Origin of the sequence: Marichromatium sp. AB31 (genome assembly GCF_003718685.1) — a bacterium.
Lineage (GTDB): Bacteria > Pseudomonadota > Gammaproteobacteria > Chromatiales > Chromatiaceae > Marichromatium > Marichromatium gracile.
Map to the genome: position 1 here is coordinate 1 of NZ_RHFI01000015.1, position 83,403 is coordinate 83,403.

General features: G+C 70.2%; 69 protein-coding genes, 1 tRNA gene and 1 CRISPR repeat array. Of the genes, 37 read left to right on the plus strand and 33 right to left on the minus strand.

Going from position 1 to position 83,403, the window contains the following annotated elements; translation table 11 throughout:
• The 5 genes from EBL84_RS11595 to EBL84_RS11615 all read right to left on the minus strand — a co-directional run.
• Positions 1-2,272: PAS domain S-box protein (locus EBL84_RS11595; protein WP_123140963.1), on the minus strand; the 2,272-nt coding region annotated here is incomplete at its 3' end.
• The gene (locus tag EBL84_RS11600) at positions 2,269-3,069 is read right to left on the minus strand and encodes a phosphate/phosphite/phosphonate ABC transporter substrate-binding protein (RefSeq protein WP_123140964.1); all 801 of its coding nucleotides are present in this window, start codon (positions 3,067-3,069) and stop codon (positions 2,269-2,271) included. The genes EBL84_RS11595 and EBL84_RS11600, both read right to left, overlap by 4 nt.
• A gap of 34 nt (positions 3,070-3,103) precedes the next feature.
• Entirely contained in the window at positions 3,104-4,150 is a 1,047-nt protein-coding gene (locus EBL84_RS11605) for a sulfotransferase family 2 domain-containing protein (protein ID WP_190287947.1), read from the minus strand.
• Positions 4,151-4,475: 325 nt separating this feature from the next.
• Complete coding sequence (locus tag EBL84_RS11610) at positions 4,476-5,564, minus strand: glycosyltransferase (protein ID WP_123140966.1); 1,089 nt, start codon at positions 5,562-5,564, stop codon at positions 4,476-4,478.
• A gap of 379 nt (positions 5,565-5,943) precedes the next feature.
• Positions 5,944-7,134: a glycosyltransferase family 4 protein gene (locus EBL84_RS11615; RefSeq protein WP_123140967.1), complete on the minus strand. Its 1,191-nt coding sequence runs from the start codon at positions 7,132-7,134 to the stop codon at positions 5,944-5,946.
• Between the two features lie 45 nt (positions 7,135-7,179).
• Here EBL84_RS11615 and EBL84_RS11620 point away from each other — a divergent pair, with 45 nt between their 5' ends.
• Entirely contained in the window at positions 7,180-8,097 is a 918-nt protein-coding gene (locus EBL84_RS11620; RefSeq protein ID WP_190287948.1) for a glycosyltransferase family A protein, read from the plus strand.
• 345 nt (positions 8,098-8,442) lie between these two features.
• On the opposite strand, the gene EBL84_RS11625 is transcribed toward EBL84_RS11620, so the two are convergent.
• Positions 8,443-9,516 carry an NAD(P)-dependent alcohol dehydrogenase gene (locus tag EBL84_RS11625; RefSeq protein ID WP_123140969.1) on the minus strand — a complete coding sequence of 358 codons (1,074 nt, stop codon included), beginning with the start codon at positions 9,514-9,516 and terminating at the stop codon, positions 8,443-8,445.
• A gap of 405 nt (positions 9,517-9,921) precedes the next feature.
• Between EBL84_RS11625 and EBL84_RS11630 the strand changes: the two genes are divergently transcribed.
• Both EBL84_RS11630 and EBL84_RS11635 read left to right on the plus strand, forming a co-directional pair.
• On the plus strand, positions 9,922-10,806 hold the full coding sequence (locus tag EBL84_RS11630) for an AraC family transcriptional regulator (RefSeq protein ID WP_123140970.1): 885 nt from the start codon (positions 9,922-9,924) through the stop codon (positions 10,804-10,806).
• Positions 10,807-11,124: 318 nt separating this feature from the next.
• Entirely contained in the window at positions 11,125-11,667 is a 543-nt protein-coding gene (locus tag EBL84_RS11635; protein ID WP_123140971.1) for a HEPN domain-containing protein, read from the plus strand.
• Between the two features lie 463 nt (positions 11,668-12,130).
• Here the strand turns inward: EBL84_RS11635 and EBL84_RS11640 are convergent.
• Positions 12,131-12,221 (minus strand) — tRNA-Ser (locus tag EBL84_RS11640).
• Positions 12,222-12,362: 141 nt separating this feature from the next.
• On the opposite strand from EBL84_RS11640, the gene EBL84_RS11645 reads away from it, so the two are divergent.
• Positions 12,363-13,181 (plus strand): trans-aconitate 2-methyltransferase, encoded by an 819-nt coding sequence (locus EBL84_RS11645; RefSeq protein WP_123140972.1) that lies wholly within the window; start codon positions 12,363-12,365, stop codon positions 13,179-13,181.
• Positions 13,182-13,192: 11 nt separating this feature from the next.
• On the opposite strand, the gene malQ is transcribed toward EBL84_RS11645, so the two are convergent.
• On the minus strand, positions 13,193-14,707 hold the full coding sequence (gene malQ, locus EBL84_RS11650) for a 4-alpha-glucanotransferase (protein WP_123140973.1): 1,515 nt from the start codon (positions 14,705-14,707) through the stop codon (positions 13,193-13,195).
• Positions 14,708-15,149: 442 nt separating this feature from the next.
• Here malQ and EBL84_RS11655 point away from each other — a divergent pair, with 442 nt between their 5' ends.
• From EBL84_RS11655 to EBL84_RS11700, 10 genes are all read left to right on the plus strand, one after another.
• Positions 15,150-15,722 (plus strand): carboxymuconolactone decarboxylase family protein, encoded by a 573-nt coding sequence (locus tag EBL84_RS11655; RefSeq protein ID WP_123140974.1) that lies wholly within the window; start codon positions 15,150-15,152, stop codon positions 15,720-15,722.
• Between the two features lie 138 nt (positions 15,723-15,860).
• Positions 15,861-17,801, plus strand: a complete 1,941-nt coding sequence (locus EBL84_RS11660) for a methyl-accepting chemotaxis protein (RefSeq protein WP_123140975.1) — start codon at positions 15,861-15,863, stop codon at positions 17,799-17,801.
• On the plus strand, positions 17,798-18,835 hold the full coding sequence (gene cheB, locus EBL84_RS11665) for a chemotaxis-specific protein-glutamate methyltransferase CheB (protein WP_123140976.1): 1,038 nt from the start codon (positions 17,798-17,800) through the stop codon (positions 18,833-18,835). Before EBL84_RS11660 ends, cheB begins: the two co-directional genes overlap by 4 nt.
• Complete coding sequence (locus EBL84_RS11670; protein WP_190287949.1) at positions 18,832-20,226, plus strand: protein-glutamate O-methyltransferase CheR; 1,395 nt, start codon at positions 18,832-18,834, stop codon at positions 20,224-20,226. The genes cheB and EBL84_RS11670 overlap by 4 nt, the downstream gene beginning before the upstream one ends.
• A 16-nt stretch (positions 20,227-20,242) precedes the next feature.
• Positions 20,243-22,405: a response regulator gene (locus EBL84_RS11675; protein ID WP_123140978.1), complete on the plus strand. Its 2,163-nt coding sequence runs from the start codon at positions 20,243-20,245 to the stop codon at positions 22,403-22,405.
• Positions 22,406-22,450: 45 nt separating this feature from the next.
• Positions 22,451-22,801, plus strand: coding sequence for a response regulator (locus EBL84_RS11680; protein WP_123140979.1), 351 nt, complete (start codon positions 22,451-22,453; stop codon positions 22,799-22,801).
• 38 nt (positions 22,802-22,839) lie between these two features.
• Positions 22,840-24,540, plus strand: coding sequence for a diguanylate cyclase (locus EBL84_RS11685; protein ID WP_123140980.1), 1,701 nt, complete (start codon positions 22,840-22,842; stop codon positions 24,538-24,540).
• Positions 24,537-25,058: a chemotaxis protein CheW gene (locus tag EBL84_RS11690; protein ID WP_165913465.1), complete on the plus strand. Its 522-nt coding sequence runs from the start codon at positions 24,537-24,539 to the stop codon at positions 25,056-25,058. Before EBL84_RS11685 ends, EBL84_RS11690 begins: the two co-directional genes overlap by 4 nt.
• Positions 25,059-25,062: 4 nt before the next feature.
• Positions 25,063-25,491: a hypothetical protein gene (locus EBL84_RS11695; RefSeq protein ID WP_123140982.1), complete on the plus strand. Its 429-nt coding sequence runs from the start codon at positions 25,063-25,065 to the stop codon at positions 25,489-25,491.
• A gap of 199 nt (positions 25,492-25,690) precedes the next feature.
• Positions 25,691-28,906 (plus strand): EAL domain-containing protein, encoded by a 3,216-nt coding sequence (locus EBL84_RS11700; RefSeq protein ID WP_123140983.1) that lies wholly within the window; start codon positions 25,691-25,693, stop codon positions 28,904-28,906.
• Between the two features lie 93 nt (positions 28,907-28,999).
• Here EBL84_RS11700 and EBL84_RS11705 read toward each other — a convergent pair whose 3' ends face one another.
• Positions 29,000-29,599: a fasciclin domain-containing protein gene (locus EBL84_RS11705; protein WP_123140984.1), complete on the minus strand. Its 600-nt coding sequence runs from the start codon at positions 29,597-29,599 to the stop codon at positions 29,000-29,002.
• Positions 29,600-29,843: 244 nt separating this feature from the next.
• Here EBL84_RS11705 and EBL84_RS11710 point away from each other — a divergent pair, with 244 nt between their 5' ends.
• Positions 29,844-30,401, plus strand: coding sequence for a DUF1134 domain-containing protein (locus tag EBL84_RS11710; RefSeq protein WP_223806141.1), 558 nt, complete (start codon positions 29,844-29,846; stop codon positions 30,399-30,401).
• Positions 30,402-30,408: 7 nt separating this feature from the next.
• Complete coding sequence (locus tag EBL84_RS11715) at positions 30,409-31,395, plus strand: metallophosphoesterase (RefSeq protein ID WP_190287950.1); 987 nt, start codon at positions 30,409-30,411, stop codon at positions 31,393-31,395.
• 9 nt (positions 31,396-31,404) lie between these two features.
• Here EBL84_RS11715 and EBL84_RS11720 read toward each other — a convergent pair whose 3' ends face one another.
• Positions 31,405-31,881 (minus strand): CDP-archaeol synthase, encoded by a 477-nt coding sequence (locus EBL84_RS11720; RefSeq protein WP_123141023.1) that lies wholly within the window; start codon positions 31,879-31,881, stop codon positions 31,405-31,407.
• A 120-nt stretch (positions 31,882-32,001) separates the two neighbouring features.
• On the opposite strand from EBL84_RS11720, the gene cas3 reads away from it, so the two are divergent.
• The 9 genes from cas3 (at position 32,002) to cas2e (ending at position 40,799) form a co-directional block, all read left to right on the plus strand.
• Positions 32,002-34,617, plus strand: a complete 2,616-nt coding sequence (gene cas3, locus EBL84_RS11725; RefSeq protein WP_190287951.1) for a CRISPR-associated helicase/endonuclease Cas3 — start codon at positions 32,002-32,004, stop codon at positions 34,615-34,617.
• A 325-nt stretch (positions 34,618-34,942) separates the two neighbouring features.
• Positions 34,943-35,065 (plus strand): hypothetical protein, encoded by a 123-nt coding sequence (locus EBL84_RS17485; RefSeq protein ID WP_255420157.1) that lies wholly within the window; start codon positions 34,943-34,945, stop codon positions 35,063-35,065.
• Between the two features lie 6 nt (positions 35,066-35,071).
• Positions 35,072-36,589, plus strand: a complete 1,518-nt coding sequence (gene casA, locus EBL84_RS11730) for a type I-E CRISPR-associated protein Cse1/CasA (RefSeq protein WP_123140987.1) — start codon at positions 35,072-35,074, stop codon at positions 36,587-36,589.
• A gap of 35 nt (positions 36,590-36,624) precedes the next feature.
• Positions 36,625-37,068, plus strand: coding sequence for a CRISPR-associated protein Cse2 (locus EBL84_RS11735; RefSeq protein ID WP_123141024.1), 444 nt, complete (start codon positions 36,625-36,627; stop codon positions 37,066-37,068).
• Entirely contained in the window at positions 37,065-38,231 is a 1,167-nt protein-coding gene (cas7e, locus tag EBL84_RS11740; RefSeq protein ID WP_123140988.1) for a type I-E CRISPR-associated protein Cas7/Cse4/CasC, read from the plus strand. Before EBL84_RS11735 ends, cas7e begins: the two co-directional genes overlap by 4 nt.
• An 11-nt stretch (positions 38,232-38,242) precedes the next feature.
• Complete coding sequence (cas5e, locus tag EBL84_RS11745) at positions 38,243-38,923, plus strand: type I-E CRISPR-associated protein Cas5/CasD (protein ID WP_123140989.1); 681 nt, start codon at positions 38,243-38,245, stop codon at positions 38,921-38,923.
• Positions 38,920-39,558 carry a type I-E CRISPR-associated protein Cas6/Cse3/CasE gene (gene cas6e, locus EBL84_RS11750; protein ID WP_123140990.1) on the plus strand — a complete coding sequence of 213 codons (639 nt, stop codon included), beginning with the start codon at positions 38,920-38,922 and terminating at the stop codon, positions 39,556-39,558. Before cas5e ends, cas6e begins: the two co-directional genes overlap by 4 nt.
• A gap of 49 nt (positions 39,559-39,607) precedes the next feature.
• Entirely contained in the window at positions 39,608-40,519 is a 912-nt protein-coding gene (cas1e, locus tag EBL84_RS11755; RefSeq protein WP_123140991.1) for a type I-E CRISPR-associated endonuclease Cas1e, read from the plus strand.
• Positions 40,500-40,799: a type I-E CRISPR-associated endoribonuclease Cas2e gene (cas2e, locus tag EBL84_RS11760; RefSeq protein ID WP_123140992.1), complete on the plus strand. Its 300-nt coding sequence runs from the start codon at positions 40,500-40,502 to the stop codon at positions 40,797-40,799. The genes cas1e and cas2e overlap by 20 nt, the downstream gene beginning before the upstream one ends.
• A gap of 91 nt (positions 40,800-40,890) precedes the next feature.
• A CRISPR array of direct repeats spans positions 40,891-41,895; the repeat unit is 29 nt; unit sequence GTGTTCCCCGCGCATGCGGGGATGAACCG.
• Between the two features lie 33 nt (positions 41,896-41,928).
• On the opposite strand, the gene EBL84_RS11765 is transcribed toward cas2e, so the two are convergent.
• Both EBL84_RS11765 and EBL84_RS11770 read right to left on the minus strand, forming a co-directional pair.
• Positions 41,929-42,816 (minus strand): DMT family transporter, encoded by an 888-nt coding sequence (locus EBL84_RS11765; RefSeq protein WP_123140993.1) that lies wholly within the window; start codon positions 42,814-42,816, stop codon positions 41,929-41,931.
• A 244-nt stretch (positions 42,817-43,060) separates the two neighbouring features.
• Entirely contained in the window at positions 43,061-44,590 is a 1,530-nt protein-coding gene (locus EBL84_RS11770) for a sigma-54-dependent Fis family transcriptional regulator (protein WP_223807008.1), read from the minus strand.
• A 212-nt stretch (positions 44,591-44,802) separates the two neighbouring features.
• Between EBL84_RS11770 and EBL84_RS11775 the strand changes: the two genes are divergently transcribed.
• Both EBL84_RS11775 and tsaA read left to right on the plus strand, forming a co-directional pair.
• The gene (locus EBL84_RS11775) at positions 44,803-45,723 is read left to right on the plus strand and encodes a sulfite exporter TauE/SafE family protein (protein ID WP_123140994.1); all 921 of its coding nucleotides are present in this window, start codon (positions 44,803-44,805) and stop codon (positions 45,721-45,723) included.
• Between the two features lie 81 nt (positions 45,724-45,804).
• On the plus strand, positions 45,805-46,518 hold the full coding sequence (gene tsaA, locus EBL84_RS11780) for a tRNA (N6-threonylcarbamoyladenosine(37)-N6)-methyltransferase TrmO (protein ID WP_123140995.1): 714 nt from the start codon (positions 45,805-45,807) through the stop codon (positions 46,516-46,518).
• Between the two features lie 7 nt (positions 46,519-46,525).
• On the opposite strand, the gene sbcB is transcribed toward tsaA, so the two are convergent.
• The 9 genes from sbcB to ppc form a co-directional block, all read right to left on the minus strand.
• On the minus strand, positions 46,526-47,959 hold the full coding sequence (gene sbcB, locus EBL84_RS11785) for an exodeoxyribonuclease I (RefSeq protein WP_123140996.1): 1,434 nt from the start codon (positions 47,957-47,959) through the stop codon (positions 46,526-46,528).
• A gap of 46 nt (positions 47,960-48,005) precedes the next feature.
• Positions 48,006-48,350, minus strand: coding sequence for a 50S ribosomal protein L19 (gene rplS, locus EBL84_RS11790; protein ID WP_123140997.1), 345 nt, complete (start codon positions 48,348-48,350; stop codon positions 48,006-48,008).
• Positions 48,351-48,371: 21 nt separating this feature from the next.
• Positions 48,372-49,121, minus strand: a complete 750-nt coding sequence (gene trmD, locus EBL84_RS11795) for a tRNA (guanosine(37)-N1)-methyltransferase TrmD (protein ID WP_123140998.1) — start codon at positions 49,119-49,121, stop codon at positions 48,372-48,374.
• 34 nt (positions 49,122-49,155) lie between these two features.
• Positions 49,156-49,668 carry a ribosome maturation factor RimM gene (gene rimM / locus EBL84_RS11800; RefSeq protein ID WP_165913467.1) on the minus strand — a complete coding sequence of 171 codons (513 nt, stop codon included), beginning with the start codon at positions 49,666-49,668 and terminating at the stop codon, positions 49,156-49,158.
• Between the two features lie 23 nt (positions 49,669-49,691).
• Complete coding sequence (gene rpsP / locus EBL84_RS11805; RefSeq protein ID WP_123141000.1) at positions 49,692-49,955, minus strand: 30S ribosomal protein S16; 264 nt, start codon at positions 49,953-49,955, stop codon at positions 49,692-49,694.
• Between the two features lie 127 nt (positions 49,956-50,082).
• Positions 50,083-51,216: a toxic anion resistance protein gene (locus tag EBL84_RS11810; RefSeq protein WP_190287952.1), complete on the minus strand. Its 1,134-nt coding sequence runs from the start codon at positions 51,214-51,216 to the stop codon at positions 50,083-50,085.
• Between the two features lie 49 nt (positions 51,217-51,265).
• Positions 51,266-52,141: a 5-bromo-4-chloroindolyl phosphate hydrolysis family protein gene (locus tag EBL84_RS11815; RefSeq protein ID WP_123141001.1), complete on the minus strand. Its 876-nt coding sequence runs from the start codon at positions 52,139-52,141 to the stop codon at positions 51,266-51,268.
• On the minus strand, positions 52,135-52,260 hold the full coding sequence (locus tag EBL84_RS17490; protein WP_255419394.1) for a hypothetical protein: 126 nt from the start codon (positions 52,258-52,260) through the stop codon (positions 52,135-52,137). Before EBL84_RS17490 ends, EBL84_RS11815 begins: the two co-directional genes overlap by 7 nt.
• A gap of 152 nt (positions 52,261-52,412) precedes the next feature.
• Complete coding sequence (gene ppc / locus EBL84_RS11820) at positions 52,413-55,199, minus strand: phosphoenolpyruvate carboxylase (protein WP_123141002.1); 2,787 nt, start codon at positions 55,197-55,199, stop codon at positions 52,413-52,415.
• A gap of 215 nt (positions 55,200-55,414) precedes the next feature.
• Between ppc and EBL84_RS11825 the strand changes: the two genes are divergently transcribed.
• Entirely contained in the window at positions 55,415-55,846 is a 432-nt protein-coding gene (locus EBL84_RS11825; protein WP_123141003.1) for a hypothetical protein, read from the plus strand.
• 5 nt (positions 55,847-55,851) lie between these two features.
• Here EBL84_RS11825 and egtD read toward each other — a convergent pair whose 3' ends face one another.
• Together egtD and egtB are read right to left on the minus strand one after the other, a co-directional pair.
• Positions 55,852-56,868, minus strand: a complete 1,017-nt coding sequence (egtD, locus tag EBL84_RS11830) for an L-histidine N(alpha)-methyltransferase (protein WP_123141004.1) — start codon at positions 56,866-56,868, stop codon at positions 55,852-55,854.
• Complete coding sequence (gene egtB / locus EBL84_RS11835) at positions 56,865-58,136, minus strand: ergothioneine biosynthesis protein EgtB (RefSeq protein ID WP_123141027.1); 1,272 nt, start codon at positions 58,134-58,136, stop codon at positions 56,865-56,867. The genes egtD and egtB overlap by 4 nt, the downstream gene beginning before the upstream one ends.
• Before the next feature lie 221 nt (positions 58,137-58,357).
• Between egtB and EBL84_RS11840 the strand changes: the two genes are divergently transcribed.
• On the plus strand, positions 58,358-59,032 hold the full coding sequence (locus EBL84_RS11840) for an LON peptidase substrate-binding domain-containing protein (RefSeq protein WP_123141005.1): 675 nt from the start codon (positions 58,358-58,360) through the stop codon (positions 59,030-59,032).
• 15 nt (positions 59,033-59,047) lie between these two features.
• Here the strand turns inward: EBL84_RS11840 and EBL84_RS11845 are convergent, their stop codons facing one another.
• On the minus strand, positions 59,048-59,242 hold the full coding sequence (locus tag EBL84_RS11845) for a hypothetical protein (RefSeq protein WP_190287953.1): 195 nt from the start codon (positions 59,240-59,242) through the stop codon (positions 59,048-59,050).
• 98 nt (positions 59,243-59,340) lie between these two features.
• Between EBL84_RS11845 and EBL84_RS11850 the strand changes: the two genes are divergently transcribed.
• Positions 59,341-59,667, plus strand: a complete 327-nt coding sequence (locus EBL84_RS11850; RefSeq protein WP_123141006.1) for an iron-sulfur cluster assembly accessory protein — start codon at positions 59,341-59,343, stop codon at positions 59,665-59,667.
• A gap of 73 nt (positions 59,668-59,740) precedes the next feature.
• Positions 59,741-60,160: a SufE family protein gene (locus EBL84_RS11855; RefSeq protein WP_123141007.1), complete on the plus strand. Its 420-nt coding sequence runs from the start codon at positions 59,741-59,743 to the stop codon at positions 60,158-60,160.
• A gap of 8 nt (positions 60,161-60,168) precedes the next feature.
• Here the strand turns inward: EBL84_RS11855 and EBL84_RS11860 are convergent, their stop codons facing one another.
• Both EBL84_RS11860 and EBL84_RS11865 read right to left on the minus strand, forming a co-directional pair.
• On the minus strand, positions 60,169-62,322 hold the full coding sequence (locus EBL84_RS11860) for a xanthine dehydrogenase family protein molybdopterin-binding subunit (protein WP_123141008.1): 2,154 nt from the start codon (positions 62,320-62,322) through the stop codon (positions 60,169-60,171).
• On the minus strand, positions 62,315-62,779 hold the full coding sequence (locus EBL84_RS11865) for a (2Fe-2S)-binding protein (RefSeq protein ID WP_123141009.1): 465 nt from the start codon (positions 62,777-62,779) through the stop codon (positions 62,315-62,317). The genes EBL84_RS11860 and EBL84_RS11865 overlap by 8 nt, the downstream gene beginning before the upstream one ends.
• Before the next feature lie 288 nt (positions 62,780-63,067).
• Here EBL84_RS11865 and EBL84_RS11870 point away from each other — a divergent pair, with 288 nt between their 5' ends.
• Complete coding sequence (locus EBL84_RS11870) at positions 63,068-64,156, plus strand: efflux RND transporter periplasmic adaptor subunit (RefSeq protein ID WP_123141010.1); 1,089 nt, start codon at positions 63,068-63,070, stop codon at positions 64,154-64,156.
• Positions 64,153-67,260, plus strand: coding sequence for an efflux RND transporter permease subunit (locus EBL84_RS11875; protein ID WP_123141011.1), 3,108 nt, complete (start codon positions 64,153-64,155; stop codon positions 67,258-67,260). The genes EBL84_RS11870 and EBL84_RS11875 overlap by 4 nt, the downstream gene beginning before the upstream one ends.
• Here the strand turns inward: EBL84_RS11875 and EBL84_RS11880 are convergent.
• Both EBL84_RS11880 and pgl read right to left on the minus strand, forming a co-directional pair.
• Entirely contained in the window at positions 67,217-70,684 is a 3,468-nt protein-coding gene (locus EBL84_RS11880) for an EAL domain-containing protein (protein ID WP_123141012.1), read from the minus strand. The two genes, EBL84_RS11875 and EBL84_RS11880, sit on opposite strands and share 44 nt — an antisense overlap.
• Before the next feature lie 177 nt (positions 70,685-70,861).
• The gene (pgl, locus tag EBL84_RS11885) at positions 70,862-71,548 is read right to left on the minus strand and encodes a 6-phosphogluconolactonase (RefSeq protein WP_123141013.1); all 687 of its coding nucleotides are present in this window, start codon (positions 71,546-71,548) and stop codon (positions 70,862-70,864) included.
• A gap of 158 nt (positions 71,549-71,706) precedes the next feature.
• On the opposite strand from pgl, the gene EBL84_RS11890 reads away from it, so the two are divergent.
• Both EBL84_RS11890 and EBL84_RS11895 read left to right on the plus strand, forming a co-directional pair.
• Positions 71,707-72,714, plus strand: coding sequence for a response regulator (locus EBL84_RS11890; RefSeq protein ID WP_123141014.1), 1,008 nt, complete (start codon positions 71,707-71,709; stop codon positions 72,712-72,714).
• Between the two features lie 340 nt (positions 72,715-73,054).
• Entirely contained in the window at positions 73,055-74,005 is a 951-nt protein-coding gene (locus EBL84_RS11895; RefSeq protein ID WP_123141015.1) for a serine hydrolase, read from the plus strand.
• A gap of 482 nt (positions 74,006-74,487) precedes the next feature.
• Here the strand turns inward: EBL84_RS11895 and cysS are convergent, their stop codons facing one another.
• Entirely contained in the window at positions 74,488-75,876 is a 1,389-nt protein-coding gene (cysS, locus tag EBL84_RS11900) for a cysteine--tRNA ligase (RefSeq protein ID WP_123141016.1), read from the minus strand.
• A gap of 826 nt (positions 75,877-76,702) precedes the next feature.
• Between cysS and EBL84_RS11910 the strand changes: the two genes are divergently transcribed.
• Entirely contained in the window at positions 76,703-77,191 is a 489-nt protein-coding gene (locus tag EBL84_RS11910) for a peptidylprolyl isomerase (protein WP_123141017.1), read from the plus strand.
• A gap of 74 nt (positions 77,192-77,265) precedes the next feature.
• Positions 77,266-78,003, plus strand: coding sequence for a UDP-2,3-diacylglucosamine diphosphatase (locus EBL84_RS11915; protein WP_123141018.1), 738 nt, complete (start codon positions 77,266-77,268; stop codon positions 78,001-78,003).
• Here the strand turns inward: EBL84_RS11915 and EBL84_RS11920 are convergent.
• From EBL84_RS11920 to EBL84_RS11935, 4 genes are all read right to left on the minus strand, one after another.
• Complete coding sequence (locus EBL84_RS11920; RefSeq protein WP_123141019.1) at positions 78,000-80,624, minus strand: ATP-binding protein; 2,625 nt, start codon at positions 80,622-80,624, stop codon at positions 78,000-78,002. The genes EBL84_RS11915 and EBL84_RS11920 overlap by 4 nt on opposite strands.
• Positions 80,625-80,672: 48 nt before the next feature.
• A complete protein-coding gene (locus EBL84_RS11925) occupies positions 80,673-81,143 on the minus strand; it encodes a rhodanese-like domain-containing protein (protein ID WP_123141020.1) in 471 nt (156 codons plus the stop codon).
• Between the two features lie 169 nt (positions 81,144-81,312).
• Positions 81,313-81,975 carry a response regulator gene (locus EBL84_RS11930; RefSeq protein ID WP_062271186.1) on the minus strand — a complete coding sequence of 221 codons (663 nt, stop codon included), beginning with the start codon at positions 81,973-81,975 and terminating at the stop codon, positions 81,313-81,315.
• A partial coding sequence (locus EBL84_RS11935; protein WP_123141021.1) for a histidine kinase occupies positions 81,975-83,403 on the minus strand: 1,429 nt, incomplete at its 5' end. The genes EBL84_RS11935 and EBL84_RS11930, both read right to left, overlap by 1 nt.

The following is an 83,403-nucleotide window of genomic DNA, read 5'->3' on the forward strand; positions in this document are numbered from 1 at the left end:
TGGCGGCCCACACCTGCACCCGCCAGCCCGCGGCCCGGCGCGCCAGACGCGCCCGCCGATCGTCGGCCGGGGCGCGCGCGCGCAGCGGGAGGCGCACCCAGAAGCGGGAGCCGACGCCGGGCTCGCTCGCGCAGCCGATCTCGCCGCCCATGATCCGCGCCAGCCCGCGACAGATCGCCAGCCCCAGCCCGGTGCCGCCAAAGCGTCGGCGGCGCGAGTCGTCGACCTGGACGAACTCGTTGAACAGCTCCGACAGACGCTCGCGGGCGATGCCGATACCGGTGTCGCGCACCTCGATCGAGAGTCGCTGCTCGGCGCCCTCGCCCACCACCCCGGCGCACAGCTCGATGGCGCCGTGCTCGGTGAACTTGAGCGCGTTGCCGAGCAGGTTGAGCAGGATCTGGCGCAGCTGGCCGGGGTCGAGTTCGACCCGCACCGGCAGTTGCGGGTCGAGGGTCAGCAGCAGCTCCACGCCCTTGGCGAAGGCGCGCGCGGCGAACAGCCCGAGCACCCCTTCGAGCAGGGGTTCGAGGGCGCAGGGCTCGGGCCGGGTCTCCATCCGTCCGGCCTCGATCTTGGAGAAGTCGAGGATGCTGTCGACCACCGACAGCAGACTGTGCCCGGCCTCGCCGGCCACCCGCGCATGGGCCGCCTGCTCGGGGTCGAGACCGCTCTCGAGCAGCAGCTCGTTCATGTTGAGGATGGCGTTGAGCGGGGTGCGGATCTCGTGGCTCATGGTGGCGAGAAAGCGCGATTTGGCCTCGCTGGCCTGTTCGGCGCGGGCGCGCTCCTCGATCAGCGCCGCCTCGGTGCGCTTGCGCTCGCTGATGTCGATGAAGTTGGCGACATAGTTGGTCACCCGGCCGTCCGGGTCGCGCACCGTGGTGATGCTCAGCCATTCGGGGAAGATCTCGCCGTTGCGGCGGCGGTTCTCGATCTCGCCCTCCCAGTGACCGTCGCGCTGCAACCGCGCCCACATCTCCCGGTAGAAGCGCTGCGACTGGCGCCCGGACTTGAGCAGTCGCGGCGTCTCGCCGATGGCCTCGTGCGGGGCATAGCCGGTGATCGCGGTGAAGGCGCGGTTGACGCGCAGGATGCGACTCTCGGCGTCGGTGATGAAGATCGCCTCCTGGGCCTCGAAGGCCTGGGCGGCGAGACGCAGCTCCTCCTCGGCGCGGCGCCGCGCGCTGATGTCGCGGATGAAGGCGGTGAAATAGACCGTCTCATCGGCCTCGACCTCGGTGATGGCGATCTCGATCGGGAACTCGTGACCGTCGCGGTGCAGCGCCTCCATCTCCAGACGCTGGCCGACCACCCGCCCCTTGCCCTCGGCGCGAAACCGCGCCATGCCGCGACGGTGGGCGGCGCGATAGCGCTCGGGGACGATCAACTGTTCGAGCAACTGGCCACCGACGTCCTCGCGCAGATAGCCGAAGATCTGCTCGGCCGAGGCGTTGAAGTCGACCACCCGGCCATCGAGGTCGATGGTGACGATGGCGTCGAGCGCGGCGTCGAGCAGCGCGCTCTTCTGCGCCTCGCTGCGACGGATGCGCTCGGCGAGCTGACGGGCGGCGGCGAGCGCCTCGTTGAGATCGGCATAGCTGTCGGCCAGGCGCGCCGACATCAGGTTGAAGGCGCGGATCGCCTCGCCGATCTCGTCGTTGCCGTGCTGGGGGATGCGCACCCCCGGACCCTCGCGGGCGATGCGGTTGGAGGCATCGCGCAGGCGCAGCAGCTGACGGCTGAGATAGGTGCCGAGCAGCAGCGAGAACAGCGCCACCAGCGCCATCTCGAGCAGCGCGATCCCGATCGCCCCGGAGCGTGCCGAGCTGAGCAGCGCGAGGAAGGGCTCGACCGAGACGCCCAGCTCGACACGACCGAAATAGGCCCCGCCGGCATGGATCTCGGCGCGGGTGTCGAACACCCCGTCGGCGGCGTGCGAGGGGTCCTGGTCGGCGACGAAGCGGCGCGCCAGCGCGCGCGCCGCACCGGCCTCGGCGAGGATCAGGCCATCGCGGTCGCGCACCCGCGCATAGACGATGTCGGCGTTGGTCAGCACCTCGTCGAGCAGGCTCTCGAGCCGGGCCAGATCGGTGGCCAGCACCGCGTCGGTGGCATTGGTCGCCACCAGGCTGGCGGCGGTGGTCGCGCGCTGGACCAGCTGCGCCTCGTTCGACTCGCGCAGCCAGCTCAGCGCGCTGAACACCAGCAGCGCCAGCAGCGCCGCCTCGATCAGCGCGATGCCGAGGATGGTCTTGAGACGGAAGCTCACGGGGCCTCGGCGCGCAGGTCGTCGAGCAGGTCGATACCGAGGGCGCGCACGTCGTCCCAGTCACCGTCCTCGGCGGCCACCAGCCGGGGCATCCCCAGCGTCTCGATCAGCGCCCGCCCCTCGGCGTCGGCGGCGAGCCCGAGCATCGCCTCGCGCACCCGCGCGACCACCTCGGGTGCGACCCGCGGATGGCTGGCGAAGGCGTGGCGGGTATAGCCCTGGGTGGTCATCAGCACGCGCAGCTCGGCGCGGCGCGGCGGGTCGAGCGCCTCGAGCGTGCGTACCACCCCGCCGCCGGCGGGATAGAGCCCGACGCTCACGGTACGGTAGACCGAATCGTGCGAGGCGACATAGCGCGGGGTGAAGGCGATGCCGCGCTGGGCCAGCTCGGCGCGGATCAGCACGCTGGCGGCAAAGGCCGCCGGGGCCGGGAAGGCCAGGGTCGCGCCCTGCAGCGACCCGACCTCGCGCAGCGGGCTGTCGGCGCGTACCACCAGCACCCCGCGCAGCCGTCCCTCGGCGCGGGCGAGTGCGCGATAGCCGGGGTCGCGGGCGAAGACCGTGTAGTGATAGGGGTTCATGTAGGCGAGATCGTATTCGCCCTGCGCCAGACGGCGCTCGAAGGTGGGGATGTCGGCGGCGGTCTCGAAGCGCAGCGCCACCCCGGCGCGCGCGCCGAGCGCCTCGAGCAGCGGCACCCAGGCGCGCGCCAGGGTGCTTGCCGATTGCTGCGGCACGATGCCGAAGCTCAGCTCCGTGGCCGATGCGGCCAGCGGCGCCACGAGCAGGGTCAGCAACAGCAGCGCCGCGCGGCCACGGCGCCGGGTGCGCTCAGAAGCGGTAACCGAAGAGTTCGATGTCGCGCCGGAAGCGGCGCGCGATCCAGTCGCGGCTGTGTGTGTCATAGAACTCCCGATAGTCGAGCCGGCCATGCCGGGAACGGTTGAAGTGCTCGGGCGCCGGGGGCGCGAGACCGAGATGGTCGCACAGTGCGGTCAGATCCTCCTGGTAGTGCTCGAAGCGGGCGAGGAAGTCGATCTGCAACCGCCCTGCTCGATCGGTCACATAGTCGCTCTGGGAGCGACCGATCATGAAGCGATGAACGGGCGCCTGGCTGGCCCAGGCGAGCCAGTCTCCGGGCGCGCGCGGGCGCAGCGCGCGACGCAGGAACTGCTTGAAGCCGGGGCCGGAGAGGTGCGTCGAACCCAGGGGCTCGTCGGGGGAGGCGCGGGCCAGCGCGATGTACCACGACAGCGCCAGATCCCAGGGGTTGCGCACGAAGGCGAAGCGGAAGTAGTCGGGATATCTGGCCAGCAGCCGGGCGTTGTCGCGATAGGTGCTGTGCTGGCGACCGTCGAAGTGACAACGGTCCTGCCAGCCCGGGGCGCGCGCATCGAGCCCGGCGAGCGAGGCCCGGGTGTCGAGGTCGTCGCGAAACACCGAGGTCAGTGAACTGCCGCCGGTCTTGGGGATGTGGAAATAGACGAAGCGACGGTGGTGGGAGAGCAGCATGGTGTTCTGGCTCCGGGGGCAGACGTTCAGGGTGAGCAGATGGCATTTCCAGATCGCCTTGCGCAGGCGTCTGCTCAACCTTGGCAACCACCGTGCCAGGCGATCGGTCTCGCGCACCGGCCCCGCGGCCAGCGACGGGTTGCAGCGGTCACCGAGCACGCCGCCGAGCCACCGCGCCCCGGCCCCGCGCAGCCGCTCCAGCGTCGCGGCCACACCGGCGGCGAAGTGGGCCGGTGCGCGCCGCACCGCTGCAGGCCGCGGTGCAGGATGCGACTCGATCCGCAATGGCCGCGCCCGGCCAACCCCGAGACCGTCGAGAGCGTCCCCGATGACCACCACCGCCTCGTCCTCGACACCATCGCCCATCGGCGCCCCTCCTCTTCGTCCAGGGCGGTCGGGGCGCGAGAGACCCCCGTCAGAACATCTGTAGGCACCCGCGCCGGCGCACAAGCCGGCTCCGGCGCTCGGCCACGCGCCCCGAGGCGGCGCGCGTGACCGCGCCGATAGCACAGGACGCCCGCCACCCCGGTGCACCACGCCGACGGCGCCGCGGAATACACAGGGTGCGAGGAACAGTACCAAAAACAGCGCCGCTCCGACCATCGACGCCAGACGACCGATCCAGCCCGGCAGCGAAGGGGGTCTCGGCAGTCAGGATGAGCAGCGCGAGCGGGCTGGTCCGCATCGGGACTCAGCTCGCACCGGGGTGACGGAGGGCGGCATAGGCGGCGGCCATCGCCCGCACCTCGGCGCGGGCGAGGACATAGGGGCGTGGGTCGAACGGCACGGCGCGCGCGATGGCGGCGAGCTGCACCGCCAGCGCCACGCTGAGGATCGCGACATCCCCGGCCGGCACCACCCGGGCGGTGTCGGGACAGGCGGTCTCGGGGACGCCGCCGACGGCGCTCACCACCACCGGGATGCCGCAGGCCTGGGCCTCCAGCGGCGCCAGCGGCAACCCCTCGGCGAGCGCGGGCAGGCAGAACAGGTCGAGCGCCTGGTAGAAGGTCGGCATGGCGTCCACCCGCCCGATGAAATGCACGCGTTTCGCCAACCCCTGCCGGGCGACCAGGCGGCGCAACGCGCCCTCCTCCGGGCCGCTGCCGGCGAGCGCCAGATGGGTGTCGGCGTCGAGTCCGAGCAGCGCCTCGATCAGCAGCCGCTGGCCGTTGACCGGGTGCAGCGGTGCGACGCAGCCGATCAACCGCACCTCGCGCGGCAGGTCGAGCTGCGCGCGCGCCACGGCGCGATCGCCGGGGATGAAGTGATCGGTATCGACGCCGTTGAGGATCACCCGTGGCCGCCACCCCGGCAGTCGCGCGCGGATGCGCGTGGCGACGTGCTCGGCATCGGCGACCAGCCGGGGTCGGGTCAGCGCCAGCGTCGTCCACTGCAGCCAACGCTGCGGCAACGACTCCAGGTGCCGGGCCTCGTGCTCGGTGTGCACCAGATGGCGCACCCCGGCCAGGCGCGCGGCCAGACCGCCGTAGATCAGCGGGCCGCGATGATAGGTGTGCACCGCCACCGCGCCCTCGGCGCGCAACAGCCGCGCCAGACGCGGGACCAGCCCCGGCGTCCAGCCCGGCGGCTTGGCGAGAAAGCGCAGCCGATCGACATCGGTCTGCAGCCGTGGCCAGGCGGCGACCGCCGCCACGCCCTCGCCCTCCAGGCTCATCACCAGATGGCGCTCGGTGGCGGCGCCGTGACGCGCCAGCTCCAGCACCATGCTCTCCACCCCACCGGGACGCAGGTGCTGCACGACATGAACGATGGTGGTCATCGGGATTTCTCCACGGGCAGATGATCGACCGCGCGGTCCGTCGAGCGGCACTCGATTCGGTACGGCTTGAGTGATGGGATGCGGCTGAGCACCGTCAGCGCGCGCGGGCGCCAGTCGCCGGCGGGCAGGTCGTATGCGGTCGAGCAACTCGATGGGCATGGTCGGGACCGATGAGCAGAGGATGACCGACCGTGAGCAGATCGCGTGCCATCCCGCATCCGCACGCGCCGGCGCGATCCCGCGCCGCTCGCCCGCCCCGGCGTTGCAGCGTGCAACGCAGCGGGCGCTGCATCCTGCAACACGCCTCAGGACGGCGTCGCGGCCAGCGCGAGCCCGTAGAGCGGCGCCCGGAGGCCGGGGCGCGCGCGCGGCGACCCTCTCACACCTCCTCGACCAGCGCCGAGAGCGCCCGGGCCTGACGCTCGGCGGTGAACAGCTCCAGCAACCGTCGGCGCCCCACCTGCCCCATCGCCGCCAGACGCAGCGGCGCCGTGGTCGCCACCGTCTCGATGGCGCGGGCGAGCGCGGCGCGATCGCCCGGCGCCACCCGCCAGCCGCTCTCCTCGGTCACCATCTCCTTGCAGCCCATCAGCGTGGTGGTGATCACCGGCAGCGCCATCGCCATCGCCTCCTTGACCACCACCGGGTCGGTGTCGCGGGCGCCGTTGGCGGCGATGCGGAAGGGTGCGACCAGCGCCCGGTAGCCGGGGCCGTGACGCGCCAGCCACTCGGCCGGACGCGCGCCGAGGAACTCCACCCAGTCGTCCAGCCCGAGCCGGGTACAACGCGCCCGCAGCGACGCGCGCAGCGGGCCGTCGCCGACCAGATCGAGCCGGGGGCGGTGCGCCGCCGGGACCAGCGCCAGCGCCTCGAGCAGATCCGCCACCCCCTTGGTCTCGCACAACCGACCGATGAACAGCAGCCGATCGGCCTCCGCGGCACCGCTCACCACCGGCGCGAAGGTGCGCGCATCGACCCCGCAATAGACCACCCCGACGCGCGCACGCGGCGCCAGCGCGGTGAAGTCGCGGCGCATGTCCTCGCACACGGCCACCGCGAAGTCCGCCCGATCGAGCTTGAGCGCGAGGTCGGCGGGGGTGGCGTAGACGTCGGAGCCGTGCCCCACGAAGGACACCCCGATGCCGAGCCAGCGGGCGGCGACGATCGCCGTGGCGGTGGTGGCCTGGGCGAAATGGGCATGGATGTGGGTACAGCCCTCGTAGCGCATCACCGCCGCCACCCGCGCGGCGCCGTAGAGCAGCGCGGCGCGCGGCAGCCCGCGCTGGCGCAACGCGAAGCCGAGCCCGCGCAACAGGCTCGGGCGGATGCCGCCAAGCGCCTCGGCGGCATCGGCCGGACCGAGATCGGAGAGATACCAGGTGCGCACCGCCAGACGCTGATCGCTGGCCTGGGCCGGTCCCGGATGACGGCGGAAGGCGATCGGCACCACCCGGTGACCGAGCGACTCCATGGCGCGGATCTCGGTGCCGATGAAGGTCTCGGAGAGGACCGGGAAGGCGGGGATGAGATAGGCGATCGTCTTCATGATGGTGATGTTTCCGTTTGGCATGCGAACTGCTGCGCCTTGAGCAACATCAATGCCAGAGGACGCGCCATGTCGACCCAGCCCATCCAGGTCTCGATCGTCATCCCCGCCCGCGACTGTCTCGAGCAGCTGCCGCGCACGATCGACAGCGTCCTCGCCCAGCAGCTCGACGCCTTCGAGGTGCTGGTCGTCGACGACGGCTCCGAGGACGGCACCTGGGACTGGCTGTGCGCGTACGCCAGACGCGCGCGCTGGCTGCACCCGATCCGGCTCGGCGGGCTGGGCGCGGCGCGGGCGCGCAATCACGCCATCGCCGCGGCGCGCGGCGCGCTGATCGCCTTCCTCGACGTAGGGGATCGCTGGTACCCGGGCAAGCTCGCCGCGCAGCTCGCCCTCCACCGGCGCGACCCCGAGCTGGTGATGAGCTTCACCAACTACCGCCATGTCGGCGCCGACGGCGAGGACCGCGGCGACTGCTTCAGCCTCTGGCCGGGGTTGCGGCGGCTGCTCGAGGGCGGCGACAGCTTCCGACGGCTCTCCCACCCGACGGCGCTGCTGTTCGCCGAGAACCTGGTCGGCACCTCGACGGTGGTGGCCAGAGGCGATGCATTGCAGAATGCGAAGGGATTCGACGGTGGACTGCATTCTGCAGAGGAGCGGGAGCTGTGGCTGCGCCTGGCCAGCGCCGGGGCGGTCGGCTTCAGCCCGCGCGTCTACTGCGACGACGAGCGGCGCGCCGAGACCGAGATCAGCCGCACCGAGGCGCGGCTCGCGGTGCTGGCGCGGATCATCCGGCGCGACCGCCCCGAACTCGGCACCGCGTACCCGGTCGCACTGCGCCGCGCCCGGCTGCTGATCGGCGAGGCCGAGGGACACCCGGCGCGGGTCTGCGCCAGCCGCCTGTTGGCACGCTCGCTGACGCCGCAGCGACGCATCCCGCGCGCCGCGCGCACCGATGGCCGACTGCTGCGCGCGCCGCGCGACTGAGGCCCGCTCGATCGCGCACCGCACGCGGCGCGGCCCCAGACCGCGAGCAGGCGCGGCGGCCTCTCCGCGGGCTCGGGGCGGCGCGCTTGCTCGCCTCGCGCTCCAGTCCGCCGCCGGAGACGAGGTCGACGACCGGGGCCACTCGGCGCACGCGAAGAGGACGGGGCGCGCGCCCGTCCTCTGTCAAACGGCATCGGGGGATGGGGGGGGGTGGTGCCGACACGGGGCCTGGCGTCCCGGCGAGAGGTCGCGCGGGGCGCCTCGGGCGCGAGGCGCGAGATCCGCCCCGCGTCACGCCCGGCCAGACGAAGGCCCGACCTCGGCGCCCTTGCGCTGATCGTTCGTTCAGACCGCCGCGCCCGGCGCGGGCCCATCGACGCTGAGCGAGGCCATGTCGATGACGATGCGATGGGCGAACTCGCCCTCGGCCAGACGCGCGAAGGCATCGTTGATCTGCTCGATGCGGATCATCTCGCACTCGGGATAGATCTGGTGCTCGGCGCAGAAGTCCAGCACCTCCTGGGTCTCGGCGATGCCGCCGATCAGCGACCCGGCGACGCGCCGGCGACCGAACACCAGCGGGGTGGTCATCGGCGCCTCCAGCGGCCCGATCTGGCCGACGATCACCAGCGAGCCGTCGACGTCGAGCAGCGGCGTGTAGACATTCAGGTCGTGCTTCACCGGCACGGTGTCGATGATGAGATCGAAGGCGTTGGCGGCCGCCTGCATCGCCTGCCGGTCGGTGGAGGCGAGGAGGCCACGGGCGCCGCTGGCCTTCGCTTCCGTCTCCTTCCTGCTCGAGCGGCTGATCACCGTGACCTCGGCGCCCATCGCCGCGGCGAGTTTGACCGCCATGTGGCCGAGTCCGCCGAGCCCGATGACGCCGACACGCGTGCCCTCGCCCACCTGCCAGGTGCGCAGCGGCGAGAAGGTGGTGATACCGGCGCAGAGGATGGGCGCGGCCCTGGCGAGATCCAGACTGTCGGGGATGCGCAGCACGAACGCCTCGCGCACCACGATGTGCTTGGAGTAGCCGCCCTGGGTGATCTCGCCGCTGATGCGATCGGGCGCGCCATAGGTCGGAGTCATGCCGTTGCGGCAGTACTGCTCCTCATGGTTGTGGCACTGGTCGCAGTCCTGGCAACTGTCGACCATGCAGCCGACCGCGACGCGGTCACCCACCCGGTAGCGCTCGACCTCGGGACCGACGGCGCTGACCACGCCGACGATCTCGTGGCCCGGCACCAGCGGATAGGGCTGCGGCCCCCAGTCGCCGTTGACGGTGTGCAGGTCGGAGTGACAGACACCGCAGTACTGGATGTCGATGGCGACATCGTTCGGGCGCAGCGCGCGACGCTCGAAGTGATAGGGAACGAGCGTGGCATCGGCCGAATGGGCCGCGTATCCAACGGTTTTCATGGTCTTTGGCCTGTCTTCGTCAGTGGGTTGCGGAGGTGCCGCCGGTCTCGGCGAGCGGCGACGATGACTTGAACTCGGCGCCGAGGGCGCGCGATCGCGCGGACCCGGCACGACGGGGTCGGCGAACGCACCCGTGTTGAGCCAGACTCGTGATGCTCGTGCAGGCGGGGCGAACGGGGTAGAGAACGGCGCCACCGCCGAGCAGTCCACACCTGCCAGAGCGGTCGCCACGGCGGGCCACATCATCGGCTGCATTGACGATGAACATAGGGCTCGATGCCCTCGGTTGAGAGACCTGATCCTCTCGATCTCTTGCCTATTCCTACCCGAGCGGTGATTTCAAGTTGCCCCGGTGGAGCCAATCCTGTCTAAAAGATCCATCTCCCGAATCAGAGCGCGCACGACATGTCATCGAACTCGATACTGCTGCAGCACTTCCCGGCGCTGGAGACCGGGGTGATGGAGTCGCCCCTCCAGGGGGTGCGCTTCTTCAAGTCGACACAGCCGATCCCGCGGCGCCCGCTGGTCTACGACCCCGGCATCTGCATCGTCGTCCAGGGCCACAAGACCGGCTATCTCGGTGGCGAGGCGTTCCGCTACGACGCCGACAACTATCTGGTCACCTCGGTCACCATGCCCTTCGAGTGCGAGACCTTCAGGTCGCCCGAGACGCCCCTGCTCGGGCTCTATATCGATATCGACCTCGGCCAGTTGAACGCGCTGATCAGCGGCATGGGCCTGCAGGCCGAGATCGGCAAGGCCACCGAGCGCGGCCTGCCGCGGGGAATCGGGCCGGCCGCGCTGGACGCCGAGATGGCCGACGCCATCGCCCGTCTGATCAAGGCGCTGGGCTCGGAGACCGAGGCCCGGCTGCTCGGCCCGGGGCTGGTGCGCGAGGTGCTGTTCCGCGCCCTCGGTGGCACCCAGGCGCCGGTGCTCCACGCCCTGGCGATGTACAGCGGCACCTTCTCCAAGGTCGCCCAGGTGCTGCGGATCATGCAGAGCCACTACGCCGAGAAGCTCGACGTCGAACAGCTCGCCGAGCGCGTGCACATGAGTCCATCGGCCTTCCACCGGGCGTTCAAGGAGATCACCTCCGACACCCCCATCCAGTACCTGAAGAAGGTGCGCCTGACCAAGGCGCGCGAACTGATGCTGCACGAGCGCATCAAGGCCTACATGGCCGCCGACAGGGTCGGCTACGAGAGCCCCTCGCAGTTCAGCCGCGAGTTCAAGCGCTACTTCGGGCAGAGCCCGGCGGAGATGACGCGCGAGGCATGCGCGGCCTGAGCCGCGGCGGATCGCAGCGTCCTCGGCAGGCGATATGGTGCATCCTCCAATCGGGAGCGGTTGAAGCGGCGTGGATCGCCATTCAAGAGACTTGAATACCCTTGACGCTCCGCCCCTGCAAGACCGAATGTGTCTTGCGGGTCTCGGAGCAGGAAGGGGGGGTGCATCTGAGTCGACGCTCGGAGTCTCCAACCCCACCGCATCATCCCAAACCACCATCGGCTGGCTTGTTGGCTCAAGCCATTGGGCCAATGCCCACCAATCCGCGCCCCCTCACCGAAAACAGGGCCATCTCAAACTCAACGTTAAAGAGAGATTATGTCCGAAGCAAAAATATCATTTGAATACGGCATCAAAGATGCGGAAGACCTACTGGCACATTTCGATTCAGCCAACACCAACCCGCCACCTGACAATGCAGAGGTTCTCAAGCGTGCCAGCTTGGTAATGGCGTTAACGGCATGGGAAACGTACGTAGAAGACCGTGTATCTGAGGCATTAGCAAAAAAGCTCAGCATTGTTTCCGGCAGCTATGCCGGCAATTTTATCGAAAACCGGCTAAAACAAGACCTGAAACAATTCCATAATCCAAACTCGGACAAAACGAGGAAGATTTTCCTTGACTATCTAGATGTTGACGTGACGCAAGGCTGGACATGGGCAAACACTGACCCAGCTAGAGCGAAAAAGCTACTGAATCAATGGATTTCAAAGCGTGGAGACGCTGTTCATCGCTCGAAAGCAATCAGCAACGGCCCGCCTCTACCGCACTTGATAAAACGCGAGGATCTTGCAAAGGCCATTCGCTTCATCAAAGACTTGGTCAATGCAACTGAAACTTATCTTGAAAAGAACCTCTAACACCAAAATTATTTATTAAATAACACAAATTTAATTCTCACCTTCCCCGGAGCCAGGCCCGGCGTCAAGTAAAGACCGACTGCATGATTTGGCGGAGCAGAAGAGTGCCAATATGTGCACGAGCAAGTACAGCGAGCAACGCATCGTTGAGTCTGGAATGGTCGTCAAAGGTGCCTGCTGGACACTGGACGTCAGCGCAGAAACTGTCCTATCGATGATGATCGAAATACGGGAAATGGGGAGTTTTGAACCTAAGGCGCCTGCACAAGGTGCGCTGAGGAGGGAAACCGCCGACTCAAGCACATGCAAGCGAACCCGAGGCTGGATCACAAGATCCTGAGGAGATCGTCGAACAACGCCCTGAGCCAGGGTCGCCGAAACCCCTGTCGGTCGATCGCAAGGAAGGGGGGACGCAGGAAGCAGGCAAAAAAATACCGCCTCGAGGGCGGTATTTTTTGCGATGTGGCGGAGAGGGTGGGATTCGAACCCACGATAGGCTATTAACCTATACACACTTTCCAGGCGTGCTCCTTAAACCACTCGGACACCTCTCCGGAAAACACGGCGACAGGAAGGCCCGCGGCGCGTTTGAGCCGTGAACTTTAACCGAAACCCCGACGGCTTTCAACCCATTTCTTCTCGAACGCACAGCGGGCATCATCGGGGCACCCGTTTCCCTCAGGCCACCCTGCCCCATGCCCAACACCCGCGCCAGCACCGCCGACCGTCACCGTCTCTACGAACTCGCCGTCCAGGCCCCGGAGGCCGAGATCGACCTGCTCGATCAGCTCGTCACCGACCTGCGCGGCCGCCCGGCGCGACGGCTGCGCGAGGACTTCTGCGGCAGCGCCGCGATCTCTGCGGCCTGGGTGCGTCGCCGCCCCGACAATCACGCCCTCGGCATCGATCTCGACGCCGCGGTGCTCGACTGGGCACGGACCCACACCCTCGCCGGGCTCGCGCCCGAGGCGCGCGCGCGACTGGCGCTGCGCCAAGCCGATGTCCGTGAGGCCGCCACCGCGCCGGTCGACCTGGTGGTGGCGATGAACTTCAGCTACTGGCTGCTGCGCAGCCGCGAGTCGCTCGGCGACTACTTCCGCGCGGTGCACCGCGCGCTCGCCCCCGACGGGGTCTTCCTGCTCGATGTCTACGGCGGCTACGACGCCCCGCGGGTGATCCGCGAGGAGCGCCGCGTCGCCGACCCCGAGCAGGGCGACTTCGACTACATCTGGGAGCAGGCGCGCTTCGACCCGATCAGCAGCGATCTGGAGTGTCACATCCACTTCGCCTTCGACGACGGCTCGCGGCTCGAGCGCGCCTTCAGCTATCAGTGGCGGCTGTGGACCCTGCCCGAGTTGCGCGAGCTGCTCGCCGAGGCCGGCTTCGGCGAGGTCGGCGTCTACTGGCAGGGCTGGGACGCCGAGGGCGAGCCCGACGGCGACTTCGTCGCGGTCGAGCGCGGCGAGCCCGACGCCGGCTGGATCGCCTATCTCGGCGCCACGCCGACGCGCTGAGCGCGCCGCGCTCAGTCCTCGGGGTGCGGCAACCGCCCGAAGAGCCGGCTGAGCGCGCGCAGCCGCTCGGCGCTGCCGGTCTCGAGCATCTCTTCGCGGAAGCGCCACTCCCAGTTGCCCTCGGCGGTGCCGGGGCGGTTCATGCAGGCCTCGGCGCCGAGTCCGAGCACGTCCTGCAGCGGAAACAGCGCCATCTCCGCCACCGAGCCGAGGGCGCAGCGGATGAAGTCCCAGTGGATCTCGTGACCGTCGGTGTTGAGATAGACCCGGGCGTGGCGGCGCACCGATTCGTCGCGGCTGTCCCACCAGCCGCGCAGGGTGTTGTTGTCGTGGGTGCCGGTGTAGACGGCCTGACGGCGGCGGTGGTGATGGGGCAGGAAGTAGGACCGCCCGAAGCCCTCGGGGATGTCCTCGAAGCCGAACTGGAGGATCGCCATCCCCGGCAGCCCCAGCCCGTCGCGCAGCGCCTCGACGTCCTCGGTGATCACCCCGAGGTCCTCGGCGATCAGCGGCGGGTCGTCGCCGAGCGCCTCCTGGAGCACGCCGAAGAGCTTCATCCCCGGCCCGGCGACCCAGCGCCCGTTGACCGCGGTCGGCTCGTCGGCGGGGATCTCCCAGTAACCGGCAAAGCCCCGGAAGTGGTCGATGCGTACCAGGTCGACCAGCTCGAGCACCTGACGCAGCCGCGCCACCCAGAAGGCGTAGTCGTCGGCGGCCAGCGCCGACCAGCGATACAGCGGGTTGCCCCAGCGCTGGCCGGTGGCGCTGAAATAGTCCGGCGGCACCCCGGCGATCACCGTCGGCTCGCCCTCGGCGTCGAGCTCGAACCAGTGCGGATGGGTCCACACCTCGCTCGAGTCGTGGGCGACGAAGATCGGGATGTCGCCGACCAACCGTACCCCGCGCGCGCGGGCATAGTCGCGCAGCGCCTGCCACTGCTCGAAGAAGCAGAACTGGACGAAGCGCTGCAGCGCCAGCACCTCGCCGTGCGCGGCCGCCCAGCGCGCCAGCGCGCCGGGGTCGCGCAGCGCGTAGTCGCGCGCCCATTGGGTCCAGGGACGCTGCTCGTGGAAGGCCTTGAGGCCGTTGTAGAGGGCGAAGTCCTCGAGCCAGTCGCAGTGGTTCTCGCAGAAGGCGGCGTAGGCGGCGCGCTGCGCGGCCGAGGCGCGCGCCTCGAAGCCGCGGCGGGCGCGCTCGAGCAGCGCGCGCTTCCAGGCGCCGACGGCCTCGTACTCGACCCGGTCGGCGGAGAAGCTCGGCGCCGGTTCGAGGTCCTCGGGGTCGAGCCAACCGGCCTCGAGCAGCCGCTGCGGGCTGATCAGCAGTGGGTTGCCGGCGAACGCCGAGGTGCACTGATAGGGCGAGTCGTGATAGCCGGTGGGGCCGAGCGGCAGCATCTGCCACAGCCCCTGCCCGGCGGCGGCGAGAAAGTCGACGAATCGGTAGGCACCCGGCCCCAGGTCGCCGATCCCGAAGGGACTGGGCAACGAGGTCGGATGGAGCAGGATACCGCTGGTGCGGTGCATGGAGGGGCCTCCCGGTCGGCAGCTGTCCGCTGGTCGCATCCTAACGCCGATCGCCCCACGACAGCGACCACGATCCGCATGGACGGACACGTTTATATCTCTTCGGGCGCGCCGGGTGCACCCGGCGGGGGCGGCCGAGGCGCTCTGCGACACACCCGACACCGAATCATGGGGGCACGCACAAACCATTGAAAGTAAGAGGGCGTCGCAACGCTCGAGCGCGCGACGATTGATCCGCGACCGCGCCTTGGGCTAGCGTGGGGAGGCTCGCGCGACGACGACGCAACGTCGACGCGCCAGCGGCGAGCCGGCGTCCGCAATCGTGACCGGGCGCACGGTTTCGGCACACACGCTTGGCTTCATCTCATTCGCCCGCACCGGGTGTCCGACGCCGGACGGACCTCTCCAACCCGGCCCCGACAGCAGTAGGAACCCATCGATCATGAGCAGTCCCGATACCTTCAAGCACTCACTCAGTCGCGCCCGCGAGTACGGGCTCGAGGAGTTCCTCGAGATCATCGGCGAGCTCTCCCAGGAGAGCACCAAGAAGGGCCGCATCGACCGCGCCAGCAAGGAGCTGATCACCCTCGGCATCGCCCTGGCCAAGCAGTGCCGGCGCTGTATCGACATCCACGGCAGCGAGGCCAGACGCCTCGGCGCCGGCGACGGCGAACTCAGCCAGGTGCGCAAGATCGCGCTGTTTCTCAAGGCCAGCCCCAGCGGCGGCGGCGAGATGTGGGAGTCCTGGGAGGACTCCTGGCGCGAGTACGTGCTCGGGCGCGGCCCGATCGAGCACCATGTGCGCGAGCTGATCGCGCTCGGCATCGCCCTGGTCGAGCAGCGCCGCGACCACATCCGTCTGCACGCGCGCTCGGCGCTGGAGTTCGGCACGCCGCCCGAGGAGATCTTCGAGGTGATGCCGATCGCGCTGCTGATGGACGGCGCCCCCGCCCTCTCGCAGATCCCCCATCTGGTCGAGGCGCTCGACGCCCCGGCACTGCAACTGAGCGCCTGAGCGCGCCGCGCGGTCGCGCCCCGGGCGCGGCTGCGCTAGCATCCGCAGCTGACGCGTCGACCCACGCCCGCGGTGGCGGCGCCATCACGCCGGCCCCAGAGAGGCAGCCGGCCCCGCGGATCACCACGGAAGCCTGCGATGTTCAAGTATCTCCCGCTGTGGGCCAATATCCTGCTGGGCATGGGGCTGGCCATCGCCCTGGCCGTGGCGGCGCTCACCTACAACAACCTCCACGACATCGACCGTCTCACCGCCCAGGCCGAGCGCGAGCAGCTCGCACTCTATGCCGACAGCCTGCAGGCCGAGATCGCCTCCGAGACCCGGCTGGCCGCGGCGATGAGCACCCTGGTGGCGAACCTCCCCGATATCCAGTCGCACTTCGCCGCCGGCGACCGCGCCTGGCTGCGCGCGGCGCTCGAACCGGCCTATCGCAAGCTCCACGCCGACTATGGCGTGGTGCAGTTCCAGTTCCACACCCCGCCGGCGACCTCGATGCTGCGCCTGCACATGCCCGAGCGCCACGGCGACGACCTCTCCGGCTTCCGTCACTCGGTGGTCGACACCAACCGAGAGCGCGAGCCCCAGCGCGGGCTCGAGGTCGGGGTGGCCAACCTCGGCGCGCGCGGCATCGTCCCGGTGGCGTGGCAGGGGCGTCATGTCGGCTCGGTGGAGTTCGGCATGGCCTTCGGCGCCGACTTCTTCGCCACCTTCAAGCAGCATCACGGCGTCGACGCCGCGCTGCACCTCGCCCGCGCCGACGGTCTGCGCACCTTCGCCGGCACCTTCGGCGCCCAGCCGCTGCTCGACGACTCGCGGCTGCGCGCGGCGCTCGCCGGCACCCCGCAGCTCGTCCACGCCCGGCTCGGCACCACCCCGGTGGCGGTCTACGCCAGCGCCGTGACCGACTACTCCGGCACCCCGATCGGGGTCATCGAGCTGGTGCGCGACCGCAGCGCGGCGCTCGCCGCGATCGCTGCCAGCACCCGCGAGGCCTGGCTGGTCGCGGCCCTGGTCGCCGGCCTCAGTCTGGTGCTGACGCTGCTCACGGCGCGCGCGCTCGAGCGGCGCATCCGCCGGCTCGCCGGCGGCATCAAGCAGATCGCCGCCGGCGACCTCAGCCACGAGATCGCCATCGACGGGCGCGACGAGCTCGCCGCGCTCGGTCACGACGGCGAGCGCATGCGCCGTCATCTCCACGGTCTCGTCGGCGAGGTCGAGCAGGATGCGCGCGCCGTCGACGAGGCCGCGCGCGAGATCGCCGGCGCCGTCGAGGGCCAGGCGGCGACCTCCAGCGAGATGTCGGCCTCGATCGCCGAGATCACCTCGACCATGGAGGAGCTGTCGGCCTCCTCGACCCAGATCGCCGAGTACTCCGGCTCGGTGGCCGAGATCGCCAAGCGCACCTACGACGACAGCCTGCAGGGGGCCGAGTCGATGCAGCAGCTGGCCGCGCAGATGGAGGAGATCCGTCGCGACAACCAGCACGCGCTCGCCGAGATCGTCGCCCTCGGGCACAAGTCCAAGGAGATCTCCAAGGTCATGGAGATCATCGACACCGTCGCCGATCAGACCAAGCTGATCGCCTTCAACGCCGCGCTCGAGGCCTCCTCGGCGGGCGAGGCGGGCAAGCGCTTCGGCGTGGTCGCCGCCGAGATCCGCCGCCTGGCCGACTCGGTCACCGACTCGACCAGCGAGATCAGCAACAAGGTCATCGAGATCCAGGACGCCATCAACCGTCTGGTGATCAACTCCGAGAAAGGCTCCCAGGGCATCGCCGAGGGTCTCGAGGCCTCCTCGCGCAGCTCCGAGATCCTCCGCTCGCTGGTCGAGGCCGCCGGCGAGACCACCAGCTCGGCGCAACAGATCAGCCTCTCGACCCAGCAGCAGAAGACCGCCAGCAACCAGGTGGTGGTGGCGCTGCGCGAGATCGTCACCGCCAGCGCCGACACCGCCCAGTCGGTGCAGCGCATCGCCCAGGTCGCCCAGCAGATGACCCAGCTCTCGACCAATCTCGGCCAGCGCGTCGACCGCTTCGAGCTCGGCGCCGCCCCCGCCGCCGACACCCGGGATCCGGCATGAGCGCGTCCCGTCCGATCCGCGTGCTGGTGGTCGACGACAGCCCGCTGGCGCGCGCGCTGATCCGCACCCAGATCGAGGCCGCCGCCGGTCTCGAGGTCTGCGCCGAGACCGGCAATGGCCGCGAGGCGCTGCGTCTGACCCAGGAGCTCGCGCCCGACATCATCACCATGGACCTGCAGATGCCGGGGATGGGCGGGCTCGAGACCATCGCCGAGATCATGTCGACACGCGCCACCCCGATCCTGGTGGTCTCGGACCTGGCCGACGCGGACAACGCCATGGCGGCGGTGGCCTACGGCGCGCTCGATGCCCTCTCCAAGGAGGCGCTCGGCGACGCGTCGCGCCTGGCGCAGCGGCTGCGCACCCTCGCCGGGGTACCGGTGATCCGCCACATCCGTCGCCCCCAGGCCCCCGCCGCCCTCGCCCCGACGGCCCCCGAGCCGCACCGTCACCGCGCCCGGGTGGTGGCCATCGCCGCCTCGACCGGCGGTCCCCACGCGCTCGCCCAGATCCTCGCCGCGCTGCCGCCCGACTTCCCCGCGCCGCTGCTCATCGCCCAGCACATCGCCGACGGCTTCGCCCAGGCGATGGCCGCCTGGCTCGACGGGCTCTGTCCGCTGCCGGTGGCCGTCGCCGAGCCCGGCGAGGCGCTGCGCCCGGGCCGGGTCCACATCGCCGACCCCGGCCAGCACCTCGGCGTCGACCACGAGCAGCGCATCCAGCTCTCGCCGCGCGCCGCCGGCGACATCTATCGCCCGAGCTGCGATCATCTGCTCGAGTCGGTGGCGGCGCACTACGGCGCGCGCGCCGTCGGCGTGATCCTCACCGGGATGGGGCGCGACGGCGCACGCGGGCTGCTGGCGATGCGCCGCGCCGGGGCCCCGACCATCGCCCAGGACGAGGCCAGCTCGGTGATCTTCGGCATGAACCGCGAGGCGATCGTCGCCGGCGCCGCCGCCGAGGTCCTCACCCTGGCCGAGATCCCGCCGCGCCTGTGCGCCCTGACCGGCGCCGTCGCGCCCGCCCCGTCGTGAACGATCTCTCCCCGCTGCGCACGCTCATCAAGGAGCGGATCGGGCTGCACTTCGACGCCGCCTCCGAGACGACGCTGCGCGAGGCGCTGGCGCGTCGCATCGCCCACACCGCGAGCGACGGCCCCGCGGCCTATCTGGCCCGGCTGCGCGCCGACGAGACCGAACTCATGGCGCTCGGCAGCCTGCTGACGATCAACGAGACCTACTTCTATCGCGAAGCGCAGCACCTCGAGCTGCTCACCGATCACCTCATCCCGACGCTGCGCGCGCGCGACCGCGCGCCCCCGGAGACGCCGATCCGCATCCTCTCGGCCGGCTGTTCGAGCGGCGAGGAGCCCTACTCGATCGCCATCGCCCTCGAGCAGCGTCTCGGCGCCGAGGCCGCCGCCGCGGTGCGCATCAGCGCCGGCGACCTCGACCCCGAGGTGCTCGAGCGCGCCCGCGCCGGGCGCTACGGCGCCTTCACCTTCCGCGCCCTCGACCCGGCACTGCGCGCACGTCACTTCACCCGGCTCGACAACGGCCAGCACCAGCTCGCCGCCGCCATCCGCGCGCGCGTCGACTTCCTCGCGCTCAACCTGCTCGCCCGCGACTACCCGCCGGGGCTGCAGGGACAGGACGTGATCTTCTACCGCAACGTCTCGATCTATTTCGATCCGCCGACCCGCGCCCAGGTGCTCGCGCAGCTGGCGCGGCTGCTCAACCCCGGCGGCTTCCTCATCGTCGGCGTCGCCGAGACCCTCGCCAACGACATCGGACTGCTGCGCCAGCACGTCCATCGCGGCATCTTCTATTTCAGCAACGACCCGCTCGCGCCGCCCGCGCGAGCCCTCGCCCCGTCCCGTCCGGTGCGCCGCCCGCCGCCACCGCTCGACCCGGCGCGCTGCTATACCGAGGCGCTGGCGCTGGCACGCGCCGAGCGCTACACCGAGGCGCTGACCCGGCTGGCCATGATCCCGCTCGAACGCCGCTCGGTGGCGGCACTGGAGCTGCGCGCGCTGCTCGAGTTCGAGACCGGGGCGATCGCCGCGGCGCAGGCGAGCTGCGAACAGGCCCTGGCCAGCGATCCCTGGTCGCTCGAGGCGCTGCTCGTCAGCGCGCGCTGCGCCCGGCGCCAGGGCCGCACGCAGGCGGCGAGCACGCAACTGGCCCGCGTCATCTATGTCCAGCCCGAGTGCTGGCGGGCGCACTATCAGCTCGCCGAGCTGCATCGCGACGAGGGCGCCGCCGCGCCCGCCGCGCGCGAGTACCGCATCGCCCGCAACCTGCTCACCGCCGAGCCGCCGCCCGGCGCGCCGCGCCCACTGCTGCCGAGCGCGCTGTCGCGGCGCGACCTGCGGTTGATCTGCGAGCGCCACCTGGCGCGGCTCGCCGCCCAGGGCGCGGACTGAGACGGACGCCACGGGCATGGCCATCGACCTGCAACGCTTCCTGCAACGCTTCGTCACCGAGTCGCACGGCCATCTCGGCGAGCTCGAGGCCCAGCTCTCGGCGATGGCGCGCGACGAGCCGCTCGGACGCGACGACCTCGACGCCGCCTTCCGCACCGCCCACACCATCAAGGGCTCGGCGCGGATGCTCAAGCTGGGGGTGATCGCCGAGATCGCACACGCCCTCGAGGACGTGCTCGGGGCGCTGCGCGAGGCGCGCCTGGCGCCCTCGCCGGAGCTGGCCGCGACCCTGCTCGAATGCCACGACGCCATCGGCGACCTGGTGGCCGCCGCCACCACCCCCGAGCGGCTGCCCGCACACCCCGACCCGGCGCTGCTCGCGCGGCTGCTCGAGCACGCCGCGCCCACCGCCGCGGCGGCGCAGACGCATGCCGCACCCGCCCCCGAGCCGACGCCCGCCGCGGCGCCACCACCCGGCGATGCGCGCACGCCGCCGCGACTCGACCTGCGCCCGACCGAGACGGTGCGCGTCGGACTCGACAAGCTCGATGGGCTGATCCGCTTGATGGGCGAGCTGATCGCCACCCAGGGGCGCTATCGCCAGCGCCTGCTCGAGGCCCGCGCGCTCGACGTCGAGCTTGCACGATTGCTCGAGGACCACCCGGCACTGGCCGAGCACGTCGCCGGCCGACAGCGCTTCACCCGCGCGCTGCGCGATCTGGTGCAGGAGCAGGAGCGGCTCACCAGCGAGCTCGGCGATTGCGCCCTGGGGCTGCGCATGCTGCCGCTGGCAACCCTGTTCGAGCCGATCGCGCGGATCGCCCGCGAGCAGGGCCGGGCGCTCGGCAAGCAGGTCGACTGTCACGCCAGCGGCGGCGAGATCGAGCTCGACCGTCATATCGTCGAGCGTCTCGGCGATGCCCTGGTGCACCTGCTCAGCAACGCCGTCGATCACGGTATCGAGTCGCCCGAGGCGCGCCGTGGCGCCGGCAAGCCCGCGCTCGGACGCATCGAGATCAGCGCGCGCAAGGACGGCGCCGGGGTGGCGATCGACATCCGCGACGACGGGCGCGGACTCGATCGCGCGCGCATCCTCGAGCGTGCGGTGCGCCAAGGGCTGGTCGAGCCGGAGCAGGCCGCCGCCCTGGAGCCGACGCAGGTCGCCGAGCTGATCTTCCGCCCCGGCTTCAGCACCAGCGAGCTGGTCACCGAGGTCTCGGGGCGCGGGGTGGGCATGGACGTGGTCAGGCGCACCGTGGTCGAGGAGCTGCACGGCACCATCGCCGTCACCGACACGCCCGGCCAGGGCACCCGGCTGACGCTCAAGGTGCCGCTGTCGCTGGCGCTGATGCGGGTGCTGCTGTTCGAGGCCGGCAGTCGCGTCTTCGCGCTCACCGCGCAGCACGTCGAGCGGCTGATCCGGGTCGCGCTCGACACCACCCTGCAGGTCGCCGGACAGCCGACGCTGACGCTCGACGGCACCTGTCTGCCGCTCATCACCCTGAGCGCGCTGCTGGGGCTCGAGCGCGAGACCGGCGCGCCCTCACCGCCGGCGCCGCTGATCATCGTCATCGGCACCGCGCGCGCCAAGCTCGGGCTGATCGTCGATCGTCTGGTCGACGAGCGCGACATGGTGATCAAGCCGCTGCCGGCGCACATGCGCGCGCTCGCCCCGGTCGGCGAGCTGGTCGGCGGTTTCGTCACCACCGGCGACGAGACCCTGGTGAGCGTGCTCCAGGCCCCGGCGCTGCTCGCCGCCGCGCGGCTCGAGGCCGACGCACCGGCGCGCGACGCGACCACCGCGCCGGCCTCGGCACACCACGTACTGGTGGTCGACGACTCGCTCAACACCCGCGAGATCGAGCGCGACCTGCTCGAGTCCAGCGGCTATCGCGTCACCCTCGCCGAGGACGGGCTCGAGGCGCTCGACAAGGCGCAGCGACAGCGCTTCGACGCGGTCGTCAGCGATGTCGAGATGCCGGGGCTCGACGGCTTTTCCCTGACCGCCCGGCTGCGCGAGAATAGCGACTATCGCACCACCCCGATCGTCATCGTCACCTCGCGCGCCGACGAGGCCGACCGACGCCGCGGCATCGAGGTCGGCGCCAACGCCTATATCGTCAAGGGCGACTTCGCCCAGTCGAGCCTGGTCGACACCCTGCGAGGATTGATCGGATGAGCCTCGCGCGCCATCCACCATAAGAACCATCGAGGACGCCACCACATGCACATCCTGATCGTCGACGACGACACCCTCACCGGCGAACTCACCGCCGCCATCCTCGAGCAGGCCGGACACCGCTGCGAGATCGTCGCGCACGGTCTCGCCGCGCTCGAGCGCATCGCGGCCGCCACCAGCCCCTTCGACTGCGTGATCTCGGATCTGCACATGCCGCTGCTCGATGGCTTGGAACTCGAGGGCGAGATCCGTAAATTAGGCGTATCGATCCCCTTCATCCTGCTCAGCGGCGACGACCTGCGCGCGACCTCGGATCAACGCCCCGGCATCAGCGCCCACCTCTGCAAGGACGAGACCCTGGAAGAGGCCCTGCTGCAGGCAGTCGCCCGGCTGTGATTACCGCCGCCGCAACGCAGCAGCCCGCGACCACGCGCATGACGCAGCAGCAATCAGCAGACCTCCAGACGCGCAAGGCGCGACTGCGTGCCTCCTTCATCACCCAGCTGCCGAAGCGGCTCGGCGAGCTGCGCGAGCGCGTCTCGCGGCTCGATCCCGCACAGCCCCCGGACCGGCTCAACCTGCAGGAGATCCACCGACTCTTTCACACCCTCAAGGGCTCGGGGGCGACCTTCGGCTTCCCCGAGGTGATGGCCGCCGCGCGCGACGCCGAGCAGCACCTCAGCCAGGTGCTCGACGGCTACGAGGCGCTCGGCGAGGAGCTGCTCGACACCCTCTCCCACCAGCTCGACGCGCTCGAACACCTCGAGATCGATCGCGGCCCCTGCCTGCCCCAGGAGCCGCCGGCCCAGGTCGCGCTGCCGGCGCGACGCAGCGGTCGCGACATCACCACCAGTCGCGGCGAGCACTCCATCTATGTCTGCGACGACGACCCCGAGGTGGTCGCCGAGCTGGCGATGCAGCTCGGCTGCTTCGGCTACCGGGTGACCGCCTTCACCTCGCTGGCCAGGCTCCACCGGGCGGTCGCCGAGACGCCGCCGGCGGCGGTGATCCTCGACGTGGTCTTCCCCGAGGGGATCAACGCCGGACCCGAGGCGCTCGCCGAGATCAATCGGCTCACCGGTCAGCCGGTGCCGACCATCTTCATCTCCAACCGCGAGGACTTCGGCGCCCGGCTGCACGCCGTGCAGGCCGGCGGCAGCGCCTACTGCACCAAGCCGGTGAAGACGGTGGAGATGGTCGAGATCCTCGATCTGATCACCGACACCACCCCGGTCGAACCCTTCCATATCCTCATCGTCGACGACGACCCCGACCTGGCGCAGTACCATGCGCTGATCCTCGAGGCCGCGGGCATGGTCACCCGGGTGCTCAACAATCCGGCGCTGGTGCTCCAGCAGCTCGAGACCTTCCAGGCCGACCTGATGCTGGTCGATCTCTACATGCCGCTGTGCTCGGGACCCGAGCTTGCCCAGGTGCTGCGCCAGGTGCCGGCGCACGTCGGCCTGCCGATCATCTACATCTCCTCCGAGACCGACGCCGAGCGCCAGTTCCGCGCGCTCGCCGCCGGCGCCGACGGCTTCCTCACCAAGCCGATCGCGCCCAAGCGGCTGGTCGCCGAGATCCGGCTGCGTGCCGAGCGCATGCGCACCCTGCGCTCGCTGATGGTGCGCGACAGCCTCACCGGGCTGTTCAACCACAACACCATCCTCCAGCTCCTCGAGATCGCGGTGGCCGCGGCGCTGCGCGGCAACACCCCGTTGAGCTTTGCGATGATCGATATCGACCACTTCAAGCAGGTCAACGACAGCCACGGCCACAACGTCGGCGATCAGGTACTGATGGCCCTCGGGCGCACCCTGCGCCTGCGCATGCGCGACTCCGACGTGGTCGGACGCTATGGCGGCGAGGAGTTCGCCGTGGTGATGATCGGCGCCAGCGCCGAGCGCGCGATGCAGGTGCTCGACGCGCTGCGCCAGAGCTTCGCTGCGGTGACCTTCGCCGGCGAGGGCGGCCAGCAGTTCCACAGCACCTTCAGCGCCGGGCTCGCCGCCTTCCCCGACTTCACCGACCCCACCACCCTGCAGGAGGCCGCCGACCGCGCCCTCTACCAGGCCAAGCGGCACGGGCGCAATCGCATCGAGTGCGCCACCGTCGCCACGGAGCCGCGACCGTGACCCAGGACGACGATCCGCTCGGCGTGCTGCTCGCCGCCCGCCCCGGGGAGGACGACCCGGCGCCGGAGAGCGAGTCGCAGGACCTGGTCAAGCTGGTGGTGTTCGCGCTCGGCGAGCAGCGCTTCGCCCTGCCCGGCGCACGCATCGCCGAGATCCTGCCGTTGGTGCCGATCCACCCGGTGCCCGGCTGCCCGCCGGCGCTCGAGGGGGTGATCTCGGTGCGCGGCGAGATCACCTCGGTGCTCTGTCTCGCCACCCTGCTCGGGCGTCCCACCCCGGCACCGGCCACGCGCGGGGCGATCCTGCTCGCCGGCGCACGTGAGATCACCAGCGGACTGCGGGTCGAGCGCGTGGTCGATGTCGTCGACATCGCCGGGCACGACATCCTCGAACCACCGCCGACACTGCCCTCGATGCTCGCTCGGGTGACCACCGGGGTGTTCACCGCCAAGGGACGGACGGTGGCGGTGCTCGATCTCGAGCGCTTGTTCATCGACTTCATGAAGGAGTCGGCCTAAGCGCATGGAAAACAAAAAAACGCAGAGCACGACTACGCCCCTGGGGATCGATCTGTTATCGTTTCATGCCAATCGGCTGGGCTTTGCCCTGGAGCGCCGTCGGGTGATCGCCCTGGAGCCGGCCGACAGCACCCGCGCGCCCCATATCGCCGAGCTGCTGCGACTGTCCTCGACGACGGACGAGCGCCCCGCGCAACACCAGCGCCAGCTGCTCCTCGCCCACCCCGCGGGAGCGCTCCGGGTCCGCGTCGACGAACCGATATCGCTCGACCGAGTACAGGCCGGCGACCTGCATCCGCTGCCGCCGCTGCTGGCGGCCCGCAGCCGATTGCCGTGGCTGCGGGCGCTGGCCTGGAAGAACACACCGGTGATGGTGCTCGACCCCTGGCACGACGCCGGCTGGACGGATCATTGGGGCCGAGACGACCGGTAACAGGGAAGGACCGCGACACCATCGTCGCCACGCCCGAGCGGGCAGCGGAGGAAGCAACAGAGATGGCGCTACTGCTCCTGGGGCGAAGCCGCCCCGAGGCCGTCGAAACACGCGAACCCAGGCACCACGAGGCCTCACGGAGAGGGTGGCGCTGCCGCCGTGCCCGCACGCGCCAGGCCCCAACCGCGCGGAGACCCGGATGACGCCCAAGGACGCCACCACCAGTCACGGCCAGTTGCGCGAGCGCGCCCGCCAGATCCTGCGCGATGGCCGCCTCACCCCGGCGTTGATCGAACTCGATCAGGGCGGACTCGGGCTCGAGCAGCTCCTCGAGGAGCTGCATATCTATCATGCCGAACTCGAACTCCAGCAGCAGGCACTGCACGAGAGCCAGCACCTCAACGAGATCGCGCGCACCCGCTTCATGCGCTTTTACTACGAGCTGCCCATCCCGGTGCTGCAGGTCTCCGAGGACGGGCGCATCGGCGATCACAACGGCGCGGCCTCGCACCTGCTCAAGCTCGATCGTCGGCTGTTCACGCTGCTCGCCCACTCCAGACACCAGCCCTTCCTGCAGAGCGCGCTGCAGCGTGCGCTGCGCGAGGGCAAGGCCAGCTGCAGCGAGATCGCGCTGCGCGGCCGCGAGACCTGCCCGTTGCTCGCCGACCTGGTGCTGATCCGGCTGCCGATCCCCGAGAGCGACCGTTTCGAGTGCGTCTGCTGCATCATCGACCAGACCGAACGGATCGCCCAGCGCGATGCGCTGATCAGCGCCAACACCCGGCTGGCGGTCGCCGCCGAGGTCGTCGACGCCAGCACCACGGTAGCCTTTCGCTGGCGCCCCGAACCCGGCTGGCCGATCAGTTATGCCTCGCACAACGTGTGCCGCTGGGGCTATCCGCTCGAACGCATGCAGAGCGGCGAGCTGCAGTTCATCGAACTGGTCCACCCCGAGGACCGCGCCCGGGTCGATCAGGGCTTCAGCGACTATCTCAGCGCCACCGAGGCGGCCTTCAACCTGATCTATCGGGTGATCTGGGCCGACGGCTCGGTGCACTGGGTCGAGGAGGACACCAGCGTGGCGCGCGGCGCCGATGGGCAGGTGCTCTACTTCCAAGGCCTGGTGACCGATGTCACCGAACGCGAGCAGACCCAGCGCGCGCTACGCCGCCAGCTCCGTCTCCAGGGACTGCTCACCGAACTCTCGACGCTGTTCACCGAATCCCGCCACGACCAGCCCGACGCCTGCACGCTCGCCCAGGCGCTCGATCGTGTCGGACATTTCTTCGAGGTCGACCGCTGTCTGCTCTCGCACCTCGAGGACGCCCCCGAGGGCGGCACCCGCGCACGCTGCCTCCAGCAGTGGCGCAGCTCCGGCATCGCCGCCGCAGCGCAGTACCATCCCACGCCACTGCCCGCCGGCTTCGTTCCCGAACACCAGGCACGGCGCCCGGTCAGCCTGCCCGCGCGCGAACACCAGGCGCTCGGGGTCGAATTCGAGCGCCAGCTGCTCGAGCACCGCGGCATCCGCGCGCTGCTCGTCGCGCCGCTGCTCGACACCGACCAGCGCCCGGCGTTGCTCGAACTCGAGTGTCTCGCGCACCGGGTCTGGACCAACGACGAGGCGCAGACGCTCCAGCTCGTCGCCGAGACCCTCTCCAACCTGCGCGTGCGCCAGCACGCCCAGCGCGAGCTGTGCGCCAGCGAGACCCGTTATCGTCAGGTCACCTCGGTGGTGACGGACGTCGCCTACTCGGTGCTGCGCGCGGCAGACGACACCCCCTCGCTCGAGTGGATCACCGAGTCGATCACCACGCTCAGCGGCTACAGCGTCGAGGAGGTCCGCGCCCACGGCACCTGGCGCTTCCTGGTGATCGAGGACGACCAGGAGCTGTTCGTCTCGCGCATCCTCGAGCTGCCCATCGGCGCCAGCTCCACCTGCGAGCTGCGGCTGCGCCATCGCGACGGTACGCTGCGCTGGGTGCGCGCCACCACCGAGTGCTGCGCCGATCCGGCACAACCCGGCGCGCGCCGTCACTACGGCGGACTGATCAACATCAGCGACGAGAAGCAGCTGGCCTTCGTCTCGCACTACGACCCGCTCACCGGCCTGCCCAACCGCGCACTGATGCGCCAGCGCATCGAGCAGGCGCTGCAGATCGCCACCAAACGACGGCTGGGGGTCGCGCTGCTCTCGCTCGATCTCGACAACCTCAAGCAGGTCAACGACTCGCTCGGCCACCGCCTCGGCGATCAGGTGCTGCGCGAGGTCGCCCAGCGGTTGCTCGGGGTGCTCGGCAGCGACGACACCCTCGCGCGCTTCGGCGGCGACAACTTCATCTGGCTGGCCACCCGCAATCGCTCGGTGCAGGCCTCGGGAGAGCTTGCCGAGCGCATCCAGCAGGCACTGACCATGCCCTTCGTCATCGACGGGCACTCGCTGCTGATCAGCGCCTCGATCGGCATCGCCCTGCACCCCGATGACGCGCGCAGCACCGATGCGCTGATCAGCCACGCCGACGCCGCACTGCACACCGCCAAGGCCGAGGGACGCGGCGCCTACCGCTTCTTCACCCCGGCGCTCAACGAGCAGATGCACCAGCAGTTCCAGCTCGAACAGGATCTGCGTCACGGGCTCGAGCGCGAGCAGCTCTCGCTGCACTTCCAGCCCAGGGTCGACATGCGCACCGGGCGCATCCTCAGTCTCGAGGCGCTGGTGCGCTGGAACCATCCGCACCACGGCTGGATCCCGCCGGGACGCTTCATCCCGGTGGCCGAGGCGACCGGACTGATCCTGCAGATCGGTCCGCTGGTGCTGCGCCAGGCCTGCGGCCAGCTCGCACGCTGGCGCGAGGCGGGGATCGCGCCGGTGCCGATGGCGGTCAACCTCTCGGCCAACGAGCTCTACCAGGAGGCGCTCATCGAGTCCATCGACGGCATCGTCGACGCGTTCGCCATCCCGCCCGAGCTGCTCGAGTTCGAGATCACCGAGAGCGCCACCATGCGTTCGATCGACCGCGCCGTCGACATCCTCGCCGGGTTGCGCGAGCGTGGCTTCTCGATTGCGATCGACGACTTCGGCACCGGCTACGCCTCGCTCAACTATCTCAACCGCCTGCCGGTCAACGCGTTGAAGATCGACCGCTCCTTCCTCGCCGACATCGGCGCCGAGAGCGCCCGTCACGATCAGGCCGCGGCCATCGTCAAGGCGATCATCGGGCTCGGCAACAGTCTCGGTCTCGAGGGCATCGCCGAGGGCGTGGAGACCCGGCTGCAGCGCGACTTCCTGCTCCAGCACGGCTGTCACATCGCCCAGGGCTATCTCTACAGCCGCCCCCTGCCGGGCGCGAAGATCGAGCCGCTGTTGCAAGCCGGTCGTATCGCCCTGCCGACGCAAGCGGGGCTCGAGGACTGAACCAGCAACGACGAGGCCGCGACCAGATGGCCACGGCCTCGTCATCGGGCTCGGGAGAAGCGCCGCCCACGCGGCGGGCGGCGACGGGACGGGTCAGAGCAGCACGCGGTCGATCACGTGCACCACGCCGTTACGCGCGGCGATCGACTGCGAGACGGTGGCCTCGCCGACCTTGATCATCCCCGGCACGCTGATCGCGACGCGCTCGCCCGAGAGCGTCGGCGCGCTCTCGAGTTGCATCAGCTCGGTCGGACTCAGCCGCCCCGGCACCACGTGCGCGGCGATCACCTGATTGAGCCGCTCCTTGTCCGAGAGCAGCGCCTGGAGCTGATCGGCGGGGATGCGCGAGAAGGCCTCGTTGCTCGGCGCGAACACCGTGTAGGGACCACCCTCGGAGAACATCGCCTCGGCGCCGGCGGCCTCGATCGCCGCCTGCAGCTTGGTGAACACCCCGGAGCCCTCGGTGATGTCGGTGATCGACTTGTTCGAGGCATAGGACGGGCTGCGCAGACTGTCGTAATGGGCGAAACGATCGGTCGGGGTGGCGTTCTCCAGGCCGGCGCGGGCACGCTCCAAGGTCTCCTCGTCGGCGACCTTGCTGCCGATCGACAGCGCCGCCAGTGGGCCCACCGCGGCGGCGAGCACCAGGATGGCGGTCAGCGGGCTGATGGAGGTCACATTGTCGTTGCTCATGGCGCGAATCCTCTGGGCATGACTGAAAGAAACAGGATGGTCAGGCACAAGCCGTCGGCCTCCGTGCCGGGACGATACGGCTAATTTCCTACCTTCGCACTCAAGTATTAGTGCACTTCCAGAAAAGGCAAGCAAAACCCGATTCATTCCGCGGGTTCGTCGTGCGCCATACCAATCCGGCGCGACTTGACCCAGAATGGAGGGGCATCGACCACACCATCACCATGGGAGCCCGTTGATCATCATGCCCGCCCTGCCCCTTCGACTCGTCCTCTGCCTGCTCCTCGTCCTCGCCCCGGCGCTCGCCTCCGCCACCGAGCAGACCTACCGCCAGCAGGAGATCCTCGACAGCATCGAGACCTTCTTCGGCGACGGCGCCGAGAACCTCGGCACCGTGGTGCGCAAGGTCTTTCGCGAACAGGGCGAGCCCAACGGCTACATCACCGGCGAGGAGGTCGGCGCCGCGCTCGGCATCGGCGTGCGCTACGGCAAGGGACGGCTGTACATGAAAGACGGCTACACCCGTCCGGTCTACTGGCAGGGACCCTCGATCGGTCTCGACGTCGGCGCCAACGCCGCCAAGGTGTTCGTGCTGATCTATCGGCTGCCGAACCCCGACGCGCTGTTCCAGCGCTATCCCGGCGCCGAGGGCAGCCTCTACTTCGTCGGCGGGGTCGGGGTGAACTATCTGCAATCGGGCGATACCGTGCTCGCGCCGATCCGTTTCGGCGCCGGCTGGCGCCAGGGGGTGAGCGCCGGCTACATGGACTTCACCCGCAAGGCCCATCTCAACCCCTTCTGAGACCGCGATGCCAAGCGCCGCCCCCCGCACCGTCCAGCCACCCCCGGCGAGCACCGCCGGGACGCCGCTCGACGGGCTGCGCGCGCGGCTCGGGCGCACCCATCTGCGCCAGCGCCTGGGGCTCGAGCGCGATCATGAGGTGTTCGTGCTCAACCGCCCCGGCGCTCACTTCTTCTATCCCGAGAACTGGTACTCGGTGCACGGCGTCATCCGTCACTGTCTGCGCCTCAGCGGGCTCCACGGCCGCGCCCGGCGCAACGCCCGCCGTCACCGCATCGTCGAGCACGCGCTGGCGCTGCGCGGACTGCCGCCGGCCTTCGCCGGGCTGCGCATCCTCCAGCTCAGCGATCTGCACGTCGACATGGCCGCGGCGAACACCCACGCCATCGCCGCCGCCGTGCGCCGGCTCGACTACGACCTCTGCGTGCTCACCGGCGACTACCGCGCCCGCACCTTCGGCCCGATCACCGCGACGGTCGACGGCATGCGCGAGGTCCGCGAGGCGCTCAGCGGGCCGGTCTACGCCGTGCTCGGCAACCACGACAGCCTGCGTCTGGTGCCCGAACTCGAGTGCCTGGGCATCCGCTTCCTGCTCAACGAGACCGTCACCCTCGAGCGCGACGGCGCGCGACTGCACCTCGCCGGGGTCGACGACGCCCACTACTACCAGCTCCACAACCTCGACAAGGTCGCCGGTGCGATCCCCGAGGACGAGACCGCGATCCTCCTCTCCCACACCCCCGAGATCTATCGCCAGGCCGCCCACGCCGGCTTCGCCGCGATGCTCAGCGGTCACACCCACGGCGGCCAGATCTGTCTGCCCGGCGGCATCCCGCTGATCTGGGACGCCCGCTGCCCGCGCCGGCTCGCCGCCGGGCCCTGGCGCCACGGCACCCTCGTCGGCTACACCTCGGTCGGTGCCGGCACCTCGGTGGTCAACGCCCGGCTCAACTGCCCGCCCGAGATCACCATCCACGTCCTCCAGCCCGACTGAGCCCCCGGTTCAGCGTCGCCAGCGCCGCCACAACCGGGCGATCAGCGGGGTCAGCGCCAGATCGATCAGGGTGAACCCCGCGACCACCGCCGCCACCGTCGTCCAGCCACCGCCGAGCACCGCCACCGCGAGCAGCGCCGGCAACAGCGCCTCGGTGAACTGATCGAGCCCCGGTCGCGCCGCGCTCGACCGGTCCCCCAGCCGACGCTTGAGAAAGCTCGTCGCCAGATCCCCGGTCATCGCCGCCGCGGCCACCCCCAGCCCGAGCAGGGGCGAGACCCCCAGCGTCCAGGCCACCACGGGCGTGCTCGCCAGCGCCGTCCCCACCCCGCGCCAGGTCTTCGACGGCCCGAGCAGCGCCCGCCCGTCGCGCCAGCGCGCGCCGCCATCGAGCGCCCGACAACCCCGCCGCCCGAACACCAACCGCGCCATCACCGGCGCGCCATTGGCCCAGCTCACCAGCACCAGGATCGACAGCCACTCCATCTCGCCCTCCGCCTCCACCGCCTCTCGACACCCCACTTGGCCCGCGCCGCGCGCCTGCGCCATGATCGCACGCACCGGCAACGACGCCACGCCCACATGGCCACGCGAGGAGGCAGCATCATGGAGACGACGACACTCGACCACTACTGGGCCAAGGCCGACACCACCGCCGAGCACGACCCGCCCTGGCACCCCTTCGCCCATCACGCGCTCGACGTCTGTGCGGTCGCCGCCGAGCTGTGGGCGGCCTCACCCCGCACCCGGGCCGCCTTCGCCACGGCCTTCCCCGCAGAGCCCGACCCGGCACGCCGCCGCGCCTGGGTGCTCTACTTCATCGCCCTGCACGATCTCGGCAAGCTCCACGCCTGCTTCCAGTGCAAGGCCCCCGACGTCCTCCCCCTGAGCTGGCCGACGCTCACCGCGCGCCCGGCCAGCGGCTGCGGCAGGTTCGACCACGGACTCGTCGGCTATGCGCTCGGGCGCAAACTCGCCCCGACCGTACCGGGCCACCGCCGTGGCTGTCCTCACTGGCGCGACTGGCTCGGCGCCGTCACCGGCCATCACGGCGAGGTCTTCGACGACGAGCACCCCAAAGTCGAAGAGGCCAAGATCCTCCTCAACGGTTACGCCGACCCCGACATCGAGGTCCACGATCAAGCGGTCCGCCGTGACTGGCTGGCACAAGCGGCCAGCCTCTTTCTCGAACCACAGGGCATCGCCGCGGACGACTCGCCGCCGCCCTGCGGCGCCAGCGCCCGCGCCCTGCTTGCCGGCTTCTGCAGCCTGTGCGACTGGATCGGCTCGGACAGCGCCCACTTCCCCTATCACGCACCGGGCGAGCCCGCCGCGGACTATTGGCGATGCCGCCGCCAGCACATCCGCGATACCGGGCTCCTGCACCGGCTCGGCCTGCTCGGCGAGTCGCGGCCCTATCCGGGGCTCGCCGCCCTGCTGCGCGACGGCGAGCGCCCGCGCGGCGTACAGACCCTGATCGACGCATCACACGCGGCGCGCCCCGGCCTGACGCTGATCGAGGCCCCGACCGGCAGCGGCAAGACCGAGGCGGCCCTGGCGCTGGCCTGGCAACTCCTTGCCGCGGGCGAGGCCGAGACCATCGTCTTCGCCCTGCCCACCCAGGCCACCGCCAACGCCATGCTCGGGCGCTGCGCGGACTTCGCCCGCCACGCCTTCGATGACGCCAACCTGGTGCTCGCCCATGGCCACAGAGACCTCAACGTCCGGTTCCGCGCACTCGTCGAGCGCGGCACGCACAGCGCCGCCGACACCCAGCCCCCGGCCAGCGTGCAGTGCGCGCACTGGCTCGCCAGCAGCCGCAAGCGGGTCTTCCTCGGTCAGCTCGGGGTCTGCACCATCGACCAGGTGCTGCTCTCGGTGCTACCGGTGCGGCACAACTTCATCCGCGCCTTCGGTCTGCACCGCGCGGTGCTGATCGTCGACGAGATCCACGCCTACGACGCCTACATGCAGGGGCTGCTCGACGAGGTGCTGCGCCGCCAGCGCGCCACCGGCGGCAGCGCCATCCTGCTCTCGGCAACACTGCCGAGCCGAATCCGCGCGCGCCTGCTCGACACCTGGCGCGACACGCCCGCGACGGCCACGACGACGCCCGCCGTCTATCCCGCGTTGTGGCGCGACGACCGAACGACCCCCGACTGCCTGCCGGAGACCGAACAGCCCCCCGGCCGCACCGTCACCCTCGAACTCTGGCGCGACCCCGGGCTACGCCCAGACGCGACGAGGATCGAGGCGCTGATCGAGGCCGCGCGCCAAGGCGCACGGGTCGGAGTGGTGATGAATCTGGTCGACGATGCCCAGTGGCTCGCGCAGCAACTGCGCGATCGGGACGCGGTGCCGGTCGATCTGTTCCACGCCCGGTTGCGTCGGCGCGATCGCCAGGACATCGAGCAGCGGGTGCTCGAGCGCTATGGTCGCGACGCCGCCGAGCACGGCGGGCGCATCCTCGTCGCCACCCAGGTGATCGAGCAGAGCCTCGACCTCGACCTCGATTGGCTGATCACCCAACTCTGCCCGGTCGACCTGCTGCTCCAGCGCATCGGTCGCTTGCATCGACATCAGCGCGCCAGACCGACAGGTTTCGAGACCCCTCGATGCAACGTGCTCGCGCCGCCCGAGGGCACCGAGGACTACGGGCCGCATCAGTTAATCTACGGCGATGCCCGGCTGCTGTGGCGCACCGAGCGGCTAATCCGCGAGCGGAGCGAGGCACACTTTCCCGCGGCCTATCGCGACTGGATCGAGACGGTCTATGACGACCGCCCCCAGGACGACGAACCGGACGCCATCTATGGCTGCCACTGTGGCTGGCGCAACGCGCAGCACGCCGCGAACGACAAGGCGATCCAGCTGACACGGCTCAACCAGACCCAATTCCGCGACAACGACGAGCCGGCCCGCGCCCTCACCCGCGACGGCGAACTGGGTGTCGACGTGCTGTTGCTCGATGGCGCCGGACACACGCTCGAAGGCGAGTCCCTGCCCGCCGCCACCGATCCGGCGTGGGAGGAAGCGCGACTGCTGAACACCTGCCCGGCGCCGAGCAGTTGGAAGAAAACGACGCTGGCCGACTGCCCGTGCGACGAGCACGGCCTGGTCCCGCTCCACATGGAGACGATCGGCCCTGGCCGCTGGCGCTGCCCACGGAGCGGGCTGATCTACGACACCCGGCTCGGGCTCTCGCGCCAAGACATCGGTTAGACAGGGGGAAGTAGGCGGGCTGTGGGATCCAGTCACTCCCGGATCCCGCAGTACGCCGAAGCCCCGCTGGCGCGGGGAACGTCACGACCGACAGATCTTCAGGACATCAAATCGCGGTTCATCCCCTAGGTCTAGGGGAAGCGAAAGATTGTAGCAGCTCTTAAGAGCCCCCCACGACAACAAGCACGCATCAGCTAGCCGTAATCCCTCTTTACTAGAAAGGTCTTTCTAGAATTTATAGAACATCTAATCGCTTGACCAACTAAGAAACACACCTACAATGATGGGGAACGCTCTTCTCAATTCACAGACCAGGAAAGACACCGTGATCCAGATCAAGGAGCTTGTCATCACGCTCGACCCCGTTTCCCCCATCACCGTTCTAGCCTTAGCAGTCATCCTCTGCATCCTGCTAGCGACGATTGTACTGAAAGTACTAAAGGGCTGAGTTCAAATGGATTTACTCCAATCCCCCTGGATCCCGGTACGTGACCACCACGGCACCGGCGACTTCCGTCTCCTCACCTACCGCGAACTCCTCTGCGAGCCGGGCGCTTGGCGGCTGAGCCTGCCGCGCGACGACCTGGAGCTGGCCGCGCTGCAACTGCTGGTGTGCCTGACCCAGGCGCTGTTCACGCCCGAGGACGACGAGGCCCTGTTCGACCTGCTCGACCAACCGCTCGACCCCGCCGCGTTCGAGCACGCCATTGCCGAGGTCCTCGACTGGTTCCAGCTCGACCACCCGACCCAGCCCTTCATGCAGACCCGAGGGGTCAGCGCCAAGGAGGTCACGCCGATCCAGAAGCTGTTGATCGGGCTGCCCGAGGGCAACAACCACGCCTTCTTCAACGCCCCCGGCGAAGTCCGGGCGCTCAGCGCACCGATCGCGGCCATCGCCCTGTTCCACCAGGCCTCCAACTGTCCCAGCTTCGGCGGCGGCTTCCAGGGCAGCCTGCGCGGCGGGGCGCCGATCACCGTGCTGGTCGATGCCGCCGATCTGCGCCTCCAGGTCTGGTCCAACGTGCTCACCCGGCCGCGGCTACAGCGGCTGCTGCCCGGCTGGCAACCAGACCACGCCCGCGATCGCCCGACCTGGGTCGAGCCGATTGCCGCGCAGTCGACCATCCAGTGGAACCAGATCGGGGTGGTGCGCGGGCTGCTCTGGCAACCGGCGCACGTTGAGCTGGTCGCGACCGAACCCGGTCCCTGCGACCTGCTCGGCATCGACGCCGGGCCGCGTTATCTCGGCTTCCGCAAGGAGAAGTTCAAGTTCACCGTCGACGGGCTGTGGCCGCACCCGCACGGCGCCGTCGAGACCCGCGCGAAGGCGGGCAAGCTGGAGCAGCGGTTCACCTCCTTCACCACCACCGCGCCGGCCTGGACCCGACTGGGCGAGCTGGCGATCGCGCGGCAATCGGCCAAGGGCGAGGGCGCGCGCCCGCCGCTCACCGTCACCCAGTTCGGCGCGCTGGAGGAGGAGGCACCCTTGCGTCTGCTCGTCGGCGGCTATCGCAACAAGCAGGCGTCGGTGCTGGAGCGGCGACACGAGCTCATCACCCTGGGCGTCGGATGGAACGCGGTCGACACCCGGCTGCACCAGTTGGTCGAGCTCGGGCTGCGGGCGAAGGGCGCACTACAGAACGCGCTCCGCTTCGCCGCGCAGGGCAAGCAGAAGAAGGGCAGCCACCACAAGGAGCTGCCCGGACTCGGCAACCCCGCCCTGCCCTCGATCGCCGAGCAGCGCTTCTACAGCCGCACCGAGCCAATGATCCTCGACACCCTCGCCGACCCGACCACCTTCACCGACTGGCGCAACGCCCGGCTGCGCTACATCGATCGGCTGGCGCGGGACTGCCGCCCCCTGTTCGCGCAACTCACCGATCCCTATGCCCACAACCCGGCGCTGATCCCGATCATCGCCTGGTCCAGACGCATCCTCGAACGCGACCTCAAGCACCTTCGGGAGGAATGATGGCCAAGGACACCCAATCGCAAGACGACGACCAAATGCAGGACTTCCGCGACCTCCACGCGCGCCACGCCGCCCTGCCCAACGGACTGCAGGCCGAACTGCGCCGGGTCGATCACCCCGACACCCTGCGTGACTGCGCCGGGCTCTACCGGCTGTTCCCGGGCGCGCGGCCCACGGCTCAACAACTGCGACAGGCCTTCCTGCTGCCCTGGTGCAGGGAGGTCGAGAGCGAGCAACCACTCGCCCGACGCTGCGCCGAGCACATCCACGAGCGGCGCATCATCCAGATGGCCCGCGACACCGCGCCACAGGACCTGATCGCCTTCCGCCGGCTGCTGATCCACCTGCACAGTCAGGCCCCGGTCGGCTGGCTGGAGGTCGCCAGACTCGCCCAGTTCTGGGGCGACCGGTGTAAGCGCCGCTTCGTCGAAGACTTCTATCTCAACCTCTATTCGCTCGATCAAGGAGATGCCGCATGAGCCGCCCGAACTTCGTCAACCTCCACGTCCTCATCTCGCACAGCCCATCGTGTCTCAACCGCGACGACATGGGGCAGCAGAAGACGGCCATCTTCGGCGGCAAGACCCGGATGCGCATCTCCAGCCAGTCGCTCAAGCGCGCCTTCCGCTTCAGCGACACCTACCGCCAGGCGTTCAGCCGCTCGACCCGCACCCGCCGTCTGCTCGACCAGTTGGTCGCCGACCTCGACCCGGATTCTGGCATCGACGCCGCGGCTTTCGAGCAGTGCGCCCTCTATGTCGCCGCGATCTTCGAGGGCAAGACCAAGGAGGCCGAGATCCAGAGGTACGCGCGCGCCAAGAGCGGTCACATCGAGACCCAGATCATCCCCTTCTCCAGCCACGAGATCGAGGCCATCGGCGGCCTGCTGCGCGAGGCCGCCGCGCTGGCGACGGAGAAGGCACGCATCACCCATCTCAAGCAGGCGGTCAAGGAGCTCGAGCAGCGCCTGCGCCACCAGCTCGACCTCGATGTCGCACTCTCCGGGCGGATGGCCAACTCCGAGCTGATCCACGGTGTCGACGGCGCCCTGGCCGTCGCCCACGCCCTCACCACCCACACCGTCGAGCCGCAGGACATCGACTGGTTCACCGCCGTCGACGACCTCACCCAGGACGCCGGCGAGAGCGGCGCCGGGCACCTCAACGTGCAACAGTTCTCGGCGGGCGTCTTCTACCGCTACGCCAGCCTCAACCTGCGCCAACTGCAGTACAACCTCGGCCTGCTCGACACCATCGACGCCCCCGAGACCGCCGCGGGCCGCGCCCGCGCGCTCGCCATCGCCGCCCATGTGCTGCAACTTATGACCACCGTGGTGCCGGAGGCCAAGCAGCAGTCCTTCGCCGCCCACAACATCGCCGACTGCGCCCTGGTCAGCCTCGCCGACCAACCGATCTCGCTGGCCAACGCCTTCGAGACCCCCGTCGCCAAGGATCGCGAGGGCGGCTATCTGCGCCCGTCGATAGAGACCATGCTCGACTACTGGCGGCGACTCAACCGCGCCTATGGACTCAATGAGACGGCGCGCGTCTTCAGCCTCGACGCCGCCACCGGCGAGACCCCGCCGCACCTCGACACCCTGCCCGCGCTCCAGACCTGGCTGCGCGAGGACGGCCACAGCTGAGGACACCGCAGATGGCCAGATATCTCATCCTGCGTCTCGACGGCCCGATGCAGTCCTGGGGCACCCACACCTTCGAGGACTACCGCCCGAGCAACGCCTTCCCCACCCGCAGCGCCCTGGTCGGGCTGCTCGGCGCCTGTCTCGGGATCGCGCGTGGTGACGCCGAGCGCATCAGCGCGCTCGCGGCGAGCATCGAGATCAGCGTGCGCGCCGACCGCAAGGCCCAACGCCCCGAGGAGAGCGAGTCGAGCCCCAAGTCGGCAATCCGCGAGCGCGACTACCACACCGTGCTCGATGCCCGGAAGGTCGACGGCTCGACCAACCGCCATCCCATCCAGTCGCACCGCGAGTACCTGTTCGACGCCAGCTTCACCGTCGCCATCGGCGCTCGACCCGATGCCGCGTTCGACCTCGATCGCATCGCCGCCGCGCTGCGCCGACCGCTGTTCACCCCGGTGCTCGGCAGACGTTCTTGCCCGCTCGCCCACCCGCTCGTTACCGACGGTGTGATCGAGGCCGAGGACGCGCTCGCCGCGCTCGAGGGATCTCCACCCACGGGTGGCCCGGTCTACACCGAGCAGCCGCTGGCGCACGGGCGCACCATCCCGATACGCGACGTCCCTCACGATCCGCGCCGGCGTCAGTTCGCCAATCGGGTGGTCTATCTGCACCGACAGGAGGGAGAGGCATGATCCTCAGTCGAGCCGAGATCCCGCCGCGCGCGGCCCCCGATCGCTACGCCATCCACCGCGCACTGTGGCGGCTCTTCCCCGAGCAACCGCACGAACCCCGGAGCGACCCCGAGCAACCCCGGCAGGGCTTTCTGTTCCGGATCGAGCAGCAACAGCCGGGGCAGCCGACCCGGGTGCTGGTGCAGTCGCGCCAACCACCCCAGCCCCACGCGGATCTGCGTCTGATCGCCAGTCGCGCGTTCGACCCCCGACCGAGCGTCGGCCAGCGACTCGCCTTCGTGCTCACCGCCAACCCGGTCAAGACCATCCGCGATGCCCACCATGCCGACAAACCGGGCAAGCGGCGCGACACCTGCCGCGTCCCGCTCACCCGCGAGACCGACCAGCAACAGTGGCTGATCCGCAAGCTCGCCGGTGCCGCCGAGATCGAGCACGCCGTCGTCCAACCACACCCGCCGAGCCATTTCAGACGCAAGCAGCGCGGCGGCAAGATCGCCACCGTCGGCTACGAAGGCATTCTCAGGGTGACCGATCCGGCGGCGCTGGTCGGACTGCTGGAGAACGGCGTCGGCCCGGCCAAGGGGCTCGGCTGCGGACTGCTGCTGGTCCGGCGCGCGCCCAGCGGCATCGACTGAGCGCACCGGCAGACCCAGGGAACAGGCCAACACGCGCACGGAGCACCACATGCTGCCACCACTCGAACCCATCCCGATGAAAGAGCGCATCTCGCTGATCTTCATCGAATACGGCGAGATCGACGTGCTCGATGGCGCCTTCGTCGTCATCGACACCAAGGGCGTGCAGACCCACATCCCGGTCGGCAGCATCGCCTGCATCATGCTCGAACCCGGCACCCGCGTCTCGCACCGGGCGGCGGCGCTCGCCGCCCGGGTCGGGACACTGCTGGTATGGGTCGGCGAGGCCGGGGTCCGACTCTACGCCTCCGGCCAGCCGGGCGGCGCCCGCGCCGATCGCCTGCTCCACCAGGCCCGGCTCGCGCTCGATGACCAGGCGCGATTGCGCGTCGTGCGACGCATGTATGCGCTGCGCTTCGGTGAGGAACCGCCGCAGCGGCGCAGCGTCGACCAGTTGCGCGGGATCGAGGGTATCCGGGTCAAGAAGATCTATGCCGAGCAGGCCAAGAGTTACGGCGTGCGCTGGAAGGGGCGCCGCTACGACCCCAAGGACTGGGACACCAGCGACCTGCCCAACACCTGCCTCTCCTCGGCCACCGCCTGTCTCTACGGCATCACCGAGGCCGCGGTGCTGGCCGCCGGCTATGCCCCGGCGGTCGGCTTCATCCATACCGGCAAACCGCTGTCGTTCGTCTACGATATCGCCGACATCGTCAAGTTCGAGACCGTCGTGCCGGTCGCGTTCCGGATCGCCGCCAAGGCCCCGCAAAACCCCGAGCGCGAGGTCAGGCTGGCCTGCCGCGACGTCTTCCGCCAGACCAAGCTACTCGGCAAGCTGATCCCGATGATCGAGGACGTCCTGGCCGCCGGCGAACTCGCGCCACCACCACCGGCGCCGGAAAACATCCCTCCCGCTATCCCCACCCCGGAAGGACTCGGTGATGCTGGTCATCGTCACTGAGAACGTCCCACCCCGGCTGCGCGGACGGCTGGCGGTGTGGCTACTGGAGATCCGCGCCGGCGTCTATATCGGCACCCCCTCCAAGCGACTGCGCGAGTTCATCTGGGAGCAGCTCCTCTCCGGCGTCGAAGACGGCAACGCGGTCATGGCCTGGAGCACCAACACCGAGTCCGGCTACGACTTCCGCACCATCGGCGAGAACCGGCGCATCCCCGTCGATTTCGACGGACTCAGACTCGTCAGCTTCCTCCCCCCACCCCCATCGGACCCTTCACGATGATCGAAAAACCAACCCCTTCGATAGACCCCGAAAATCTGGTAGATTTAGAGGCGCGTATTTTTCTTCGCTGAATCATGCAAATACGCGAAGAGTGTTCCCCGCGCATGCGGGGATGAACCGCAGGGTGCTCATGTCGCCACCGTCAGCGCGACGTGTTCCCCGCGCATGCGGGGATGAACCGTCACCCATCAGATCGACGCGCGTGGATACACTGTGTTCCCCGCGCATGCGGGGATGAACCGCAATTCATCATCCAACTGCCCATCGGATAGGAGTGTTCCCCGCGCATGCGGGGATGAACCGCCGAATCGGATCAGATGCTCGAGGCGGCGGCTGTGTTCCCCGCGCATGCGGGGATGAACCGTCCAATGCCCTGATCGAGGCGGCCGCCTATCGGTGTTCCCCGCGCATGCGGGGATGAACCGAACGCAGAATACCTCGCCGCGCGAATTCGGCCGTGTTCCCCGCGCATGCGGGGATGAACCGTCACCGCAAAACGTGTTCGCCGGCGCGGCGCCGTGTTCCCCGCGCATGCGGGGATGAACCGCCGCCGGCGCACCCGAACGCGTCACGTCGAAAGTGTTCCCCGCGCATGCGGGGATGAACCGTCGTCCGTGCCACGGGGATACAACAGGTAGAGGTGTTCCCCGCGCATGCGGGGATGAACCCCTCGATGGGAGATTGTATGGTCTCGCTCAGTGGTGTTCCCCGCGCATGCGGGGATGAACCGGTCTACGTCGCCCAGCGGCTACAGCTCAAGCGGTGTTCCCCGCGCATGCGGGGATGAACCGGCGCCCGCCTGCAACGCGCCGCCCTTCCTCTCGTGTTCCCCGCGCATGCGGGGATGAACCGCCATCCCCCTGGCGGAGGTGATGGCCCCGATCGTGTTCCCCGCGCATGCGGGGATGAACCGAATAAACACACCGCAACCGTGATCGTGGCCAAGTGTTCCCCGCGCATGCGGGGATGAACCGGCGAGGAGGCCGAGGAGGGGGCTGGTACTGAGGTGTTCCCCGCGCATGCGGGGATGAACCGATCACGCACGCACACACGCCACGTACGCGCGCGTGTTCCCCGCGCATGCGGGAATGAACCGAACATCCTCCCCTACTTGACCCAGCTCACCACATCACCGCACCACCCGCCAGCGCCGCCACCACCGGTCGCCCCACTCGAACAGGGCGAGGCCGGCGAGGATGGTGAGGCTGCCGAGCCAGATCCTCGGGGTCAGCAGCTCGTCGTTGACGAGGTGGCCGAGGAGCAGGGCGAGCACCGGGGTGATGAGCGGGATCAGCGCCACCCGGCTCGCCTGCATGTGGTGGAGCACGAAGTAGTAGAGGATGAAGCCCAGGGTCGAGCCGAACACCGCCAGGTAGAGGATCGACCAGAGCGCGCGCGGCGGCAGCGTCTCCGGCGGCGCAAAGCCCTCGCTCAGCCCCCAGCTCAGCAGGAACAGCGGCACCGCGATCAGCAGCGCGCCGGTGGTGGTCTCGACCGGGTGCAGGCGCGCGCCGATGCGCTTGATCCAGACCGCGCTGGCCGAGTGGATCACCACCGTCACCAGCACCCCGGCCATGCCCAGCAGCGCCGGACCGCCGAGCGCCAGCCCCTGGGCGAAGATCAGCCACAGCCCGCCGATGCCGACGGCGATGCCGAGCAGGCGCGCCGGGGTGAGCGCGCGCTCGCCGAGCCAGACGGCGGCCATCAGCGCGGTGACCACCGGGGTCAGCCCGAACAGCACTGAGATCAGCCCCGAGGAGATGAACTGCGCCGCCCAGTAGACGCAGCTCATCGAGCCCCAGATGCCGAGTCCGGCGGCGACATAGGTCAGCAGCGCCGCGCGGTTCCAGCGCATGCGGCGGCTCATCACCGCCACCAGCACCAGACAGAGGAAGACGCCGAGGACCATGCGCGCGGTGACGCCGAACTGGGCGCCCGCCTCGCTGCTCCACTTGATCGCCAGTGGCGTGGTCGACCAGATCAGGACCACACCGATGAATGCCGCCGGAACCGACACCTGAAACCTCCATTGCACGGAGACGGGAACGAAACAGGCCGCGGGGATGCCGCGGCCTGGGATGAGGGATCGAAGGAACGCAGGGACAGTCGTCTTCGGTTCACCCGGGCACGCGGCGACGCGCCAGCCAGCGCATGAGGCGGGCGACGTAGCGGGGGCGATGAGCGAGGACGAGGACCTGTGACATGACTCGAGTCTCGCCGATTCGGCGAGCGCACACAAGCACGATCGGCGCGCGGCCCGCTCAGTCGCGGAAATCGCGCGCGGCCAGCCCCAGCCGGCGCATCCGCGAGCGCAGGGTGTTGGGGTTGAGCGCGAGCAGGCGCGCGGCGCCGTGCGGGCCCTCGATCCGGCCCCGGGTGTGGCGCAGCGCGGCGGCGATGTGCGCGCGCACCGCCTGATCGAGCGGCGCGATGGCATCCGTCTCGGCGGTGGACACGACCTCGACGCGCGGGCGCGGCACCCCCGGCCCACCGGCACCGAGCGCCTGGGCGATGGCCAGCCCGCGTCCTTCGCCCAAGATGGCGGCGCGCTCGATCACCGCGCCGAGTTCGCGCACGTTGCCCGGCCAGGGGTAGTCGAGCAGCAGCGCCAACTCATCGGCGCTCGGCTGCTGCGGCGCCAGCCCGAGGCGCAGCGCCGACTTGCGCGCAAGATGCGCGGCCAGCGCGGGGATGTCGTCGCGGCGCTCGCGCAGCGCCGGCAGGCGTAGCGGGAAGACGTTGATGCGATACCACAGATCCTCGCGAAAGCGCCCGTCGGCGACCATCGCGTGGAGGTCGCGATGGGTGGCGGCGATCAGCCGCACGTCGGCGCGCAACGGCTGCTGACCGCCGACGCGCTCGAAGCTGCCGTCCTGGAGGATGCGCAGCAGCCGCACCTGGACGGCGAGCGGCAGCTCGCCGATCTCGTCGAGCAGCAGGGTGCCGCCGTCGGCGCGCTCGAACCAGCCCTGACGTCGGCTGGTGGCGCCGGTGAAGCTGCCGCGCTCGTGACCGAACAGCTCGGAGTCGGCCAGCTCCGGCGGGATGGCGCCGCAGTTGACGCGCACGAAGGGCGCCTCGGCGCGGCGCGAGCGGGCGTGGATGGCGCGCGCGATCACCTCCTTGCCCGAGCCGGTCTCGCCGAGCAGCAGCACCGGGGTGTCGGTGGGGGCGACCTGCTCGACGCCCTGCATCACCCCGCGCAGTCCGCCCTCGGCGCCGATCAGGGTGTCGCCGAGTCCCTGTCGACCGAGCCGGGTGAGCAGCGAGTGACGATCGGCCTCGGCACTCTCGCGCAGCCGCGCCAGCTCGCGCAGATGGCGGTCGTTGCGCAACGCCACCGCGCAGGGGTGGGCGATGGCGCGCAGCAGCCGCTCGGCCCCGGCGTCGATCGCGCCACCGAGCAGCAACACGCCCAGCGCCTCGTCGTCGAGCGCGAGCCCGAGCGCCCCGCCCCGCCCCGCCAGCCCCGTCGGCAGCAGCCCGGGGAGGTCGTCGGCGAGCGCGGCGAGCGACGCGACCCGTGCCTCGCCGCGCAGACACCAGCGCCGCAGCCGCGCGCGCTGATCGATGCTCGGCGTGCGCGCGCGCGTCAGCGCCGGTGGCGGCGCGCCACCCCACCCCAGCGGTTGCAACCGCCCCTGCGCAGGGTCGAGTTCGAGCAGCAGCAGCCAATCGTGGGCGAGGTGCCCGGCGAGCAGCGCCGAGAGCGCGGGCGCGCCCTCGCAGAGCGCCGGGCGACAACAGAGCGCGCGCCACAGGGCGAGCAACATCGGGTCCTGATCGTCCATATCCGTTTTATTTCATGGCTAAGCCGTTCAATGAAACGGATTATCCGTGATATGAAACGGCATGAACAGCGGTCTGTCCTTAGCCGGATCTCTCCCGTGTTCCGTACAGTGTTTTCCGTTCAATGACTTGGGCGATCCCGGCACATCCTGGCCCGGTTCTTGTTCTAGGGGGAGCCAGTCTTCCACCAAACGAACCCAAGGAGTCCCGATCCATGAATGCCGCCGTCGCCACCGTCGCGACCCTCTCCGAGGTCTACCGCACCCATCGTCGTCGTCTGCTGCTGTGGGCGGTCCTGGTCTCGAGCGTGGTGCTCGCGCTGCTGGCGCGCGACCCGCTGGCCGAGCAGGGGCTGTTCGACCCCGAGTGGATCAGCCTCGGCAGCGCGGCGCTGCTGGCGGTGTTCGCCGCCGCGCTGCTCTGCGAGTATCTCGATTCCAGTCTCGGCATGGGCTATGGCACCACCCTCACCCCGCTGCTGTTGCTCGCCGGCTTCGCGCCCTTGCAGATCGTCCCCGCGGTACTGCTCTCGGAGCTGTTCACCGGGCTCGCCGCCGGGCTGCTGCACCACCGCGACGGCAACATCGACCTGCGCCGCGACCATCAGGCGCGGCGCACCTTCTGGCTGCTGGCGACGCTGAGCGCGGTGGGGGCGATCAGCGCGGTGCTGTTGGCCGTCCGGCTCTCGACCCAGTGGTTTTCGGTGGCGATCGCGGTGATCGTGCTCGGCATGGGGCTGGTCACGCTGATCACCGCGCGCCGCCGACTGCGCTATCGCCCGGCGGGGATCCTCGCCATCGGCTCGATCGCGGCCTTCAACAAGGGGCTGAGCGGGGGCGGCTACGGGCCGCTGGTGACCTCGGGCCAGGTGGTCTCGGGGGTGGCGCCGCGTCAGGCGGTGGCGATCACCTCGATGGCCGAGGCGCTCACCTGCCTGATCGGGCTCATCGCCTATCTGCTGCTCGGCGGTGCTATCGACTGGTCGCTGGCGCTGCCGCTGAGCGCCGGCGCGCTGCTCTCGGTGCCGCTGGCCACGGTCACGGTGCGTCGCCTGCCCGAGGCGCTGATCCGGGGCGCGGTGGGCGTGCTGACGCTGACCCTCGGCGCGCTGCTCGCGTTCAAGCTGCTGCTCTGAGACGGCGCCGAGATGGTAGGCTGGACCCTTTTGCCGCGCCCCCGCGTCCGGCAAAAGGGTCCACACGCACACGGAGTCTCGATGTCCTTCAGTTTCGACCCCATCGGTTTCATCCGCTCGCCCTATACCGACAAGTTCGGCATCCCCCGTCAGCCGCGGCTGGTCGAGGCCGCCCACGCCCGGCTCGAACTCTGCCCCGAGTACGCCCGCGAGGAGGCGTTCAAGGCCCTGGAGGGCTTCTCCCACGTCTGGGTGGTGTTCGTCTTCCACGACGACTGTCTCGATGCCGGGTGGCGCCCGACGGTGCGCCCGCCCCGGCTCGGCGGGCGCTCGACGGTGGGGGTGTTCGCCAGCCGCGCGCCCTATCGGCCCAACCCGATCGGGATCTCGGCGGTGGCGCACGAGGGGTTGGAGCGCGACGGCAACGGGCTGGCGCTGAGGCTGCGCGGGATCGATCTGCTCGACGGCACCCCGGTGCTCGACATCAAGCCCTATGTCCCCTACGCCGACGCGCTGCACGATGCGCGCAGCGGCTTTGCCCAGGAGCGGGTGGTGTGTCTGCGCCCGATCCGCTTCGAGGCCGCCGCACTCGAGGGCATCGCCCAGGCCGACCCCGATGGCCGCCTGGGGCTGCGCGCGTTGATCGAGCAGGTACTGACCCAGGATCCGCGTCCCGGTTACATGGACCGTTATCCGGAGCGGCGCCGCTTCGGGCTGCAGCTCTACGATCGCAATATCCGCTGGGAGTTCGACGAGCAGTACATCCGCGTACTGTCGGTGGAGCTGGCCTGCTGAGGGCGGCTCAGGGGGCGATGTCGAGGACCTGCTCGGCCCAGTCGGCGAGCGCTTCGAGCACGCGGGCGCGGGCGGGGTCGAGGCCCTCGGCGTCGAGTTCGGCAAGCCGCTGCTCGAAGTCGTCGATGGTGAGGCTCGCGCCCCCATCGGGCTCGGTGAGGCGCGCCAGACGATAGCCGTCCCAGCGCTCGCGCTCCTCCGGCGAGAGGGTCTCGGGCCAGTTGCGCGCGCGATAGCGGAAGAGCATCTCCGGCAGGCGCGGGTCCTCGAACGCCGGGGCGAGCCCGGCGAGCTGCGCCGGCGGCAGGCGACGCAGCTCGTCGAGCAGGCGGCGGTCGCGATCGCCGAGGAAACCGCCGCCGTAGAGCATCAGGTCGGGATCGGTCTCGGCCGCGGGCGGGGTGTCGAACAGCGCCCGCGCCCGCTTGGCCAGCTCGGCGGCGTGCTCGGCGGCGAAGCGGGCGTGCTGTTCAACCGCGGCGGGGTCGATCTGCCAGCGCGCGGCGGCCTCCCCCCCCAGGGTCTTGAGCGGGGCGAGCACCGGGGCGCGGTTGAGGTGCACGGTCTTGAGCGGCGGGCGCTGCACATCGGCGCCGCGCGCCGCGGCCGGGGTGAACAGGCGCGCGCGCAGCTCATCGATCGGGGTGTCGAGCAGCAGCGCCGGGTGGTGGCGCAGGTCGAAGCAGAGCACCCCGTTGGGGTTGCCCGGATGGGGGGCGAGCGCGGCGATCGGGGCGATGCAGCCGAGTGCGGCCGGGTAGCGCGCCGAGGCGTGGAGCAGCGGCTGTCCGCGATCGATCAGCGCGCGCGCCTGACGCTTGTCGCGCAGGGTCAGGGCGTAGTCGAACAGCCGTGGCTGGGCGCGCTTGAGCAACCGCGCCAGGGCGATGGTGGCGCGCACGTCGGCCAGCGCGTCGTGCGCCTGACCGTGCTCGATACCGTTGGCCGCGCTCAGCGCCTCGAGCCGGAACGAGGTGGAGCCGTCCTCGTGTCGCGGCCAGGCGATGCCCTCGGGGCGCAGCGCGTGGGCCAGACGCAGGGTGTCGATCAGGTCCCAGCGCGAGTTGCCGTTGCGCCACTCGCGGGCATAGGGATCGAACAGGTTGCGATAGAGTAGATGACGGGTGACCTCGTCATCGAAGCGCAGGCTGTTGTAACCGACCCCGCAGGTACCGGGGGTGGCCAGTTCGGCATGGATGGCGGCGGCGAACTCGGCCTCGCACACCCCTTCGCGCGCGGCCAGCTGCGGCGTGATGCCGGTGATCAGACAGGCGTCGGGATGGGGCAGCAGGTCGGTGGCCGGGCGGCAGTAGAGCACCAGCGGATCGCCGATCTCTTCGAGCTCGACGTTGGTGCGCACACCGGCGAACTGACAGGCACGATCACGCCGGGGGTCGGCACCCCAGGTCTCGTAATCGTGCCAGAGGAAGGTCCGGGACAAGGCGTCCAGAACGCGCAGCCGCCCGGGCGGGCGGCCGCCACGAACCTCAGACCTTTTCCTTGATGCGGGCGGCCTTGCCGGAACGCTCGCGCAGGTAGTAGAGCTTGGCGCGACGCACGTCGCCCTTGCGCTTGACCTCGATCCCGGCGATGGTCGGGCTGTAGGTCTGGAAGACGCGCTCGACGCCCTCGCCGTGGGAGATCTTGCGCACGGTGAAGGCGGAGTTCAGACCGCGGTTGCGGATGGCGATCACCACGCCCTCGAACGCCTGCAGGCGCTCACGGCTGCCTTCCTTCACGCGCACCTGGACGACGACGGTGTCGCCCGGGGCGAAATCCGGCACTTCACGGGTGATCTGCTCGTTCTCGAGCTGTTGAATGATGTTGCTCATGGTTTCCTTAGGCTCCTGTTCTTACCCGGCGCCATCGGCATGATGGGCCCGGACGAAGTCATCGAGCAGCGCCTGTTCGTCCGCACTCAGGCCTCGCCGCTCCAGCATTTCCGGTCGGCGCAACCAGGTCCGCCCTAGCGCCTGGCGCAACCGCCAACGTTCGATCGCGCGGTGATCGCCGCCGACCAGCACCGCAGGGACCTCCTCTCCGTCGATCCGCTCCGGTCGTGTGTAATGGGGGCAGTCCAGTAGCCCGTCCATGTGTGAATCCTGACGCGCCGAATCGGCGTGCCCGAGCGCGCCCGGCAGCAGCCGGATCACCGCGTCCATCACCACCATGGCCGGCAGCTCGCCGCCACTGAGGACATAGTCGCCGATCGACCATTCCTCGTCGACGTGCCCCTCGATCAGCCGCTCGTCGACACCCTCATAGCGCCCGGCGAGCAGGATCCACCCCGGTTGCGTGGCGATCTCGACCATCGCGGTCTGATCGAGCACCCGCCCCTGGGGCGAGAGATAGGCGACCCGGCTCGCCGGCGCCGCCGCGCGTGCGGCGGCGATGGCCGCGCGCAGCGGCTCGACCTTCATCACCATCCCCGGCCCGCCCCCGTAGGGACGATCGTCGACGGTGCGGTGGACATCGTGGGTGAAATCGCGCGGATTCCACAGCTGCAACGCAGCCAGCCCACGGGTCAGCGCCCGCCCGGTGACGCCCTGCTCGGCGAAGGTGCCGAACATCTCGGGAAACAGGGTGATGACGTCGAAACGCATGGCGTATGGACCCTCTGTTCGGCCTCGGGGCCGCTCAGAAGTCGGGGTCCCAGTCGACCTCGACGCGGCCTGCGGCGAAGTCCACCTGCTTGACGACATCCTCCCACACGAAGGGGATCAGTCGTTCGCGCTCGCCCTTCACCACCAGCACGTCGTTGGCGCCGGTGGCGAACAGATGGCTGACACGACCGAGTGATTGCCCCTCGGTGGTGTGGACCTCGAGCTGTTCGAGGTCGCACCAGTAGAACTCATCGGCACGCGGCGGCGGCAGTTGATCGCGGGTGATGGCGATCTCCTGACCGACCAGCGCGGCGGCCTGATCACGGTCGTCGCAGCCCTCGAGCCGGGCGACCAGACCCTTGCCGTGACGCTTGCCCTCGGCGAGCTTGCAGGGCCGCGCCTCGGGACCGAGCAGCCACTGGCTATAGTGGAGAATGCCCTCGCGCGGGTCGGTCTCGGAGAACACCCGCACCCAGCCGCGCACGCCATAGACGCCGGCGATGCGCCCGAGCACGATGCGCCGCGTCGACGGCGACCGATCAGTCATCGCGCTCGTCATCCCGTGCGGTCTCAGGCCGCGACGGCCTCGGCGTCCTTGGCAGCCTGCTTGAGCAGCTGCGCGGCGCGGTCGGTCGGCTGGGCGCCCTGGCCGAGCCAGTAATCGGCGCGCTCGCGGTTGATGCGGAGCTCGACCTCACCGCCCTTGGCGGTCGGGTTGTAGAAACCGAGGCGCTCGATGTAGCGACCGTCGCGCTTGGCGCGCACGTCGGCGACAACGACCTGATAGAAGGGGTTCTTCTTCGAACCACCACGGGACAAACGAATCGTGACCATGTGCTGTCCTGGCTCAGACTGAACTGTTAGCGATGCGGGACACCCCGCGGGTAAACGCGTAAATATACAGAATCTTGCGAGAAATGGAAGAGCGGAGTTCGATCGCAATCGCCCCGCCCGCCCCCGCTCAACCGCGCTCGGCGCCGGTTCGGGCGCTGGCGGCACTGAGCGTGGCGCGCAGATCCGCCTCCAGACGCGTCAGCTCGGCGTTGGCCTCGGCGCGCGCGCGCTTGCCGGCATCGGCGATCTGCAGGCTCTCCTCGATGGTCTCGATCAGGCTGCGGTTGGCCTGCTTGACCGCCTCGATGTCGAACACCCCGCGCTCGATCTGGCGTCGCGCCTCGGCGTTGGCCGACTTGAGATTGGCGGCGTTGGCCTGGAGCAGCTCGTTGGTGAGGTCGGTGGCCGCCTTCAGGGTATCGGCCGCCTCGGCCGAGCGGAAGATGGTCACCGCCTGGGCGAGCTGCTGGCGCCACAGCGGCACGGTGTTGACCAGGGTGGAGTTGATCTTGTTGATCAGCCCCTTGTCGTTTTCCTGCACCAGCCGGATGCTCGGCAGCCCCTGCATCGCCACCTGACGGGTGAGCCTGAGGTCGTGGACGCGCCGCTCCAGATCATCGCGCGCGCCGCGCAGGTCGCGCAGCCGTTGCGCCTCGACCATGTCGGCGCCGGCCTCGACCTGGGCGACGAGCGCCGGGATCGCCCGCTCGTCGAGTTCGACGAGCTTGCGCTCGCCGGCAAGGATATAGGACTCGAGCGCGCGGAAGTAGTCGAGATTGGCGGCATAGAGCCGATCGAGCGCGGTGACGTCGGTGAGCAACTGGGTCTTGTGACCCTCGAGCGCACGCGAGATGTCCTCGATCTGGTCGCGCACCGCCTCGTACTCCTCGAGGAAGCGGGCGATCGGCCGGGTCTTGCCGATGAGCTTGGAGAACCAGCCCTGACGGCGATTGGGGTCGAGCCCCTCGACGTCGAAGCCCTTGAGGGTGGTGACCATCTCGCTGAGCGCGGCGCCGGCCGGGCCGGTGTCCTTGGCGCGCACGCCCTCGAGCATCCGGTCCGAGACCTCGGTGAGACGCTGCTGGGCCTTGGCGCCGAAGAACATCACCGAGTGCGCGTCGCGGAGGTCGAGCTCGCCGAGCAGGCGCTCGACCTCGGCCTCGTCGACACCGGCGTGCTCGGGCAGCCCGAGTTCGGTCATCGACTCGGCCAGGGCGTCGGTGCGACCGGTGGTGGTCTGGGGATACTGGGATTGACTCACTGCGGTTGATCTCCGGGGAAAACGGGTGAGGACGGCGCGCGCCGGGCGACTAGCTCAGGCCCTCGCGTTCGAGCTGCTGCTTGAGCACCTCGATGCGCACGTCGAGGTCCATCAGGTCGCTGTCGAGCAGGCGCTGGTGCTGCTCGTCGAAGACCTCCTCGACGGTGACCAGCACGCCGCGGAAGTTCTCCTCCAGCGCCAGCACGTCGGCCTGACGGTGGGTGCGGGCATAGCCGTCGGTGACCTGACGCACGCCGTCGAGATAGACGTTGAGGAACTTGCGCGCGCGGAACAGATCGGTCGGACGCTCGGCGATCTGCTCGAGGATACGCCGACCCTTGAGCGCGATGCGCCCGAGCCGCGCCTTGAGTTCGGGGTTGGCGATGCGCGCGGCGGCGGTCTCGACCTCGATGAGCTTCTGCTCGGCCTCGGCGAGCGCCGCGGCGACCTTGCGCGCACGGGCATCGCTGAGGTCGAAGGGCTGCTCGGGCGCCTCCGGCAACAGCCCGTAGCTGAGATGGAAGCCGAGCAGCGCGACCGCGGCGAAGGCGAGCGCAAGCCCCGCCCCCTGCCCCAGCGAGACCAGCACGCACCAGCCGGTGGCAAGCGCCACCAGCAGCCCGCCGAGGGTCTGCAGCCGCACCCGCGGCAGCCGCGCGAAGCGCCGGCGGCGATCGCGCAGGTGGGCCTCGCGGATGCCGCGCCGGGTGAGATAGGCCGCGGCCATGAACAGCGCGAAGCCGCTGGCGTCGGCGAGGAAGGACTCCAGCCGTCCGGCGCCGAGCGCGATCAGCGCGCCGAACAGCAGCGGCAGCGGCAGCACGAACAGCAACAGCCCGCGCAGCCGTGGCGCGCGCGGCGTCTCGCGCGCCACCACGCCCTCGCGCAGCAGCTCGCCGAGCCGTCCGGCCCCGCTGCTCACCATGAGAACAAGGCCTGACAGGAGACCAGGCCGACGCTGAAGAAGAGCAGCACCACCCCGAGCACCCTGGCGCCGAGCGCCGGACGAGCGGGGGTGGAGCGGTTGGAATCGGGATCGTTCATGGCGATGGGGTCTGAATGAGTCGGGTGACGCGAGGCGCCAGCGTCGGCCGCGCTGGCCGCCGCGCGCAGGTGCGCGTGATTTCATCTTCTGTGGTTTAAAGCCGTTTTTTCAATAGGGATATTCATTGCCGACGCCACGCGGGCGTCGGCGCTCAACCAGTGTTACGCATCCCGGCGGCGATGGCGTTGATCGAACGCAGCAGCGGGTCGAGCCACTGCTCGCGCTGCTCCGCCTCGGGCTCGCCGCGATAGCGCTCGAGCAGCACCACCTGGATGTGGTTGAGCGGGTCGAGATAGCGGTTGCGCCGCAGCAGCGAGCGGCGCAGCGCCGGCTGGTCGGCGAGCAGTCGATCGGTCTCGGTGACCGCCAGCACCTCGCTCAGGGTCAGCCGGTACTCGGCCTCGATGTGCGCGAGGAGGGCCGCGGCGCGCGACGGGTCGTCGGCCAGGCGCAGGTACTCGCGGGCGATCGCCATCTCGGCCTTGAACAGCGACATCTGGGTGTTCGACAACAGCACCCGGAAGAAGGGCCACTCGCGATACATCCGTCGCAACCGCGCCAAGCGTTCGGGATCGTCGCCGCGATAGCGCGCCAGCGCGGTGCCGATGCCGAACCACCCCGGCAGGGTCAGCCGCGCCTGTCCCCAACCGAACACCCAGGGGATGGCGCGGATCGAGCCGAGCGAGCGATCGCCGCGGCTGCGGTGCGCCGGGCGCGAGCCGATGTTGAGCAGCGCGATGCCGTCGACCGGGGTGCAGGCATAGAAGTAATCGAGCAGTCCCTCGGCGCCGACCAGGGCGCGATAGGCCGCCTCGCCGTGCGCGGCCAGCTCGGCCATGACCTCCAGGTCCTCGGCGCGCTCGGGCGCGGCGGGCTCGATCAGACAACGGCTGGCCTTGATCAGACCGCTGATCCCCATGGTGAGTTCATAACGCGCGGTCTCGGGGTTGGCGTAGCGATAGGAGAGCACCTCGCCCTGCTCGGTGAACTTGATCTGGCCGTGCACGGTATCGGCCGGCTGGGCGAGGATCGCCTCGTGGGTCGGGCCGCCGCCGCGCCCCACGGTGCCGCCGCGACCGTGGAACAGACGGCAGGCCACGCCGTGCTCGTCGGCGAGCGCGATCACCTTGCGCTGGGCCTCGTAGAGCCGCCAGCCCGAGGCGAGGATGCCGCCGTCCTTGCAGGAGTCGGAATAGCCGAGCATCACCTCCTGCTGATCGCCCGAGGCGCGCAACAGCGCGCGATAGGTGGGGTCGGTGAACAGCCGCCCCATCACCGCATCGATCCGCGCCAGGTCGTCGATGGTCTCGAACAGCGGCGCGATCTGCAGGGTGCAGAACCAGCCCTGACGATCGTGCCCGGCGAGCCCCGCCAGGCGCGCCAGCAGCATCACCTCGAGCACGTGACTGGCCTCGCGGGTCATCGAGATCACGTACTGGCCGATTGCCTGCTCGCCGACCTCGGCGCGCGCCCGGGCGATGGTCTCGAAGGTCTCCAGGGTCTCGCGGGTGGCCGCGCCGAGGGTCGCCTTGTCGATGACAAAGGGCTGGGGATGGGCGATCGCCTCGGCCAGGGCGAGCAGGCGCTGCGACTCGTCGAAGGCGAGATAGTAGGGCGCGCCGGGCTGGCGGGCGAACAGCTCGGCCACCGCCTCGGTATGGCGGCTCGACTCCTGGCGCAGATCGAGCTGCACCAGATGGAAGCCGAAGGTCTCGACCAGACGGATCAGGTCGTGGAGCGGCCCGGCGGCGGCGCTGGCATCGCCGTGATGGACCAGCGAGTCGCGGATCAGCTGAAGATCGACGAGAAAGGCGCGGGCATCGCAATACCCGGCCGCCGGCAGCGTCTCGGCCTCGGCGAGACGGGCGCGCACCCGCGCCAGGTTGGCCTCGAGCCGGTGGGCGATCATCGCCAGCTTGCGCCGGTAGGGCTCGTTGAGGAAGCGGCGCAGGCTCTGCCCCATGGTCTCGACCCAGTAGTCCTCGTCGGCGTCGAGGCTGTCGAGGAAGGCCGGCGCGGGCTCGCACAACGCGCTGGAGTGGCTGAGCATGCGCTGCAACCGCCCCACCCGTTCGAGATAGTGCTCGAGCACCAGCTCGGCGTGCATCCGCACCGCCAGCTCGGTGGTCTCGGGGCGCACGAAGGGGTTGCCGTCGCGATCGCCGCCGATCCACGAGCCGAAGCGCATCAGGCTCGGCACCGCCGCGGCGGTCTCGGCGCCGTGGACCCGGCGCACCGCCTTCTCGAGGATGCGATAGACCTCGGGCACGGCGCCAAACAGCGACTCGCGGAAGAAATAGAGCCCCTGGCGCACCTCGTCGGTGACCTGCGGCTTGTGCACCCGCACCTCGTCGGTCTTCCACAGGATCTGGATCTGGGCGCGGATCTCGGCGAGCTTGTCCTCGCGCTCCTCGTCGTTGAGCCGATGCCGGTGCAGGTCCTGACCGGCGAGGAAGATGCGGCGGAAGATCTCGGCGATGGTGCGCCGCCGCGCCTCGGTGGGATGCGCGGTGAACACCGGCAGATAGACCAGGTGCTCGAGCAGGCTCTGGAAGGGCGCGGGCGCCACCCCGTCGGCGGCGAGCCGACGCACGGTGTCGTCGAAGGAGCCGCGCCACAGCCGCTCGCCGGAGGAGACGCGCGCCATGCGCCGGAGATGGGCGTTGAGCTCCTCGGCGGTGTTGACCAGACCGAAATAGATCGCAAAGGCGCGGATCACCTCGGCCAGGGTCTGCGGGTCGAGCCCCTCGATGCGCGCCCGCAGACGCGCGCGCAGCGTCTCGTCCTCGCCCTCGCGCAGCTGCATGAAGCCCTCGCGCAGGCGCTCGACCACCACCAGCACGCGCTTGCGACTGTGCTCGCGCAGCACGTCGCCGAGCAGCCGGGTGAACAGCTCGATGTCGCGCTCGAGCACGGGATCGTCCACGGTCTCGTTCATCAGCTTGGCTCCGGGGGATGGTGCGGCACTGCCGCCGGGGGCACGGGCGCGGGCGTCCAGGCCGCGCGGCCACCGTCAGCATCGACCGCGACGGCGGGAAACGCAAGCTCGGGGCCGCGCCGGCGGCGTCCTGCGAGAAAGATGACGATCCTGTTTCGAAACCCTTACCCGTGTGCTTTACTCGGGTATAGCCTTACCCCGTCGGAGTCGTGCCCATGCCCCACCCCGCCGCCAAGCTCGCGCTGCTCTGCTGTCTGCTCGGCGTCCTGCCCCAGCCGCGGGCCGAGACGCCCGCCTGTCACCAGCCCTTCGCCCACCCCGAGGCTGGCGCCGAGCGGCTGCGCGCGATCGCCCGCGCCTGCGACGACCCCGTCCTCGCCCGGCTCTATCACCACCGCGCCGCGCATCGCGAGGCGCTCGGCGAGATCGCCCTGCTCGCCCGGCTGCACCGCGCCCACGGCAATGCCGACCGACTGCGGCTGCACCAGGGACGCATCCACGCCGCGCTGCTCGAGGGCTTCGCCGCACGCGCCTGGCACGCCGGGCGCGCCGAGACCCTCGACGCCCTCGCCCGCGGCTACGCCCGGGCGATCGACCGGCTCGAGCGCACCATCGCCGGCCAGGACCTGGCCTACGGCGGGCGCTGAGCCCCTCAGCAGGCCTCGACGCGCAGACAGTGCACGCTGAACAGCCGGTGCGGGTCGGTCCACACCCGCTCGGGGACGAAGCCCGCGCCGGCGGCCAGCTGGTGGAAGCCGGCGATGTCGTACTTGTAGGAGTTCTCGGTGTGGATGGTCTCGCCGGCGGCGAAGACGAAGCGCTGCCCGGCGACGGTCACGGTCTGCTCGCGCAGGCTCTCCAGATGCATCTCGACGCGCCCCTGGACGTCGTCGTAGCGGGCGCGATGGACGAAGGCCTCGAGGTCGAAGTCGGCGTCGAGTTCGCGGTTGAGCCGTTCGAGCAGATTGCGATTGAAGGCCGCGGTCACCCCCTGGGCGTCGTCATAGGCCGCCTCCAGCACGGCGCGCTCCTTGCGCAGATCGACGCCGATCAGCAACCGCCCGCCGATCCCCACCAGCGCCGCCACCCGCAGGAGCAGGGCGCGCGCCGCCTCGGGCTCGAAGTTGCCGATGCTCGACCCGGGGAAGAAGGCCGCCAGGCCCTCTCGATCGCCCTCGATCGGCAGCTCGAAGGGGACGGAATAATCGGCGCAGGTGGCATGGATGGCCAGCGCCGGGAAGTGCTCGGCGAGCGACTCGGCGGAGGCGCGCAGGTGCTCGCGGGAGATGTCGATAGGGATGTAGATCTCGGGTTCGAGCGCGGCGAGCAGGATGCGGATCTTGAGGCTGCTGCCGCTGCCGAGTTCGAGCAGCACCCGACCGCGCCCGAGCAGGTCGGCCATCTCCTCGCCGTGATCGCAGAGGATCCCGATCTCGGTGCGGGTCGGGTAGTACTCGGGCAGTTCGGTGATGGCGTCGAACAGTTGCGAGCCGCGCGCGTCATAGAAGAGCTTGGGCGAGAGCCGCTTGGGGCTGCCCGCGAGCCCGGAGAGGACCTCGGCACGCAGGTCATCCGGGGTCGGGTGGGCATCGAAGAAGCGCACTCCCGGCGCGCCCCCCGAGCGAGGCGGGCGCGATCCGGTGGCGAGCGTGGCGGCGATGTTCATCATTCGACCTCCGCGAGTCTGAATCCCTTGAACTGCCAGCGTTCGTGGGGATAGAAGAAGTTGCGATAACTGAGCCGCAGATGGTCGCGCGAACTCACGCAGGAGCCGCCGCGCAGCACCATCTGGTTGCACATGAACTTGCCGTTGTACTCGCCGATCGCGCCGCCGGGGGCGCGATAGCCGGGATAGGCGAGATAGGCCGAGGCGGTCCACTCCCAGAGATCGCCGAAGAGCTGGCGCAACCCGCTGCCGCGCGCCGGACGGGGATGGAGCAGGCCGCTGTCGAGGAAGTTGCCGGCGCGTTCGACACCGGCGGCGGCGTGCTCCCACTGCGCCTCGGTCGGCAGCGACTTGCCCGCCCAGCTGGCGTAGGCATCGGCCTCGTAATAGCTGACATGACAGACCGGCTCGGCGGGGTCGAGCGGGCGCATGCCGCCGAGCGTCAGCGTCTGCCACTGACCGTCGACCCGCTCCCAGTAGAGCGGCGCCTCCCAACCCTCGGCGCGTACCCGCGCCCAGCCGTCGGAGAGCCAGTGGGCGGGATCGTGATAGCCGCCGTCCTCGACGAAGGCGAGGAACTCGGCGTTGCTCACCAACCGGTCGGCGAGCGCGAAGGGCTCGAGGAAGGCGCGATGGCGCGGGCGCTCGTTGTCGTAGGCGAAGCCCTCGGGCCCGGCGCCGATCTCGACCAGCCCGCCGTCGAACGACACCCAGTCGAGCGGCTCGGGCACGCCCGGCGGCGGCGCCGCGAGATCGGCGCGATAGGCCGGGCGCAGCGGGTTGTGGGCGAGGTTGCGCTTGATGTCGGTGAGCAACAGCTCCTGGTGCTGCTGCTCGTGATTGAGCCCGATGCGCAGGCGCAGCTCGACGCGCGCCCAGCGCTCGGCGTCGCACTGCTCGATCAGGCGCAGCATCGCCGCGTCGACATGGCGGCGATAGTCGTAGACCTCCTCGACCCGGGGGCGCGACAGCAGCCCACGCTCGGCGCGCGGCCAGAAGCCGCTGCCGGTCTGCTCGTAGTAGCTGTTGAACAGATGCGCGAAGCGCGGATCGAAGGGGCGATAGCCATCGAGCGACGGCAGCAGCAGGAAGGTCTCGTAGAACCAGGAGACATGGGCCAGGTGCCACTTCGGCGGGCTGGCCTCGGGGACGACCTGGAGGCCGTAATCCTCGATGGCGAGCGGTTCGCAGAGGTGTTCGGTAAGGGCGCGGACCCGGCGGAACTCGTCCGCGAGCCCGGCGCGCGCGCCATCCGTTGGTGTTGGGTGCATCTCGTCCTCGCTTCGGCTGCAGGTGGGACGACGGCGGACCTCGGTCACACCGCCTGCGGACCTCGATCCCTGAGTGTGCGGTCACCGCCGAAGAATCCAAACCCGATGCCGCAAGGCTGGGGATGCGACGCACACACCCCAATGTGCTCGCTGTACAACCCGATTCGCGGCGCGCTCCGCCCGCGGCGCGGGGCACGTCCACCGAACCCCGGAGCAGTGAGATGACGCGCACCCCCTTCTTCCCCAAGTTCGCCGACCTGCCGACGGAACTCGCGGTCTTCCCCCTCCCCGGCGCGGTGCTGATGCCGGGCGTGCAACTCCCGCTCAATATCTTCGAGCCACGCTATCTGCGCATGATCAATGACGTCCTCGCCGCCGATCACCTGCTCGGCATGATCCAGCCGCAGGAGACGCCGGGCGAGGACGAGACGCCGACGCCCGCCCCGCTCCATCCGGTCGGCTGCGCCGGGCGCATCACCAGCTACAGCGAGACCAGCGATGGACGCATCGTGCTGGTGCTCACCGGGGTGTGTCGCTTCCGCGTCACCGGCGAACTCGCCGAGCGCGCCGGCTACCGCCGGGTGGCGCCCGAGTGGCGGGACTTTGCCGCCGATCTCGACGAGCCAGCGTCCGGCGCGATCGCCGAGCGGCGCCCCTTTCTCGTCGCGCTCGAGCGCTACTGTCAGGTACGCCGGGTCGAGGTGCCGTGGCAGGACCTCGAGCAGATGCCCGACACCGACCTGGTCAACCTGCTCTGCGCCCACCTGCCACTGAGCCCGGAGGACAAGCAGGCGCTGATCGAGACCCTGGAGACGCCGGCGCGCGCGGTGCTGATGCGCGGCCTGCTGGAGATGGCGACGATCGCCGACATCGACGTCGACGACCAGCGTCACTAGCGACCGACGTCGCGCTCAGCGCGCGATCTCCGGATGAGCGACGCGGATCACGATCCTGCCGACGTGCTGCTTGTCGAGAAAGGCGCGCTGCGCCTCGCGCAGTTGCGCGAGATCGAACGCGGCGGCGACCCACGGCCGGATCTCGTCGCGCTCGATATAGCCGATGTCGACGAGATCGCCGCCGCGCTCCGCTGCCCGCCCGGCGCTCACCCGGGTGGCCTGAGCGCGCCGACGAGGATTGAAAACCCCGCCGGTCGGCGCCCATCTAGGCTCAACGCTTCAGTACAAGCCAGATGAGGTAAGCAACCATGGCAGTCACCCTGACCGAGGCGGCCGCGCGCCACGTCTCCCGGATGATCGAGCAACGCGGACAGGGGGTCGGGCTGCGGGTGGCGACACGCAAGAGCGGCTGCTCGGGCTTCGCCTACGAGGTCGACTACGCCGACGCCGTCGCGCCCACCGATCAGGTGTTCGAGAGCCACGGCATCAAGATCGTGGTCGACGACCAGAGCCTCGCGCACATCGACGGCACCGAGATCGACTTCGTGCGCTCGAGCCTGCTCAACCTCGGCTTCGAGTTCCGCAACCCCAACGTCAAGGACCAGTGCGGCTGCGGCGAGTCCTTCAGCGTCTAGCACGGATCCGGTAGACTCGGTCGGCCGCGCGCCCCGCGCGACCGACCCCAGCAACCAACCGCAGCGATCCACCATGCATCAAGACGCCGCCATCCAGGCCATCATCGACGACTTCGACCTGCTCGACGACTGGGACCAGCGCTATCAGTACCTGGTCGAACTCGGCGAGCGCCTCCCGGCGATGGACCCCGCCGACAAGACCGAGGACAACCGCGTGGTCGAGTGCATGAGTCTGGTGCACGTCGTCGCCCGCCCCGCCGAGGGCGGACGGCTGGTCTATGCCGGCGACTGCGACACCGCCATCATCAAGGGTGTGGTGGCGCTGCTCGTCGGGCTGTTCTCCAACCGCAGCGCCGAGGAGATCGCCGCGCTCGACGTCGACGACCTGTTCACCGGGCTGGCGCTCGACGAGCACCTCAGCCCCAACCGTCACGTCGGCGTCTTCGCCATCGTCAACAAGATGCAGCGCCAGGCCGCCGCGCTCGCCGCCTGAACCTCCGCTCAGCCCAGGCGCAGCGGCAGCGCTCGCTGACGCTCGCCCCCGGCCGCCGCGATCGCCGCAGCCAGCGCCGGGGAGAGCGCCAGCGGCCCCAGATCCCCCACCCCGCCCGGGGTCGCGGCACCGGCGATCAGCTCGACCTCGACCTCGGGCATCTCGTCGAGACGCAGCAGCCGATAGTCGGCGAGCGCGCGCTGCTCGACCCGCCCGGCGGCGAAGCTGATGCGCTCGCCGAGCGCAACGCTCAGGCCGAAGGCGATGCCCCCCTCCATCTGCGCGCACACCCCGTCGGGGTCGACCGCCAGGCCACAATCGACCACGCACCACACCCGCGCCACCCGCAGCCCGTCGCCCGCGGCGCGCGGCGCCACCTCGACGACCTGGGCGACCAGACTGTCGTAACCGGTGGCCAGCGCGATGCCGCGTCCGTGACCCGGGGCCGGCGGCTGCGACCAGCCGGCCAGCGCGGCGACGCGCTCGAGCACCGCGCGCGCGCGCAGCTGGTCCTCGAGCAGCGCCAGACGCAGCGCCAGCGGATCGCGACCGGTGGCCGCGGCCAGTTCGTCGAGGAAGCACTCGACGACATGCGCGTTGTGCGCCCGCGCGCCGCCGCGCCACAGCCCGAGCGAGACCGGCAGATCGGCGCGACGGTACTCGACGCGCAGCGCCGGCAGTGCGTAGGGCAGCGCGGTGGCGCCCTCGACCAGGGTCGGATCGAGCCCGTCGGCGATCTCATCGGGCGCCAGCCGCGCCAGCACCGAGGGACCGACGATACGGTGATACCAGGCGCGCGGCAGACCCTCGGCGTCGAGGGTGGCGCGCAGCCGGTGACAGGTCATCGGGCGGTAGTGATCCTGGGTGAGATCGTCGGCGCGGGTCCACACCACCTGCACCGGTCGCCCGAGACGCTGCGCCAGCTCCACGGCGTCGGCGACGAAGTCCTGCTCGACCCGACGACCGAAGCCGCCGCCGAGCAGGGTGGTGCGCACCTCGATGCGCTCGGGCGCGAGCCCGGTGATGCGCTGCGCCGTCTCCAGCACCCGTTGCTGGGCCTGGGTGGGGACATGGATCACACAGCGCTCGGCACTGACCTCGGCGGTGCAGTTCATCGGCTCCATGCAGACATGGGCGAGGAAGGGCAGGCTGTAGTCGGCCTCGACCACCCGCTCGGCCTGTTCGAGCACGGCCAGCGCATCGCCGCGCGACTCGGCCAGCGCCGCGCCGTGCGCATCGAGGCGCGAACGCAGCCGCGTCTCCATCCGCGCCTGATCGGCCGCGGGATCGGCCGCGGGATCGCAATCGATCTCCAGCGCGGCGCGCCCGCGCAGCAGACTCCAGGTATCGCGCGCCACCACCGCGACACCGTGCCGCACCGCCAGCACCGCCTCCACCCCCGGCACCGCGCGCGCAGCATCGGCGCGCCAGGCGCTGACCCGCGCGCCGCTGAGCGGACAACGCGCCACGCTGGCATAGCGCATCCCCGGCAGCCGCACGTCGAGCCCGTAGCGCGCCGCGCCCACCACCTTGTCCGGGGTGTCGAGCCGGTGCTGCGGGGTACCGATCAGTCGCCACTGCGCGGGCGCCTTGAGCGCCACCGACTCCGGCAGCGGCAACCGCGCCGCCGCCTCGGCCAACGCGCCATAGCCGAGCCGGGTCTCGCCGTCGGGGTGATGGACCGCGCCCCGGTGCGCCCGGCACGCCTCCGGGGCGACCCCCCAGCGTGCGGCGGCGGCGCGCACGAGCAGGGTCCGCGCCACCGCGCCGGCCTCGCGCAGCGGTCCCCAGGCATCGCGCACCGAGGTGCTGCAGCCGGTGGCCTGCTCGCCGAGCAGACGATTGACATAGTCCGGCGCCACCGGCGCCGGTTCGAGTTCGAGCTGGTCGAGCCCGACCTCCAGCTCCTCGGCCACCAGCATCGGCAGCGCGCTGGTCACCCCCTGGCCCATCTCCGAGCGCGCCAGCATCAGCACCACCCGACCGTCGCCGTGGAGACGCAGCCAGGCGCCGGGGGCGAACGTGCTCGCAGCACCGTCGGGCGTGTCCGTCTGCTCGGCGTCGGCGGCACCGATGCCGAGCACCAGACCGCCACCGGCGAGCAGGCCGAGCCTGAGCAGGGCGCGGCGACTCAGCCGGAGACCGGGATCGGCATCAACCATTGTGCACCTCGGGGTTGGCCGCGCGCTGGATGGCGCGGCGGATACGCGCATAGCTGCCGCAACGGCACAACACCCCGGACATGGCCGCGTCGATCTGCCCGGGGCTCGGCTGCGGGTGCGCGGCGAGCAGCGCCGCGGCGCTCATCAGCTGGCCGGACTGGCAGTAGCCGCACTGCGGCACCTCCTCGACGATCCAGGCCAGCTGCAGCGGGTGACGACCGTCGGGCGAGAGCCCCTCGATGGTGGTCACCTCGCGCCCCGCGACCTCGCCCAGGGTCACGCCGCAGGAGCGCACCGGCTCGCCGTCGAGGTGCACGGTGCAGGCGCCGCACTCGCCCTCGCCGCAGCCGAAGCGGGTGCCGGTCAGCCCGAGATGATCGCGCAGCGCCCACAGCAGGGGCATGTCGGGGTCGAGATCGAGCCGCACCGGCTCGCCGTTGAGGGTCAGGGTGATCATGGCATCCATCGCGTTCGGGTCGCGACCGGGCGAGACGCACCGGTCCCCAACCGGCCGGACCGCGCCGCGGGGTCCGCCGGAACCTGCCGCGGGGCCCGCCTGACGGCGACGCCGGTCTCTGTGGCGAGCACCCGGACGGCGCGTTAGGATTGCAAATTTCCACCCCGGGCGAAAGGGAGTCGACCGCGCCCGCGCGCTGAACCATTGCTCACCGGCACTGCCTCACTCGGGGTGAGACCGGTGCAGCGACACCCGCGCCACCGACCCAGCCGTCACAGGATCGACGTCATGCCCGTACCGCACCGCGCCCCCTCGCCCCACCCATTGCCGCTGCTGCTGACGCTGCTGTGCGTCGCGCCGCTCCTCGCCGCGGCGCCGCCGAGCGGGGTGATCGTGGCCACCGCCGCGCAGACCGAACTGGCCGAGCGCGTCGAGGCGCTCGGCACGCTGCGCGCCAACGAGTCGGTGATGATCACCTCCAGGGTCACCGAGACCATCGCCGCGCTGCACTTCGATGACGGCCAGCGCGTCGAGCGCGGCGCGCTGCTGGTGGAGCTGACCAGCGCCGAGGAACAGGCGCTGCTCGAGGAGGCGCAGGCGCGCCGCGCCGAGGCCGAGCGCCAGTACCGTCGGGTGAACGCCCTGGTCGCCCAGGACTCGGCCGCCGTGTCGCTGCTCGACGAGCGCCAGCGCGACCTCGAGACCAGCCGCGCGGTGCTGGTGGCGCTCGAGTCGCGGCTGGCCGATCGCGTCATCCGCGCCCCCTTCGCCGGGGTGCTGGGGCTGCGTCAGGTCAGCCCCGGCGCCCTGGTCGAGCCCGGCGACCCGATCACCACCCTCGACGACGACGCCGAGATGAAGCTCGACTTCACCGTGCCCAGCCGCTATCTCGCCGGGCTCACCCCGGGGCTGCGGGTCGAGGCGCGCACCCGCGCCCATGGCGAGCGGGTGTTCGTCGGCGAGGTGCGCGGCGTCGACAGCCGGGTCGACCCGGTGACCCGCGCGGTGCTGGTGCGCGCCATCCTGCCCAACCCCGAGCGGCGGTTGCGCCCGGGGCTGCTGATGCGTCTGGAGCTGCTGTTCGATCCGCACACGGCGGTGGTGGTGCCGGAGGCGGCGCTCCTGCAACGCGGTCAGCGTCACTTCGTGCTGGTGGTCGCGACCGACGGGACCGGACGGACGGTGGCCGAGCAGCGTGAGGTGCACATCGGCATCCGCCGTCCCGGCGCCGTCGAGATCCGCGACGGGCTGGACGTCGGCGAGCGGGTGATCACCGATGGCCACCAGCGGGTGCGTCCCGGCGCCGAGGTGCGGGTGCTCGCCGTCGATACGGGCGATGCGCCGCTGCAGAGGCTGCTCGAGGAGTCGGAGACGTGATCCTCTCCGATCTCGCCGTCACCCGCCCGGTGCTGGCCACGGTCTTCGCGCTGCTGCTGGTGGTCTTCGGGCTGGTCTCCTTCGACCGTCTGGCGCTGCGCGAGTACCCCGACATCGATCCGCCGGTGGTGTCGATCGAGACCGGCTATCCGGGGGCCGCGGCCAGCGTCGTCGAGACCCGCATCACCCGGCTGATCGAGGATCGTATCGCCGGGGTCGAGGGCATCCGCACCCTGGAGTCGAGCAGCGAGGACGGGCGCTCGACCATCACCGTCGAGTTCACCACCGATCGCGACATCGACGGCGCGGCCAACGACATCCGCGACCGCGTCTCCGGCGTGCTCGACCAGCTCCCCGACGAGGCCGAGCCGCCCGAGATCCAGAAGGTCGACAGCAACGAAGACGTGATCATGTGGCTCAACCTCACCGCCGAGGGGTTGAGCGTGCCGGCACTCACCGACTATGCCCGGCGCTATCTGGTCGATCGGCTCTCGGTGCTCGACGGGGTGGCGCGGGTGCGCGTCGGCGGCGCCCAGGTCTATGCCATGCGCATCTGGCTCGACCGCAACGCGCTGGCCGCGCGCGGGCTCACCGTGGCCGACGTCGAGCAGGCGCTGCGCGCCGAGAACCTGGAGCTGCCCGCCGGCAGCATCGAGTCGCGCGACCGTCAGTTCAGCGTGCGCCTGAGCCGCGCCTTCGCCACCGCCGAGGACTTCGCCCGGCTGGTGGTGACGCGCGGCGACGACGGTCATCTGGTACGTCTCGGCGACATCGCCCGGATCGAGCGCGGCACCGAGGAGGACCGCACGCTGTTTCGCGGCAACGGCGTGGCCATGGTCGGGCTCGGCATCATCAAGCAGTCGACGGCCAACACCCTCGCCGTGGCCGAGCGCGCCAAGGCCGAGATGCGCCGGCTCAACACCAGCCTGCCCGAGGGCATGGTGATCCGCCAGAGCTACGACTCCTCGGTGTTCGTCGCCGAGGCCATCGCCGAGGTCTACAAGACGCTGGCGATCGCCATCGCGCTGGTGGTGCTGGTGATCTATCTGTTTCTCGGCAGCGTGCGCGCGATGCTGGTGCCGGCGGTGACGGTGCCAGTGTCGCTGATCGCCACCTTCACCGTGCTGCTCGCGCTCGGCTTCTCGGTCAACATCCTCACCCTGCTGGCGCTGGTGCTGGCCATCGGGCTGGTGGTCGACGACGCCATCGTGGTGCTCGAGAACATCCACCGCCGTATCGAGGAGTATGGCGAGAGCCCGCTGGTGGCGGCCTATCGCGGCGCCCGTCAGGTCGGCTTCGCGGTGATCGCCACCACCCTGGTGCTGATCTCGGTGTTCGTGCCGATCGCCTTCCTCGAGGGCGACCTGGGGCGGCTGTTCGGCGAGTTCGCGCTGACCATGGCCGCGGCGGTGGCCTTCTCCTCCCTGGTCGCGCTCACCCTCTCGGCGAGTCTGGCCGCGCAGATCCTGCCCGCAAGCCACCAGCCCGGCGCACTGGCCCGCGCCGTCGACCGCGGCTTCGTCTGGCTGCGCCGCGGCTACGCGCGGCTGCTCGGGGTGCTGCTCGCGCGCCCCTGGGTGGTCGGACTGGCCTTCGCGCTGACCCTCGGCGGCGCCGCCTGGCTGCTCGACCGGCTGCCCCAGGAGTACACCCCGAAGGAGGATCGCGGCGCCTTCTTCGTGCTGGTCAATGGTCCCGAGGGCGCCTCCTTCTCCTACATGGAGGAGTACATGGACGAGATCGAGCGCCGCCTGCTGCCCTATGCCGAGTCGGGCGAGGCGATCCGCGTGCTGGTGCGCGCGCCGCGCGCCTTCGGCACCCTGGAGCGCTACAACTCGGGGATCGTGATCATGGTGCTCGCCGGCTTCGATGCGCGCCGCTCGGGCTGGGTGATCATGGACGAGGTGCGCGCGCGGCTTGCCGACCTGCCCGGGGTGCGCGCCTTCCCGGTGATGCGCCAGGGCTTCGGCGCGCGCATCCAGAAGCCGGTGCAGTTCGTCATCGGCGGCGGCACCTACGACGAGCTGGCCGCGTGGCGCGACGCCCTGGTCGAGTCGATCGAGACCGACAACCCCGGCCTGGTCGGGCTCGACTGGGACTACAAGGAGACCAAGCCGCAGTTGCGCGTGGCGATCGACTACGACCGCGCCGCCGACCTCGGGGTGCGTATCGAGACCATCGGGCGCACCCTCGAGACCATGCTCGGCTCGCGTCAGGTCACCACCTATCTCGACGACGGCGAGGAGTACGACGTCATCCTCGAGGGCGAGCGCGACAGCCAGCGCACCCCCGACAGTCTGGAGAACCTCTATGTGCGCTCGGCCCACGGCGACGCCCTGATCCCGCTCTCCAACCTGGTGCGGGTCAGCGAGCAGGCCGACTCCCAGCAGCTCAACCGCTACAACCGCATGCGCGCCATCACCCTCTCGGCCAACCTCGCCCCCGGGGTCTCGCTCGGCGCGGCGCTCGACGCGCTCGATGCGCGCGCCGCCGCGCTGCTGCCCGAGCACGCGCGCATCGACTACCGCGGCGAGAGCCGCGACCTGCGCAGCGGCGCGGCGGGCATGGCGCTGGTGTTCGGGCTCGGGGTGCTGGTGGTGTTTCTGGTGCTGGCGGCGCAGTTCGAGAGCTGGATCCACCCGCTGGTGATCATGCTCACCGTGCCGCTGGCGATGGCCGGGGCGCTCGGCGGGCTGTGGCTGAGCGGGCAGACGCTCAACATCTACAGCCAGATCGGGCTGATCATGCTGGTCGGGCTGGCGGCCAAGAACGGCATCCTCATCGTCGAGTTCGCCAACCAGCTGCGCGATCAGGGACGCGAGTTCCGCGCCGCGCTCACCGAGGCGGCCGACGTGCGCCTGCGCCCGATCGTGATGACCGGCATCACCACCGCCGCCGGCGCCGTGCCGCTGCTGCTCTCGAGCGGCGCCGGGGCCGAGACCCGGGTGGTGATCGGCACGGTGATCCTCGCCGGGGTGATCGCCGCGACCCTGTTCACCCTGTTCGTGGTGCCGGTGGCCTACGACCTGCTCGCCCGGCGCACCGACTCACCGGCGGCGCTCAGGCGCCGTCTGCAGCACGAGGCGTCGGCGCGGCGCGACTGAGCCAGTCGCGCTCGAGCACCTCGGGGTCGAGCGGGCGGGCGTAGAGGAAGCCCTGCACCTGGTGACAGCCGTGACCGCGCAGGAAGGCCGCCTGCGCCTCGGTCTCGACGCCCTCGGCGATGGTCTCGAGGCCGAGCGCGACGCCGAGTGCGATGGTCGCCTTGACGATCTCGGCGTCGCTGGGGTTGTGGGTGACGTCCTTGACGAACTCGCGGTCGATCTTGATCTTGTCGGTGCGCAGGTTGCGCAGATACTGCAGCGACGAGAAGCCGGTGCCGAAGTCGTCGATGGCGAAGCGCACGCCGATCTCGGAGAGACGGATGATGTCGGCCTGGGTGCGGGCATCGGCCTGGATCAGCACCGTCTCGGTGAACTCCAGCTCCAGCTCATCGGGCCGCGCACCGGTGCGTTCGAGCACCGCCAGGATCTGCTCGGCGAAGGCCTCGTCGCCGACCTGCTCGGCGCACAGATTGACCGCCACCCGCCCGAAGACCAGCCCGCGCTCGCGCCACGCGCGCGCCTGCCGACACACCGCCTCCAGCACCCAGGCCGAGATCGGGCGGATCATGCCGCGCCGCTCGGCGACCTCGATGAAGGCGCCGGGGTGGAGCAACCCGCGCTCGGGATGGCGCCAGCGCACCAGTGCCTCGACCCCGACCAGCGCGCCGCTGCGCAGATCGACCTGCGGCTGGTAGTGCAGCCACAGCTCGTCGCGCTCGAGCGCGCGCACCAGCTCCGAGGCGATCTGGATCTCGTGGCGCAGCTGCTCGGTCATCGCATCGGCGAAGAAGGCATGGGTGCCGCGCCCCGCCTCCTTGGCCTTGTAGAGGGCGACGTCGGCGCGCGCGATCAGGTCATCGACGTCGAGGTCGTGGCGGTCGGCCACGGCGATGCCGATGCTGGTGTTGGTGCTGATCGCGCAGTCGGCGAGGGCGAAGGTGTCGGTAAAGCAGGCCACCACCTTCTCGGCCAGCGCCGCGGCCTCGCCGGGGTGCGTGATCGGCACCTGCAGCAGCGCGAACTCGTCGCCGCCGAAACGGGCGAAGACGTCGCTGGCGCGGACCACCTCGCTGATGCGCCGCGCCACCGCACACAGCAGCTCGTCGCCGACCGGATGGCCGAGGCTGTCGTTGACGTCCTTGAAGTGGTCGAGATCGAGCATGTGCAGCGCGAAACGCTGGCCCGAGCGCCTGAGCAGCGCCAGCGCCCGGTCCACCTCCTCCTTGAACAGCATCCGGTTGGGCAGCCCGGTGAGCCCGTCGTGGAAGGCCAGGTGCTGGATCTCGGCCTCGACGCGCTTGCGCTCGCTGATGTCGTGGAAGGTCACCACCGCACCCTCGATCCGCCCCTCGCGCAGGATCGGGGTCGACCAGTACTCGACCGGGAAGTGACTGCCGTCGCCGCGCCAGAACACCGCGTCGCTGACGTGATAGGCGCGGCCCTCGCGCATCGCTCGCAGCATCGGGGTGTCGGTCTCGCCGATGGCACTGCCGTCGGGGTGCGAGTGATGGATCAGGGCGTGGATGGCGCGCCCGGTGAGCTGCTCGGCCGGGATGCCGAGCAGCCGCGCGGCGGCCGGGTTGACGAAGGTCGCGCGCGCCTCGGGGTCGAGTCCGAACACCCCCTCGGTGCTCGAGTCGAGCAGCAGCCGCGCGCGCTCCTCGGCCTGGCGGGTGGCGCGCTCGACCCGGGCGTGCTCCATCACGATCGCCGCCAGGTCGGCCGCCGACTCGATCAGCTCGATGTCCTCGTCGCTGGGCACCGAGACCTCGGTGGCATAGATCGCGAAGGTGCCGAGCACCACACCGTCTGGGGCGATGATCGGCTGCGACCAGCAGGCACGCAGCTCGGTACTCAGCACCAGGTCGCGCGCCGAGCGCCAGAAGGGGTGCGACAGCAGATCGGTGACCACGACCCGCCTGCCCTGGCTCACCGCATGGCCGCAGGAACCCACGCCCGGCCCGACCACCAGCCCCTCGGCGGAGCGCCGGAAGTGCTCGGGCAGACCGCGGGCGGCGGCATTGTGAAGCGTCCGGGTCGATGGCTCATAGCGATAGATCGCACACAGGGTCCGTGGCGAGACCCGATCGATATAGTCGATGATCGCCTCCAGCGCCTCCTGCTGGGGGCGGCCACGGGCGAGCAGTTCGAGCACCCGGTTGCGCCCGTCGAGCAGGGTCCGCGAGCGATGATAGTCGGTGATGTCGTGGGCGACGCTGACGAAGCCGATCACCCGGCCCTGCGCATCGCGCCGGTAGTTCCACTCCACCTGCAGATCGATGACCCGACCGTCGCGGGTGAAGTTGCGGTTGAAATAGGTCGTCGGCGGCGGCTGCAGCCGGGCGAAACGACGCAGATCCTCGGCAAGCCTGGTGCGCTCCTCGGCAACGACCAGCTCGGTGGCGTGCATCCCCACCAGCGCATCGCGGCGGTAGCCGAGCAGCCGCGAGGTGGCCGGGTTGACATACCGGATCACGCCGTCGAGATCGATCTCCATGACCGCGTACTGCTGCACCTCGACCAGGGTGCGGAATCGGCCCTCGCTCTCACGCAGCGCGCGCTCGGCGGCGCGCTTGCGATCGAGCATGCGCGCGGCGGCGCGGGCGATCAGCGCCGACTCGCGAAAACGCATCCGTACCGGTTGCAGCGCCAGCTCGGGATCGCTGCCGGCGCGGGCGAAGAAGCGTACGAAGGCGACGACATCGGCGCGGGCATCACGCCCGACACGCCATGCCAGCACCAGCACGACGAGCAGGATCAGCACCAGCCCGACGGCCAGGGTGAGCAGCTTGGCGCGCAGATCGGCAACGACGGCGCGACGACGCTCCGCGACCACCTCCTCGAAGCGATCGAGCAGACAGCCGGCACCGACATACCAGCCCCAGGGCGCGATCGACTCGACATAGCTCAGCTTGGGCGCGGCACGCCAGCCCGGGAAGGACGGCATCAGATACTCGACGAAACCGCCGCCGGACTGGGCCGTGGCGATCAGCTCGCGCACCACCGGGCGTCCGCTGGCATCGGTGACCGTGAGCACGTTGCGCCCGCGCACCGGACCGAGCAGCGAGATCCCGTCCCAGCGCCCGGCAAACAGCAGCGCCTCGCTGCCCTGGTTGCGGATCTCCAGCCATTCCAGCACCCGGCGTTGCGCCTCACGCTCCAGACGCGCGGCCTCGGCGCCGCGCGCCGCCTCCACCGCGAGCAGCTGGCGCTGATAATGGGCGAAACGCACCGCCTCGCCGACCCGCGCCTGCAGCCCGGCGCGGACCTCGCGCAGATGGTAGGCATGCAACGCCTCGGTCTCCTGGTGCAGGGCGTGGAGATCGAACACCACCACCGTGATCATGCTGAACACGGCAGCGGCGATGGAGACGACGAGGGTCTTGCGAGTCAGGCTCGCGACGAAGGAGGCTGAACTGGGCATGGGTTCGGGCACATCGGCATCGGCCAGCGACGCCGGCGCAGCGACGTCCGCGGAAGAGAACGGCGCCCGATCCCCGGACGCATGTCACACATCAACGGACGTCGCTTCCATGGCGTCACCCGATCAAGTCCTGCATTCTAGCCGCGCTGCAGCAAGCGGAAAACAGCAGCGCCGCCATCATCCCCAGGCCGCCGCGTCGACCAGCACCTCGGCCCCGGCGGCCTCGGCCACCCGCGCCACCGGCAGCCCCGCCCCGGCGCGCCAGCGCATCAGCGCCTCGCGCTTGCCCGCGCCGGTGACCAGCACCAGCGTCTCGCGCCCGGCGGCCAGCGCGCCCGGGGTCAGACTGACCCGGTCGGCGGGCGGCTTGGGGGCCTGATGGACCGCCATCGTCAACGCCTCATCCTCGGGCATGGCGTGCCCGGGGAACAGGCTCGCGGTGTGACCGTCCTCGCCCATGCCCAGCAACACCAGATCGAACGGCAGCAAGGGCGCGATCAGCTCGGCGTAACGACGCGCCGCCGGCTCGGCACCGAGTTCGGCGGGGATCGGCAGGTGGTTGCGCGGCGGCAGACCGACCGGGTCGAGCCAGGCGGCGGCGATCGCGTGGCTGTTGCGCTCCGGATCATCGGCGGGGAGACAGCGCTCGTCGCCGTGCAGCACCAGCCAGCGCGACCAATCGCTGCGTGCGCGCGCCAGCCGCGCATAGACCTGCAACGGGGTCCGCCCGCCGGCGGCCACCAGCACGAAGCGTCCGCGCGCGGCGATCGCCCGCCGCGCCGCCTCCAGAACGCGCGCGGCGACGACCTCGGCCAGCGCCTCCGGGGTGTCATGCAGCTGGAATCCGACACCGGTGACAGACATGCTAGGATCTCCTCCAGTCATTACACTAAATGCGGATGGGGGCGCGGGCGCGGCGCGCCAAGCCCGCACCGCGCGGCTCGACACCCGCCGGCACGCGCCGACACACCATATTCGCACGTCACCCCGCCCAAGGGACGGGGCTTCTCGCGGAGGATTGGATGAAGATACTGCTGGTCGATGACTCCAAGTCGGCGCGCTATGCGCTGCGGCTCCAGCTCCAACGCCATGATGTCGAGGTCGAGACCGCCGACTCGGCCGAGGCCGCCTTCGAGATCCTCGAACGCGAGCTGCCCGACGCCATCCTGATGGACCACATGATGCCCGGGCTCAACGGCTTCGAGGCGCTCGAGGTGCTCAAGCAGAACCCGCGCACCGCCGCGATCCCGGTGGTGATGTGCTCCTCGCACGAAGAGGCCGACTTCGTCGAGACCGCGCGCCGCAAGGGCGTGCTCGGGGTGCTGCCCAAGTCGGTCGCCCCGGAGCGCCTGCCCGAGATCCTCGAGGAGCTGCGCACGGCCCTCGCCCAGCCGACGGCCACCGCGCCCGCGGCCACCACGACGGAACCGACACCGCCACCGGCACCGACCACGCCCCCCCCCACGCCGGCCAGCGCACCGGCCATCGACATGGCCGAACTCGATGCCCGCGTCTCCGCGCAGATCACCCGCACCCTCACCCCGCTGCTCGAGGACCTGCGGCGCGATCTCAGCGAGCAGCTGCGCGCCGAGGTTCGCCAGCAGCTCGACGCTCGTCAGGATATCTCCGAGGCCGAGCTGCAGGCACAGATCCGCGCCGCCCTGCCCGACCTGCTGCCGGACCTGCTGCGCATCGAACTCGAGGGCGAGCGCGCCCGGGTCGAGGAGATGATCGACGCCAGCCACCCCCAGCCCGAGGCGCTCTCGACCCTGGTCGAGCAGGCGCTGCAGGCGCACCTCGACCCGCTCGCCGAGCGCACCACCCGCCAAGCGCTGGTCGCCGCCCGACGCGAGGTCCAGGAGCAGAGCGAGACGATCGCCACCCAGGCCCACGCCGAGGTCGCCGAGGGGCTCGCGGCGCTACAGGCGCAGCTCAAGGTGGTGCGGCTGTGGGCGCTCTTTGCCGCGCTCGTCGGTATCGCCGCCGCCACCGTGGTGTGGCTGCTGCTCGGCGGTCTGGCTGCGGGATAAGCCGCGCGCGCGCTCATCCCGCCCCGGGATATCAAGCCGCTTCAAGTTACGCGCTGATGGCATTGAGACATCAGCGCTTTTCTAGTGCACACTCCTTGTCATTTCGATGTCGCCCGCCTATCCTTTTGCGGGTTCGTCACGGCCCGTGACGAGTGCGATCATCACAACACCCGCCGGCGCCACGCCTCGCACCCCTGCCCGGCGTCTCGTACCGGCGGCACGCACGGCCCCCTCCATGCTCGACGCTCGCCGCCAGCGAGGAAGGCGTGGCCCGGTGAAACACACGCGGCCGCGCCCCGCCGACCGCGTCATGCAATCCTTGCCTCGGAGGGTTCGAGTTATGTATGAGTTCGCGGACGGCGGCGAGCAGCCGGCTGCCGACGACAACGGCTTCTTCATCGATCGTCGCAACTTCCTCGCCGCACTCGCCGCCACCTCGGCCGGCCTGCTCGGCGGCAGTCCCAGCTTCGTCGAGGCCGCCGCGCGCGATCACTCGCTCAACCACCAGGTCAACGACCTGGTGCAGCGACTCCGCCGCAAGGGCATCGTGCAGCCCAACGAGCAGACCTCCTGGTCGGTCTACGACTTCAGTACCGGCAAGAAGCTGGTGGCGATCAACGAGGACGTGCAGCGCCAGGCGGCGAGCATGATCAAGCCCTTCGTCGCCCAGGCCTACTTCTATCAGGTCACGCGATCGAGCCGGGTGCGCTACAACGACGATGTGCGCCATCACATGGAGCGGATGATCCAGCGCAGCAGCAACAGCGCCACCAACTGGCTGATCGATCGGGTCAGCGCAAACCGGGGGCGGCGCGGCCCGCGCGACGTCGAGGCCGAGCTCAAGCAGCATGCCCCCGGCATCTTCCGCCAGACCCGTATCATCGAGAAGATCCCGCCGGGCGGCGGCACCTACGCCAACAAGGCCTCGGCGCACGACTACAGCCGCTTCCTCTACGCCATCTGGAACGATCGCCTGCCCTACAGCGCCGAGCTGCGACGGCTGATGTGCCTGCCCAACAACGACCGCATCGTCACCCGCGTCTCGGCCATCGCGCACCCGCTACAGGTCTGCGACAAGACCGGCTCGACGGCCAAGCTGTGCGGCAACATGGGCATCATCGAGGCGCGCGACCGGCGCGGGCGCAAGCACGCCTACACCATGATCGGCATCATCGAGCGGCCCTCCCGAGCACAGAACTACACCCAGTGGATTCGCAGCCGCGGCGACGTCATCCGCCAGGTCTCCAACCTCGTCTACCTGCACATGAAGGACCGTCACGGGTTGGTGTAGACGGGGCGCGGGCGGGTCCAGTCGCCAGTCGGGTTGAACCGCGAAGGCGCGGAGGACGCGAAGGAATGCGGGGATTCGGCGTCGTTGGTTGGATGAGCGGTGCATCGATTGGGTAGCCGATGGCAACCCAATCGACGTGCTCGGGAGGATGAGCTTCCAGCCGTCAGCCGTCCAAACAGCTTGAACCGCCAAGATACCGTCTTGCCCGTCAATCGCCGATCATGCACACCAACCTCCCCGACTGGAGGCTGGAAGCTGATCGCTGGAAGCTGGTTCGAACCGCCAAGGCGCGAAGGGCGCAAAGGGATGCGGGGGGGGGCAGCCAGCGTCGCAGGTTGGATGATCGGTGCATCTAGTTGGGTTGCCGATGGCAACCCAACCCAGGTGATGGGCGGCTCGAGTCAGCGACCGGCTCACCTTCACGCCGACGCTCGGGCATCACACCCGCTGGCGGCTGAAGGCTGGTGGCTGGTCGCTCCCTCTCAACCGCGCCGCCAGGTGGTGCCCTGGGCGCCGTCCTCGAGGACGATGCCGGCCTCGGTGAGGGCGTCGCGCAGCCGGTCGGCCTCGGCCCAGTCGCGCGCGGCACGGGCGGCCTGACGCTGGGCGATCATCGACTCGATGGCGGCGTCGTCGAGCCCGTCGGTGCCGCCGTCGCCGCCGCGCAGATAGCGCTCGGGGTCGTCCTGGAGGATGCCGATCACGCCCCCGAGACGGCGCAGCTCGGCGCCGAGCGCAGCGGCCTGCTCCGGCTCGCCGGCATCGCGCGCGCGGTTGACCTCGCGCGCCAGCTCGAAGAGCACCGCCAGCGCCTCCGGGGTGTTGAAGTCGTCGTCCATCGCCGCGGCGAAGCGGGTGGCGAACGCGCTCTCGACCGGTGCCTCGGCCTCGGGCAGGCCGCGCAGCGCGGTATAGAGGCGGGTGAGCGCACCGCGCGCCGACTGCAGCTGCTCGTCGGCGTAGTTGAGCGGGCTGCGGTAGTGACTGGTGAGGATGAAGTAGCGGATCTCCTCGGCCCGGAAACGCTCGAGCACCTCGCGCACGGTGAAGAAGTTGCCGAGCGACTTCGACATCTTCTCCTCGTTGATACGCACGAAGCCGTTGTGCATCCATACCTCGGCGAAGGGTTCGCCGGTGGCCCCTTCGGACTGGGCGATCTCGTTCTCGTGGTGGGGGAACTGCAGGTCGGCCCCGCCGCCGTGGATGTCGAAGTGGTTGCCGAGGCAGCAGGTGCTCATCGCCGAGCACTCGATGTGCCAGCCCGGACGCCCCTCGCCCCAGGGCGAGGACCAGCTCGGCTCGTCGGGCTTGGCGCCCTTCCACAGCGCGAAGTCGAGCGGGTCGCGCTTGGCCTCGCCGATCTCGACCCGGGCGCCGGCGCGCAGGTCCTGCGGGTCCTTGCCCGAGAGCTTGCCGTAGCCGGGGAAGCGCGAGACGGCGTAGTACACATCGCCGTTGTCGGCGGCATAGGCCAGCCCCTTGTCGATCAGGGTGGCGACCATCGCCTGGATCTCGTCGATGTGCGCGGTGGCGCGCGGCTCGCTGGTCGGCGGCAACACGCCGAGCGCGGCGGCATCCTCGTGCATCGCGGCGATGAAGCGCTCGGTCAGCGCGGCGCAGGATTCATCGTTCTCGGCGGCGCGACGGATGATCTTGTCGTCGATGTCGGTGATGTTGCGCACATAGGTCACCTCGTAGCCGAGCGCGCGCAGATAGCGATAGACCACGTCGAACACCACCATCACCCGGGCGTGGCCGAGGTGGCAGTAGTCGTAGACGGTCATGCCGCACACATACATGCGCACCTTGCCGGGCTCGAGCGGCTGGAAGGGGGTCTTCTGGCGGGTCAGGCTGTTGTAGATCTGTAGCATCGGGGTGACTTGGACTTCTCGCATTCCCGCGCGCGGCGCACGGACCAAAGCGTCAATGTTAGCAAAGGCGCGCCGTGAAGGGAGAGCCGCCAACCGCCAACCGCCAACCGCCAACCGCCAACCGCCAACCGCCAACCGCCAACCGCCAACCGCCAGGATTGAACCGCAAAGCCGCAAAGGGCGCAAAGGGGTTCGAGTTGCAAGACCAGCCACCAGCCGCCAGCCACCAGTGGGAGTGCGCCCTCGACGACAGCACGGCTTGCCCGCATCCGTGACGCACGTTCTTGGCGCCAGTGTTTATGGATATCCAGCCACTGGCGGCTGGCGGCTGATCGCCGGCGGCTCTTCTTCCCTTCGCGGTTCAATCCCGGTTGCAAGCGACCAGCCCCCAGCGGCGTGCCCTCGACCTCGACGACAGCACGGCTTGCCCGCATCTGTGACGCACGTTCTTGGCGCCAGTGTTTGTGGATATCCAGCCACTGGCGGCTGGAGGCTGGAGGCTGGAGGCTGATCGCCGGCGGCTCTTTCCCTTCGCGGTTCAATCCCGCTGATCGCTGACCACTGGCGGCTGGTCGCAGCCGGCCGCTCCACCTTTCACGTATCCAGCAAAGCCCTTACCATGTAACATCTGCGACCTTTGTGACCATCGGGTGGCCCCTGTGCCGACGGTGGTCGGGGTCCGGCCGAAGGGGTCAGACCAACACAGGCCGAGGGGCAATCCGTCCCCGGTGATGCGCCCCAGCGCCGAAGCACACAAAACCGTCGCCCTTGCGGGCGACCCGCTGTCCACCCCGTCCGCGAGGACGGGCCTCTCGCGGAGAGATTCATGATCAAACTCACCACCAATCACGGCGACATCCTGATCGAGCTCGACACCGAGCAAGCGCCCAAGACCTGCGCCAACTTCGAGCAGTACGTACGCGACGGCCACTACGACGGCACCCTCTTTCACCGCGTGATCGACGGCTTCATGATCCAGGGCGGCGGCATGAGCGCCGACTTCACCGCCAAGCCGACCCGTCGTCCGATCGAGAACGAGGCCAACAACGGGCTGAAGAACCTCACCGGCACCCTCGCCATGGCCCGCACCATGGAGCCGCACTCGGCCACCGCGCAGTTCTTCATCAACGTCGCCGACAATGGCTTCCTCGATTATCCCGGTCAGGACGGCTGGGGCTATTGCGTGTTCGGCCGGGTGGTCGAGGGCATGGAGACCGTCAACGCGATCAAGGGCGTGAGCACCGGCAGCCGCAACGGCCACCAGGACGTGCCCGTCGAGGACGTCGTCATCGAGCGCGCCGAGATCGTCGACTAGCGCGCCATCGCTCCCCGGCCCCCGCTCCGCCCCTGGCGCGGGCGGCCCCATCCCAGCCGATGCGACCCGACCCCATGGACGAGACACTCTTCGTCTCCGATGTCCATATCTCACCGCAACGACCCGAGCTGACCCGGCTGTTCCTCGGCCTGCTGGCCGGACGGGCGCGCCGCGCCGAGCGTCTCTACATCCTCGGCGACCTGTTCGACGCCTGGATCGGCGACGATGACGACGAGCCGCTCCACCGCGAGGTCGCCGCCGCGATCGCCGCACTCACCACCGCCGGCACCCGCTGCTTCATCCAGCACGGCAACCGCGACTTCCTCATCGGCAGACGCTTCGCCCGCGCCAGCGGCTGCCGGCTGATCGGCGACCCACACCCGATCACCCTCGACGGCGAGCGGGTGATCCTGATGCACGGCGATCTGCTCTGCACCGACGATCTCGCCTATCAGCGCTTCCGCCGCCGCGTGCGCAACCCGCTGGTACGGCGGCTGTTCCTGTGGCGCTCGCTGGCCTGGCGCAAGGCGCTGGCGGCCGACTATCGCCGCCGCAGCGCGGCGGCCAACGCCGACAAGAGCGCCGCGATCATGGATGTCACCGAGACGACGGTGGTGCGCTATCTGCGCCGTCATCGCGCCACCCGGCTGATCCACGGCCACACCCACCGTCCCGCCGATCACCGGCTGACGCTTGCCGGTCGCCCCGCCCTGCGCATGGTGCTCGCCGACTGGGACGAGCGCGGCGGCGAGCTGCTGGTCCACCGCCCCGGCAGCGGCTTCCATCGCGAGCCGCTGCGCCCCGCCGACTAACGCGACAGCGCCCGCGCGATCGCCGCGGCCAGCTCGTCCCAGGTCACCGGCTTGAGCAGCACCTCGGCGATACGCAACCGCACCAGATCGGCCTGCTTGATGGCGCAACCGTCGCCGGTGAGCATCAGCACCGCGATGCCGGTGTCGTTGCGACGGATCCGGCGCACCAGCTCCAGGCCGCTCATCCCCGGCATCATCTGATCGCTGATGAGCAGCTCGAAGCCGCCCTCGTCCTGCTCGAAACGGGCCAGTGCGGTGGCGGCATCGGCGCAGGCCTCGACCCGCGCGCCGGCACCGATCAGGGTCTCCTTGAGGTGGTGCAGGATCACCGGCTCGTCCTCGACCAGCAACACCCGCAGCCCCTCGATGTCGACCGGCTCGGCGCGCTCCGCGCTCGTCGGCTCGGGCGTCGAGCGGGGCTCGACCTCGGCGCTCGGCGGCAGCAGGATGTCGAAGCAGGCACCGCCGCCGGGCGCGGTGTCGATCAGCACGTGCCCGCCGTAGGTACGCATGATCCCGGAGACCACCGCCAGCCCCATCCCGGCACCCTCGCCGAGGCGCTTGGTGGTGAAGAAGGGCTCGAAGATCTGGTCGCGAACACTGGGGGCGATGCCCGGTCCCGAGTCGCTGACCCGGATACAGGCCCAGCCGCCCCGGACCTGCTCATGGCAGATCGCACACTCGGCCTGTTCGAGATGACGCAGCCTCACCCCCACCGAGATCCGCCCCACCCCCTGCATGGCATCGCGGGCGTTGATGCAGAGGTTCATCAGCAGTTGCTGGAGATGGATCGGGTCGACGGTCACCGTCGGCGAGCGCGCCGGCCATTCGGTGACGATCTCCAACGTCGCCGGCAGCACCGAACGCAGCATCGAGAGGATCTCGCGCAACTTCGGCACCAGCAGCAACGGTCGCGCCGACTCGGAGCGCTCGCCGCGCGAGCACACCAGCAGCTGACGCACCAGCGCGCGGGCGCCGTTGACCGCCGCCATCACCTGTTCGAGCTGGGCGTCGAGCCGTGGCTCTTGGGCGCCGAACTGACGCCGTGCCAGCTCCGCCACCCACTGGATACTGGCCAGGGTGTTGTTGAAGTCGTGGGCGATGCCGCTGGTGAGCTGGCCGATCGCCTCGAGCTTCTGCGCCTGCTGCAGGGCGCGCTGCAAGCGCGCCCGCTCGGTCTCGGCGCGCTTGCGCTCGGAGATGTCGCGGATCACCGTGACGATGTACTCCTCGCCCTCGGTGCTGGCGTGATGGGCGTTGACCTCGACCTCGAAGGAGCGCCCGTCGGCCAACTGGCCGTCGAGCTCGAAGGTCAGCCGACCGTCGCGCCGCACCCGTTCGAGCACGCGTGTCCAGCGTGCCGTCGAGCCCAGCGCGCCACCGAGATCGGTGACGCGCCGCTCGAGGATCTCCGGCGCCGAGCGACCGACGAAATCGCAAAAGGTCTGGTTGGCGTCGAGATAACGGGCGGTGCGCGGATCGACCACCGCGATCATGTCGGTCGAGCAGTCGAGCAGATGACGGAAGCGGCGCAGCGAGCGCTCCGACTCGCGGTTGCGCTGGCGCTGACGCTCGCGCACGAAGATCGAGATCGCCCCCAGCAGCACGCAGAGAAAGAGCACCAGCGGCAGGGTGGCGAGCAGCGCATAACGATAGATCCGCCAGTTGGCGCGCTCGTGGACCATCAGCCAGGGCACGCCGTCGAGCTGGACACTGTGCACCCGCGCGCCGTCGAACATCTTGGTGACGCCCTGATAGGCACGCGCCAGGGCGAACAGCGCCGGGCGCGACTCGGCGAGCGAGGCGGGATAGCCGCCCGTCTCCGGCCCGGCGGCGGCGATCACCCGGCCGGTCATGTCGACGACATAGACCCGATCGCCCGAGCCCTGCTCGGGACCGAGATAGGCGCCGATCCGATCGAGCGTGAGATCGAAGCCGACGATGCCGTGGAAACGCCCCTCGCCATAGACCGGCGCACCGAAGGTGACCATCGGCCCACGCCCGGCGGCATCGAGATAGACCTCGGAGACATAGGGCCGACGATGCGGATTGCGCGCCGGCAGCCCCTTGGCGTAGAGCTCGAAGTCGTGGATCGCCTCGGACATGAACAGCCGGTCGAACGGCAGATAGGGATAGAGCGACATGAAGCCGCGCGCCGAGATGTAATAGACCCAGGGCGTCTGCGGATAGGCGCGACGCACCCAGCCAAAGGCCGGCTCGAGCGCCAGCGCCATCGCCAGCTCGCGGTGCAGCGCCGGATCGTCCTCGAGCACGCCCTCGCCGGTGAGGTTGAGACGCTCATCGGGGCGCGCCGGCGGCGCCAGCCCGACCAGACCATAGCCGTCCTGATCGGGGACCGGGCCGAGCAGCCGCAGTCGATCGAGCGCGCGCGGCCCGGGATCGGCCAGCCCCGCCTCGGCGGCGGTGCGCAGCGCATCGGCGGTGTCCAGCGCGCGGTGGGTCACCGCGCCGAGCAGCAGCGCCAGACGCTCGCTGCGATGCTCGAAGCGCGCCACCTCCCCGTGGATGGCGACCAGGCCGTGGAGCACGACGCCCCCGAGCAAGGCCGCGAGGATCGCCAGCCGCACCAGCAGGGTCTGCGCCCGCGCCCGCGCCGGCATCAGCACAGCCCACGCAATGACAATGACGGCGCGATCATCCCGCAGTCCTCAACGCCGCTCGGGATTGATCTGATCGGGCCGCAGCCTGGGGGTGAAATAATCATCGGCGGCCTCGGGGGCGACCTCGGTCCCGGCGGCATCGACCAGCGGCTGGTCGTCGTCCTTCCAGCCGCGCAGCCCGAGACGCAACGACACCACCTGCCGATAGCCGAGCACCTGCAGCGCGTGCGCGGCGAGCACGCTGCGATTGCCCGAGCGGCACACCACCACCACCTCGCGCTCGCGCGCCTCGACCAGCGCGGGGACGGTCTCCTCGTAGTCCCACTCGCAGGCCGACTCGAGGATGCCGCGCGGCACGTTGATCGAGCCCGGCAGGTGCATGGCGGCGAACTCCTCGGGTTCGCGCACATCGACGATCAGCGGCGCCGGCGCGCGCTCGAGCCGCTCGGCCAGATCCCAGGGCATGACCTCGCGGACCTCGGTCAGACAGTGCTGGATCAGTTGCAGAAAACGCTTCATGCGGACACTCCCCCCTGCGCCTCGCACGCGATCCACCGCAGGCCGTCGCAGACGGACACGAAGCGAATGGACCGCGCTGCACAACGCCCGACGCTTCGGCTCGGCGCCAGGCAAAACGGTTCATTGGATCATCATTGCGTGGATTTTGTCATTGATAAACCGAAAGCGCTCAGGATTCTCCCGCGCCGCCACGCGCGCACAGCCCGCGCTCGACGGCGATCACCGCCGCCTCCACCCGCGAGTGCACCTCGAGCTTGCGCAGGATCGCCTTGACGTGGAGCTTGACGGTGCCGTCGGAGATCCCGAGGCGCCGCGCGATCGCCTTGTTGCTCTGTCCCTCGGCGAGATGACAGAGGATCTCCTGCTCGCGCGGGGTCAGCTCGGGCGCGCCGCCCTCCGGGGCCGCGCCGGCGTGCCCGCCCTCGGCCTGCACCGCGCGCGCCAGCACCACCGCCAGCTCGGGGGCGACCACGGTGCGCCCGGCGACGATGTCGCCGAGCGCGGCGATCAGCGCGTCGGGCTCCATGTCCTTGAGCAGATAGCCCTGCGCGCCCTGCTGCAGCGAGGTGATGACGTCGCGCTCCTCGGCGCTGGTGGTGAGCATCGCCACCGGCATGCGCAGCTCCGCGGCGCGCAGCGCGCGCAACAGCTCCAGCCCGGTGAGCTGGGGCATGCGCATATCGAGCAACACCACGTCGGGGGCGTGCTCGCGCGCCCGCGCCACCCCCTCGGCGGCGTTGCCGACGGCCACCACCTCGATGCCGCGCCGTTCGAGCAGCGCCTGCAGCCCGAACCGGAACAACGCATGATCGTCGATCAGCAACACCCGCATCAGTCCGTCTCCCAGGCCGGGCGGCGCCCGGCGTCGAATACCACCTCGACCCGGGTGCCCTCGCCCGGCTCGCTCTCGATGTGCAGCGCGGCGTCGATGCGCCGCGCCCGCTCCTCCATGATCGACAGCCCGATGTGCTCGCCGGGGTGGGCGCCGTCGACCGGCGCGCTGAAGCCCACCCCGTCGTCCTCGATCAGCAGCACGTAGCGCGCCCCCTCGCGGGTGAGCAGCACCCGCACCGTGTGGGCGCGGGCGTGCTTGCGGATGTTGGCCAGCGACTCCTGGGCGATGCGCAGCAGTTGCAGCTCGGCGGCGGCGGCCAGCTCGAAGGGCCGGGTGTCGTTCTGGAACAGCACATGGATGCCGGTCTCGCCGCCGAAGCGCTCGGTGAGCTTGGCCAGCGCCGGCACCAGCCCGCGACGATCGAGCGGCGCGCGGAAGCTCGCCAGCAGCTCGCGCAGCTCGGTATGGGCCTCGTCGAGTCCGTTGCGGATGCGCGCCAGATCGGTGCGCGCTGGCGCCGGGATCGGCGCCTCGGCCAGCGCGTCGGCGAGCATCCGGCACTGGAAGCGCAGGCTCGCCAGGGTCTGGGCGAGCGAGTCGTGCAGCTCGTGGGCGAGCGCGTTGCGCTCCTCGACGATCGACAGGCGCCGCGCCTCGGCGTCCGAGCGCTGCTTGGCGATCGCCATGCCGAGATGATGGCCGACGGTGAACAGCAGATCCATGATGTCCTCGCGCATGCTCACCCCGGGGCGGTCGACGAAGATGCTGTAGACCCCGAGCAGCTCGTCGCGATGCTCCAGCGGCACCGTCACCACCTCGACCTCGGAGCTGGCGAACATCCGCCGCCCGTAGATGCGGGCGCAGTAGCGCGCGTCCTGATCGCAGAGGATCTCGCCGGGGGCGAGCACGTTACCGCACAGACAGAGATCGACCGGGGCCATGTCCTGCTCGCGCACCAGATCGTCGTCGAGCCCGATCGCGCCGACCAACCGGCGGCTGCCGTCGGGCTGCACCAGGCGCACCGTCGCCGCGCGACCGTTGACCATCTCCTTGAGCACCCGCAGGAAACGCAGCAGCAGCGCCTCCAGGCTCTCGGCCTGATGGATGCCGGCGGCAACATCGTAGAGGATCTTCAGCGAGGCGGTCTTCTGCGCCAGACGCCGGGTCTGGCGCGCGACGCGGTTGTCCATGTCCTCGTAGAGATCGGTCAGCTCGGCGTTGAGGTCGCGGATGTCCTCGGCGATCGGCGCCAGCACGCCAAGATCACGCAGCTGCTCGCTCGCCCCCGGCTCGCCCTGACAGACCCGCGAGAGCGACTGCTCGAGCCGCGCCAAGGGCGCCAGCAGACCGCGGCGCAGCCGCCGCCACACCAGCGCCAGCGCCGCCGCGCCGAGCAGCGCGGCGGCGAGCGCGAGCGCCCGAGAT

Coding starts and splice junctions, on each gene's coding strand:
- EBL84_RS11715 (WP_190287950.1), top strand. CDS start 30,409: ATGCCAAGCGCCGCCCCCCGCACCGTCCAGCCACCCCCGGCGAGCACC.
- EBL84_RS11610 (WP_123140966.1), bottom strand. CDS start 5,564: ATGACCACCATCGTTCATGTCGTGCAGCACCTGCGTCCCGGTGGGGTG.
- EBL84_RS11770 (WP_223807008.1), bottom strand. CDS start 44,590: ATGGACGATCAGGACCCGATGTTGCTCGCCCTGTGGCGCGCGCTCTGT.
- cysS (WP_123141016.1), bottom strand. CDS start 75,876: ATGCTACAGATCTACAACAGCCTGACCCGCCAGAAGACCCCCTTCCAG.
- EBL84_RS11680 (WP_123140979.1), top strand. CDS start 22,451: ATGCACATCCTGATCGTCGACGACGACACCCTCACCGGCGAACTCACC.
- casA (WP_123140987.1), top strand. CDS start 35,072: ATGGATTTACTCCAATCCCCCTGGATCCCGGTACGTGACCACCACGGC.
- EBL84_RS11775 (WP_123140994.1), top strand. CDS start 44,803: ATGAATGCCGCCGTCGCCACCGTCGCGACCCTCTCCGAGGTCTACCGC.
- cas2e (WP_123140992.1), top strand. CDS start 40,500: ATGCTGGTCATCGTCACTGAGAACGTCCCACCCCGGCTGCGCGGACGG.
- EBL84_RS11850 (WP_123141006.1), top strand. CDS start 59,341: ATGGCAGTCACCCTGACCGAGGCGGCCGCGCGCCACGTCTCCCGGATG.
- EBL84_RS11710 (WP_223806141.1), top strand. CDS start 29,844: ATGCCCGCCCTGCCCCTTCGACTCGTCCTCTGCCTGCTCCTCGTCCTC.
- malQ (WP_123140973.1), bottom strand. CDS start 14,707: ATGCACCGCACCAGCGGTATCCTGCTCCATCCGACCTCGTTGCCCAGT.
- EBL84_RS11695 (WP_123140982.1), top strand. CDS start 25,063: ATGGAAAACAAAAAAACGCAGAGCACGACTACGCCCCTGGGGATCGAT.
- EBL84_RS11915 (WP_123141018.1), top strand. CDS start 77,266: ATGGACGAGACACTCTTCGTCTCCGATGTCCATATCTCACCGCAACGA.
- pgl (WP_123141013.1), bottom strand. CDS start 71,548: ATGTCTGTCACCGGTGTCGGATTCCAGCTGCATGACACCCCGGAGGCG.
- EBL84_RS11815 (WP_123141001.1), bottom strand. CDS start 52,141: ATGGTGAGCAGCGGGGCCGGACGGCTCGGCGAGCTGCTGCGCGAGGGC.
- EBL84_RS11735 (WP_123141024.1), top strand. CDS start 36,625: ATGCAGGACTTCCGCGACCTCCACGCGCGCCACGCCGCCCTGCCCAAC.
- EBL84_RS11615 (WP_123140967.1), bottom strand. CDS start 7,134: ATGCCAAACGGAAACATCACCATCATGAAGACGATCGCCTATCTCATC.
- EBL84_RS11880 (WP_123141012.1), bottom strand. CDS start 70,684: ATGCCCAGTTCAGCCTCCTTCGTCGCGAGCCTGACTCGCAAGACCCTC.
- EBL84_RS11630 (WP_123140970.1), top strand. CDS start 9,922: ATGTCATCGAACTCGATACTGCTGCAGCACTTCCCGGCGCTGGAGACC.
- EBL84_RS11870 (WP_123141010.1), top strand. CDS start 63,068: ATGCCCGTACCGCACCGCGCCCCCTCGCCCCACCCATTGCCGCTGCTG.
- EBL84_RS11685 (WP_123140980.1), top strand. CDS start 22,840: ATGACGCAGCAGCAATCAGCAGACCTCCAGACGCGCAAGGCGCGACTG.
- EBL84_RS11890 (WP_123141014.1), top strand. CDS start 71,707: ATGAAGATACTGCTGGTCGATGACTCCAAGTCGGCGCGCTATGCGCTG.
- cas5e (WP_123140989.1), top strand. CDS start 38,243: ATGGCCAGATATCTCATCCTGCGTCTCGACGGCCCGATGCAGTCCTGG.
- rimM (WP_165913467.1), bottom strand. CDS start 49,668: ATGACTGATCGGTCGCCGTCGACGCGGCGCATCGTGCTCGGGCGCATC.
- EBL84_RS11840 (WP_123141005.1), top strand. CDS start 58,358: ATGACGCGCACCCCCTTCTTCCCCAAGTTCGCCGACCTGCCGACGGAA.
- cheB (WP_123140976.1), top strand. CDS start 17,798: ATGAGCGCGTCCCGTCCGATCCGCGTGCTGGTGGTCGACGACAGCCCG.
- EBL84_RS11865 (WP_123141009.1), bottom strand. CDS start 62,779: ATGATCACCCTGACCCTCAACGGCGAGCCGGTGCGGCTCGATCTCGAC.
- EBL84_RS17490 (WP_255419394.1), bottom strand. CDS start 52,260: ATGAACGATCCCGATTCCAACCGCTCCACCCCCGCTCGTCCGGCGCTC.
- EBL84_RS11925 (WP_123141020.1), bottom strand. CDS start 81,143: ATGAAGCGTTTTCTGCAACTGATCCAGCACTGTCTGACCGAGGTCCGC.
- cas7e (WP_123140988.1), top strand. CDS start 37,065: ATGAGCCGCCCGAACTTCGTCAACCTCCACGTCCTCATCTCGCACAGC.
- rpsP (WP_123141000.1), bottom strand. CDS start 49,955: ATGGTCACGATTCGTTTGTCCCGTGGTGGTTCGAAGAAGAACCCCTTC.
- cas3 (WP_190287951.1), top strand. CDS start 32,002: ATGGAGACGACGACACTCGACCACTACTGGGCCAAGGCCGACACCACC.
- egtD (WP_123141004.1), bottom strand. CDS start 56,868: ATGATGAACATCGCCGCCACGCTCGCCACCGGATCGCGCCCGCCTCGC.
- EBL84_RS11920 (WP_123141019.1), bottom strand. CDS start 80,624: ATGCCGGCGCGGGCGCGGGCGCAGACCCTGCTGGTGCGGCTGGCGATC.
- EBL84_RS11660 (WP_123140975.1), top strand. CDS start 15,861: ATGTTCAAGTATCTCCCGCTGTGGGCCAATATCCTGCTGGGCATGGGG.
- trmD (WP_123140998.1), bottom strand. CDS start 49,121: ATGCGTTTCGACGTCATCACCCTGTTTCCCGAGATGTTCGGCACCTTC.
- EBL84_RS11860 (WP_123141008.1), bottom strand. CDS start 62,322: ATGGTTGATGCCGATCCCGGTCTCCGGCTGAGTCGCCGCGCCCTGCTC.
- EBL84_RS11705 (WP_123140984.1), bottom strand. CDS start 29,599: ATGAGCAACGACAATGTGACCTCCATCAGCCCGCTGACCGCCATCCTG.
- EBL84_RS11895 (WP_123141015.1), top strand. CDS start 73,055: ATGTATGAGTTCGCGGACGGCGGCGAGCAGCCGGCTGCCGACGACAAC.
- EBL84_RS11930 (WP_062271186.1), bottom strand. CDS start 81,975: ATGCGGGTGTTGCTGATCGACGATCATGCGTTGTTCCGGTTCGGGCTG.
- EBL84_RS11605 (WP_190287947.1), bottom strand. CDS start 4,150: ATGGGCGATGGTGTCGAGGACGAGGCGGTGGTGGTCATCGGGGACGCT.
- EBL84_RS11620 (WP_190287948.1), top strand. CDS start 7,180: ATGTCGACCCAGCCCATCCAGGTCTCGATCGTCATCCCCGCCCGCGAC.
- EBL84_RS11675 (WP_123140978.1), top strand. CDS start 20,243: ATGGCCATCGACCTGCAACGCTTCCTGCAACGCTTCGTCACCGAGTCG.
- cas6e (WP_123140990.1), top strand. CDS start 38,920: ATGATCCTCAGTCGAGCCGAGATCCCGCCGCGCGCGGCCCCCGATCGC.
- EBL84_RS11625 (WP_123140969.1), bottom strand. CDS start 9,516: ATGAAAACCGTTGGATACGCGGCCCATTCGGCCGATGCCACGCTCGTT.
- EBL84_RS11720 (WP_123141023.1), bottom strand. CDS start 31,881: ATGGAGTGGCTGTCGATCCTGGTGCTGGTGAGCTGGGCCAATGGCGCG.
- ppc (WP_123141002.1), bottom strand. CDS start 55,199: ATGAACGAGACCGTGGACGATCCCGTGCTCGAGCGCGACATCGAGCTG.
- EBL84_RS11655 (WP_123140974.1), top strand. CDS start 15,150: ATGAGCAGTCCCGATACCTTCAAGCACTCACTCAGTCGCGCCCGCGAG.
- EBL84_RS11645 (WP_123140972.1), top strand. CDS start 12,363: ATGCCCAACACCCGCGCCAGCACCGCCGACCGTCACCGTCTCTACGAA.
- EBL84_RS11910 (WP_123141017.1), top strand. CDS start 76,703: ATGATCAAACTCACCACCAATCACGGCGACATCCTGATCGAGCTCGAC.
- cas1e (WP_123140991.1), top strand. CDS start 39,608: ATGCTGCCACCACTCGAACCCATCCCGATGAAAGAGCGCATCTCGCTG.
- EBL84_RS11635 (WP_123140971.1), top strand. CDS start 11,125: ATGTCCGAAGCAAAAATATCATTTGAATACGGCATCAAAGATGCGGAA.
- egtB (WP_123141027.1), bottom strand. CDS start 58,136: ATGCACCCAACACCAACGGATGGCGCGCGCGCCGGGCTCGCGGACGAG.
- rplS (WP_123140997.1), bottom strand. CDS start 48,350: ATGAGCAACATCATTCAACAGCTCGAGAACGAGCAGATCACCCGTGAA.
- EBL84_RS11700 (WP_123140983.1), top strand. CDS start 25,691: ATGACGCCCAAGGACGCCACCACCAGTCACGGCCAGTTGCGCGAGCGC.
- EBL84_RS11855 (WP_123141007.1), top strand. CDS start 59,741: ATGCATCAAGACGCCGCCATCCAGGCCATCATCGACGACTTCGACCTG.
- EBL84_RS11825 (WP_123141003.1), top strand. CDS start 55,415: ATGCCCCACCCCGCCGCCAAGCTCGCGCTGCTCTGCTGTCTGCTCGGC.
- tsaA (WP_123140995.1), top strand. CDS start 45,805: ATGTCCTTCAGTTTCGACCCCATCGGTTTCATCCGCTCGCCCTATACC.